General features: G+C 71.2%; 92 protein-coding genes, 2 tRNA genes, 7 pseudogenes and 1 riboswitch. Of the genes and pseudogenes, 51 read left to right on the forward strand and 50 right to left on the reverse strand.

Going from position 1 to position 110,795, the window contains the following annotated elements:
- Positions 1-87: 87 nt before the first annotated feature.
- The 3 genes and pseudogenes from H8R17_RS15745 to H8R17_RS15755 all read right to left on the reverse strand — a co-directional run.
- A pseudogene (locus H8R17_RS15745) lies at positions 88-2,446 on the reverse strand (Tn3 family transposase); the annotation flags it as partial.
- Between the two features lie 539 nt (positions 2,447-2,985).
- Entirely contained in the window at positions 2,986-4,053 is a 1,068-nt protein-coding gene (locus H8R17_RS15750; RefSeq protein WP_316959418.1) for a family 2 encapsulin nanocompartment cargo protein polyprenyl transferase, read from the reverse strand.
- Positions 4,054-4,160: 107 nt separating this feature from the next.
- Complete coding sequence (locus H8R17_RS15755; protein ID WP_187823821.1) at positions 4,161-5,567, reverse strand: family 2B encapsulin nanocompartment shell protein; 1,407 nt, start codon at positions 5,565-5,567, stop codon at positions 4,161-4,163.
- 295 nt (positions 5,568-5,862) lie between these two features.
- On the opposite strand from H8R17_RS15755, the gene H8R17_RS15760 reads away from it, so the two are divergent.
- The gene (locus tag H8R17_RS15760; RefSeq protein WP_187823822.1) at positions 5,863-6,453 is read left to right on the forward strand and encodes an N-acetylmuramoyl-L-alanine amidase; all 591 of its coding nucleotides are present in this window, start codon (positions 5,863-5,865) and stop codon (positions 6,451-6,453) included.
- A gap of 693 nt (positions 6,454-7,146) precedes the next feature.
- Complete coding sequence (locus tag H8R17_RS15765; protein ID WP_187823823.1) at positions 7,147-8,055, forward strand: 1-aminocyclopropane-1-carboxylate deaminase/D-cysteine desulfhydrase; 909 nt, start codon at positions 7,147-7,149, stop codon at positions 8,053-8,055.
- A 152-nt stretch (positions 8,056-8,207) separates the two neighbouring features.
- Here the strand turns inward: H8R17_RS15765 and H8R17_RS15770 are convergent, their stop codons facing one another.
- Positions 8,208-9,812 (reverse strand): Na+/H+ antiporter, encoded by a 1,605-nt coding sequence (locus H8R17_RS15770; RefSeq protein ID WP_187823824.1) that lies wholly within the window; start codon positions 9,810-9,812, stop codon positions 8,208-8,210.
- 62 nt (positions 9,813-9,874) lie between these two features.
- Here H8R17_RS15770 and H8R17_RS15775 point away from each other — a divergent pair, with 62 nt between their 5' ends.
- The 3 genes from H8R17_RS15775 to H8R17_RS15785 all read left to right on the forward strand — a co-directional run bounded on the left by H8R17_RS15775 (position 9,875) and on the right by H8R17_RS15785 (position 12,029).
- The gene (locus tag H8R17_RS15775; RefSeq protein WP_187823825.1) at positions 9,875-10,135 is read left to right on the forward strand and encodes a UBP-type zinc finger domain-containing protein; all 261 of its coding nucleotides are present in this window, start codon (positions 9,875-9,877) and stop codon (positions 10,133-10,135) included.
- Between the two features lie 272 nt (positions 10,136-10,407).
- Positions 10,408-10,821 (forward strand): anti-sigma regulatory factor, encoded by a 414-nt coding sequence (locus tag H8R17_RS15780; protein ID WP_187823826.1) that lies wholly within the window; start codon positions 10,408-10,410, stop codon positions 10,819-10,821.
- Between the two features lie 17 nt (positions 10,822-10,838).
- A complete protein-coding gene (locus tag H8R17_RS15785) occupies positions 10,839-12,029 on the forward strand; it encodes an RNA polymerase sigma factor SigF (protein WP_187823901.1) in 1,191 nt (396 codons plus the stop codon).
- 93 nt (positions 12,030-12,122) lie between these two features.
- On the opposite strand, the gene H8R17_RS15790 is transcribed toward H8R17_RS15785, so the two are convergent.
- On the reverse strand, positions 12,123-12,578 hold the full coding sequence (locus H8R17_RS15790) for a hypothetical protein (protein ID WP_187823827.1): 456 nt from the start codon (positions 12,576-12,578) through the stop codon (positions 12,123-12,125).
- Positions 12,579-12,696: 118 nt separating this feature from the next.
- On the opposite strand from H8R17_RS15790, the gene H8R17_RS15795 reads away from it, so the two are divergent.
- On the forward strand, positions 12,697-13,665 hold the full coding sequence (locus H8R17_RS15795; RefSeq protein ID WP_187823828.1) for a diacylglycerol kinase family protein: 969 nt from the start codon (positions 12,697-12,699) through the stop codon (positions 13,663-13,665).
- 319 nt (positions 13,666-13,984) lie between these two features.
- The gene (locus H8R17_RS15800) at positions 13,985-14,242 is read left to right on the forward strand and encodes a WhiB family transcriptional regulator (RefSeq protein ID WP_003992873.1); all 258 of its coding nucleotides are present in this window, start codon (positions 13,985-13,987) and stop codon (positions 14,240-14,242) included.
- Between the two features lie 171 nt (positions 14,243-14,413).
- Here H8R17_RS15800 and H8R17_RS15805 read toward each other — a convergent pair whose 3' ends face one another.
- Positions 14,414-15,889 carry a sensor histidine kinase gene (locus tag H8R17_RS15805; protein WP_187823902.1) on the reverse strand — a complete coding sequence of 492 codons (1,476 nt, stop codon included), beginning with the start codon at positions 15,887-15,889 and terminating at the stop codon, positions 14,414-14,416.
- Between the two features lie 372 nt (positions 15,890-16,261).
- Positions 16,262-16,738: pseudogene (locus tag H8R17_RS15810) on the reverse strand (TetR/AcrR family transcriptional regulator); the annotation flags it as partial.
- Between the two features lie 128 nt (positions 16,739-16,866).
- Between H8R17_RS15810 and H8R17_RS49225 the strand changes: the two are divergent.
- Both H8R17_RS49225 and nagB read left to right on the forward strand, forming a co-directional pair.
- Positions 16,867-16,983, forward strand: a pseudogene (locus H8R17_RS49225) (short-chain dehydrogenase); the annotation flags it as partial.
- Between the two features lie 438 nt (positions 16,984-17,421).
- Positions 17,422-18,207, forward strand: coding sequence for a glucosamine-6-phosphate deaminase (gene nagB / locus H8R17_RS15820; protein WP_187823829.1), 786 nt, complete (start codon positions 17,422-17,424; stop codon positions 18,205-18,207).
- A 15-nt stretch (positions 18,208-18,222) separates the two neighbouring features.
- Here nagB and H8R17_RS15825 read toward each other — a convergent pair whose 3' ends face one another.
- From H8R17_RS15825 to H8R17_RS15840, 4 genes and pseudogenes are all read right to left on the reverse strand, one after another.
- Positions 18,223-18,756: a hypothetical protein gene (locus H8R17_RS15825; RefSeq protein WP_187823830.1), complete on the reverse strand. Its 534-nt coding sequence runs from the start codon at positions 18,754-18,756 to the stop codon at positions 18,223-18,225.
- Entirely contained in the window at positions 18,753-19,001 is a 249-nt protein-coding gene (locus tag H8R17_RS15830) for a helix-turn-helix transcriptional regulator (RefSeq protein WP_187823831.1), read from the reverse strand. The genes H8R17_RS15825 and H8R17_RS15830 overlap by 4 nt, the downstream gene beginning before the upstream one ends.
- 73 nt (positions 19,002-19,074) lie before the next feature.
- Positions 19,075-20,048 (reverse strand): annotated as a pseudogene (locus tag H8R17_RS15835) (glycoside hydrolase family 3 N-terminal domain-containing protein); the annotation flags it as partial.
- A 39-nt stretch (positions 20,049-20,087) separates the two neighbouring features.
- Positions 20,088-20,337 (reverse strand): annotated as a pseudogene (locus tag H8R17_RS15840) (sugar transporter); the annotation flags it as partial.
- A 337-nt stretch (positions 20,338-20,674) separates the two neighbouring features.
- Here H8R17_RS15840 and H8R17_RS15845 point away from each other — a divergent pair.
- From H8R17_RS15845 to H8R17_RS15875, 7 genes and pseudogenes are all read left to right on the forward strand, one after another.
- Positions 20,675-21,439, forward strand: coding sequence for a GntR family transcriptional regulator (locus H8R17_RS15845; RefSeq protein ID WP_187823832.1), 765 nt, complete (start codon positions 20,675-20,677; stop codon positions 21,437-21,439).
- 87 nt (positions 21,440-21,526) lie between these two features.
- Positions 21,527-21,928: pseudogene (locus tag H8R17_RS15850) on the forward strand (carbon starvation CstA family protein); the annotation flags it as partial.
- Positions 21,929-22,097: 169 nt separating this feature from the next.
- Positions 22,098-22,352: a DUF3311 domain-containing protein gene (locus H8R17_RS15855; protein WP_187823833.1), complete on the forward strand. Its 255-nt coding sequence runs from the start codon at positions 22,098-22,100 to the stop codon at positions 22,350-22,352.
- Positions 22,349-23,968 carry a monocarboxylate uptake permease MctP gene (mctP, locus tag H8R17_RS15860; protein WP_187823834.1) on the forward strand — a complete coding sequence of 540 codons (1,620 nt, stop codon included), beginning with the start codon at positions 22,349-22,351 and terminating at the stop codon, positions 23,966-23,968. Before H8R17_RS15855 ends, mctP begins: the two co-directional genes overlap by 4 nt.
- Before the next feature lie 134 nt (positions 23,969-24,102).
- Positions 24,103-24,609: a GNAT family N-acetyltransferase gene (locus tag H8R17_RS15865; protein ID WP_187823835.1), complete on the forward strand. Its 507-nt coding sequence runs from the start codon at positions 24,103-24,105 to the stop codon at positions 24,607-24,609.
- Positions 24,610-24,687: 78 nt separating this feature from the next.
- Positions 24,688-24,781: riboswitch (cobalamin riboswitch) on the forward strand.
- Positions 24,782-24,926: 145 nt separating this feature from the next.
- Positions 24,927-27,296 carry a ribonucleoside-diphosphate reductase subunit alpha gene (locus H8R17_RS15870; protein WP_187823836.1) on the forward strand — a complete coding sequence of 790 codons (2,370 nt, stop codon included), beginning with the start codon at positions 24,927-24,929 and terminating at the stop codon, positions 27,294-27,296.
- Positions 27,296-28,318, forward strand: coding sequence for a ribonucleotide-diphosphate reductase subunit beta (locus H8R17_RS15875; protein ID WP_187823837.1), 1,023 nt, complete (start codon positions 27,296-27,298; stop codon positions 28,316-28,318). Before H8R17_RS15870 ends, H8R17_RS15875 begins: the two co-directional genes overlap by 1 nt.
- Positions 28,319-28,494: 176 nt before the next feature.
- On the opposite strand, the gene def is transcribed toward H8R17_RS15875, so the two are convergent.
- The 8 genes from def to H8R17_RS15915 all read right to left on the reverse strand — a co-directional run bounded on the left by def (position 28,495) and on the right by H8R17_RS15915 (position 35,836).
- A complete protein-coding gene (gene def, locus H8R17_RS15880; protein WP_187823838.1) occupies positions 28,495-29,145 on the reverse strand; it encodes a peptide deformylase in 651 nt (216 codons plus the stop codon).
- A gap of 128 nt (positions 29,146-29,273) precedes the next feature.
- Positions 29,274-30,254: a c-type cytochrome biogenesis protein gene (locus H8R17_RS15885; RefSeq protein ID WP_187823839.1), complete on the reverse strand. Its 981-nt coding sequence runs from the start codon at positions 30,252-30,254 to the stop codon at positions 29,274-29,276.
- A gap of 113 nt (positions 30,255-30,367) precedes the next feature.
- On the reverse strand, positions 30,368-31,615 hold the full coding sequence (locus H8R17_RS15890) for an HD-GYP domain-containing protein (RefSeq protein WP_187823840.1): 1,248 nt from the start codon (positions 31,613-31,615) through the stop codon (positions 30,368-30,370).
- Entirely contained in the window at positions 31,612-32,970 is a 1,359-nt protein-coding gene (locus H8R17_RS15895) for an HD-GYP domain-containing protein (RefSeq protein ID WP_187823841.1), read from the reverse strand. Before H8R17_RS15895 ends, H8R17_RS15890 begins: the two co-directional genes overlap by 4 nt.
- Before the next feature lie 128 nt (positions 32,971-33,098).
- Entirely contained in the window at positions 33,099-33,398 is a 300-nt protein-coding gene (gene rsrA, locus H8R17_RS15900) for a mycothiol system anti-sigma-R factor (RefSeq protein ID WP_187823842.1), read from the reverse strand.
- Positions 33,395-34,093 (reverse strand): RNA polymerase sigma factor SigR, encoded by a 699-nt coding sequence (gene sigR / locus H8R17_RS15905; protein WP_187823903.1) that lies wholly within the window; start codon positions 34,091-34,093, stop codon positions 33,395-33,397. Before sigR ends, rsrA begins: the two co-directional genes overlap by 4 nt.
- Before the next feature lie 278 nt (positions 34,094-34,371).
- The gene (locus tag H8R17_RS15910; protein WP_399476781.1) at positions 34,372-35,019 is read right to left on the reverse strand and encodes an alpha/beta family hydrolase; all 648 of its coding nucleotides are present in this window, start codon (positions 35,017-35,019) and stop codon (positions 34,372-34,374) included.
- Between the two features lies 1 nt (position 35,020).
- Positions 35,021-35,836: an SOS response-associated peptidase gene (locus H8R17_RS15915; protein ID WP_187823843.1), complete on the reverse strand. Its 816-nt coding sequence runs from the start codon at positions 35,834-35,836 to the stop codon at positions 35,021-35,023.
- A gap of 397 nt (positions 35,837-36,233) precedes the next feature.
- Between H8R17_RS15915 and H8R17_RS15920 the strand changes: the two genes are divergently transcribed.
- The 11 genes from H8R17_RS15920 to H8R17_RS15965 all read left to right on the forward strand — a co-directional run bounded on the left by H8R17_RS15920 (position 36,234) and on the right by H8R17_RS15965 (position 44,911).
- Entirely contained in the window at positions 36,234-36,452 is a 219-nt protein-coding gene (locus tag H8R17_RS15920) for a hypothetical protein (protein ID WP_262505276.1), read from the forward strand.
- On the forward strand, positions 36,452-36,550 hold the full coding sequence (locus tag H8R17_RS46745) for a DUF305 domain-containing protein (RefSeq protein ID WP_262505277.1): 99 nt from the start codon (positions 36,452-36,454) through the stop codon (positions 36,548-36,550). Before H8R17_RS15920 ends, H8R17_RS46745 begins: the two co-directional genes overlap by 1 nt.
- Before the next feature lie 834 nt (positions 36,551-37,384).
- Positions 37,385-37,921: a Na+/H+ antiporter subunit E gene (locus tag H8R17_RS15925; protein WP_187823844.1), complete on the forward strand. Its 537-nt coding sequence runs from the start codon at positions 37,385-37,387 to the stop codon at positions 37,919-37,921.
- A complete protein-coding gene (locus H8R17_RS15930; RefSeq protein WP_187823845.1) occupies positions 37,918-38,199 on the forward strand; it encodes a monovalent cation/H+ antiporter complex subunit F in 282 nt (93 codons plus the stop codon). The genes H8R17_RS15925 and H8R17_RS15930 overlap by 4 nt, the downstream gene beginning before the upstream one ends.
- Entirely contained in the window at positions 38,196-38,510 is a 315-nt protein-coding gene (gene mnhG / locus H8R17_RS15935) for a monovalent cation/H(+) antiporter subunit G (protein WP_187823846.1), read from the forward strand. The genes H8R17_RS15930 and mnhG overlap by 4 nt, the downstream gene beginning before the upstream one ends.
- A complete protein-coding gene (locus tag H8R17_RS15940; protein ID WP_187823847.1) occupies positions 38,510-39,502 on the forward strand; it encodes a DUF4040 domain-containing protein in 993 nt (330 codons plus the stop codon). Before mnhG ends, H8R17_RS15940 begins: the two co-directional genes overlap by 1 nt.
- Entirely contained in the window at positions 39,499-39,966 is a 468-nt protein-coding gene (locus H8R17_RS15945; RefSeq protein WP_223125093.1) for a cation:proton antiporter subunit C, read from the forward strand. The genes H8R17_RS15940 and H8R17_RS15945 overlap by 4 nt, the downstream gene beginning before the upstream one ends.
- Positions 39,963-41,438, forward strand: a complete 1,476-nt coding sequence (locus tag H8R17_RS15950) for a monovalent cation/H+ antiporter subunit D family protein (RefSeq protein ID WP_187823848.1) — start codon at positions 39,963-39,965, stop codon at positions 41,436-41,438. Before H8R17_RS15945 ends, H8R17_RS15950 begins: the two co-directional genes overlap by 4 nt.
- Positions 41,435-42,913, forward strand: coding sequence for a proton-conducting transporter membrane subunit (locus H8R17_RS15955; RefSeq protein ID WP_223125094.1), 1,479 nt, complete (start codon positions 41,435-41,437; stop codon positions 42,911-42,913). The genes H8R17_RS15950 and H8R17_RS15955 overlap by 4 nt, the downstream gene beginning before the upstream one ends.
- Positions 42,910-43,239, forward strand: a complete 330-nt coding sequence (locus tag H8R17_RS15960; RefSeq protein ID WP_187823849.1) for a hypothetical protein — start codon at positions 42,910-42,912, stop codon at positions 43,237-43,239. Before H8R17_RS15955 ends, H8R17_RS15960 begins: the two co-directional genes overlap by 4 nt.
- Positions 43,232-44,911 (forward strand): Na(+)/H(+) antiporter subunit D, encoded by a 1,680-nt coding sequence (locus H8R17_RS15965; RefSeq protein ID WP_187823850.1) that lies wholly within the window; start codon positions 43,232-43,234, stop codon positions 44,909-44,911. The genes H8R17_RS15960 and H8R17_RS15965 overlap by 8 nt, the downstream gene beginning before the upstream one ends.
- A 480-nt stretch (positions 44,912-45,391) precedes the next feature.
- Here the strand turns inward: H8R17_RS15965 and H8R17_RS15975 are convergent, their stop codons facing one another.
- Positions 45,392-45,856, reverse strand: coding sequence for a CBS domain-containing protein (locus H8R17_RS15975; protein WP_187823852.1), 465 nt, complete (start codon positions 45,854-45,856; stop codon positions 45,392-45,394).
- Positions 45,857-46,113: 257 nt separating this feature from the next.
- On the opposite strand from H8R17_RS15975, the gene H8R17_RS15980 reads away from it, so the two are divergent.
- Positions 46,114-47,229 (forward strand): CdaR family transcriptional regulator, encoded by a 1,116-nt coding sequence (locus tag H8R17_RS15980; protein WP_187823853.1) that lies wholly within the window; start codon positions 46,114-46,116, stop codon positions 47,227-47,229.
- A 273-nt stretch (positions 47,230-47,502) separates the two neighbouring features.
- Here H8R17_RS15980 and H8R17_RS15985 read toward each other — a convergent pair.
- A pseudogene (locus H8R17_RS15985) lies at positions 47,503-47,847 on the reverse strand (MFS transporter); the annotation flags it as partial.
- Positions 47,848-48,019: 172 nt separating this feature from the next.
- Between H8R17_RS15985 and H8R17_RS15990 the strand changes: the two are divergent.
- The 4 genes from H8R17_RS15990 (at position 48,020) to H8R17_RS16005 (ending at position 51,786) form a co-directional block, all read left to right on the forward strand.
- Positions 48,020-48,769: a M50 family metallopeptidase gene (locus tag H8R17_RS15990; protein ID WP_187823854.1), complete on the forward strand. Its 750-nt coding sequence runs from the start codon at positions 48,020-48,022 to the stop codon at positions 48,767-48,769.
- A 142-nt stretch (positions 48,770-48,911) separates the two neighbouring features.
- A complete protein-coding gene (aroA, locus tag H8R17_RS15995) occupies positions 48,912-50,243 on the forward strand; it encodes a 3-phosphoshikimate 1-carboxyvinyltransferase (protein WP_187823855.1) in 1,332 nt (443 codons plus the stop codon).
- A 17-nt stretch (positions 50,244-50,260) separates the two neighbouring features.
- Positions 50,261-51,271 (forward strand): ribosome small subunit-dependent GTPase A, encoded by a 1,011-nt coding sequence (gene rsgA / locus H8R17_RS16000; protein ID WP_187823856.1) that lies wholly within the window; start codon positions 50,261-50,263, stop codon positions 51,269-51,271.
- A gap of 191 nt (positions 51,272-51,462) precedes the next feature.
- Positions 51,463-51,786, forward strand: a complete 324-nt coding sequence (locus H8R17_RS16005) for a multidrug efflux SMR transporter (protein WP_187823857.1) — start codon at positions 51,463-51,465, stop codon at positions 51,784-51,786.
- Between the two features lie 20 nt (positions 51,787-51,806).
- Here the strand turns inward: H8R17_RS16005 and H8R17_RS16010 are convergent, their stop codons facing one another.
- Positions 51,807-52,415, reverse strand: a complete 609-nt coding sequence (locus H8R17_RS16010) for a TetR/AcrR family transcriptional regulator (RefSeq protein ID WP_262505278.1) — start codon at positions 52,413-52,415, stop codon at positions 51,807-51,809.
- 515 nt (positions 52,416-52,930) lie between these two features.
- Between H8R17_RS16010 and hisN the strand changes: the two genes are divergently transcribed.
- From hisN to H8R17_RS16040, 6 genes are all read left to right on the forward strand, one after another.
- Positions 52,931-53,728, forward strand: coding sequence for a histidinol-phosphatase (gene hisN, locus H8R17_RS16015; protein ID WP_187823858.1), 798 nt, complete (start codon positions 52,931-52,933; stop codon positions 53,726-53,728).
- Between the two features lie 1,087 nt (positions 53,729-54,815).
- A complete protein-coding gene (locus tag H8R17_RS16020) occupies positions 54,816-55,208 on the forward strand; it encodes a cyclic nucleotide-binding/CBS domain-containing protein (RefSeq protein ID WP_187823859.1) in 393 nt (130 codons plus the stop codon).
- 163 nt (positions 55,209-55,371) lie between these two features.
- On the forward strand, positions 55,372-55,788 hold the full coding sequence (locus H8R17_RS16025; protein ID WP_187823860.1) for a Fur family transcriptional regulator: 417 nt from the start codon (positions 55,372-55,374) through the stop codon (positions 55,786-55,788).
- 138 nt (positions 55,789-55,926) lie between these two features.
- A complete protein-coding gene (locus H8R17_RS16030; protein WP_187823861.1) occupies positions 55,927-56,694 on the forward strand; it encodes an ABC transporter ATP-binding protein in 768 nt (255 codons plus the stop codon).
- Between the two features lie 5 nt (positions 56,695-56,699).
- Entirely contained in the window at positions 56,700-57,554 is an 855-nt protein-coding gene (locus H8R17_RS16035; RefSeq protein WP_399476796.1) for an ABC transporter permease, read from the forward strand.
- A 17-nt stretch (positions 57,555-57,571) separates the two neighbouring features.
- A complete protein-coding gene (locus H8R17_RS16040) occupies positions 57,572-58,705 on the forward strand; it encodes an ABC transporter substrate-binding protein (RefSeq protein ID WP_262505284.1) in 1,134 nt (377 codons plus the stop codon).
- Positions 58,706-58,757: 52 nt separating this feature from the next.
- On the opposite strand, the gene H8R17_RS16045 is transcribed toward H8R17_RS16040, so the two are convergent.
- The 4 genes from H8R17_RS16045 to H8R17_RS16060 form a co-directional block, all read right to left on the reverse strand.
- Positions 58,758-58,831, reverse strand: a tRNA-Met gene (locus H8R17_RS16045).
- A gap of 236 nt (positions 58,832-59,067) precedes the next feature.
- Positions 59,068-60,939 (reverse strand): SEL1-like repeat protein, encoded by a 1,872-nt coding sequence (locus H8R17_RS16050; RefSeq protein WP_187823864.1) that lies wholly within the window; start codon positions 60,937-60,939, stop codon positions 59,068-59,070.
- A gap of 227 nt (positions 60,940-61,166) precedes the next feature.
- A tRNA-Met gene (locus tag H8R17_RS16055) sits at positions 61,167-61,240 on the reverse strand.
- A 44-nt stretch (positions 61,241-61,284) separates the two neighbouring features.
- Positions 61,285-64,239, reverse strand: a complete 2,955-nt coding sequence (locus H8R17_RS16060; RefSeq protein WP_187823908.1) for a UPF0182 family protein — start codon at positions 64,237-64,239, stop codon at positions 61,285-61,287.
- A gap of 164 nt (positions 64,240-64,403) precedes the next feature.
- On the opposite strand from H8R17_RS16060, the gene H8R17_RS16065 reads away from it, so the two are divergent.
- Positions 64,404-64,946 (forward strand): PPA1309 family protein, encoded by a 543-nt coding sequence (locus tag H8R17_RS16065; protein WP_187823865.1) that lies wholly within the window; start codon positions 64,404-64,406, stop codon positions 64,944-64,946.
- A 94-nt stretch (positions 64,947-65,040) separates the two neighbouring features.
- Here the strand turns inward: H8R17_RS16065 and H8R17_RS16070 are convergent, their stop codons facing one another.
- The 4 genes from H8R17_RS16070 to H8R17_RS16085 all read right to left on the reverse strand — a co-directional run bounded on the left by H8R17_RS16070 (position 65,041) and on the right by H8R17_RS16085 (position 68,662).
- Positions 65,041-66,138, reverse strand: coding sequence for a PDZ domain-containing protein (locus H8R17_RS16070; protein WP_187823866.1), 1,098 nt, complete (start codon positions 66,136-66,138; stop codon positions 65,041-65,043).
- A gap of 116 nt (positions 66,139-66,254) precedes the next feature.
- Entirely contained in the window at positions 66,255-66,419 is a 165-nt protein-coding gene (locus tag H8R17_RS16075; RefSeq protein ID WP_187823867.1) for a hypothetical protein, read from the reverse strand.
- A 137-nt stretch (positions 66,420-66,556) separates the two neighbouring features.
- The gene (locus H8R17_RS16080) at positions 66,557-67,018 is read right to left on the reverse strand and encodes a molybdenum cofactor biosynthesis protein MoaE (protein WP_187823868.1); all 462 of its coding nucleotides are present in this window, start codon (positions 67,016-67,018) and stop codon (positions 66,557-66,559) included.
- Positions 67,019-67,549: 531 nt separating this feature from the next.
- Positions 67,550-68,662, reverse strand: a complete 1,113-nt coding sequence (locus H8R17_RS16085; RefSeq protein ID WP_187823869.1) for an SDR family oxidoreductase — start codon at positions 68,660-68,662, stop codon at positions 67,550-67,552.
- Between the two features lie 192 nt (positions 68,663-68,854).
- Here H8R17_RS16085 and H8R17_RS16090 point away from each other — a divergent pair, with 192 nt between their 5' ends.
- The gene (locus H8R17_RS16090) at positions 68,855-70,291 is read left to right on the forward strand and encodes a zinc-dependent metalloprotease (protein ID WP_187823870.1); all 1,437 of its coding nucleotides are present in this window, start codon (positions 68,855-68,857) and stop codon (positions 70,289-70,291) included.
- Positions 70,288-70,815 (forward strand): NUDIX hydrolase, encoded by a 528-nt coding sequence (locus H8R17_RS16095; RefSeq protein WP_187823871.1) that lies wholly within the window; start codon positions 70,288-70,290, stop codon positions 70,813-70,815. Before H8R17_RS16090 ends, H8R17_RS16095 begins: the two co-directional genes overlap by 4 nt.
- 80 nt (positions 70,816-70,895) lie before the next feature.
- Here H8R17_RS16095 and H8R17_RS16100 read toward each other — a convergent pair whose 3' ends face one another.
- From H8R17_RS16100 to H8R17_RS16115, 4 genes are all read right to left on the reverse strand, one after another.
- Positions 70,896-71,651, reverse strand: coding sequence for an AIM24 family protein (locus tag H8R17_RS16100; RefSeq protein ID WP_187823872.1), 756 nt, complete (start codon positions 71,649-71,651; stop codon positions 70,896-70,898).
- Positions 71,652-71,668: 17 nt separating this feature from the next.
- The gene (locus tag H8R17_RS16105; protein WP_187823873.1) at positions 71,669-72,349 is read right to left on the reverse strand and encodes an AIM24 family protein; all 681 of its coding nucleotides are present in this window, start codon (positions 72,347-72,349) and stop codon (positions 71,669-71,671) included.
- 11 nt (positions 72,350-72,360) lie between these two features.
- Positions 72,361-74,109: a TerD family protein gene (locus H8R17_RS16110; protein WP_187823874.1), complete on the reverse strand. Its 1,749-nt coding sequence runs from the start codon at positions 74,107-74,109 to the stop codon at positions 72,361-72,363.
- Between the two features lie 137 nt (positions 74,110-74,246).
- Positions 74,247-74,843: a M48 family metallopeptidase gene (locus H8R17_RS16115; protein WP_187823875.1), complete on the reverse strand. Its 597-nt coding sequence runs from the start codon at positions 74,841-74,843 to the stop codon at positions 74,247-74,249.
- A gap of 228 nt (positions 74,844-75,071) precedes the next feature.
- Between H8R17_RS16115 and H8R17_RS16120 the strand changes: the two genes are divergently transcribed.
- The gene (locus H8R17_RS16120) at positions 75,072-76,286 is read left to right on the forward strand and encodes a TOMM precursor leader peptide-binding protein (RefSeq protein ID WP_187823876.1); all 1,215 of its coding nucleotides are present in this window, start codon (positions 75,072-75,074) and stop codon (positions 76,284-76,286) included.
- Positions 76,279-77,649: an AarF/ABC1/UbiB kinase family protein gene (locus tag H8R17_RS16125; RefSeq protein ID WP_187823877.1), complete on the forward strand. Its 1,371-nt coding sequence runs from the start codon at positions 76,279-76,281 to the stop codon at positions 77,647-77,649. Before H8R17_RS16120 ends, H8R17_RS16125 begins: the two co-directional genes overlap by 8 nt.
- Positions 77,650-77,796: 147 nt before the next feature.
- Here the strand turns inward: H8R17_RS16125 and H8R17_RS16130 are convergent, their stop codons facing one another.
- The 4 genes from H8R17_RS16130 to H8R17_RS16145 form a co-directional block, all read right to left on the reverse strand.
- Positions 77,797-78,120 (reverse strand): hypothetical protein, encoded by a 324-nt coding sequence (locus H8R17_RS16130; protein WP_187823878.1) that lies wholly within the window; start codon positions 78,118-78,120, stop codon positions 77,797-77,799.
- Complete coding sequence (locus tag H8R17_RS45695; RefSeq protein ID WP_187823879.1) at positions 78,117-78,494, reverse strand: WhiB family transcriptional regulator; 378 nt, start codon at positions 78,492-78,494, stop codon at positions 78,117-78,119. Before H8R17_RS45695 ends, H8R17_RS16130 begins: the two co-directional genes overlap by 4 nt.
- Before the next feature lie 175 nt (positions 78,495-78,669).
- Complete coding sequence (locus H8R17_RS16140; RefSeq protein WP_187823880.1) at positions 78,670-78,993, reverse strand: hypothetical protein; 324 nt, start codon at positions 78,991-78,993, stop codon at positions 78,670-78,672.
- A 165-nt stretch (positions 78,994-79,158) separates the two neighbouring features.
- Positions 79,159-81,411 (reverse strand): ATP-dependent DNA helicase UvrD2, encoded by a 2,253-nt coding sequence (locus H8R17_RS16145; RefSeq protein WP_223125097.1) that lies wholly within the window; start codon positions 81,409-81,411, stop codon positions 79,159-79,161.
- A gap of 122 nt (positions 81,412-81,533) precedes the next feature.
- On the opposite strand from H8R17_RS16145, the gene H8R17_RS16150 reads away from it, so the two are divergent.
- Positions 81,534-81,791: a mycoredoxin gene (locus tag H8R17_RS16150; RefSeq protein ID WP_187823882.1), complete on the forward strand. Its 258-nt coding sequence runs from the start codon at positions 81,534-81,536 to the stop codon at positions 81,789-81,791.
- 189 nt (positions 81,792-81,980) lie between these two features.
- Here the strand turns inward: H8R17_RS16150 and nudC are convergent, their stop codons facing one another.
- The 5 genes from nudC to H8R17_RS16175 form a co-directional block, all read right to left on the reverse strand.
- Positions 81,981-82,925 (reverse strand): NAD(+) diphosphatase, encoded by a 945-nt coding sequence (gene nudC, locus H8R17_RS16155; RefSeq protein WP_187823883.1) that lies wholly within the window; start codon positions 82,923-82,925, stop codon positions 81,981-81,983.
- Between the two features lie 156 nt (positions 82,926-83,081).
- Positions 83,082-84,494 (reverse strand): dipeptidase, encoded by a 1,413-nt coding sequence (locus H8R17_RS16160; RefSeq protein ID WP_187823884.1) that lies wholly within the window; start codon positions 84,492-84,494, stop codon positions 83,082-83,084.
- Between the two features lie 10 nt (positions 84,495-84,504).
- On the reverse strand, positions 84,505-88,215 hold the full coding sequence (locus H8R17_RS16165; RefSeq protein WP_187823885.1) for a UvrD-helicase domain-containing protein: 3,711 nt from the start codon (positions 88,213-88,215) through the stop codon (positions 84,505-84,507).
- A 121-nt stretch (positions 88,216-88,336) separates the two neighbouring features.
- Positions 88,337-91,822 carry an ATP-dependent helicase gene (locus H8R17_RS16170; RefSeq protein ID WP_187823886.1) on the reverse strand — a complete coding sequence of 1,162 codons (3,486 nt, stop codon included), beginning with the start codon at positions 91,820-91,822 and terminating at the stop codon, positions 88,337-88,339.
- 305 nt (positions 91,823-92,127) lie between these two features.
- Positions 92,128-92,514: an MGMT family protein gene (locus H8R17_RS16175; RefSeq protein ID WP_187823887.1), complete on the reverse strand. Its 387-nt coding sequence runs from the start codon at positions 92,512-92,514 to the stop codon at positions 92,128-92,130.
- A 186-nt stretch (positions 92,515-92,700) separates the two neighbouring features.
- Between H8R17_RS16175 and H8R17_RS16180 the strand changes: the two genes are divergently transcribed.
- From H8R17_RS16180 to H8R17_RS16190, 3 genes are all read left to right on the forward strand, one after another.
- A complete protein-coding gene (locus H8R17_RS16180; protein WP_187823888.1) occupies positions 92,701-95,427 on the forward strand; it encodes a lysylphosphatidylglycerol synthase domain-containing protein in 2,727 nt (908 codons plus the stop codon).
- Between the two features lie 132 nt (positions 95,428-95,559).
- Positions 95,560-97,098, forward strand: a complete 1,539-nt coding sequence (locus H8R17_RS16185) for an alpha/beta hydrolase (protein WP_187823889.1) — start codon at positions 95,560-95,562, stop codon at positions 97,096-97,098.
- A 133-nt stretch (positions 97,099-97,231) separates the two neighbouring features.
- A complete protein-coding gene (locus H8R17_RS16190) occupies positions 97,232-98,731 on the forward strand; it encodes an alpha/beta hydrolase (protein ID WP_187823890.1) in 1,500 nt (499 codons plus the stop codon).
- A 65-nt stretch (positions 98,732-98,796) separates the two neighbouring features.
- Here H8R17_RS16190 and moeZ read toward each other — a convergent pair whose 3' ends face one another.
- The 7 genes from moeZ to H8R17_RS16225 form a co-directional block, all read right to left on the reverse strand.
- The gene (gene moeZ, locus H8R17_RS16195) at positions 98,797-99,975 is read right to left on the reverse strand and encodes an adenylyltransferase/sulfurtransferase MoeZ (RefSeq protein ID WP_187823891.1); all 1,179 of its coding nucleotides are present in this window, start codon (positions 99,973-99,975) and stop codon (positions 98,797-98,799) included.
- Between the two features lie 63 nt (positions 99,976-100,038).
- The gene (locus H8R17_RS16200; protein WP_187823892.1) at positions 100,039-100,782 is read right to left on the reverse strand and encodes a spherulation-specific family 4 protein; all 744 of its coding nucleotides are present in this window, start codon (positions 100,780-100,782) and stop codon (positions 100,039-100,041) included.
- Positions 100,770-101,729: an NAD(P)-dependent oxidoreductase gene (locus H8R17_RS16205; RefSeq protein ID WP_187823893.1), complete on the reverse strand. Its 960-nt coding sequence runs from the start codon at positions 101,727-101,729 to the stop codon at positions 100,770-100,772. Before H8R17_RS16205 ends, H8R17_RS16200 begins: the two co-directional genes overlap by 13 nt.
- A 333-nt stretch (positions 101,730-102,062) precedes the next feature.
- A complete protein-coding gene (locus H8R17_RS16210) occupies positions 102,063-103,328 on the reverse strand; it encodes a hypothetical protein (protein WP_262505286.1) in 1,266 nt (421 codons plus the stop codon).
- Between the two features lie 506 nt (positions 103,329-103,834).
- Positions 103,835-105,547 (reverse strand): DUF3492 domain-containing protein, encoded by a 1,713-nt coding sequence (locus tag H8R17_RS16215; protein WP_316959417.1) that lies wholly within the window; start codon positions 105,545-105,547, stop codon positions 103,835-103,837.
- 263 nt (positions 105,548-105,810) lie between these two features.
- The gene (locus H8R17_RS16220) at positions 105,811-107,427 is read right to left on the reverse strand and encodes a DUF3152 domain-containing protein (RefSeq protein WP_187823895.1); all 1,617 of its coding nucleotides are present in this window, start codon (positions 107,425-107,427) and stop codon (positions 105,811-105,813) included.
- Positions 107,428-107,435: 8 nt separating this feature from the next.
- Complete coding sequence (locus H8R17_RS16225; protein WP_187823896.1) at positions 107,436-108,494, reverse strand: alpha/beta fold hydrolase; 1,059 nt, start codon at positions 108,492-108,494, stop codon at positions 107,436-107,438.
- A gap of 191 nt (positions 108,495-108,685) precedes the next feature.
- Here H8R17_RS16225 and H8R17_RS16230 point away from each other — a divergent pair, with 191 nt between their 5' ends.
- From H8R17_RS16230 to H8R17_RS16245, 4 genes are all read left to right on the forward strand, one after another.
- Positions 108,686-108,910, forward strand: coding sequence for a hypothetical protein (locus H8R17_RS16230; RefSeq protein ID WP_187823897.1), 225 nt, complete (start codon positions 108,686-108,688; stop codon positions 108,908-108,910).
- A gap of 207 nt (positions 108,911-109,117) precedes the next feature.
- A complete protein-coding gene (locus H8R17_RS16235; protein ID WP_187823898.1) occupies positions 109,118-109,765 on the forward strand; it encodes a TetR/AcrR family transcriptional regulator in 648 nt (215 codons plus the stop codon).
- 147 nt (positions 109,766-109,912) lie between these two features.
- Positions 109,913-110,140, forward strand: a complete 228-nt coding sequence (locus H8R17_RS16240) for a DUF3107 domain-containing protein (RefSeq protein ID WP_159535660.1) — start codon at positions 109,913-109,915, stop codon at positions 110,138-110,140.
- Between the two features lie 261 nt (positions 110,141-110,401).
- Positions 110,402-110,668, forward strand: a complete 267-nt coding sequence (locus H8R17_RS16245) for a hypothetical protein (RefSeq protein WP_187823899.1) — start codon at positions 110,402-110,404, stop codon at positions 110,666-110,668.
- Positions 110,669-110,795 lie beyond the last annotated feature (127 nt).

Below are 110,795 nucleotides of genomic sequence, written 5' to 3' on the forward strand. Positions count from 1 at the left end.
AGCAGTGCGATCGAGTCCGGTGGGCCGAACCGTTCCCAGCTCAGACCGCTACCGGCGAAGAAGAGCCACAGGTGCCGGAGGTCGTAGGTAGCTCGCGGTATCTGTGACGATCATCTCCGGGCGCTTGCCGCCGTCGCGGTCGTAGAGGACGTCCAGCACGTACAGCGAGTCGCGCGGGGTGCCGGCCACCACCTTCCCGCCCAGCCCCGCCGCCTGGTCGTTGATCATGTTCAGCCAGGTCGCCCCGCCCCGGCGCCCGAAGTACTTCGGGTTCGGCCGCGCGTACACCGACGGCACGGGGACGACGAACCGCATGCCGTCCACGGAGGCGACCATGCCGCCGCCCCACGCCTGCGCGAGCGGGATGGCTGCCTGGTAGTCGATCAGTGTGGCGTTCGCGGCCCGGTACGTCGACAGCCGCAGATACGTCTGGTCGACATGGGACAGGCGCCAGTACTTCAGCGCGTCCGCGGCCCCGATGACCGGGGTGTAGCCGACGTTGCAGCTGTGCGCGACCAGGAGCGCGGCGATCGTCACGTGCAGATCCTTCAGCCGGGCCTCGCCACCGGTGACCGAGGTGAACGCCTGGTCGGCGCCGGTCCAGGAGAACACCTCCAACAGGGCCTCCGGCAGGTCGACCCGGGGCAGCATCGCCTCCACTGCCTCGCGCAGCTGACGCAGGGAGGCGGGTTCGGGCTCCGGCTCCAGGGCGGCAAAGTGCAGGCGGCCGTCGTCGTCGAACACGATCTGGGAGTTCGCCGGCACCCGCGCGGCGGCCTCGCGGTAGGTGCCGTCCAGCAGCGCGGCCCGCGCCGCCAGGTGCTCACCCGCCTCGGCGGGCAGGTTGAGCGAGGCGAGAACGGTTGGCTTGGCCTGCTCCCATGCGTCTCCGTCCAGCAGCTTCGCGCGGAGATCGCCCCACTTGGAGGAGTTCTTCGCGAACACCTGCTTGCTCCGCATCATCCGGTGCAGATGCTCCAGCACGCAGAACGCATACGCCTTCCAGTCGACCGTGCCCGGCTCCAAGTGCGGCGCGGAGAGCACCAGGCGCCGCCACGACCCGGTGAGCAGGCCGGTGTCGATCTCCGCCGGGCCGACCTTCTTGCGTCCCATCAGGTCCGGCAGCGACTCCAACGCCTTCAGGACCGCCACGCCCTCCGGCGCGGCACCGAAGTCGACCACCGTCACCAGGAGCTTCAGGAACGGCCTCACGGTGCCGAACCGGGTGACCATCTGGGGCCCGCCATGCCTCGTCCGCGTCCGAGTCGAGCGGTGGGGTCAGCTCGAACAGCGCGGCGATCGCCGCCGCCAGCTCGTGCCGGGGTACCACCTGCTCGATCCGCTCCCACATCGCCTCCAGCGTCTCCACCTCGGGCGGGCTGATCTCCCCGGTGTCGGTGTCGACCTGCTCGCTGGTGGTGTCGAACACGATCTGGAACGCGGCGGCCAGCTTCGCCGACGCCCTCTCCACGCGCGGCAGGGTCTTCAGCTTCTCCTTCGCCGTCTCCCGCTCCGCTCTGGCCAGCAGCTTCGTCGCGATCAGCACCTCCAGCAGGTCCAGGGCGTCATCGACCGCCCGGGACGTCAGGTAGACCGCAGTGGCCAGCAACGTGGCCAGGCGCCGGGAGTCACCGTGCCGCCGCAGCAGCGACGCCTTGCCGTCGACCCCGTACCGCGACAGCTCAGCCAGCCGCCGCGGCGGTATCGCGGACACGTCCACCTCGCTCATCCCGAAGGCCGCGATCTCCTCCGCCCGCTCCAACGCCCACTTCATCTGCGGCCCGGAGATCCGCACCGGACCCCGGCGCAGCCGGTCCAGCTCCGACCCCCGGGCGCCCGGCGGCACCGTCAGCAGGGAGTCCAGCACCGCACGCTGACCGGTGCTCAGCAGCCCGTAGAGGGTGTCCCACAGCCGCTGGTTCGCCGCCTCCCTCGCCGCGGCCACCAGCCGGGCCAGCGTCGTCACCCCGGGCAGCAGCACCCGCCGCTCACGCAGCCACCCCGCCGCCGCGTCGAACAGGGCCTTGGGCCCCTCCCCGGTCGTCCAGGCCCGCGCGTCCACCCACGCCCGCAGCTCCGCCTCCGCCTTGGCGAACTCCGTGTACTCCAGGACCCACCGCAGCTCACGGACGTGGTCGAGCCGGGTGTTCTCCCGCTCGCCGTACGCCTTCAGCTCCGACGCGTCCTCGATGCCGAGCTGCTCGGCGAGGTAGTCGACCACCTCCGCCGGCACGTCGGCCGGATCGTCCAGGAACACCCCGAGGAACCGCACCGTGGTCAGCTGCACCGCGAACCCGAGCCGGTTGTGTGCCCGCCGCTTCGGCTCGATCAGCGCCCGGTCCGCATCGTCCAGGAAGAAGAACCGCTCCAGCTCCGTACGGGACGGCGCCCCGTCGTACGCCGCGTACTTCGCGGCTTGCTCATCCGTCAGAAACTCGACCGGCACCCCGGACCTCCAGACAGTCAGTGATCAACACGACTGCCGAAGGCTCCGCCCCCGCCGAACCCCAGGTCAAAGCGCTCTCAAGCCCTCCAGGGGCTTAGCGCCGGTTTTCGTTCCGATGTTCCTCAACCCCCGGAAAGCACACCGACGGGGCCGGTTCGAGGCACCGCCCCGTGGGGGGGTGGTGAGCCCCGCTCACCATGGGGATGAGCGGGACCCACCGGACCGGAACCCCGGCAACCGCACGGGGGCAGGAACCGCGCGGCCCCGGCGCCTCCGGGGTCTTCATGGGCTTTGGCGATCACGCCAGTCGTACGGCAGTCAGGCGGGCGTACGTCCCCCTCGGCCGTACGCCCCCTCCGGCCACTGACGGCCCCCTCAGCCGCGGCCCAGCTACCGACGCCTCCCCTCAGCCGCTGCCGATCGTCTCCCCCTCCTGTCCTCAGGCCAGGTCGGTCCCCCCCTCCTCGCCGCTCTCAGCCCACTACCGCTCCTCCCCCTGTCTGCCCTCAGCCCATGTCGGTTCTCCCTTCGTACCGCTCTCAGCTGCTGCGCCCCGTCACGAACTCGGACAGGGCCAGGAGGCCGCCCGCCGCAGCGGGGTCGGGTACGGCGCGGGCAAGCTGTTGCATCGCCCGGGCCATGCGGTCGGCGGCCTGGGCCTGGGCCCAGTCGCGGCCGCCCGCCCGCTCCACGGCCCGGACCGTGGACTCCAGTTCGTCCTCCTCCTCGTACGGGGCCCGGTACAGCTCGGCGAGTTCGGCGGCGGCCGGCGTGTCGGAGGAGAGCGCGGCGACCACCGGCAGCGACTTCTTGCGGGCGGCGAGGTCCGCGCCGACCGGCTTGCCGGTGCGTCGCGGGTCACCCCATATGCCGATGACGTCGTCGATGAGCTGGAAGGCGAGCCCGGCCTCCCTGCCGAACGCGTCCAGCGCCGACACGTCCTCCGCCGCCGCCCCCGCGTACAGCCCGCCCACCGCGCACGCGCACCCCAGCAGCGCACCTGTCTTGGCCTCAGCCATGGCGAGCACCTCGTCGAGGCCGACCTCGCCCGGACCGCGCCGCTCCATCGCCGTGTCCGCCTGCTGCCCGGCGCACAGCTCCACGACGCAGTCCGCGAGCCGGGCGGCGGCGGCCGGCGCCGCCGGATGCGTGTCCTCGGCGAGCAGCCGCAGGGCCAGTGCCTGGAGCGCGTCCCCGGCGAGGATCGCGTCCGCGTCACCGAACACGGTCCAGGCGGTGGCCCGGTGCCGGCGGGTGGTGTCCCGGTCCATCACGTCGTCGTGCAGCAACGTGAAGTTGTGGATCAGCTCCACCGCCGCGGCCGCCCCTACGGCCGCCACCCGCGCCTCCGGCCCGCCGAGCGCGGCGGCGGAGGCGAGGACGAGCGCCGGGCGGATCACCTTGCCCGCGTTGCCCTCCGCCGGTGTGCCGTCCGCGTGCTCCCAGCCGAAGTGGTAGAGCGCGATCCGGCGCATCGAGCCGGGCAGCGAGCCGAGGGCGGCGCGCAGCACGGGGTCGACCGAGGCCCGGGCGTCGTCCAGGAGCGCCGCGGCCTCGTGCCCGTCCGGCGACTCCGTCCCGCTGTCGGTGTGCGTCTGGGCCCCGATGGTCCTCCGCCTTTCGAGCGCCCCGCCGGAGCTCGGACTCTCGGTGGTCGACGGGTGGGCGACGGGAATCCCCCCTGGCCGGACCGGGCCGAGAGCCGACGGAAGGATCACCGCCACCGGCCGATCTCGACGTTCTCCAGGACGCCGAGCGCGTCCGGCACCAGGACGGCCGCCGAGTAGTACGCCGTCACCAGGTACTTGATGATGGCCTGTTCGTTGATGCCCATGAACCGCACCGACAGGCTCGGCTCGATCTCCTCCGGGACGCCGGTGGCCCGCAGGCCGATGACGCCCTGGTCCTCCTCGCCGGTACGCATCGCGATGATCGAGGACGTCCGCGCGTCGGTCACCGGGATCTTGTTGCACGGGAAGATCGGCACGCCGCGCCACGTCGGGATGCGGTTGCCGGCGATGTCGATGGTCTCCGGGACCAGCCCCCGCTTGTTGAGCTCGCGGCCGAACGCGGCGATCGCACGCGGGTGGGCGAGGAACAGCTTGGTGCCGCGCCGCCTGCTGAGCAGCTCGTCCATGTCGTCGGGGCCGGGCGCGCCGTCGTGCGGCTGGATCCGCTGGTTGTACTCGCAGTTGTGGAGCAGCCCGAACTCGCGGTTGTTGATGAGCTCGTGCTCCTGGCGCTCCTTCAGCGCCTCCACCGTCAGCCGGAGCTGCTGCTCGGTCTGGTTCATCGGCTGGTTGTACAGGTCGGCCACGCGCGTGTGGATGCGCAGCACGGTCTGGGCGACGCTCAGTTCGTACTCACGGGGCTTGGCCTCGTAGTCGACGAAGGTGTGCGGGATGTCCGGCTCGCCGCTGTGGCCGGCGGCGAGGTCGATCTCCTTCTCGCCGTACTTGTTGGCGGGCTGCTCGGCGATCGCGCGGTACTGCTGGAGGTGCTCGCGCAGGCCGTCGGAACGCTCCGCGACCTGGTCGACCTCCTGACGGGGCAGTACGAGAACCGTGCAGGCGGTGACCGCGCGGGCCGTGAACTCCCAGATGGCGTCCCCGTCGAGCAGCGCCTGGGCGCCGAAGTAGGCGCCGTCGGCGAGGACTCCGAGGGATTCGTCCTCCCCGTACGGGCCCGTGCCGATCTTCTCCACCCTGCCGTGCGCCAGCAGGTACACCTCGTCGGTCTGGCTGCCGAAGGAGGCGATCACGTCGCCCGGCTCGAACTCCTGCTGCCGGCAGCGCCGGGCGATCTCCGAAAGCACCTCCTCGTCCTCGTACGACCGCAGCGCCGGCAGCTCGGCGAGTTCTCCGGGGACGACCTCGACCTGGTCGCCGGTCTTCACGAACGTCAGTCGGCCGTCCCCCAGGGCGTACGTGAGTCGCCGGTTGACCCGGTACGTGCCGCCCTGCACGTCCACCCACGGCAGCATGCGCAGCAGCCAGCGGGAGCTGATCTCCTGCATCTGCGGAACGGACTTGGTCGTGGTGGCCAGGTTCCGCGCGGCTGCCGTGCCGAGGCTCTGCTGCGGCCTGGTCTCCTCGGAGCGGACCTCTTCGCCTGCCGACATAGAGAATTGCCCTCCCAGTCATGCGCCGGCAGCGATCTGCGCCGGGCATCGATGTGCACGACCAAGGCTTCCATCTGGGAGCGTGCTCGTGCTATTACACGAAAGAGCGGGAATGGATCAACGACGACTGGGCACAAATGGGGACCCGGTCCATCACCGTGGCATCTGAGCCGGGTGTCCGAATCGGTTCGCACACGCGCCGAACAAGTGGTTCCGCCTCGTCGCATTTCGGTACAAGCAGCGGTAGAGGCGGCCGCGAAGGGCGGTCGTCGCGCTCCACGAGAAGGAGGCGGTCATGGCCACACCCATGTCCGCGAGCAGATTTTTGAGCGCGCTCAGAGCCGAGGGCGCCACCGTCGTCGAGGTCGGCGAGTGGCGGACCCACAACCGCAACCACAAGGGTCCGTGGGGCCCGGTGCACGGCGTGATGATCCACCACACCGTGACCAAGGGCAGCGCGCGGACCGTCGAGCTCTGCCGGAAGGGCTACGCGGGCTTACCTGGACCGCTGTGCCACGGCGTCATCACCAAGAACGGCACCATCCACCTCGTCGGCTACGGCCGCGCCAACCACGCCGGCCTCGGCGACGACGACGTACTGCGCGCGGTGATCGCCGAGCGGGGGCTCCCCCCGGACAACGAGCAGAACACCGACGGCAACCGCCACTTCTACGGCTTCGAGTGCGAGAACCTCGGCGACGGCAAGGATCCCTGGCCCGCGGCCCAGCTGGAGGCCATAGAACGGGCCGCCGCCGCGATCTGCCGCCATCACGGCTGGACGGAACGCTCGGTCATCGGCCACCTGGAGTGGCAGCCTGGCAAGGTGGACCCACGCGGCTTCACCATGACTTCCATGCGCACCCGCATCCGCGACCGCCTCAACTGACGGGATCCGGGGTTCGGCGCCGGGCGGCCATCAGGCCGTGAGGCAGAGCCGGAATCCGACACCGGAGTCGGACACCAGCCGGTGCCGGGAGCGGTCTCCATCCCCGACCACGCCCCATCTGCATCCGCACCCGCGGAAAGCCACACCTCACACCGCCACCCACACCGGACGCTCCTACAGCGCGCGGATCTCGCGGGTCTCCTCGGCGCCGGTCGGCATCTCTCAGCCCGTCCGGCGTTCGAGGACGAGGCCGTCGTAGCGGCGGGCGCACACAACGGACGTAGCCGCGGGCCACAAACAGCCGCCACAGCCTCGGGCACGCACAGGCCGCAGCTGCGGCCACGTGCAGTCGTCGTGGCTGCGGGCATGCGTGCCTCCCCCAGTGCAAGGACCCCTTGAGGGCCTGGGAGGTACCCCCAGGGCGGCACGGGTGGGCGATAAGGGTGCCCCCGCGCGAGACCGTTCGAGCGTGGGGGAAGGCACCCCGCCGGCGCCGGGCCGCGCGACCCACCCCCGGCCAGCCGCAACGCCGGGCGCCTGGCAATCGTGGTGCAGCTGACGCCGTCACCCCGTGGGGCAGCGGCACCGCCGCCGGCGCGGGCAAGCGAGACCCACCCCCGGCCCGCACCGGCCCCGGGCACCCAGCAAACACCGGCCCCCCTCACCCCCGTACCGACGGGCGACAATGGCGACGTGCCCAGCTCCGACGCCCCCGGCCTCACCACCCTGCGCTCTCAGCTGCCCTCACCGGTGCAAGAGATCACGGACGACCGCTTCACGCACCGCGGCATCCGGCTCCTGCTCAAGCGCGACGACCTCATCCACCCGGAGCTGACCGGCAACAAATGGCGCAAACTCGCCCCGAACCTCACGGCGGCAGCCGGCCGCCCCATCCTCACCTTCGGCGGCGCCTACTCCAACCACCTGCGCGCCACAGCCGCTGCCGGCCGCCTCCTCGGCCTCCCCACGATCGGCGTGGTCCGCGGCCAGGAACTGGCCGACGGCCCCCTGAACCCCTCGCTGTCCCGGTGCGCGGCCGACGGCATGCGGCTGCACTTCACCGACCGGTCGACGTACCGCCGCAAGACCGAACCGGAGACCCTGGCAGCGATCCTGCGCGCGGCGGACGCCGAGGACGCGTACGTCGTCCCGGAGGGCGGCAGCAACGCCCGCGCCGTGCACGGCTGCCGGTCCCTCGGCGAGGAACTGCGCGGCCACGCGGACGTCGCCGCCGTCGCCTGCGGCACCGGCGGCACACTCGCCGGCCTGGCCGCGGGCCTGGCCCCCGACCAGCGCGCACTGGGCATACCGGTCCTCAAAGGCGGCTTCCTGGACGCGGACATACGGGCCCTGCAACGCGAGGCCTTCGGCGGCCCGCGCGGCACCTGGTCCCTCGACGACCGCTTCCACTGCGGCGGCTACGCCCGCACCACCCCCGAGCTCGACGCCTTCGCCGACGACTTCTCCGACCGCCACGGCCTGCCCGTCGAACGTCTCTATGTAGCCAAATTGCTGTACGCCCTCACCACCCTGACCACCGAAGGCGCCTTCCGGCCCGGGACGACCCTAGCGGCCGCCGTCACCGGCCGCCCCCTCGACTGAGCAAGCCCGCTCGCCCCCATCCCCCAGACCGGGGATGCCCACCACACAACCTCCCGGTCGGGCGTGCCCGCCAAACCGCCCCCCGGCTGGACACATCCGCCCTCCCGAGCTGCGCCCGCCGCCAAGCCGCCTTCCCGAGTTCACCCCACCCGCTACGCCATCTCCCGATACGCCGCCGCCTCCTCCAGATCCAGCCGCCGCAGCAGCGTGCGCAGCATCTCGTCGTCGATGTAGCGGCCGTCCCGCAGGCGGACGAACACCGCGCGCTCGGCGCTGATCATCTCCCGCGAGAGCCGCCGGTACGTGTCGTCGACGGTCTCGCCGGTGACCGGATTGACCGAGCCGAGGCGTTCCCAGACGGCGTTGCGGCGGCGCTCCAGGACCTGGCGCAGTCGGTCGGCGAGCGGTTCCGGAAGGGCGTTGCGCTCGTCGGAGTCGGAGAGGAGTTCGTCGAGGCGCCGCTCGGCGGCCCGGGAGGCCTGCGCCTGGGCGTTGGCCTCCGCGAGCGTCTCGGCCTGCACGTCCCGCCCGGGGAACCGCAGCAGGCGGATCAGCGGCGGCAGCGTCAGCCCCTGAACGACCAGCGTCCCGATGACCGTAGTGAAGGTCAGGAACAGGATCAGGTTGCGCTGCGGGAACGGTTCCTCGCCGTCGTGCAGGGTGAGCGGGATGGAGAAGGCGATGGCGAGCGAGACCACGCCCCGCATACCGGCCCAAGCGATGACGAACGACCCCTTCCAGGTGGGGTTCGGCTCGCGTTCCCGGACTCGCGCGGACAGCACCCGCGGCAGGAACGTCGCCGGGTACACCCACACGAACCGGGCGGCGACGACCACGAGGAAGACGGCTAGCGTGTACCAGGCGGCGTCGGCGCCCTCGTACTCCCCGAGGCCCCTGAGGACCACCGGCAGCTGCAGTCCGATCAGCACGAACACCGCCGACTCCAGGACGAAGGCGACCATCTTCCACACCGCCTCCTCCTGGAGGCGGGTGGTGAAGTCGACCTCCCACGCGCGGTGGCCCAGGTAGAGCGCGACGACCACCACCGCGATGACCCCCGAGGCGTGCACCTGCTCGGCGGCCGCGTACGCGACGAACGGGATCAGCAGGGAGAGCGTGTTCTTCAGCAACGCGTCCTTCACGCGCGTGCGCAGCCAGTGCAGCGGCAGCATCAGCACCAGGCCGGTCCCGACGCCGCCGATCGCCGCGACCAGGAACTCCGCGGTTCCCCCAGCCCAGGTGGCGCCCTCCCCGACGGCGGCCGCGAGGGCCACCTTGTAGGCGGTGATCGCGGTGGCGTCGTTGAACAGGGACTCGCCCTGGAGGATGGTGGTGACCCGCGACGGCAGCCCGACCCAGCGGGCCACCGCCGTCGCCGCGACCGCGTCCGGCGGCGCCACCACCGCGCCGAACACCAGCGCCGCGGGCAGCGGCAGATCCGGTACGAGCAGATACACGGCCCAGCCGACGGCGAGGGTCGCGAACAGCACGTACCCGACCGACAGCAGCGCCACGGGCCGCAGCTGCGCCCGCAGGTCGAGGTAGGAGCTGTCGGTGGCCGCCGTGTGCAGCAGCGGGGGCAGCAGGAGCGGCAGGACGATGCCCGGGTCCAGGGTGTAGTCCGGGACGCCCGGCACGTAACTCACGGCCAGCCCGGCCGCGACCAGCAGCAGCGGCGCCGGCACCGGGGTGCGCCGGCCGGCCGCGGCGATCGCGGCGCTGCCCGCCACCAACAGCAGCAGCGGCATCACGTCCATCGTCCTCGCCCGCCCTCCTTTTTCCGCGCCGCCATCCGCGGACCCGTCGTAACCTGGCAATCATGAAACAGTGCACGCACGCCGACGCGCTGCCGCACCCGGAACCCGAACCGATCGGCAAGACCTGCCCGGAGTGTCTCGCCGAGGGATCGGATCCGGTGCAGCTGCGGCTGTGTCTCACCTGCGGTCACGTCGGCTGCTGCGACTCCTCGCCGCGACGGCACACGACGGAGCACCACAAGGAGACCGGCCATCCCGTCATGCGAACCTTCGAACCCGGCGAGAGCTGGCGCTGGTGCTTCGTCGACCACGTTCTCGTCTGACCCACGCGCGCGTGGCGCGGCGACTCCGGTTCCGGACGGTTCGAGCGTCTGGCGCCTGGGTACGTCAAACCGGCGCGCTCTCCCCGATTGGGCCCGCAGACCCTCTAGCCACGGAGCGTATCCGCAGTTTTACTATGAGTGACAGTAAGGGGTTGGGGTCCCTGGGGACAGGAACGCTGAGAGCGCGATAGCGTCACCGCTGAACCACGTATCGCGTTACCCCGGGGGGCGACCCCCGGCCCTGAAATGCTTGTACCACCTTGGAGGTGAGGGTGTCCCAGATCTCAGGCGAGCCCGCGTCCCAGGACTTCGTGGAAGTCCGGCTGCCGGCCGCGGGTGCCTACCTGTCGGTGCTGCGTACGGCGACTGCCGGCCTCGCGGCCCGTTTGGACTTCACCCTCGACGAGATCGAGGACCTGCGCATCGCGGTGGACGAGGCCTGCGCGATCCTGCTTCAGCAGGCCGTGCCCGGCTCGGTGCTCAGCTGCGTCTTCCGCCTCGTCGACGACTCACTCGAAGTCACCGTCTCGGCCCCGACCACGGACGGCCACGCCCCCTCGCGGGACACCTTCGCCTGGACCGTGCTGTCCGCCCTCGCGGGCAAGGTCTCCTCCGCCGTGGACGAGGACAAAACCGTTTCGATCAGCCTCTACAAACAGCGCGGCGCGGGACCCGGGCCGGCGTGAAGGACGGGGACGGGCCGGTGCGGGACGAAGAGCGCGGCACACGGGAGCTGCCGGACGGGGGTCCCCCCTGCCCGAACGGCGCGGAGAGCCCTGGCCAGGGCACCACGGTCGATCCGGGCGGATCCCGACGCACGGCGAACGGCGTCGACGGCATTCCCGAGCAGGCCCGGCCGCATCCGGAGGACGACTCGCCAGAGGCGGCCCTCCCGGGCGGCGGGCAGCGCGGCCGGGAGGGTGCCGTGCGGAGCGCGCCTCCGGACGGGCGGCACGGGGTACCTCCCGCCCCTGAGGGTCCGGCCAGTCACGCGCAGTCGCGAGTGGCGGAGGGGGCCAGGGCTCGGGGAAGGGCGACGGGCGGGACGATGAGCGAGCACGAGCGACACGCCGAGGACGAGGCTTTGAGCGCGCAGAGCGTGCAGAGCGTGCAGAGCGTGCAGAGCACGCAGCACGACCCGCAGGACCGCAGCGGGGCGCGCGCCCTGTTCATCGAGCTGCGGAAGCTGAAGGACGGCAGCCCGGAGTACGCGGAGCTGCGCAACCAGCTGGTCCGGATGCACCTGCCGCTCGTCGAGCACCTCGCGCGCCGCTTCCGCAACCGCGGCGAGCCGCTGGACGACCTCACCCAGGTCGCGACCATCGGCCTGATCAAGTCGGTCGACCGCTTCGACCCGGACCGCGGCGTCGAGTTCTCGACGTACGCGACTCCTACGGTGGTCGGCGAGATCAAGCGGCACTTCCGCGACAAGGGCTGGGCGGTGCGCGTCCCGCGGCGGCTACAGGAGCTGCGGCTCGCCCTGACGACGGCCACGGCGGAGCTCTCCCAGCAGCACGGCCGCTCCCCCACCGTGCACGAGCTCGCCGAGAAACTGGCCATCTCGGAGGAGGAGGTCCTGGAGGGCCTGGAGTCCGCCAACGCGTACTCCACGCTGTCCCTGGACGTCCCCGACACGGACGACGAGTCCCCGGCGGTCGCCGACACGCTCGGCGCCGAGGACGAGGCGCTGGAGGGCGTCGAGTACCGGGAGTCACTCAAACCGCTGCTGGAGGACCTGCCGCCGCGCGAGAAGCGGATCCTGCTGCTGCGCTTCTTCGGCAACATGACCCAGTCGCAGATCGCCCAGGAGGTCGGCATCTCCCAGATGCACGTCTCCCGCCTGCTGGCCCGCACCCTGGCCCAGCTCCGGGAGAGGCTCCTGGTGGAGGAGTAGCGCCCGGCGGTGCGCCGTCCGGCGCCACGGCTCGTACGGCCGGGACCGCGCTCGTACGACCGCACCCGCGCGCGTACGACCGCCCTCGCGCCCCTACGGCTCCTGCTTGCCGTCCTGCGCGCGGCCCGGCCCCCTGATCCCGAGGGCCTGGGTCGTCGCCGGGTTGACCAGCAGGACCAGCGCGGTGACCGCGACGACGGCGAGGGCGATGCCGGCCGGGATCGCCACGCTGTCGGCCTGGAGCAGGTTGTAGGCCACCGGCAGCGCCAGGAGCTGGGTGATGACGGCCGGGCCGCGGCTCCAGCTGCGCCGGCCGAGCAGCCCGCGGGCGGCGAGCAGCGGCAGCAGCGCGAGGACGATCACGGTCACCCCGCCGGTCACGGCCTGCTGCGGGTCGTCCGGGTCACCCGTGAAGCCGAGGACCAGCATCCAGACACCGCCGACGACGAGCGCGAGCCCCTCCAGGGCAGCGAGCGCCGCGGCATACGTCAGCCGCCGCGGGCGGGGGCCGGTGGTGTCCGGGGTGGTGGGAGTCTGCTCACTGCTCACGCCATGAAGAGTAGTCCTCGCCCCCGCGCGCGCCGGTGCCGAGGTTCACTCCCCGACCTCTTACCGGATCCCTACCTCGGTATGGGCCGGGTACCCCCCAGTAGGTACGCTGCCAGTCATGCGTGCACTTCTCGTGGTCAATCCGGCGGCAACCACCACAAGTGCGCGCACGCGCGATGTCCTGATCCATGCGCTCGCGAGCGAGATGAAGCTGGAGGCGGTGACCACCGAGTACCGGGGGCACGCGCGTGACCTGGGCCGACAGGCGGCGGAGAGCGACGAAATCGACCTGGTGGTGGCCCTCGGCGGCGACGGCACGGTCAACGAGGTCGTCAACGGACTCCTGCACGCCGGCCCCGCCCCGGAGCACCTGCCCCGCCTCGCCATGGTCCCGGGCGGCTCCACCAACGTCTTCGCCCGGGCCCTGGGCCTGCCCAACCACCCCGTCGAGGCCACCGGCGCCCTGCTGGACGCGCTGCGCGAGGGCGGTGAGCGCACGATCGGCCTGGGGCTGACCTCGGGCACACCCGGCACCGAGGACGAGGGGGTCCCGTCCCGCTGGTTCACCTTCAACGCGGGTCTCGGCTTCGATGCGGGTGTGGTCGGCCGGGTGGAGCAGCACCGCGAGCGGGGCAAGAGGTCCACGCACGCGCTGTACGTGCGTCAGGTGATGCGCCAGCTCTTCGGCGAGCCGAACCGCCGGCACGGCACGATCACTCTGGAGCGGCCCGGCGAGGAGCCGGTGACCGATCTGGTGCTGTCCATAGTCTCCAACACCTCTCCGTGGACGTTTCTGGGCAATCGCCCGATCTATGCGTCACCTAAGGCCTCGTTCGATACCGGCCTCGACGTGCTCGGTCTCAGCCGCCTGTCCACCGCCGCGGTTGCCCGGTATGGCACCCAGTTGCTCACTTCGTCCCCCGAGCGCGCTCCCCATGGCAGGCATGCCGTCTCATGGCACGATCTGACCGAGTTCACCTTGCATTCGAAGGCGCCCCTACCCCTCCAGATGGACGGTGACCACCTGGGGCTGCGTACGAGCGTGACGTTCACAGGCGTACGCCGTGCACTGCGTGTGATTGTGTGAGCAGAAGGGGCTAAAGTCCTTTCACTCGAACGTTTAGGCCAGGATCCACCCCATGGAAGTACGGCTGTGACCTAGTCGACACCGAAGAATCAAAAAAAACTTTCCGGAAGGGGTTGTATCCGCCGCTGAGGTTTGCGAGTCTCTACGTGGCGATCGGGACGGCCCGCACCATCGGCCTCCACAGATCACCGGAACCCCTCTTCAAACCACAGGACCACGCCAGGGAACCTGGCGGTCGGCCCTTCACTTGTTGAGGGATTCGTGAAAGCGTTCACATTCACAAGCACCCTGCACGTAATACCACGGAGAGGTAGCAGCCATGGACTGGCGTCACAACGCCGTTTGCCGCGAGGAAGACCCCGAGCTCTTCTTCCCCATCGGCAACACCGGTCCTGCGCTGCTGCAGATCGAGGAAGCCAAGGCCGTCTGCCGTCGCTGCCCGGTGATCGAGCAGTGTCTGCAGTGGGCGCTTGAGTCCGGCCAGGACTCCGGCGTCTGGGGTGGTCTCAGCGAGGACGAGCGCCGCGCCATGAAGCGCCGCGCCGCCCGCAACCGGGCCCGTCAGGCCTCCGCCTGACACCCGCCCCGCGACAACAGCCTGAGCTTGGCGGCGCGTACGGCGCGTACGCATCTCCCGCCCCCGAGCCGCAGCGCGCAGTTCCCCCCGATGCGCTTCGCATGAGCAGAGCAGCAACGAGCACTGGCCTCGGACCATATGGTCCGAGGCTTTTTGCTATGGTCAGGGCTCTCAGCTTTCCTGCTTTTGCGACCGCACCGGGATGTCCAGGATCACCCTGGTCCCCCGCTCCGGCGCCGGCACCATGTCGAAGGTGCCACCCAACTCGCCCTCCACCAGGGTCCGTACGATCTGCAGGCCCAGGTTGCCCGCGGTCTGCGGGTCGAAGCCCCCGGGCAGGCCCACGCCGTCGTCCTGGACGGTGACCAGCAGGCGTGCCTGCTTCGACGTACCGCCGCGGACCGCCGAGACCTCGACCGTGCCGGTGTCGCCCTCGCGGAAGCCGTGCTCCAGGGCGTTCTGCAGGATCTCGGTCAGCACCATCGACAGCGGGGTGGCGACCTCGGCGTCCAGGATGCCGAAGCGGCCGGTGCGCCGACCGATGACCTTGCCCGGCGAGATCTCGGCGACCATCGCGAGGACCCGGTCGGCGATCTCGTCGAACTCCACGCGCTCGTCCAGGTTCTGGGACAGCGTCTCGTGCACGATCGCGATCGACCCGACGCGCCGTACCGCCTCCTCGAGGGCCTCGCGACCGCGGTCGGACTCGATGCGCCGGGCCTGGAGGCGCAGCAGGGCCGCCACCGTCTGGAGGTTGTTCTTCACTCGGTGGTGGATCTCCCGGATGGTCGCATCCTTGGTGATCAACTCGCGTTCGCGACGACGCAGTTCGGTCACGTCGCGGAGCAGGACCAGCGAACCGATGCGCGTGCCCTTGGGCTTGAGCGGGATCGCCCGGAACTGGATGACCCCGTCGCGGGACTCGATCTCGAACTCGCGGGGCGCCCAGCCGCTGGCAACCTTGGCCAGGGCCTCGTCCACCGGCCCGTGGGTGGGAGCGAGTTCGGCGGTGGTCCTGCCCAGGTGGTGGCCGACGAGGTCGGCGGCGAGGCCGAGGCGGTGAAAGGCGGACAGGGCGTTCGGGGAGGCGTACTGGACGATACCGTCGGCATCCAGCCGGATCAGGCCGTCGCCGACGCGGGGCGAGGCGTCCATGTCGACCTGCTGGTTCGCGAACGGGAAGGCGCCGGCCGCGATCATCTGCGCGAGGTCCGAGGCGCTCTGCAGGTAGGTGAGCTCCAGGCGGCTCGGGGTGCGCACGGTGAGGAGATTGGTGTTGCGGGCGATGACGCCGAGGACGCGCCCTTCACACCGTACGGGGATCGACTCGACCCGGACGGGGACCTCTTCGCGCCACTCCGGGTCCCCTTCGCGCACGATCCGGCCCTCGTCGAGGGCGGCGTCCAGCATGGGGCGGCGGCCGCGCGGGACGAGGTGGCCGACCATGTCGTCCTGGTACGAGGTCGGGCCGGTGTTGGGCCGCATCTGGGCCACGGAGACGTACCTGGTGCCGTCGCGGGTGGGGACCCACAGGACGAGGTCCGCGAAGGAGAGGTCGGAGAGCAGCTGCCACTCCGAGACCAGCAGGTGGAGCCACTCGAGATCGGTGTCGTCGAGAGCGGTGTGCTGGCGTACGAGTTCGTTCATGGAGGGCACGAGTGGAGCGTACCTGCACGTTTGGACCTCACCTGAAAACGGCCGGTGCGCGCTCCGAAACACCCGCGGGCCGCGGCGCCTGGGAGGGACCCTCAACCCTCCCGGCACCGCAGCCCGGAGCAATATCGGCCGTGGGGTGTGCGGTCCCGGTCGGCCGAAGGTGAGGAGCCGGGGCAGTCAGGGCAGAGAGCTCCGGTTCCTCGGTCCGCCTTCCTGTGCGGGGAAGACGGAAGCTTGTGCGCGCCTCTCATGGCTCTGTCCACACATTGTGGACTAGACCACTAGGTGTGTCCATGCGTTGGAGACTGTTCGTTGTTGTCAATTTATCGAACTAGTCGGACGCCCTAACATCCACCATGCAGCCTAACGTGTGTGGGTTCCTGTGCGGGGCCAGATCGCCATGGCAATTTCCGCGAGCGCCTCCAGTTCATCCCGGCTCGCCCCGTCGCGTGCCTGTTGTGACATGCCCTGGATGACGGCCCAGGCGTGCCGGGCCAGGGCGGTGGCGTCGGCGTCCGGGGGAAGCAGGCCGGCGGCGATGTCGGCCGCTATACGGCTCTCGAACGCGGTGAGATTGGCCTTGCGCCGCTCCCGGCAGATCTCCTCGACCTCGGCGGTCGAGCAGTTGACGGCCGCGTGGAGGACGAGACACCCGTGCGGGTGGTCGGCGTCGGTGTACACGACGGCGGCCTCGCGCAGCGTGCGCTCGACGGCCGCCCGGGCGGTGGGCTCCTCGGCTAGCGCGCGTCCGCCGAAGGAGCCGTACTTCGCGTCGTACTCGCGCACGACCTCCTCGAAGAGCGACCGCTTGTCGCCGAAGGCGGCGTACAGGCTCGGGGCGCTGGTCGCCGTGCACTACAGCAGCAACGAGGCGGTGGCGAAGGAGACGGTCGCCGCGATAGAGGCGGCGGGCGGCGGTGCCTTCGCGATCCGCGCGGAGCTGGGCGTGCCGGGTGACGCCATCGTGGGTGGGTCCCGGCTTCGTCGACACCGATCTGACGAGCGCGGCGCTCGCCGACCCCGCCATACGCGCGCACGCCGAGGGTGTCTCGGTCCTCAAGCGCGTCGGCACGACGTCCGACGTGGCGGACATCGTGGCGTTCCCGGCGTCACCCGACTCCCGCTGGGTCACGGGTCAGCACGTCGGGCTGCTCGGTCATCTCGCGGGCCATGATCCGGCCCGGGACGTCGCTGCGGGGGTCCGGTGCGGTGGCGGTCATACGGGTTCCTCCCGGGTGGTGCTCGACGTGGGCTCACGGCGCGCCCGGTCGGGCCGGGCGGTGCCGGGAGGCGCTTGGCCTGGTGTCGCGTCTGCGTTGCTGTGCCTGGTTGTCATCGCTGTGCCAGTGGTCGCGGCGGCTCCCATTCCACTCCCCGGTTCGAAGCACGCCTGTGCTGGGGGAGGTCGGGTGGCCGGCGGGGCTGGGAACTCTGGGAGACGTGGCACGGCTCTGTTAGATTGGTCTAAACCACATCCCCTCCCGGGTGCCAGTTGAGTCCCCTTTCAGATCGGCAGGCCCAGCGTGGAAGTTGTCATCGTTCCGGATGCCAAGGCGGGCGGCGAGCTCATCGCCGGGGCCATGGCGCAGCTGCTCCGGCGCAAGCCCGGCGCCCTGCTCGGCGTGGCCACCGGCTCGACGCCGCTGCCCGTGTACGAGGCGCTGGCCGCGAAGGTGCGCTTCGGTGCCGTGGACACCTCACGGGCGCGGATCGCCCAGCTCGACGAGTACGTGGGGCTGCCCGCCGAGCACCCGGAGTCGTACCGCTCCGTGCTGCGGCGGGAGGTGCTGGAGCCGCTCGGGATCGGGATGGACGCGTTCATGGGGCCCGACGGGACCGCCGAGGACATACCCGGGGCGTGCGAGGCGTACGACCGGGCGCTGGCCGAGGCCGACGGGGTGGATCTGCAGCTGCTCGGGATCGGGACCGACGGGCACATCGGGTTCAACGAGCCGTGCTCCTCGCTCGCCTCGCGAACCCGGATCAAGACGCTGACCGAGCAGACCCGTGTCGACAACGCGCGGTTCTTCGACGGCGACATCGAGCAGGTGCCGCACCACGTGATCACCCAGGGCATCGGGACGATCCTGGAGGCGCGGCACCTGGTCCTGCTGGCCACCGGCGAGGCCAAGGCCGACGCGGTGGCGGCGACGGTGGAGGGGCCGGTCGCGGCGGTGTGCCCTGCCTCGGCGTTGCAGCTCCACCCGCACGCGACGGTCGTCGTCGACGAGGCCGCCGCGGCCAAGCTGAAGCTCGCCGACTACTTCCGGCACACGTACGCCAACAAGCCGGAGTGGCAGGGCATATGAGAGACCTCAGGCGTCTCAGCCACCCTGGACCGCGGGCTCTTCCTCCTCGGCCGGCTCGTCCTTGGCCGTCAGGCCCGCCACCCACACGGGCATCAGCCAGTGGACCACGAGGACGGCGATGAGCAGAGGCGCCGCGTAGGGGCGGGGCGCGTCCTCGTTGATCGCGCCGACGGTCAGCAGGGTGACCGCGGCGGTGACCAGCAGCAGGGTCGTCGTGCGGTGGGCCCGGGCCAGGACCCGGCGGCGGTCGGCCACCTGCCGTTCGTCCAGGACGCGTTCGCGCAGGTCCAGCAGGCCTCGGGCGGCGCCGTTGATCACTCCTGTCGCGACCATCCAGGGCAGCAGGAGCACTGCCATCACGGCGATGGTCCACAGCGCGTCCGAGAGGTAGAGGTGGGTCACCAGCGCCCCGAAGGCCACGGTGAGCACGATGTGCGCGGCGACAGCCAGGCGGCGGCGCGCGGCCGTGGCGTACAGCGGCTGTCCCCTGCGGTCGTTCATCACCCTCAGCATGGCCTGGTCGTAGTGGCTCATCCGCGTCGTCGTCATTGCTGATTCCTCCCGTAGACCTCGTCCGTGAGCGGCCGGAACGGTTCGAGGGAGAACAGCGCCTCGACCGGCAGGCCGAAGAACTTCGCGATCTTCAGCGCCAGGTCGAGGCTCGGGTTGTACTGCCCCCGCTCGATGTAGCCGATGGTCTGGTAGTGGGCTCCCACTGCCTCGGCCAGGCTCTGACGCGACACCTTCCGTTCGGCGCGCACCATGGCCAACCTGTTGTGCACCTGCTCACTCATGTATAAGAAGTACTACATCTTGGAGCAGGGGTGCAACCACCATCGGCATCGGGCGGTGACCCGGTCGACCTCCCTACGCGCCCGCGATGACCTCCGCCGCGGCGCGTCCGCAGACGCGGGCCGCGCCGTGGATGGCGATGTGCAGGGCGCCGCGCGGGGCGGCACGGGGCACGCCCATCTCGACCACGATCGTGTCGGGACGGGCCGTGAGGAGGGTGTGGAGGGCCGCCGCCATCCAGGGGTGGCGGTGCTCGTCGCGGACGACGGCCACGATGCGCCGGGCACCCGCCGCCGCCAGCGCCGCGCGTCCGGCGTCCTCGCCGGAGAACGCGGCCGTCTCCGTGCCGGCGAGCAGCCGGAGCAGCTCGGCGGCCACGCCCCACGGGGTCTCGTCGCCCACCGCGATGTTCGCGACGGGGGTGAAGGCGGCGACGTACGGCGGTTCGGTGAGCGGGGTGAAGGCAGCCACGCCGGTGACCTCGAGGGCGCGGCGGGCCGCACGCAGGCCGACCTCGCCGTGGCGGCGCCCGCGGCAGGTATCCGCTCACCGTCGCCAGGCCCCTGGGCGGCGCCCGCGGCAGGCCTCCGGTCCCCGTCGGCAGGCTCCTGGACCGTGCCCGCGGCGGCGGCCGTCCGCCCACCGTCGGCAGGGCGGCTCCGGGCCGCGCCCGCGACGCCCGTCCGCTCACGGCAGACCCCTGGCCGCCCCCGCGGTGGGCGTCCACCGAGCCAGCCGCCATACCCGTGCCGCCGCGTCCGCCAGGCGTTCCTCGGGCACGTCGCCCGAGCGCACCGCCGTGACCAGGGGGTGTCGCGCAGCCGCCGTACCGTCTCGTCGTCCGCGGGGCCGCCGCCCACGCAGATCGCTTCGGCGCCGGCCGCCACGGCGAGGACGCTGCCGCGTTCGATGCCGTAGGTGTCCGCGATGGCCCGCATCTCCATGCCGTCGGTGACGATCAGGCCGTCGTAGCCGAGGTCGCCGCGCAGGAAATCGGTCAGGATCCGCCGGGACAGCGTGGCCGGGCGGTCCGGGTCCAGGGCCGGGACCGGCGGGTTCTCCTCGGACAGGGCGGTGGTCAGCTTCTACTGGATGCCGTTCCACTGCTGGACCTCGAACGTGACCTTGGCCTGCGTCTTCTTTTCGAAGGCGGCGGCCATGTCCTGCTGCCCCTGGTCCGGTGAGGAGCCGTCCATGACCCACACCGTGAGCGTTTGGCCCTTGTAGCCGTCCGCCAACGGCCTTGCCGTTCCCGCCGTCGCCGTTGTCGCCCCCGCATGCCGCGATGGAGACCATCATGCCCACGACACCGATCGCCGCTGTCAGCTTGCGCTTCACGCCACCCTCCTCAGGGATGCCCACACCCCGCCCACGGGCAGGGACGTGGACCAGTGGTGTAGACCAGCAGGGGGAGCCTGGACCAGACCAGCGGGCGCGTCGAGTGTGGCCGGGTGGCCCATGACCAGCTGTTATGGGACTACATATGCAGGAACCTTTAAGTGCTATCGGAAACACCGGCAGCAGAGGGCACACCTCCACTGGACCACTCCGTTCGGTGGACTAGACCAGAAGAGGCGGCGAGGGTATACAGAAGGGATCACGGAGCGTACGGGGAACGTCCCGGTACGCTGCCGTACCACGATGTGAGCCACGTCCGGAGCCGGGAAGGCGGAGCATGAGCACCGACGTCAGCCGTGCGGAGAACGAGAGCGGAGCGCCCGTCCGTACCGCGCGCGTGCCCAAGTACTACCGCCTGAAGAAGCACCTGCTCGACATGACCGAGACGCAGGCGCCGGGCACCCCGGTCCCGCCCGAGCGGACGCTGGCGGCCGAGTTCGACACCTCCCGCACGACCGTGCGCCAGGCCCTCCAGGAGCTGGTCGTCGAGGGCCGCCTCGAACGCATCCAGGGCAAGGGCACGTTCGTCGCCAAGCCGAAGGTCTCGCAGGCGCTGCAACTCACCTCGTACACCGAGGACATGCGCGCCCAGGGCCTCGAACCCGCCTCGCAGTTGATGGACATCGGCTACGTCACCGCCGACGACCGCCTGGCCGGCCTCCTCGGTATCACCACCGGCGGACGCGTGCTGCGCATCGAGCGGCTGCGCATGGCCAACGGCGAGCCGATGGCCATCGAGACGACCCACCTGAGCGCCAAGCGCTTCCCGGCCCTGCGCCGCTCCCTGGTCAAGTACACGTCCCTCTACACCGCGCTCGCCGAGGTGTACGACGTCCACCTCGCGGAGGCCGAGGAGACCATCGAGACGTCGCTGGCCACCCCGCGCGAGGCCGGCCTGCTCGGCACAGACGTGGGCCTGCCGATGCTGATGCTCTCCCGCCACTCGTACGACCGGAAGGGGGAGCCGGTGGAGTGGGTGCGGTCGGTGTACCGGGGCGACCGGTACAAGTTCGTGGCACGGCTCAAGCGCCCCCAGGAATAAGGGCACCAGGAGGTGTGCACGGCGTAGCGCAACCGCACGTCCTGCTTTACGTTCCTCCGGTCGTCGCATGGACGGGAGGACTCCCCGGTGCGTACCGCGAACCTCCGAACCGTCGTCGTCTGGACCCTGGTCGCGCTCGTCGGCGCGGCCGGCTGGACCGGGCTCGCGCTGGTCCAGGGGCGAGGAGGTGTCGGCCGCCCGGATGGTCGCGTGCTGCTCGGTCACCACTTCGCGGCGATCGCGGGCGCGGGCCCGCTGGTCGGCCCGGCGCTCGCCGCCCAGATGGGCTACCTGCCCGGCACGATCTGGGTCATCGCCGGTGTCGTCTTCGCGGGCGCGGTCCAGGACATGGTGGTGCTGGTCTTCTCCACCCGGCGTGACGGCCACTCGCTGGGCCAGATGGCGCGGGAGGAGATCGGCCCGTTCGGCGGCACGGCGGCGCTGCTCGCCGCGTTCGCCATCATGATCATACTGCTCGGGGCGCTGGCACAGACCGCCAGGAGGAGGACCCGAGGCAGGGCTTCCGTTGCTGCTGATGAGCCACTGCCGTTGATAACTAAACGACCGCAATCCGGACGAGGGGTTCCGTATTCGCCTCACCCTGGCCTAGATTTCCTGCGCATTGCCCAGGTGATCAGTGAAGGGACGGAACCGCCCGATGTCAGATACGTCAGAAGTGAACAGAGGGACGGTGACACCCGTCCGGGTCGTCATCGGCCTCTGTCTCGTCGCCCCCTTTGTCGCCATGCTGTGGGTCGGCTCGTACGCGAAGACCGACCCCGCCTTCATCGGGATCCCGTTCTTCTACTGGTACCAGATGGCCTGGGTGCTGATCTCCACCGCCCTGACGGTGACCGCCTACCTGCTCTGGCAGCGTGACCAGCGCGCCCGCCGGGGAGGTGGCGACAAGTGAAGGACGGCGTGAACGGCGTCGCACTCGCCGTCTTCATCTTCTTCTTCCTGCTCATCACGGTCATGGGCTTCATGGCCGCCCGCTGGCGCAGGGCCGCGAACGAGAACAGCCTCGACGAATGGGGCCTGGGCGGCCGGTCGTTCGGCACCTGGGTCACCTGGTTCCTGCTGGGCGGCGACCTGTACACGGCATACACCTTCGTGGCCGTCCCGGCGGCGATCTACGCTGCGGGCGCGGCCGGCTTCTTCGCGGTGCCGTACACGATCCTGGTCTACCCGCTGATCTTCACGTTCCTCCCCCGCCTCTGGTCGGTGTCGCACAAGCACGGCTACGTGACGACGTCCGACTTCGTGCGCGGCCGGTTCGGCTCGAAGGGCCTGTCGCTGGCGGTCGCGGTCACCGGCATCCTCGCGACGATGCCGTACATCGCGCTCCAACTCGTCGGTATCCAGGCCGTGCTGGACGTTATGGGCATCGGCGGCGGTGAGAACACCAACTGGTTCATCAAGGACCTGCCGCTGCTGATCGCCTTCGGCGTGCTGGCGGCGTACACGTACTCTTCGGGCCTGCGCGCCCCCGCGCTGATCGCCTTCGTCAAGGACACCCTGATCTACATCGTCATCGCGGTGGCGATCATCTACATCCCGATCAAGCTGGGCGGCTTCGACGAAATCTTCGCCAAGGCGGGCGAGGCGTTCAGCCAGACCAACCCGGCCACGGGCGCGCCGCGCGGTGCGCTGGTGCCGGGCGAGGCGAGCCAGTGGACGTACGCCACCCTGGCGTTGGGCTCCGCCCTGGCCCTGTTCATGTACCCGCACTCGATCACCGCGACGCTGTCCTCGCGCAGCCGTGAGGTGATCCGCCGCAACACCACGATCCTCCCGCTCTACTCTCTGATGCTGGGCCTGCTGGCCCTGCTGGGCTTCATGGCGATCGCGGCCGGCATCAAGGTCGCCAACGGACAGCTGGCGATCCCGCAGCTGTTCGAGACCATGTTCCCGGACTGGTTCGCGGGCGTGGCCTTCGCGGCGATCGGCATCGGAGCCCTCGTCCCGGCGGCGATCATGTCGATCGCGGCGGCCAACCTCTTCACCCGCAACATCTACAAGGACTTCATCCGGCCGGACGCCACGCCCGAGCAGGAGACCAGGGTCTCCAAGCTGGTGTCCCTGCTGGTGAAGGTGGGCGCGCTGGCCTTCGTCCTGACCATGGACAAGACGGTCGCCATCAACTTCCAGCTCCTGGGCGGCATCTGGATCCTGCAGACCTTCCCGGCCCTGGTCGGCGGCCTGTTCACCCGCTGGTTCCACCGCTGGGCCCTGCTCGCCGGCTGGGCGGTCGGCATGATCTACGGCACGGTCGCCGCGTACGGGGTCGCCTCGCCGACCCAGAAGCACTTCGGCGGCTCCTCCAAGGAAATCCCCGGCATCGGCGAGATCGGCTACATCGGCCTGACGGCGTTCGTGCTCAACGTCGTCGTGACCGTGGTCCTGACCTTCGTCCTCAAGGCGGCCAAGGCACCCGAGGGCGTGGACGAGACCAAGCCGGAGGACTACACGGCGGACGCGGGCGACCCGGGAGTCAAGACGGAACTCCCCGTAGGCGCCGGTCACTGAAGCGCCCCGAAAGGGGCGCGGGGCCGTATCGACATGCGGCTCCGCCGCGTGGGCGCGAGCAACCACACACAACCAGCAGCGGGCCGCCGAAAATCAGCAACATCGGCGGCCCGCTGTGTTACACACTCACGCCCATGGACATCACAATCCGCCCCGCGAAACCCACCGACTACGACCCCCTCGGCGACATCACAGCCCAGGCCTACCTCCAGGACGGCCTCCTCGACTTCGGCGAGAACGACGAATACCTCGCCGAACTCAAGGCCGTGGCCAAGCGGGCGTCCGCCGCCGAGGTCCTGGTCGCCACGGAGAACGACACCCTCCTCGGCGGCGTGACCTTCGTACCGTCCGGCGGCCCCATGGCCGACATAGCCGGGCCCGGCGAGGCCGAGATCCGGATGCTCGCCGTCGCCCACACCGCCCGCGGCCGCGGCACCGGCGAGGCCCTCGTCCGCGCCTGCATCGACCGCGCCCGCGCCACGGACGGCTGCGTACGGATCATCCTGTCGAGCCAGCAGAAGATGCACTCCGCCCACCGCATCTACGAACGTCTGGGCTTCACCCGCACCCCGGAGCGCGACTGGAACCCGATCCCGCACCTCGCCGACTTCACTCTCCTCACCTACGAGTTGACGCTCTGACACGGACCGCGACACAACATATGGGGGTGCTACCCCCAGGCGGCACAACATGTATGCTCGTGCTCGCTGTCGCCGCAGGGGAATCCCGGTGCGAATCCGGAACTGTCCCGCAACGGTGTGCGTGTGCCCTCCTGCCCCCAGAGCGGAGCGCACACGTGTCAGTCCGAGGACCTGCCGACAGCGCGCCCGGCCGAGCAGTCCGGGTGCCCTGACGTCCGGGCCTCGTGGAATGGGCCGGTGGACGCGACGCCGCGTGCGCTCGCGTGCTGCCCCCTGCCCTCGGCGAGGCCCCCGTGCCGAGCGAGGGAGAGCCCCACGTGACCATCGCGCCCGCCGATCCGGCTTCAGCGACCACCACCCCTGTGGGAGACGACGGTCCCGGTACCGCACTGCTGCGGACCCTGACCGAGCTGACCGCCGACCTCCCCGACGCCGACCCCGGCCGGGTCGCCGCCGCCGCGTTGCGCGGCCGGTCCGCGCAGGCGGACGAGACGGAGTTGCGGGAGCTGGCCACGGAGGCGGCGGCCGGGCTCATCTCCGAGGACCCCGCCTACTCCCGGCTGGCCGCCCGGCTGCTGACCCTCGGCATCCGCGCCGAGGCCGCCTCCCAGGGCGTCACGTCCTTCACCGAGTCCGTCGCCGTGGGTCACCGCGAGGGTCTCATCGCCGACCGGACCGCGGAGTTCGTACGGCTGCACGGCGTCCGGCTCGACAGCCTCGTCGACACGAACGCCGACGACCGCTTCGGCTACTTCGGCCTGCGCACCCTGCACAGCCGCTACCTGCTGCGGCACCCGATCACCCGCAAGGCTCTCGAGACGCCCCAGCACTTCATGCTCCGCGTCGCCGCCGGCCTCACCGAGGACGACACGGCACGATCCGTCGGCGAGGTCGCCGCGCTCTACCGGCTGATGAGCCGCCTCGACTACCTGCCCTCCTCCCCCACTCTGTTCAACTCCGGTACGCGGCACCCCCAGATGTCGTCCTGCTACCTCCTCGACTCCCCCAAGGACGAGCTGGACTCCCTCTACGACCGCTACCACCAGGTGGCCCGCCTCTCGAAGCACGCCGGCGGCATCGGCATCGCCTACTCCCGCATCCGCTCCCGCGGTTCGCTGATCCGCGGCACCAACGGGCACTCCAACGGCATCGTCCCGTTCCTGAAGACCCTGGACGCCTCGGTCGCCGCCGTGAACCAGGGCGGCCGGCGCAAGGGTGCCGCCGCGGTGTACCTGGAGACCTGGCACTCCGACATCGAGGAGTTCCTGGAGCTGCGCGACAACACCGGCGAGGACGCCCGCCGTACGCACAACCTGAACCTCGCGCACTGGGTGCCGGACGAGTTCATGCGCCGCGTGAACGCCGACGCGCAGTGGTCGCTGTTCTCGCCGTCCGACGTGCCCGAGCTGGTCGACCTGTGGGGCGCGGAGTTCGACGCCGCGTACCGCAGGGCCGAGGCGGAAGGGCTCGCCAGGAAGACGCTCCCGGCCCGCGACCTGTACGGCCGCATGATGCGCACCCTCGCGCAGACCGGCAACGGCTGGATGACCTTCAAGGACGCCGCCAACCGCACCGCCAACCAGACCGCGCAGCCCGGCCATGTCATCCACTCCTCCAACCTCTGCACGGAGATCCTTGAGGTCACCAGCGACGGGGAGACGGCGGTCTGCAACCTGGGATCGGTGAACCTGGGTGCCTTTGTCGACAAGGCGACCCGTGACGTCGACTGGGAGCGGCTGGACGAGACCGTCCGTACCGCCGTCACCTTCCTCGACCGGGTCGTCGACATCAACTACTACCCGACCGAGCAGGCGGGCCGCTCCAACGCGAGGTGGCGCCCGGTGGGCCTCGGCGTGATGGGCCTCCAGGACGTCTTCTTCCAGCTGCGGCTGCCCTTCGACTCGCCGGATGCCAAGGCCCTGTCCACCCGCATCGCCGAGCGCGTCATGCTCGCCGCGTACGAGGCCTCCGCCGACCTCGCCGAGCGCAGCGGTCCGCTGCCGGCCTGGGAGAAGACGCGTACGGCCCAGGGGGTCCTCCACCCCGACCACTACGACGCCGAGTTGACCTGGCCCGAGCGCTGGGCTGCGCTGCGCGAGCGGATCGCGTCGACCGGCCTGCGCAACTCCCTGCTCCTCGCCATCGCGCCGACCGCCACCATCGCGTCCATCGCCGGTGTGTACGAGTGCATCGAGCCGCAGGTCTCGAACCTCTTCAAGCGCGAGACCCTGTCCGGCGAGTTCCTCCAGGTCAACTCCTACCTGGTGCAGGACCTCAAGGCCCTCGGCGTCTGGGACGCCCGCACCCGCGAGGCGCTGCGCGAGGCGGGCGGCTCCGTGCAGGACTTCGCGTGGATCCCGCAGGACGTACGGCGGCTCTACCGCACGGCGTGGGAGATCCCGCAGCGCGGCCTGATCGACATGGCCGCCGCCCGCACTCCGTTCCTGGACCAGTCCCAGTCCGTGAACTTCTTCATCGAGACGCCGACCATCGGCAAGCTCTCCTCGATGTACGCGTACGCCTGGAAGCAGGGCCTGAAGACGACGTACTACCTGCGCTCCCGCCCGGCGACCCGCATCGCCCGCGCGGCCCAGGCACAAGCCACCGTCCCCGAACAGCAGACGACCGACCCCGAGGCCGTCGCCTGCTCCCTTGAGAACCCCGAGTCCTGCGAGGCCTGCCAGTAATGACCAGCATCACCCGAACCACCCAGAACCTGCTCGACCCGGGCTTCGAGCTGACTCTGCGCCCCATGCGCTACCCGGACTTCTACGAGCGCTACCGGGACGCCATCAAGAACACCTGGACCGTGGAGGAGGTCGACCTCCACTCGGACGTCACCGACCTCGCCAAGCTCAGCGCCAACGAGCAGCACCTCATCGGCCGCCTCGTCGCGTTCTTCGCGACGGGCGACTCGATCGTGGCGAACAACCTCGTGCTGACCCTGTACAAGCACATCAACTCCCCCGAGGCGCGCCTGTACCTGTCCCGGCAGCTGTTCGAGGAGGCCGTCCACGTCCAGTTCTATCTGACGCTGCTGGACACCTACCTCCCCGACCCGGAGGAGCGTGCCGCTGCCTTCGGCGCCATCGAGAACATCCCCTCCATCCGAGAGAAGGCGCAGTTCTGCTTCAAGTGGATGGACTCGGTGGAGCAGATCGACCGGCTGGAGACCACGGCCGACCGCCGCCGCTTCCTGCTCAACCTCATCTGCTTCGCCGCGTGCATCGAGGGCCTGTTCTTCTACGGCGCCTTCGCGTACGTCTACTGGTTCCGCAGCCGGGGCCTGCTGCACGGCCTGGCGACGGGCACCAACTGGGTGTTCCGCGACGAGACCATGCACATGTCCTTCGCGTTCGACGTCGTCGACACCGTCCGCAAGGAGGAGCCGGAGCTCTTCGACGACCGGCTCCAGCAGGAGGTCACCGACATGCTGCGGGAGGCCGTCGAGGCAGAGCTGCAGTTCGCGCGCGACCTGTGCGGTGACGGCCTCCCCGGCATGAACACCGAGTCGATGCGGCAGTACCTGGAGTGCGTCGCCGACCAGCGGCTCAGCCGGCTCGGCTGCGCGCCGGTGTACGGCTCGGAGAATCCCTTCTCGTTCATGGAGCTCCAGGGCGTTCAGGAGCTGACGAACTTCTTCGAGCGGCGCCCCTCGGCGTACCAGGTGGCGGTGGAGGGCACCGTCGACCTGAACGAAGACTTCTGAGTCTTCTGGGCCTTCTGGTCCTTCTGGGCCTTCTGGGCCTTCTGGGCCTTCTGGGCCTTCTGGGCCTTCTGGGCCGAGGACGCCTTGCACGATCGAACGTGCGACGGACAGACGAACGGCGCCTGGTCAGGAAGATGTTCCTGACCAGACGCCGTGCGTACGGGAGTGGTGAGGTCTCAGTCGTTCGCGACCACGGGATAGCGGGGCTCGTTCTCGGCCATCTGCCGCAGCGCGTCCTTGCGTTCGCGCTTGGAGAGCCGGTCGATGTAGAGGTAGCCGTACAAGTGGTCCGTCTCGTGCTGCAAACACCGGGCGAAGTAGCCGGTGCCGCGCACCTTGATCGGGTTGCCCCGCTCGTCCTGCCCAGTCACCTCGGCGTAGTCGGGCCGGACGAGCGACGCGTACGCGGTGGGCACCGACAGACAGCCCTCGTTGCTGTCGTCCAGCCGGCGCTTCTCCGCGGGGAGTTCGACGAGCTTGGGGTTGCAGACCACGCCGACGTGCCGCACGCCCTCGTCGTCCGGGCAGTCGTAGACGAACACCTTCAGACCGACCCCGATCTGGTTGGCGGCCAGGCCCACGCCCTCGGCGGTGCGCTGGCTGGCGAACATGTCGTCGACCAGCTTCAGCAGCTCGTCGCCGAACTCGGTGACCTCCTTGCACTCCTTGTGCAGCACCGGGTTCCCGACGACCGTGATGGGCCGCGACGTCCCCCGCTCGCGGTACGCCTTCTCGCGCTCCTCGCAGTCCTCCGTGTCGATGACATACCCCTCGTCGTCAACGGGGAGCACGCCCGCGTGCTGCTGCTCGGTGTCCTGCTGGGCCATGACCGACGTACGCCTTCCTGAACAAAAACGGGGAGTAGGTGCTGATACAGGGTACGGGTGACGCGCCCCCAAAGGGGCGCGGGGAACTGCGCGACCAGCCACAACGAAACCGACGATGGACGACGGCCTCAGCACACCTCTTCCAAATCACGCCAATCCCGAGAATCCGGACTGTCCGCAGCCCACCCGTCCAACAACCCCCGTACCAGCGAAGCCGGCGCGGCAATCCCGCACTCCCGCTCCGGCACCCACAACTGCCCATCGGTCCGATGCCCGAGCGGCCCCGGATGCCCCGGCTCACTGTGATCGTGCGGATCAAGGTGCTCCCCGTCTCCCTCATCCGACGGCATCCGCGATTCGGAACACATCCGGCACAGCAACCGCACCGACGACGACCAGTCCTCCGCGGCAAACCCCGCATCCGCGGCAAGCTGCTCCAGCGCGTCCCGGTCGGCCTCCGTCTCGGCCTCGAGCAGCACCACCCAGGTCGGCACGGGCGACGGCGCCCACAGCTCGATCTCGTCGAAGACGGGGTAGGTGTGCCCGGCCGCGGTGGTCCGCTCGCCGTGCGGCACCCCGTCGTGCAGCACGACCTCGCCCCAGCGCCGCCCGGACGACGGCAGCGGAATGGACAGCACCTCGATGCGGGCGGGGTCGAGCCGCCGCCCCCACACGACCTCGGCCTCCCCCTCCGGGGACAGCCGTACGGCCGCGCTGCCCAGGTCCATGCCGACGGGCGCCCCGGCCCCGGTGCTCGCCCCCGGCACCCGCAGCCCGTAGGCCTGCCACGCCCGCCGGGCCAGCGGCCAGTCCTGCAGGGCGGTCGCGGCGATGCCGACGTTCCACCAGTCGGGCGCCCCGGTGTCCCGGTCGAGCAGCGCCACGGCCCTGAGGCCCGCCGCCCTGGCCTGTTCCCAGTCGTGCCGGAACTTGTGCAGCAGGGCGAGGTTGAACCAGGACTCGGACAGCCAGGGTTCCAGATCGGCGGCCCGCGTCAGCAGCGCGCCCGCGTCGTCGTACCGGCCGTCGCCGATCAGCGTGAACGCACGGTCGGTGGCCTGCCGCCAGGAGGCGGAGGGCCGGTTCCGTCCCTTGCCGAAGATCCTCACGATTCCCGCCTGCCAGTTCCGTGGAGTGGGCTGGCTGTGCCTTTCGCGCCCCCGGACACCCTCTCCTGCGCATCAAACCACGTACGGCCTGAAGGGCGCTCATTACCCATGGGTTACCCAGCCGCGGGCAACGTCAGACGACCTCGGGAGAGCACGCGGGCCAGGGATTCCACGACCTCGGGAGCGTAGTCCCCCGCGGTGGCCAGGCGCAGCTCCTCCAGCGCCGTCAGAGGCCCGCCGGGGCCGCCGTCACGCGCCTTCTCCTCGTAGGCGTTCACGGCCCGCACGATCCGCGCGGCCAGCGGCTGCTCCCGGTAGGGGTCGGCCTGCCGCTCCACGACCGCGGCGACCCGCGGGTCCACCCCGGTCTGCCGTACGACGGCCCCGCCGAGCAGTGCGATCCGCCGCTGTTCCTCCAGCGGGAGCCCGGCGGTGGCCCCGGCCGGCACCGGGTCGACCAGGCTGAGCTGCCCGATGTCGTGCATCAGGGCCGCGTACTCCAGAACGGTCAGCTCGGCCCCGGACAGCCCCAGGTCGCGCCCGACGGCCCGGCTGAGCGCGGCGACCCGGCGGGCGTGCCCGGCCGGGGTGCACCCGGCGACCTCGGTGGCCCGGGCGAGGGAGGCGATGGTCTGCCGGTAGGTGGCGCGGACGGCGGCGTAGCGCCGGTACGACAGCTGGGTGAGCAGCAGGGGCACGGAGAACACGGGCAGCGCCCACAGGCCCACGACGGCGACCGCGAGCGCCATGACCGCGCCGGTCGCGATGACCGCGGACCCGATCCCGGGCAGGGCCCGCAGCTCGTCCCGCAGCACCGGGCCGAACGGCCACCGGGTGCGGGCGTGGGCCAGGGCGGCGGCGAGCACCGCGTCGCACAGCGCGGTCAGGGACAGCAGGGCGAGCAGCAGCAGCGCGTGGCCGGGGCCGCCCCAGTCGTCGAACGTGCCGCGGTTGTACGGGTGCTGGAAGCACAGGGCGACGAACCCGACGGTGAGCACGCGGCGGGCCAGGTGGTCGGCCGTGGGGCCCTGTCCGCGCGCGATGTGCGGCAAGCTGCCGACGAGCGAGGCGGCGAGCACGACGGCGACGACCTGGGCGACACCGTGGTGCGTGGGCCGCCCGGCGTCCGCGCCGAGCAGCGCGTACGACAGCGCCCCGGCGGCGGCGAGCGGCGCGGCCTCCCGGACTCCGGCTCCCGTCCACCGGGTGAGCTCTCCCACGGCGACCAGCACCCCGAAGGCCAGCGCGACAGGCCGCTCTTCGAGGCCGTTGCGAACAATGACAAGAAGACAGCTGCCGGCGACAAGCGCACCGGAGGCATGGATGAGCCAGAGCAGAACCGGCGGCCGCGTTCCAGTCATGGGGCTCCCCGAACGCCGCTTTCGACGGTACCTCCTGGCCAACTGGAAACGGGCGGGGCAGGTGGGTGAGCCCCCTCGTCAGCGGTAACGGACGGCCCCCACCCCCACCGGCCCAGCGCACGCACCAAAGCCCCCACCATCCGCGGATCGAACTGAGACCCCGCGCACCGCTCAAGCTCCGACACGGCAACCGAAACAGGCCGAGCCCGGGAATACGTCCGCGTAGAAGTCATCGCATCGAACGCGTCGGCCACCGCCACCACCCGCGCCGCCTCCGGAATCTGGCTCCCCACCAGCCCGTACGGATACCCGCTCCCGTCCATCCGCTCATGGTGATGCAGCACCGCGGCCCGGGCCTCCCCGAGGAAGGAAATCCCGCGCACCATCTCGTGCCCGTACTCGGGATGCAGCTCGATCACCCGCCGCTCCTCGGGAGTCAGTGGCCCGTCCTTGCGCAGCAACCGCGTCGGCACCCCCAACTTCCCCACGTCGTGCAGGATTCCGGCGAACCGCAGCACCTCGACCCGCCCGTCGTCCATCCCCAGCTCGCGCGCGATCATCATGGACGCCTGCCCGACCCGTTCGCTGTGCCCGCGCGTGTACCCGTCCTTGATGTCGACGGCCTGCACCAACGCCCGGATCGTCGCCTGATGCGCGGCCCGCTCCCGGTGGTACTGCGCGAACGCCCACCAGGACACGCACATCGGCAGCAGCACCAGCAGCGCGGCGACCGGGCCGTACGGGCTGCGCCACAGCACGGCCATCATCAGCCCGGCGAGCCCGTGCACGGCGACGGGCGCCAGTGCCCGCGGGAACAGCCCCCGCCAGGCCCGGCACACCGGCATCCTCCCCCACTGCCTGGAGGGCGTGGGCGGTGCCCCCACGGCGAGCGCCCGGATCCCGCCGTCCAGCAGGGCCAGTACGAGGCAGAACGCCAGCACGGCCGCCCCGGCGGGCACGAGCGCGTACGGGAAGTCGGGCGCCCCGACCGCCTCCCGGCCGCCGAGCGCCCAGTGCACCTGGGCAGCGGCCCAGCAGCCGAGTCCGAGCTGGGCGGCCCGCCAGACACGCCGCAGCGCCGCTGGACGCTGTTCCACGGCGGACAGCAGCGCCCCCGGCAGCGGGACGAGCGCGGCGGCGGGCGGCGGCAGCAGAAAGGCCCCGGCGAGGAGCACGGGGTAGAAGGTGCCGACGAGACGCGACCGGGCGAGGCGCTCGCAGCCGGCGTACAGAACGGCGAGCAAGGCGACCGCCCACCAGGGCGTACGGACCGCCGACAGCGGCAGCAGACAGAGCAGGGCGACTACGGCGACACCGGCGACGTACGCGCGTGCCTGTGCCGGAACCGCTTCCATGAACCCCTCCCCGGCCGTGTCCGTCACGGCTCCCCGGCCATGCCTGTCAGGCACCGGAGCCTAGGGATCTCAGGGGAGTCCGCGGGCAGATAACCCGCGGATTAGCACATTCGAGTGACGCCGGGGTCTCAGGACTCCTGCGGCGCGGTCACATCGGTCTCGGGCACGGCCTGGCCGGAGCGGATCAGGTCGATCCGCCCCATCACCTTGGCGCGCAGGTCGCCCGGCACGTCGTCATGCCCGCAGCACCGCTTGACCAGCTTCTTCACTGCCTGTTCGAGGCCGTACTTCTCCAGGCACGGCGAGCACTCCTCGAAGTGCTGCTCGAATTTGGTGCAGTCGGCATCCGGCATCTCACGGTCGAGGAACTCGTAGAGATGATCGAGGATTTCGCTGCAATCCGTCTCGTGCGGCTCACCGCAGCTCATGACCCCGAGCCTTTCGCTTCGTTCGACTCTCCGGCGCCGGCCGGGACCAGCCCGCGGTCACGGGCGTAGTCCTCCAACATGCCGCGCAGTTGACGGCGTCCCCGGTGCAGCCGGGACATCACCGTACCGATGGGTGTCCCCATGATGTCGGCGATCTCCTTGTAGGCAAAGCCCTCGACATCCGCGAGATACACGGCGATGCGGAACTCCTCGGGGATCGCCTGGAGCGCTTCCTTCACGTCCGAGTCGGGCAGGTGGTCGAGCGCCTGCGACTCCGCGGAGCGCAGACCCGTCGACATGTGCGACTCGGCACGGGCGAGCTGCCAGTCCTCGATCTCCTCGGCCGCGCTGCGCTGGGGTTCGCGCTGCTTCTTGCGGTACGAGTTGATGAAGGTGTTGGTGAGGATCCGGTACAGCCACGCCTTCAGGTTGGTGCCCTCACGGAACTGGTGGAAGGACGCGTACGCCTTGGCATACGTCTCCTGCACCAGGTCCTCGGCGTCGGCCGGGTTGCGTGTCATGCGCAGGGCGGCCGAGTACATCTGGTCGAGAAATTCGAGCGCGTCCCGCTCGAAGCGCGCGCTGCGCTCCGCGGTCGACTCAGCGGTCGTCTCCGCGCCCGTACCGCCCTGGCCCTCGGGCTGCTCCGCCTGGCCGTGTTCGGTCCCTGCGTCGGTACCGGGAACCGGACCCACCTCCTCAAGATTCGTCACGGGACCATAGGGGGTCCCACTCGAATCGGAGGATAGACGACCTGCGGTCGGGGGCGCTTGCCGATCCGCTCCGCCCGCCGCCCGGATAGGAGCGGTCTTGGCCGCGTGCAGCACCGTCCAGTCCAGGTCAGTACGGCTGCTGCGGCTCGGGCAGTAGATCGAACCCATGCGGCGGACTCCCTCTCCTACGACGTCGGTGCTGGTGTTTCAGCGCTTACGTCGGCCACAACAGCGCTCGGCGACTCGTCATTCCCCGGTCTTTACCCGAGTGATCCGGCCCACGCCGCGACCCGGTCGGTGATGACCGTCACGGCCTCGTCCTGGGTCACCGGGGCCCGCTTCGGCACGGCGAAGCCGTGGTCGCCGTACGGCACCTCGACGAGTTCGTAGTCCCCCTCCGGGAACTCCTCCGGCTTCCCGAAGGGGTCGTTGCCGCCCTGGACGACGAGGGTGGGCACGCCCGTGCCGAGCAGCTCGTCGGCGCGGGACTTCTCGGGCTTGCCCGGCGGGTGCAGCGGGAAGCTGAGCGCGAGGACGGCGTGCGCGCCGAGCTCCACGGCCGTACGGCAGGCGACGCGGGCGCCGGCGCTGCGGCCGCCGGAGATCACGGGCAGGCCCGGCTTGGCGAGCACCGGCCACAGTCCGCGCCAGCCGAGGTCGAGGGTCTTCGGCGCCGGTGCCAGTTTCTTGCCGGCCACCCGCCAGGGCTGCTCGACGAGGGCGACGCTCACGCCCTGCGCGGGGAGCCTGGCGGCCAGGCCCCTGAGGTCCCGGGCCTCGATGCCGCCGCCGGCGCCGTGGCTCGCCGCCAGGACCAGCCGCGCCTTCCGCGCCGGGTGCCAGGTGATGCGGGCGGTCCCGGCGTCCGTCACGACGGTCTCGGTCGTCACATCGGTCTTGGGCGTCACATCAGAAAAGTGTGCCCTCTTCCGGGGCTTCCAGCTCCTTCAGCAGCTCCGGGCCGTTGTTGCTGACGTTGCTGACGGCGGTGGACACCGGGTAGGCGCGCATGAGCCCGGCGGGCGGCGGCGCGAGCAGTTCGCGCAGGTCGTCGGCGTCGGTGCGGGCCGGATCGAGCCAGGCGTCCCAGCGGTCCGCAGTGAGCATCAGCGGCATCCGGGGGTGGATGTCCGACAGCGCGTGCGGGCCGTCGGCGGGGGCGACGGCCAGCGGGGTGTTCTCGGCCTCCGTGGTGATCACCGAGCACGTCACCCACCAGGCCTGCGGGTGATCGTCGGGAAGGGTCTTGTCCCGCCAGAACTCGTACAGCCCCGCCATCGCGAACACCGACCCGTCCGCCGGCGTCACGAAGTACGGCTGCTTGCGCGGCCGCTTCTTCTTGCCCTCGACCTCCAGGTCCCGCTCCTGCCGGCCGGTGACCCACTCGTAGTAGCCGTCGGCCGGCAGGATGCAGCGCCGGGCCGCGAACGCGCGGCGGTACGACGGCTTCTCGTGCACCGTCTCCGCACGCGCGTTGATCATCCGGGCGCCGCCCTCGGGGGTCTTGGACCAGGAGGGCACCAGTCCCCACTTCAGCTTCCGCAGCTGCCGGACCGGACGCGGGTCGTCCACGTCCTTGAGAGAGCGGTCCAGGACGGCGTAGACCTCCTTGGTCGGAGCCACGTTGTAGTCGGGCTCCAGGGTCTCCTCCGGCTCCCACTTCTCGACCTCGAAGATTCCAGCGAGATCCTCGGGCCCACGACTCGCCGCATAACGTCCGCACATATGCAACCGCTCCTCCGACGTACGCCGTCCGTCACGAGAGCCTAGAGCCCGTCGTCAGGTTGCGGGCAACGTCCCACCGCGTCGATTCCGAGCAGACTGAGCAAAAGATCGCGAAGGGCGGATCGGCGGCTCCGCGGCCTGGTGGTCGCCGCATGGGTGCTCACCGCGCTCGTCCGGGCGGCTCTCGCCCGCCACCCTGACCGGCTGACGTGCCTCCGCGCGCAGGTCGCCGCGGTACTGCAGCAAGGCTCTCCCCCACGCGGTCCCGACCTCACCCAGTTGTCGGTCCTTCGGCTGTAGGCCGAGACACCCTCGCGGGCGCGCACCACGCGCGATCCCGCTGTCTCGCACGCCCGAAAACAGCCGTACGACCAGACACCCGAGGTGAAAGACGACCATGACTTCCTTCACGCGGGCCTCGCGCCGCAAGTCCGCCCGCCGTATCGCGGCCGTGAGCATCGCCGCGACAGGAGCCCTGCTGCTGGCCGCCTGCGGTGGCGACGGCGACGACATGAGCGGCATGGACCACGGCAGCAGCACCGCCTCTGCGACGGCAACCGCCGAGGCCGGGGCCGGGGACTTCAAAAGGAGTTCGACAAGGCGTTCGCTGAGATGATGACCGAGCACCACAACGGCGCGATCACCATGGCCGAGGACGAGCAGACGAACGGCAGGAACGCCGAAGCCAAGAAGCTGGCCGGCGCCATCGTCTAGGATCAGTCCGCCGAGGTCAAGCAGTTGCAGAGCATCCTCGACCGGCTCTGAGCCAGGCCCCACAGCGGCCGCCCGGGCCCCACGGCGATCGTGCCGTGGGCCCGGGCGGCCGATCCCCGCGCAACGCCCACTCTCGCCCTGACCGTGACCGCCTGCCCCGGGCAGGCCGGCTACGTCCCGTGACGAACCGCCACCGACTGCTAGCCACGGGCACATCGAAGCGTGGCTGAGGACGCTCCTTGCCGACGGTCGGCAACGAAGAGAGGCCGTTCATTGACCGCGTCGGCCGTTGGCCGAGATCACGCGTTAACGGAGAATCAAGGTAGCTGGACCTGCCCGTGTTGTCGTTTCGATGGCGGGAGACGTTCATGCATGCTGCCGATGCCGTCGCGACCGTGCCTGCCGCACGACTGAATGAGGGCACACTGTCCGCCGTGCGGGCGGTGGCCCGGCGCAGCGTGCCCGGCCTCGTCATCGCCTCCGAGGCTGGGGCTGTGTTCCGATGATCAAGAGACCGCACCGTGAGGAGCCGCCGAGGCGAGAGCGCGCCGACGGCCTGTTGGACCGGTGTGCCCGGGACGTTCCTGCTGGACGCGCCGAGTGGTACCGCATCGATTCGGCGGAGGGTGGTTCTCGTACCCGGTGTGCGAGAACTCATATCCGGTGTGCGAGAACGATCCCGGCAATGCGGGGTACGCACGGGCAGGACGGCACGAGACGGGCGGGACTTCCGGCGCAGTCCCCGGGCATCCCGCCGGCGGCACGGGCGTTCACCCCGCAGGCCGCCGTCCCCGGCGCTCGGCCGCTCCGCCGACGCGACCGCGAGGGGGCCGTATGACCCAGCTGGACAGCGAAACTCCCCTGGGCGGGCGTACCAGGCGTCCCCCGGGCAGTGCCGTACGGAGCTTCCTGCGGACGGCGCCGGTTTCCGCCCTGTTCTGGCTGGCTCTCTCCGCGCACTTCGCGCCGCTGCTGCTCACGCTCGGGGTGCTCTCGGTCGCCGTGGTCTGCTGGCTGATCCGGCGGGCCGGTCTCGACCACCACGGTCTGACGCCGGCATTCGTCCTGCGCCTGCCGCGCTACTGCCTGTGGCTGAGCGGACAGGTGTTCCTCACGGCATGCGCGGTGGTACGGCAGGTGTGGTCGCCACGTATGGCCCTGCGTCCCGTGGTGGAGCCGACCCCGGCCGCGGACCTGCCGGAGCGGTCGCAGGTGGTCTACGCGAACTCGATCACTCTGACGCCGGGCACGCTCTCGCTCGACATACGTGACGACAGCATCGAGGTGCACAGCCTGAGAGGGGCCGACATCGACGCGCTCGGCGAGGGAGCCATGCTGAGCCGGGTGCGGCGGACGGAGGCGCGCCGATGATCCTCGCCGTCATGGTGGCGCTGCTGGTCACCATGGTTCTCGCCCTGCTCCGTGCGTTCATGGGTCCCGGTCTGTACAACCGCATCCTCGCCATCAACATGATCGGCACCAAGACCGTGCTGTTCATCGCGGTGGCCGGCTTCCTCTTCGGCCGGCCCGAGTTCCTCGACATCGGAATCCTCTACGCACTGGTCAACTTCGTCGCCACCGTCGCCGTCCTCCGTCTGACGCACTACAGGGAGCTGCTGAGCGGCTCGAAGGGAGGCGAGCGAGAGTGATCGTCGTCGAGGTGCTGAGCGGCGTCCTGCTGGTCGCCGGTGCCCTGTTCATGCTCTCCGGCGCGGTGGGCCTGCTGCGCTTCCCCGACTTCTACACCCGTATCCACGCCGTGGGCGTCACGGACAGCGTCGGCGCCGGTCTGGTCCTGCTCGGCCTGCTGCTGCGCACGACCGCATGGGACACCGGGGTCCGTCTGGTGATCATCCTGCTCTTCATGGCGCTGACCAGCCCGACCGCGACGCACATCCTGGCGCACGCCGCGCGCCGGGACGGTGTGCGCGTATGGCGAGAGGGTGACCCGCGCCGCTGATGACGACCTTCGCACTGATCCACTTCGTACTGCTGTCCATCCTCACCGCGACGGCCGTCGCCATCGCCCGGATGCGCGGGCTCTACGGGGCCACCATGCTGGCGGCCCTGTTCAGCCTGGTCACCGCGTGTCTCTTCGTCCTGCTGGACGCCGTGGACGTGGCGTTCACCGAGGCCGCGGTCGGCGTCGGCATCAGCACGGTGCTGCTCCTCGGCGGGCTCGCGCTGACCCGCTCACGGGAAGCCGTCACCCCACGCCGGCGGCGCCTGCCCGGAGTGGTCGTCGTCCTGCTGACCGGCGGCGTGCTCGCCTACGCCACCCTGGACCTGCCCGAGTTCGGCTCCACCGACAGCCCCGTGCACCGGCACCCCGTCACCGACACCTACCTGCGCCAGTCCCAGGAGGACATCGGCATCCCCAACACCGTCACTTCCGTGCTGGCGAGCTACCGCGGACTCGACACCCTGGGAGAGCTGGTCGTCGTCTTCACCGCGGGCCTCGCCGTGCTGTCGCTGCTCGGTCCGCTCGCGCGGCCGGAACAGGTGAGGCCCCCCTCCGACTTCCACCTCGCCGACTACCGCGTCATCCGCGTCGTCACCGGCACGCTGATGCCGTTCATCCTGCTGTTCGCGCTGTACGTGCTCTTCCACGGCGACTACGGCCCCGGAGGCGGCTTCCAGGCCGGTGTGATCTTCGCGAGCGGTTTCGTCCTCTACGGCCTGGTGTTCGGGCTGGACAAGGCCCAGCAGGTGGTGCCCCGTGCCGCGCTGTGGCTGCTGATCTCGCTCGGCCTGCTCGTCTACGTCGGTCTCGGCCTGACCACGATGCTGCTCGGCGGCGCGTTCCTGGACTACGACGTCCTTGACCCGGGCCACCCCGAGAGCGGACAGCACCTCGGGATCCTGGTGGTCGAGACGGCCATCGGCATCACCGTCGCGGCGGTCATGACGACGATCTTCTTCAGCTTCGCGGCCCGAGGAGTCTCCCAGTGATCGCGAGCCACTACGTCTACTGGACGTTCTTCGCCCTGATGCTGATCGGGCTCTATGTCGTCATCAGCCACGGCAACCTGCTGAAGAAGCTGATCGGTCTGACCCTGTTCCAGGTCGGGGTCTTCTTGTTCTACATCGGTCTCGGCAAACAGGACGGCGGCAGTGCGCCGGTCATCGCGGACGACATCGACACCTACTCGCACCCGCTGCCGCAGGTGCTGATCCTCACCGCCATCGTGGTCGGCGTCGCCACCCTCGCCGTGGGGCTGGCCCTGGCCGTACGCATCTTCGAGGCCTACGGCACCGTCGAGGAGGACGAGATCACGGACGACGACAGCGCGGGTTACGACGCGGACCGTGCCGCCGGTCCCGAACCCGCCGACCGTGTCCCGGAGCACGACAACAACCATCCCCACCGCCACGACACCGACCGCCCCCACGGCCACGACGGCAGCGGCTCATGACTCAGCTGCCGGTGCTGCAAGTGGCGATCCCGCTGGCCTGCGCGCCGCTGTGCGTGCTGCTGCGCTCCCGGACGGCGGCCTGGCTGCTCTTCCTCGCCGCCGCGCTGTCCTCGCTGACCTGCGCCGCCCTGCTCGCCGAGCAGGTCGCGGACGACGGCCCGGTGCGGTATCGGATGGGCGGCTGGCCGGCGCCGGCCGGCATCGAGTTCGTGGTGGGCGACTTCAGTACGCCGATCCTGCTGCTGGTGTCGCTGAGCGCCACGGTCGCCGCGGTCTACGGCCACCGCAGCGTGCCGGCCGAGATGGACGCCCGGCGCGGCACACTGCTCTACGCGTGCCTGTGCCTCACCCTGGCGGGGCTGCTGGGCCTGACGATCACCGGGGACGTGTTCAACGCGTTCGTGTTCCTGGAGATCAGCTCGCTGGCGACGTACACGGTGATCGCCATGGGCCGGCGCAGGCGCGCGCTGCTGGCCGCCTTCCGCTACCTGGTGATCGGCAGTGTCGGGGCGGTGTTCGTGCTGATCGGCATCGGCCTGGCCTACGCGGTCACCGGCACGCTGAACATGGCCGACCTGGCGCAGCGGCTGACCGGCACCGGCAGCAACCGCGCGGTGCAGGCCGCGGCGGTGTTCGTGTTCGTCGGCCTCGCGGTCAAGATGGCCCTGTTCCCGCTGCACGGCTGGCTGCCGGCGGCCTACGCGGAAGCGCCGTCCGCCGTCAGCACGTTCATCGCCGCCACCAGTACCAAGGTCGCGATCTACGTGCTGTGCCGGTTCGCCTTCACCGTCTTCGGCACGTCGCTGGTGTTCCACGCGATGCCCGTCGACCGGATCGGCCTGCTGCTGGCCGGTGTGGCGATGCTGGTGGGGTCCGCCGCCGCGTGCCTGCAGAACGATCTGCGGTACGTACTCGCCTGGTCCAGCGTCGCGCAGATCGGCTACATCGTGGCCGGGGTCGCCCTGGCCACCGCGGCCGGGCTGTCGGCGGCGTATCTGCACATCATGGCGCACGCGGTGACCAAGGCGGCGCTCTTCGCGACGGCCGGGCTGCTGCTGATGCGGCTCGGCTCGGTGCAGCTCTCCGCGCTGGCCGGGATCGGCCGCCGGATGCCGTGGACCTTCGCCGCGTTCGTGGTGGCCGGCCTCGGCCTGATCGGGGTGCCGCCGACCGCCGGATTCGTCAGCAAGTGGGCGCTGGTGACGGCGCTGGTCGAGCGGGATCAGTGGCTCGTGCTCGGCGCGCTGCTGGTCAGTTCCCTGCTCGCGGTGTTCTATGTCGGGCGGGTCGTCGAGGTCGCCTGGTTCCGTGAGCCGCCCGAGGGCACCGCGCCCGCGCGTCCGCCGGCGTCGATGGTCGCGGCGATGTGGTTCCTCGCCCTGCTGTCGCTGTGCTTCGGCATCGACCCGTCGCTGCCGGACCGGCTCGCCGACGCCGCGGCCTCGGCGCTGCTCGGATCGGGAGGTGGGTGAGCGTGTTCACCGGCTGGACCTCCCCCGACCAGGCCACCGCGCTGCCGGTCGCGGTGGCGCTTCCCCTGCTGGCCTGCGGCGCCGTACTGCTGCTGCGGGACCGGCCGATCGCCCGTGATGTGGCCTCGGTGGTCTGCGGGCTCGCGCTGGCCGGCACGGTGTTCTCGCTGTGGCCGGCGGCGGAGCGCGGGCCGCGCTTCGAGCTGTGGACGTGGCTGCCCGGTCTGTCCCTGGAGTTCGCGCTCGAACCGCTCGGGCTGCTGTTCGCCTCGGTCGCCGCCGTGCTCTGGCCGGTGACCACCGTGTACGCGGCCGGCTATCTGCGCGCCGCGCGAGAGCCCGCCCACGCCCGGTTCTTCGCCTACTTCGCGCTGACCATCGCGTCCGCGATGTGGATCGCGCTGTCGGGCAACCTGGTCACCCTGCTCATCGGCTACGAGGTCATGACCCTGGCGACCTGGCCCCTGGTCGCCCATCACGGCGACGCCGAGGCGCGGCGCGGGGCGCGCACCTACGCGCTGGTGCTGCTGGCCACCTCCATCGGGCTGCTGCTGCCCGCGATCGTGTGGACCTGGGTGCTGGCCGGCACCACCGACTTCCGGCCCGGCGGTCTGCTGGGCGGCGAGGCCGGGCCCGGGGTGCTCACCCTGCTCTTCGCCCTCTACGTGTTCGGCATCGGCAAGGCTGCGCTGATGCCGGTGCACCGCTGGCTGCCCGCGGCCATGGTGGCGCCCGCCCCGGTGTCGGCGCTGCTGCACGCGGTGGCCGTGGTCAAGGCCGGTGTCTTCGCGGTCCTCAAGGTCGCCGTGTACGTGTTCGGCCTGGACACCCTGCACGAGAGCGGCGCCGCGGAGCCGATGAAGTGGGTGGCCTCGTTCACGCTGATCGCCGCCGCGGTCGTGGCGATACGGTCGGACGACCTCAAGCGCCGGCTGGCCTACTCGACGGTCAGCCAGCTCGCCTACATCGTGCTGGCCGCGACGCTGGCCCACGAGGTCGCCGCCGCGGGCGGCGCCCTGCACATGGTCACCCACGCGGTCGGCAAGATCACCCTGTTCCTGTGCGCGGGCGCCATCGCCGTCACGGCCGGGAGGAGCCGCGTCAGCGAGCTCGACGGGCTCGGCCGCACCATGCCGTGGACGTTCGCGGCGTTCCTGACGGCCACGGTCTCGATCATCGGCCTGCCTCCGACGGGCGGCACCTGGAGCAAGTGGCTGATGCTCCTCGGCGCGGCCGAGGGGGACCAGGTCGTGCCGCTCGTGGTGCTGCTCGTCGGCTCGCTGCTCGCCGTGGCCTATCTGATGCCGATCGCGGTGCGCGCGTTCCTGCGGCCGCCGGCCGCCCTGCCGGCGCATGGTGAGGCCCCGCTCGTGATGACCGGGCCGCTGACTCTGACCGCGCTCGGCTGCGTCGCGCTGTTCTTCGGCGCGGACGCCGTGCTCGACCCCCTGGCCGGGACCCTGGAGCTGCCGTGAGCGACGACCACCGCCCAGTCGATGACGACCGCGAGCTCGACGACCGCCGCTGGCTGGACGAGCCGCGCAACGTGACCCGCATCGTGTACGGCCTGGCCGTGCTGTGCGCGCTGGCCCTGCTGGCCGACTTCCTCTACACCAAGCACCCCTACTTCTCCGTCGAACGCTGGCCCGCGTTCTACGCCGTCTACGGCTTCGTGGCCAGCGTGACCCTGGTCCTCACGGCCAAGGGGCTGCGGCGGGTGCTGCGGCGCGACGAGGACTACTACGAGCCGCCGGAACAAGACCGGTACCAGTCGGCCGAACGGGACCGCGACGATGACTAGCCCCGCTCTGCTGCTGATGCTCGGCGCGGCCGGAGTGCCGTTGCTGCGTGGCCTGCCGCGCCGCGTCCTGATGCTGCTGCTCCCGGTGGCGGGCCTTGTCATGCTGTGGCTGCTGCCCGAGGGCCCCGGCGCCACCCTCGCCCTCTTCGGCCTGGAACTGACCCCCGTACGGATCGACGCCCTGTCCCGCCTGTTCGCCACCGGCTTCCTGGTCGCCGCGCTACTGACCACGATCTACGCCCTGCACCTGAAAGACCCCCTGCAACAGACGGTGATCCTCGTCTACGCCGGCACCGCGGTCGGCGGCACCCTGGCAGGCGACCTGGTGACCCTGTTCGTGTTCTGGGAGCTCGCCGGCCTGTCGTCGGCCTTCCTGATCTGGGCGGGCCGCACCGAACGCAGCTACCGCGCGGGAATGCGCTACCTGGTCGCACAACTGATCTCCGGGCTGCTGATGCTGGCCGGAATCGCCCTGCGGGTCCAGGCCGGCGAGGGCATCGAGTTCGGCCACCTCGGGCTGAACGGCCCTTCAGACGCCCTGATCCTGCTCGCGGTGGGCATCAAGTGCGCCTTCCCTGTCCTGCACGCCTGGCTGACCGACACCTACCCCGAGGCGACGGTCGTCGGCGCGGTCGCGCTGTCGGTGTTCACCACCAAGTTGGCGATCTACACGCTGGCGCGCGGCTTCCCGGGCACCGAACTGCTGGTGTGGGTGGGCGCGGCGATGACGGTGTTCCCGATCTTCTACGCCGTGATCGAGAACGATCTGCGCCGGGTGCTGGCCTACAGCCTGATCAACCAGCTCGGGTTCATGGTGACGGGCATCGGCATCGGCGGCTCGCTCGGGATCAACGGAGCCAGCGCACACGCCTTCGCGCACATCGTCTACAAGGCACTGCTGTTCATGAGCATGGGTGCGGTGCTGCACCGAACCGGAACCGTCAAGGGTTCCGAACTCGGCGGTCTGTACAAGTCGATGCCGCAGACCGCAGCGTTGTGCATCGTCGGCGCCGCGTCCATCTCCGCCTTCCCGCTGTTCTCCGGGTTCCCGGTGAAGGCGCTGACCATGGAGGCGGTCTCACAGGAGCACCGGACGGTGATCTGGCTGATGCTGCTGTTCGCCACCGCCGGCGTGTTCCACCACGCCGGCATCAAGATCCCGTACTTCGCTTTCTTCGCCCACGACCGGGGCCACCGAGTGGCCGAGGCCCCGCTCAACATGCGCGCGGCCATGGTGCTGGCCGCGCTGATCTGCGTAGGCATCGGGGTGGCACCGAACCTCCTGTACGAGCTTCTCCCACACCCAGTGGACTACGTGCCCTACACCACCCCACACGTGATCAACCAGCTGCAACTGCTCCTGCTCGCCTCGATGGCCTTCACGCTGCTGGTCCGCACCGGGCTCTACCCCCCGGAGGTCCGCTCGGTGAACCTCGACGCCGACGCGCTCTACCGCCGCGCCCTTCCCTCCGCCTGGCACGCCCTGTCCCGAGCCGTGCTCCGGCTGACCCGGACCGTGGGTAGGCCCCTGCGCCACCGCGCCACGGGCCTGTGGGACACGGCCGTCCGATCGTCGGCGAACGGGAGGATCATGGCACCGTGGTCGACCCACTCGATGGTCTGGTGGGCCGTCCTGCTGATCGGAGGCGTGCTCCTGCTGGCCTTGCTGTAGAGCCCGACGGGTCTCGCGCGCGAGCAGCATCGAGCCGATCGGACGTGGTTGGCATGTCAGGGCCGCGAGGGCGCGGAGCGGCAGGTGGTGACCGACGGCGCCGGGGGTGTGCGGACACGGCCGGAGCCAGTCCGCGGGTGGGAGCCGGGTCGGTGTCGGTCGAGCGCGGGGTGGTGTTGAGCACTGCCGTGAGGAACAGGCCCACGACGGCGATGATCGCGAACACCGTCGCAGCGATCAGCCACCGACGGCGTCGGGCCCCGTTGTCAGGGCCGTTGACGCCGTTGCCAGGGCCGTTGCCAGGGCCGTTGGACGACTCTGTGCCGGCTTCGTCGGGGAACTGCTGGTTGAGGACCGCCATGGTCGCGGCCAGGGCAGGATCGTCTGCCCCGAGCCGTTGTTCAAGGAGGGCGAGGATACGGTCCTCATTCATCCCGGAGTCCATGCCAACCACCTCAAGCCGGAGAACTCGCTCACTTCTCAGGCGTGCGTGCCCTGCCGAAGCCGCTCCAGCAGCCGGGTGGCGGTGACCGCCCCGACCAGCCGGGCCGTACCGTCGGGATTCCGGTCCATCACGGCCACCACCGGGGAGCCGATACGAACCATCAGCTCGGCGATCTCCACGATGGTGCAGTCCGGGGGGACGGAGAACGGCTGGGGACGGCCCGGCGGTAGGCAGTCGGACACGAGCCGCTCGGGCGCCACGCGCAGCCGGTCCGCATACGGCTCGTCGATGATCCGGGCGAGCAGCGGGTCCTGTGTGAAATAGCGGGGCAGGCAGGCATCGATGAGTTGCTCCGCCCGCAGCACGGCGACCGGATGCCCGTAGGTGTCGAGAACCAGGAGGGCCGGCAGCCGCTGTCCCACCAGCAGATCGGCGGCGGCGGTGAGGTGATCCCCCATCCCGATCGTGGGATAGGGCTCGGCAAGGTCACGCGCGCGCATGGAGACTCCCGGTCGCTCGTCGGGCTCGTGGCCGGCGGGCTCGTCCTCGGCCTCTGCCCAGGCACGGGGTGGCGCACCTCGACCGCCTGAGCCGACTGCCTCGGAAGATCTGCCGGAAGAGGTCATACCCGGCTGATCCGAGGGAATCCGGAGCGTGGGCAGCCATCGGCGGACAACTGACGCTGCCGCTCCTTGCCGACCCATGGCAAAGTAAATGTAAATGCGCAGCCTGCTGGAGGTAAAAGGGGTGGTTCGCGATGACCGGACGCGGCGAGCTCCCCGCGGGAAGGACGACGGGCGGCCTGCCGCATGAACAGGTACTGGCTCGGGCCCACGCACGAGGACACGAGTTCGACGACGACGACCGCGCCCGCCTGCGCGCGATCGCCTCACGCGCGGCCGATGACGGCATCCCGCTGCGCGAACTGATCGAGACCCACCTGCACGTCCACTGCCACGCCTGCCCCCCGCCGACAGCACAGGAGACGGACCCGACCGCTACTGCTGCGACCTCCGCCGAGGTGCTGCGCCTGATGCGGGATGTGGCGCTCACCCTCACCGAGGGCTACGAAGCTGCGCACCGCGCAGCGATCCGCCGCGAGGAAGAGATACGTCGCGTCTTCATCGACGGACTGCTGTGCGGTCCGGGCGACCTCGGCCGCATGGCGGAGCAGGCCCACCGCGTCGGCTTCCAGCTCACCGGGCCGCACCGGGTCGCCGTGGCCCGGGCCAGGACGCCCTATACCGCCGCGGCGTCGGCCACCCGCTACGTGGAGGAGGCCATGGCGGCATACCGGGACGGACCCGGTTGCCTGGTCACGGCGAAGGACGCACTGCTGATCTGTGTGACTGCCGGAAACGACGGGGCCGTCTGCGAGCACTTCGCCAAACAGGTTCACCGCTCGGCGGCGCGGCACCCCAGGATCGTCATCAGCCGCCCCCGGCCCGGGGCGAACGGCGTCGTCCACTCCTACCACGAGGCCCGCGAGACCCTGGACCTCGCCGACCGGCTCGGCGTGACAGACCCCGTGATCCACGCGTCCGACCTGCTGGTGTTCCAGGTCCTTGGCCGGGACCGGGCAGCCATCACCGACCTCGTGGCCACCGTCCTCGGCGGTCTGGAACAGGCTCGCGGAGGGCCCGCACCCCTCCTGAACACGCTCATCGCGTACTTCGACAGCGGCTGTGCCCACACCGTCACCGCACGGCGCCTCGGGCTCAGCGTACGAGCCGTGTCCTACCGCATCGCCCGGATCCGCACGCTGACCGGCTACGACCCCGCGCTCCCCGACCAGCGCTACGCACTCCAGACCGCCAGCCTGGGCGCACGCCTGCTCAACTGGCCCACGCAGCCCCTGGAGCCCTTCGACTGATAAAGGCACTGGGCGGTGGCCACTGACGACGGAGCAACAGCAGGCATGGCGCGGGCTGATCAACCTGACGGCGCAGCTCCAGTCCGTACTGCGCCCCCGACCACCGGATGCCTTGACCGGCGTGACGCCACGTTCCGGCTCACCCCCGCCGGCCGAGCCGCCATCCTCCAGGCCGCTCCCAGCCACGTCGAAGCAGTACGCAGACTCGGGTTTCTGGACGGGAGGGCGAACCCGGATCACCCCCAGGCGTAGGGCTCGCAGGGGTGGGCCGGCTCAACGGCTGCTCGCGGTGGCGGCGATGGCGGGCAGGACGGCCAGGGCGAGGATGCCGCCGGTGAGGGCGAGGACGGGGTAGCCGGCGGCGGAGACGACGAGGCCGGAGGCGAGACCGCCGGTGGCGCCGGCGACGGCGATGGAGACATCGACCATGCCCTGGGTCTTGGCGCGGGTGGCCAGCGGCACGGCGTCGGTGATCATCGCGGTGCCGGAGACGAGGCCGAGGTTCCAGCCCAGCCCCAGCAGGGCGAGCGCCAGCGAGAGAAGGGCGACGGAGTCCGCGGGCGCCGCGGCGGCGGTGATGCCGGCGGCCAGGAGGGTGAGGCCGGAGCCGACGGCGATGACAGTCAGCACGGGTAGAGCAAGAGCTCCGGATCACTCCGCGGCTCTAACACTGTGACCTGCATGTTCGCCGGCAGGAACGATCGTTGCTACGTCGGCGTCTCAGATACCGTCCGCACATACGTGCCACACTGCCAGACTCCATACGAGCAGAGGGAGCAAACGGGAGTCCATGGAAAGCACAGCAATCACAGCCAGCACGGTCAGCATCGCCTCCGCCTCGCTCGCCTCCCTCTGGGACGAGATCTCCGGCACCCAGCCCGACCCGGACGTGTGGGTGGTGGTCGCCACCCTGGTCGCCGCGCTCGGTGTGGTCGTCCCGCCCACCTTCTGGCGCCTCTCCCGCAACGCCATCACCATCGCCCACGAGGGCGGCCACGGACTCGTGGCCCTCCTCACCGGCCGCACTCTCACCGGCATACGCCTGCACTCCGACACCAGCGGCCTGACGGTCAGCCGCGGCAAGCCGCACGGCATCGGCATGATCCTCACCGCGGCGGCCGGCTACACCGCGCCGCCGCTCCTCGGTCTCGGCGGCGCCGCGCTCCTGGCCGGCGGCCGCATCACCCTGCTCCTGTGGCTGGCCACGATCCTCTTGGTGGCCATGCTGGTCATGACCCGTAACGCCTACGGCGCCCTGACCGTCTTCGTCACCGGCGGCACCTTCGTCCTGGTGTCCTGGCTGACCGGCCCCCAGGTCCAGGCGGCGTTCGCGTACGCGGTGGTGTGGTTCCTGCTGCTGGGCGGTGTACGGCCGGCATTCGAGTTGCAGGCGAAGAGGGCGCGGGGAGGCGCAGGCGACTCGGACGCGGACCAGTTGTCGCGCCTGACGCACGTACCGGCGGGACTGTGGTTTTTCCTGTTCCACGCGGTGTCGCTGTGCTCGCTGATAGGCGGAGGCCGCTGGCTGCTGGAATTGTGACGCGTCCCGAAGGAGGCGCGTCACAGTTCCAGGGGTGCGGGGCTGTGTCGACATGCGGCTCCGCCGCATGGGCGCGACCAGCCACAACGGCGCCGCACCCGACAAACGACCTACCCAGCCCCCTGCTTATAAAGTGGGCCCTATGGCCGTTAACCCCGCACACACCGCCCTCTGGCCCGCCCCGCACGCGAGCGGAGCCGTCGACGCGACGGTCCACGTGCCCGGGTCCAAGTCGGTCACCAACCGCGCCCTCGTCCTCGCCTCCCTCGCCTCCGAGCCCGGCTGGCTGCGCCGCCCCCTCCGCTCCCGCGACACCCTGCTGATGGCCGGCGCCCTGCGCGAGATGGGCGTCGCCATCGAGGAAACCGTGTCCTCCAGCTCCTCCATCGCGGGCGGCTCCGGCGAGGCCTGGCGCGTCATCCCCGCGGGCCTGCACGGCCCGGCCACGGTCGACGTCGGCAACGCCGGCACGGTGATGCGCTTCCTGCCGCCGGTCGCCGCGCTCGCCGACGGCCCCATCCGCTTCGACGGCGACCCCAGGGCGTACGAGCGCCCCCTGCACGGCGTCATCGACGCCCTGCGCCAGCTCGGCGCCCGGATCGACGACGGCGGGCGCGGCACGCTGCCGCTGACCGTGTACGGGGGCGGCGCCCTGGACGGCGGCCCGGTGGCGATCGACGCGTCCTCGTCGTCGCAGTTCGTCAGCGCCCTGCTGCTGTCCGGACCGCGCTTCAACCAGGGCGTCGAGGTGCGCCACACCGGGGCCACGCTGCCGTCCATGCCGCACATCCGGATGACCGTAGACATGCTGCGCGCGGTCGGCGCCCAGGTGGACACCCCCGAGTCGGGCGGCGAGCCGAACGTCTGGCGGGTCACGCCGGGCGCCCTGCTCGGCCGGGACCTGACCATCGAGCCGGACCTGTCCAACGCACAGCCGTTCCTGGCGGCGGCGCTGGTGACCGGCGGCAAGGTCGTCATCCCCGACTGGCCGGACCGGACCACCCAGCCCGGCGACCGGCTGCGCGAGATCTTCACCGAGATGGGCGGTTCCTGCCAACTCACGGACTATGGCCTGGAGTTCACCGGTTCGGGTGCCGTCCACGGCATCGACGTGGACCTCAGCGAGGTCGGCGAGCTGACCCCGGGCATCGCCGCGGTCGCCGCTCTGGCCGACTCCCCGTCGACGCTGCGCGGCGTCGCGCATCTGCGCCTGCACGAAACGGACCGCCTGGCCGCGCTCACCAAGGAGATCAACGAACTCGGCGGGGACGTGACCGAGACCGCCGACGGCCTGCACATCCGCCCGCGGCCCTTGCACGGCGGGGTCTTCCACACGTACGAGGACCACCGCATGGCGACCGCCGGCGCGGTGCTCGGCCTCGCGGTCGAGGGCGTGCAGATCGAGAACGTGGCGACGACGGCGAAGACCCTGCCGGACTTCCCCGACCTGTGGACCGGGATGCTCGGGGCGTAGGGACGCGGGGACACGCCATGCGCCGTTACGGCAAGCACACCGACGAGGACGACATCCGCAGCCGCCCCGGACGCCGGGGCACCCGGCCCCGTACGCACACCCGGCCCAAGCACGAGGACGCCGCCGAGGGCATGGTCCTCACCGTCGACCGGGGAAGGCTGACGTGCCTCGTCGAGGACCGTGTCGTGATGGCGATGAAGGCCCGCGAACTGGGCCGCAAGGCCGCGGTGGTGGGCGACCGGGTGGCGCTCGTCGGCGACCTGACCGGCGGGAAGGACACGCTGGCGCGGATCGTGCGGATCGAGGAGCGGACGTCGGTGCTGCGCCGTACCGCGGACGACGACGATCCCTACGAGCGGGTCGTCGTCGCCAACGCCGACCAGCTGGCGATCGTCACGGCCCTCGCCGACCCCGAGCCGCGGCCCCGGCTGATCGACCGCTGTCTGGTCGCGGCGTACGACGGTGGCCTGGAGCCGCTGCTGGTGATGACGAAGTCGGACCTCGCGCCGCCGGACAAGTTGCTGGAGCTGTACGGGGCGCTGGACACCCCGTACGTCGTCACGAGCCGTGAGGAGTTGGAGGACGGGAGCGCCGCGGACCGGGTGCGCGAGCAACTGGACGGCAAAATCACGGCGTTCGTGGGGCACTCGGGGGTCGGCAAGACGACGCTCGTGAACGCGCTCGTGGCGGCTGACCGGCAGCGTACGACGGGGGTCGTGAACGCGGTGACGGGCCGTGGCCGCCATACGACGACCTCGGCGCTGGCGCTGCCGCTGGCGGGCGTGGACGGGTGGGTCGTCGACACACCGGGCGTACGGTCGTTCGGGCTGGCGCACATCGATCCGTCACGGGTGATCGGCGCCTTCCCCGACCTCGAACCCGGTACGGAGGGCTGCCCCCGCGCGTGCAGCCACGATGAGCCGGACTGCGCGCTGGACGCGTGGGTGGCCGAGGGGCATGCGGATCCGGCGCGGCTGTACTCGCTGCGGCGGCTGCTGGCCTCGCGGGAGCAGAGGGACGGCGACTGAGCCGGGGTTGCCCGGGAATGTGACTCAACCCGGGAGGGTGCCTGATCGTCTCTTTGACCAGGGCTTGACTATCCTTTGTTTGCGCCGGGACCGGCACGGAAATTGCATAAAGCGCACGGGTGCACGAGCTGGAACCGAGCCAGACGAACGAGACGAAGCGGTCACCGAACGGGGACTCGGGAGGACGACACATGGCGTGGCTGCTGGTCATCGTGGCTGGGTTGCTCGAAACAGGCTTCGCCGTGAGTCTGAAACTGTCCCACGGTTTCACCCGGCTCTGGCCGACCGTCGCCTTCTGCATCTTCGCCCTCGGCAGCTTCGGGCTGCTGACCATGGCGCTGAAGAAGCTCGATGTGGGGCCCGCGTACGCGGTGTGGACCGGGATCGGCGCGGCGGGTACGGCGATCTACGGCATGGTGTTCCTGGGCGACCTGGTGTCGATCCTGAAGATCGTGTCGATCACGCTGGTGATCGTGGGCGTGATCGGCTTGCAGCTGTCGGGCTCGGCACACTGAGCCCACGTGTTGGCCGGCTGCTACACGGACTGCCGATGAAGCGCACCGCGCACGAGATCGGCGATGCCCCCTTCTCCTGGCGGGGCCGCGACGCAGGAGAGGGCGAGACGGACGACCAGTTCGCAGGAGCGGGCGAGGTCGGCGGCGTCCGACCTGGAGACGCCGGGTCCGGCGAGGACGGCCACGGCGCGGTCGCGGACGATGGACACGAAGTCGCCGGGCGAGGGCAGCGGGCCGTCGGCGCGGCGCTGTGCCGGTACGGCGGAGGAGGACGGGACGGCGGAGAGGGTCGGTGAGGGCAGCCGTTCGCTCCAGCAGCCGGTGAGCATGGCGCGGACGAGGACGTTCTCGCGGGCCGCGGAGGTGGTCCACTCGGCGGTGGCGGTGAGCCGTTCACGCGGGTCGCTGTACCCGGTCAGGGCCCGGTCGACCCCGGCGAGATACCCGTCGGCCTCTCTCCTGACGAGCGCCCGGGCCAGGCCTTCCTTGCTCCCGAACTCGTTGTACAGCGTCTGCCGGGACACTCCCGCCGCGGCGGCCACATCCACCATCCGCACAGCGGACCATGGCCGACGCGCCAACGCCGTGTAAGCGGCGTCCAGCAGAGATTCCCGCGCTGCAGGCATCATCGCCTCCCCTTGGGGCGAGCGGCTCTGGGCCCAGGTTTGACGCGCCCAGCCCCACTGTCAAGGGTCCCCGAGTCCTCGACAGGGACACATGTCGGCCAATAGGCACGGGAGTTGTGGTGGGTACGGCGGCCGGTGGGTGGTGCGGGTTGTGTTGTCTGCCTGCGGCGGCCTGTGCGGGTGCGTGGGTGTGCGCGTAGCGCCTGCGGTGAGGTTATGGGTCGGGGACTGCGGCCCGTCGCAACTGCGGGCATGCGTGCCGCCTGGGGCGGCACAGGTGGGCGCAGCGGCACCCCGCCAGCGCCGGGCTGCGCGCCCCACCCCCGGCCAGCCGCAACGCCGGGCACCCGGCAAGCACGGTCCAGCCGACGCAGGCAACCCGCGGCACCCCGCCAGCGCCCGGCTGCGCGCCCCACCCGCCCCGCCCACCCCGGCTCGCCGACCCACGCAACAAACGCCGATCATCGCCCCACGCCCCCTGTAGCCCCACCCCAACCCCGACAGATACCGTTCATCACATGCCCGACTACCTCGACGACCTGCGTCTCGCCCACGTCCTCGCGGACGCCGCCGACGCCGCGACGACGGACCGGTTCAAGGCCCTCGACCTCAAGGTCGAGACCAAACCGGACATGACGCCGGTGAGCGAAGCGGACAAGTCGGCGGAAGAACTCATCCGCGGCCAGTTGCAGCGCGCCCGGCCCAGAGACGCGATCCTCGGCGAGGAGTACGGCGTCGAGGGCACCGGCCCCCGCCGCTGGGTCATCGACCCGATCGACGGCACCAAGAACTACGTCCGCGGCGTCCCCGTCTGGGCCACCCTCATCGCCCTGATGGAAGCCGGCGAGGGCGGCTTCCAGCCCGTCGTCGGCGTCGTCTCCGCCCCGGCCCTCGGCCGCCGCTGGTGGGCCGCGCAGGGCCACGGTGCCTTCACCGGCCGCAGTCTCTCCAAGGCCTCCCGCCTCCGGGTGTCCGCCGTGTCCAAGCTCTCCGACGCCTCCTTCGCGTATTCCTCACTCAGCGGCTGGGAGGCACAGGGCCGCCTGGACGGCTTCCTGGACCTGACCCGCGAAGTGTGGCGCACGCGCGCGTACGGCGACTTCTGGCCGTACATGATGGTCGCCGAGGGCGCGGTCGACATGTGCGCCGAGCCGGAGCTGTCCCTGTGGGACATGGCCGCCACCGCGATCATCGTCAGCGAGGCGGGCGGCAGCTTCACCGGCCTCGACGGCCGCCCCGGCCCGCACAGCGGCAACGCGGCCGCCTCGAACGGCCTGCTCCACGACGAATTGCTCGGCTACCTGAACCAGCGCTAGTCAACGACCCGGGACTAAAGTCCCGGGCTTGCACAAGGGCATCACTGACGGTGACGCTGCGTTTGCGTCCAGCCCTGTCCCGCTGGCGCGGTGGTGGGGCAGGGGCCGTTGACTGGACCCCGCGTCGCCACAACTCCCACGCGCGGGCGCGGATGTTGCGGGAGCTGTCGCGATCCGCGTGCGCAACGACGCCGCAGGACCGGCATGCGAACCAGGCCTGACTGACCCGTGAGGAACCACATGCCGTCCCGGCACACGAGATCGGACTCGCCCTTGCGGTACAGGGCCAGGGTGGCCAACTGCTCCGGGGAGGCGGTGAACGCCACGTCCTTCACGCGCCCCCGCACGGTCCAGATGGACACCTGCCGCTCGCCGGTCTGCCAGGACAGCATCCGGTCGTCGTACGGCTGCGCGCTGTGCGGTCGGAAGGTGATCGGCTTCCGGTGGCCTTCCGGTACCGCTTGGAACCGGGTCTGCCAGGTTCCCGGCCTTGAAATTCGCCGTCAGCGTGGCGTACGCGGCGCACGTCTTCTTGATCACGTGCTGGGCGGCCTGTGCTCCCAGCCCCCAGCGGGCCTTGATCTCGGCGTAGGCGTGCTCGCGCAGCGCGAAATCCCTCTTCACGCCCTTGTCGAAGGCGACCTGGCTCACACAGTCAGCGGCCTCGTTGCAGGCGCGCAGGGTCGTCTCAAGTGCCGCCGCCTGCACGGGCGTCGGCAGCAGCTTGACCTGCACCACCAGCTTCACGATCACCGCGTACACACCCATGCGACTCCCGCCACACGTTCCCCACCCATCATCCGACCGGTGAACCTGCCACCGCGGGTACGCAGCGCCAGCTCCGTACGACAGAGCACCCGGCCGCGTCACGGCCGAGCAGATACCAGCGATACCGCGGCGCTACGCGCCCCGACCACAAGGATGCAATCCCTCCCAGGGCTGAACCCCTGGGTTCCCCGCAAGAATCTGCTGAAGCGGCTCTCTTGTTGACCCCCCTCATGACCTGCCACCCTGAGAGTCCCCCCACTTGTGAATTTGTGAAACAGTGAACAAACGGCGGGGACACACCAGGAGGTGGCTCCATCCCATGCTCGTCCGCGACGCCATGAGCACAGTGGTCCTCACCATCGGCCCTACCCACACCCTTCGCCAGGCCGCAGCCCTGATGTCCGCCCGCCGGGTCGGCGCGGCCGTGGTCCACGACCCGGACGCCGGCGGCATCGGCATCCTCACCGAGCGCGACATCCTCAACTCCGTCGGCCTCGGCGAGAACCCGGACACCGAACGCGCCGACGATCACACCACCACCGACGTCGTGTTCGCCGCGCCGTCCTGGACCCTGGAGGAGGCGGCCCGCGCCATGGCGCACGGCGGCTTCCGCCACCTCATCGTCCTCGACCACGACGAACCCATCGGCATCGTCTCGGTCCGCGACATCATCCGCTGCTGGGCCCCGGGACGGCAGCACGTACCGGCCTGACCCCGTCACGACAGGCAAAACGAAACGGGCCGGGCCGACCCCTGAAGGGAACCCGGCCCGCGCCCCGGCAAGCGATCCAGATGTTAGACCGCATCTAAATCAATCAGCGATCCAAAGTCACACCTGTTCGGGATCTGGTCCTCTTGCTGTTAAGCTGGTCAGCATGAGTGACCTTCTGGAACGGCTGCGCGGTCGCGGGTGGCGTATGACCGCGCAGCGTCGCGTCGTGGCCGAGGTCCTGGACGGTGAGCATGTGCACCTGACGGCCGACGAGGTGCACTCCCGTGCCGTCGCCAAGCTGCCGGAGATCTCCCGCGCGACCGTCTACAACACCCTCGGGGAGCTGGTCTCCCTCGGCGAGGTGCTGGAGGTCTCCACCGACAAGCGCGCCAAGCGGTACGACCCGAACGCCCACCGCCCGCACCACCACCTGGTCTGCGCGCAGTGCGGCGCGATCCGCGACGTCCACCCGACGGGCAACCCGCTGGCCGACCTCCCCGACTCGGAGCGCTTCGGCTTCGCGGTCTCGGACGTCGAGGTGACGTACCGCGGCGTCTGCCCGAACTGCACGTCGGCATAGACACACTCTTCCCGGAAAGCCCCGGCACCCAATGCGGCGCCGGGGCTTTCTGCTGCGTACGACCTTCCCGAATCTGACGGGTCGTCATATGGTCAACAGCACCCACCAGTCCGTACCGCACTCCGCGAGGAGACCGAAGTGGGAGAGCCGTATCCGAAACTCACCGCCCATGACCTGACCCGCACCTTCGGCCGAACCCCCCACGCGGTCCACGCCCTCGGCCCTCTCGACCTGACCGTCGCCGCCGGCGAGTTCGTCTGCCTGGTCGGCCCTTCCGGCTGCGGCAAGTCCACCCTCCTGCGCATCGCCGCAGGCCTGCTCCGTCCCAGCACCGGCACGCTGGAGATCCGCACGTCCAGCCCCCGCCCGGCGGCGATGATCTTCCAGGACTACGGCATCTACGACTGGAAGACCGTCCAGGCCAACGTCCGCTTCGGCCTGGACATCCAGCGCGTCCCGCGCCGCGAGGCGAACGCCCGGGCCGTGGAGTGGCTGATCCGCATGGGCCTGGCCGACTTCGCGCACGCGTACCCCGCGACCCTCTCGGGCGGCATGCGCCAGCGGGTCGCCATCGCCCGCGCCCTCGCCGTACAGCCCGAACTGCTGCTCATGGACGAACCGTTCGCCGCCCTGGACGCCCAGCTGCGCACGATCCTCCAGGACGAGCTGCTGGAGCTCACCCAGACGCTGCGCACCACCACCCTCTTCATCACACACAGCCTGGAGGAGGCGATCGTCCTCGGCGACCGCGTGCTGGTGATGTCCGCCCGCCCCGGCCGGATCATCGCCGAACACCGCCCGCCGTTCCCGCGCCCGCGCACCGGCGACGTCCGCTCCGCGCCCGAGTTCACGTCCCTGAAGAGCGAGTTGTGGGACGTCCTGCGCAAGGAGGCGGTGCCGGCATGACGACGATGACGGGAGAGCCGGGCGAGTCGGTCCTGGTCCGGCGCCCGGGCCCGCGGGAACTCCGTCCCGTACGCACCCACCGCCGCCTGAGAGCGCTGGAACTGTCCCTGGCGGTCGCCGTCCCCCTGCTGCTGATCCTGCTCTGGCAGCTGGCCGCAACCCAGGCCTGGATCGACGACCGCGTCTACCCTGCGCCCTCCGCGATCCTCGCCGACGGCTGGGACCGGGCCGCGGCCGGCGACCTGTGGCCGGACGTGTGGGCGACGCTGAATCGCGTGCTGGCCGGGTACGCCCTCGGCACGGCGGCGGGCTTCGCCCTGGGCCTGCTGATGGGTTCCCTGTCACTGGTACGGGCGGCCCTGGAGCCGCTCCTGGACGCCCTGTACGTCGTACCGAAACTGGCCCTGCTGCCGATCTTCCTGAACATGTTCGGCCTGGGCGAGGGCCCGCAGGTGGCCCTGGTGGCGGCCACGGTCTTCTTCTTCGTCTGGATCTCCACCATGTCGGCGGTGATGTCCGTCCCCGACGGCCACCGCGACGCGGGCCGCGTCTTCGGCGCGACGTCCTGGCAGATGTTCCGTCACGTCCTGCTCCCGGCGTCGCTTCCGTCGGTCCTGGTCGGCGCGCGCATAGCGGCCGGGGTGGCGGTCCTGGTCATCGTCGCGTCGGAACAGATCGCCGCGACGAACGGCCTCGGTCACCTGATCTTCGACTCCCGCGCCCTGTTCCAGAACGACGTGATGTTCGTCGGCATCGTCTGCGTGGCCGCCCTGGGCGTGCTCTTCTCCGAACTGGTCCGGTGGGTGGGCCGTCTGCTCACACCGTGGGCACCGCGCGACCGGGGACGGGGCCAGTCATGAGAAGAGGACTGGGACGACTGAGGAGGCGTACGTACGGCCTTGCCCTGGCCGCCGGGGTGCTGCTCGCGTCGACGGCCTGCGCGTCCCCGGAGGGCCGCGAACCGCAGGCGGCCGCAGGCACGCGCGCGATCCGCCCCGCGGAAGGCTGCGGCGAGGATTCCTGGACGGACCCGGCGGACCTCTCCCCCGCTCGCACCCCCGCCCGCTGCCGCCCCGGCGCCCCGCCGCCGCAGCGCCTCCCCGAGACGCGCGAGCTGACGATCGCGACCGGCACACTGAGCGCGGAGTACGTCGCACCGCTCCGAGTCGCGCTGGACAAGGGCGAGTTCAGGAAGGAGGGCCTGGACGTCACGCTGAAGGTGCTGCCGACGCCGGACGCCCTGCCGCTGCTCGCCAAGGGAGACCTGGACGCCCTGTGGGCGGCCCCGGAGGCGGCGGTGATGAACGGCGTCCGCGGCGGCTTCGACATCCGCTGGGTGGCCGGGAACTTCTCGCCCGGCACCCGGTCGAAGAGCGGCCTGTGGGTCCGTCTGAAGCAGGGCGAGAACGCGAACCGGGTCGCGATGGCCGGCCGCAAGCTGGGCACGATGATCGGCAAGGGCTCGGTCATCGCCTACCCCATGGAGAAGGCCCTGGAGAAACACGGCGGCGGCCTCGCCGAGATCCAGTACCAGCAACTGGGCTCCGCCGACGTCCTCACGGCGCTGGAGAACGGCGGCGTCGACTCGGCCTGGCTGCTGGACCCCGTGTGGCGCAAGGTCGACGGAAAGCCAGGCTACGCCTTCCTCGGCGGCCAGCCGCCCGGCGAGCCCCTGGGCGGCCTGCTCTACGGCCCGAGCCTCCTGAACGAGGACGTGGACGCCGGTGTGGCGTTGCTGAGGGCATACATCCGCACGGTGAACACGTACTTCTCCGCCGACTACAAGACCAACGAGACCTTCATCACATACCTGGCGAAACTCCTGAAGACGGACGAGCGGATCCTCCGATCGACCCCGTCCCTCCACATGGACTGGGAAATCCGCGCGGGTACGACCGACCGCCTCCAGTCCGCGTACGTCGCCCAAGGCGTCTCGGAAGGCGATCCCCTGCCGGAGTCGCGAACGGTGACCCGCGCCCTGTACGAGGAGGCCGTCGGCCACCAACGCTGAACACACCAAGGGCCGGAACCCTGCAAACAGGATTCCGGCCCTCGATCTTCAGTAGCGGGGACAGGATTTGAACCTGCGACCTCTGGGTTATGAGCCCAGCGAGCTACCGAGCTGCTCCACCCCGCGTCGGTGAATGCAACATTACGTCAACGAGACGGCCAGAGGCAAATCGCGACCTGGGCCGAAGCCCCAGAGGGATGCAGGCAGCACAGCCCCCGCCGGGTCCGGGACGGAGCCCCACGGGGGTGCGGGGGACGAAGCCCCCGCCGGGTCCGGGACGGAGCCCCGTGTCGGCCACCTCCTGGCCAACCGAGTCGGGCGAGTGGGTGGGAAGGCGCCCGTCACCCCAACCCCGCTCACTTTCACGCCGACAGTTCTTCACGCAACGCATCCCGCAACCGCGCCGCCCGCTCCGCAACCGCCCCCGGCCCCAACGACACCGCTCGATCAGCCCACCGCTGTCCCTCGGCCAACTCCCCCCGACGCGCATACACGAGGGCCAGCCGCAACGCCGCCCGCCCATGCCCCGCGTCAGCGGCCCGCGTCCACCACACCGCCGCCTCCGGCTCGCTCCCCTCCCGGGCCAGCAGCAGCCCCAGATTGAACGCCCCGTTGCGCGACCCGGCCTCGGCCGCCCGTCGGTACCACCGCGCCGCCTCGACGACATCCCCCCGCGCCGCCGCCAGCATCCCGACCCGCACCTGCGCCCGCCGATGCCCCTGCGAAGCCGCCCGCTCGTACCACTCCTCGCACTCGCTGCGCTGATGCATCGCCTCCCCCAGCTCGTGCGCGGACTCCGGCGGCCGCCGCGCGTCCAGCACGGCAGCCAGCCGGTACGCCGCCTCGGCGCTCCCGCCCCCCGCCGCACACCGCAGGTACCGCTCCGCCTCGCCGTCGTCCCCGTCCCGTAGCCGCGCGATCCCGACCTGCAGCGCCGCCTCCGTGTGCCCGGCGCCCGCGGCCCGCTCGTACCACCGCTGCGCGACCGCCTCCTCGCCGCGCCCGGCGTACAGGATCCCGAGATTGAACGCGGCGTCCACGCTCCCGGCCTCCGCCGCCTTGGAGAACCACGGCTCCGCACCCGTCTCGTCCCCGCCCCGCAGCAGCAGGATCGCCAGCGCGTTCGCCGCCTCCCGGTGCCCGGCGTACGCCGCCCGCCGGTACCACTGCTCGGCCTGCCCGGTCCGCCCCTGCTCGGCGCAGAGCAGCCCGAGGTTGTACGCGCCGTTCACATCACCCGCGTCCATCGCCGCCCGGTACCACCGCTCCGCGGTCTGTGTCTCCCCGCGCTCGGCGTGCAGCGCACCCAGCGCGTTGGCCGCGTTGCCGTCGCCGTCCTGCGCGGCCCGCAGCCACCACACGGCCGCGTTCTCGGTGTCGCCCGCATCCCGCAGCAGGAACCCGAGCGCGCAGGCGGCCCGCGCCTCCCCGTCCTTGGCGGACGTCAGATACCAGCGCCCCGCCTCCTTGAGCTCCCCCCGCTTCTCCAGGATCGCCCCGAGGTGCAGCGCCGCCCGCCGGTGCCCGCGCGCGGCGGCCTGCCGGTACCACTGCTCGGCCTGCGCCGTGAGCCCGGCATCGTCGTCGGTCCCCTTCGCGCCGCCTGCCTCCCGCCGGGCACCGCCGGGTTCCGGCCCGGCGCCGCCGGTCTCCCGCGCGGGCCGTGCGTCCAGCGCCCGCGCCAGCCGGTACGCCGCCTCCCGGTGCCCCCGCTCCGCCGCCGCCCGCATCCACCGCTCGGCCCCGGCGTCACCGCGGTGCTCCAGCAGGTCGGCCAGCGCGTACGCGCCCAGCGCGTGCCCCTGCTCGGCGGACTGGCGCAGCCAGTACTCGGCGGCGGGCTCGTCCCCGCGCTCCCGGTGGTGCCGCCCGAGCGCGTGCGCCGCCGCAGCCGATCCCGCGACGGCGGCGATCCGCCACCATCCGGCGGCCTCGTCGGCGTATCCGCGCTGGTGAAGAAGGACTCCCAGGTTGTTGGCGGCGGCACGGTCACCGGCCGCGGTGGCGGCACGCAGATGGGATTCGGCTCCGTCGAGATCACCGCGGCGCAGCAGCATGGCCCCGAGGACGCTCATCGCCTCGACGTCGCCGGCTTCGGCGGCGAGCCGCTGGCGCACTTCCTCGGCAGCCTCCTCCGCAGCCTCCGCGGTTTCGTCCCGGTTCTCCTCCGGGCGGGAAGGCTGCACAAAACGCCCTGTCTTGAACAGAGTTGCCTTGTCCCCCATAACGTCCATCGTCGCACCACCTGCAACCTGGGTACACCTGGTATACCGCAGCCAGTGAGGTCACTTCAGCGTTTTGTCGACATGCCCACAGAACGACAAGTCAAACACAGAATTCCCAACTCCCCGCGGCGGCGCGGCCGTACGGTCCGTCGGCACATGCGTTCGCACACCACGAAGGCCCGGATCCTCGAGGGATCCGGGCCTTCGCGCATGTCGACGGCGACCGCCGACTCCAGTAGCGGGGACAGGATTTGAACCTGCGACCTCTGGGTTATGAGCCCAGCGAGCTACCGAGCTGCTCCACCCCGCGCCGTTTGCTGCTGCGCAACCGTATCACGGCGCGGGGAGGGTTGATCACGCGCTGTCCGGACTCCTGCCCGGACTCGGACTGCCGCTCGGGCTCGCGCCGGCACCGCTGTTACCGGCACCTCCACCGCCACCCGTCCGGTCGGGCTGCGACTGCGCCTCCTCGGCCCGCCGCAGCGCGTCCTGCAGGTCCTGCTGGGCTCTGCCGTACGCCTCCCAGTCGTTCTTCTTCAGGGCTTCCTGGCCGGCGTCGAACGCCGCCTGGGCGTCCTTCAGGGCCTCCTGGACCGTCGGGTTCTCAGAGGTCGGTGGTGGTGGCGTCGTGGTTCCGCCCTCGTCCGGTGGCTCGGTGACCGGGCCCTCGGCTCCGAAGACCTTGTTCAGGGCCTCGTCGAGCGTGTCCTCGAAGGCGGTCGTGCCTCCGTAGGACACCAACACCTTCCGCAGCAGCGGGTACTTGAGTCCGCCACCGCGTACGTAGACCGGCTCCACGTAGAGCAGTCCGCCGTCCAGTGGCACCGCCAGCAGGTTGCCGTACTCGACCTCGGAGTCGCCGCCTCTCAGCAGCCTGATGGTCTCGGCGATGTTCTGTTCGGAGTTGAACTGGCTCTGGACCTGTTTGGGTCCGTTGACCGTGGTGTTCGTCGGCAGTTTCAGGATTCTGATCTTGCCGTAGTCACTGGTGCCTGCCTCGGCGTCGACCGACATGAACGCGCTGAGGTTGTCCCGGCCATTGGGCGTGAAGGTCGTCGTCAGCGAGAACGCCTGCTGCTTCTGGTCGGGCATCCTCATGCTCAGGTAGTACGGCGGCACCGCGTTGCCCGACCGGTTGGTCGGGTCGTCCGGCACCTGCCAGACCTCGCTGCCGCTGAGGAACGTCGTCGCGTCCTTCACGTGGTAGCGGGTGAGCAGCTCGCGCTGGACCTTGAACAGGTCCTGCGGGTAACGGAGATGGGCCATCAGCGACTTGGAGATATCGCTCTTGGACTTCACCGTGCCCGGGAAGGCCTTCATCCAGGTCTTCAGGACCGGGTCCTTGGTGTCCCACTGGTAGAGCTTGACCTGGCCGGTGTACGCGTCGACGGTCGCCTTCACCGAGTTGCGGATGTAGTTGACCTGGTTCTGCTGCGCCACCACGGCACGCTGGTTGTTGGAGGCGGTCAGCGAGTCGGCCGTCGTATCGCCGAGCGTCGTACGCGAGGAGTACGGGTAGCCGTTCGTCGTCGTGTATGCGTCGACGATCCACTGGATACGGCCGTCCACGACCGCCGGGTAGGCGTCGCCGTCGATGGTCAGCCACGGGGCGACCGACTCGACGCGCTCCTTGGGCGTGCGGTTGTACAGAATCCGCGAACCGTCGCCGATCGCACCGGAGTACAGGATCTGCGGCTCACCGAACGCCACCGCGTACGCCGCCCGGTTGACCGGGTTGGAGAGGCTGACGCCGCTGTCGCCCTTGTAGCTGGTGGTCTTCTCACCGTTGTCGTCGGAGTAGTCGATCTCCTTCTGGGGACCGCCGACGATCGAGTACATGGTGGTCTTCTCGCCGTAGTAGACGCGCTGCTCGTACTTCGGCAGATCGCCCTTCGACGGCAGGTCGGAATTGGTGAAGACGGGGCGGCCCTGGGAGTCGACGCTGGTGCCCTCGGCGGAGACCACACCGTACCCGTGGGTGTACCGGAAGTGGTCGTTGATCCAGTTCCGCTTCGGGATGCCGTTGAGGTTGATCTCGCGCAGACCGATGACCGTGTCCTGGTCCTTGCCGTTCTTGGGGTACCGGTCGACGTCCAGGTTGGTCGGGAACGCGTAGTAGTTCCTGATCTGCTGGAGCTGCTGGAACGTCGGCGAGATGATGTTCGGGTCCATGATCCGGATGCTCGCCGTGGAGTTCACGTCGTCGCGCAGCCGGGTCTTGTCCTCCGTCTTGCTCACACCGGGGTACTCGGTGACCTGCGTGCCGTTGATGCCGTACGCCTCACGCGTCGCCTTCAGGTTCTTCTCGACGTACGGCGCTTCCTTGGCCTGCTCGTTGGGCTGGACCTGGAACTTCTGCACGATCGCCGGGTACAGACCGCCGATGAGGATCGCGGAGAGCACCATCAGGCCGAAGCCGATGACGGGCAGCTGCCAGGTGCGCCGCCACAGGGTGGCGAAGAACAGCAGGGCGCAGATGACGGCGATGCAGAACAGGATCGTCTTGGCCGGCAGGTAGGCGTTGGCGTCGACGTACCTCAGGCCGGTCCAGTTGTCGGTGGCCTTGAAGTCGCTGGACTTGACCGCCAGGCCGTACCGGTCGAGCCAGTAGGCGACCGCCTTCAGGGCGACGAAGATGCCGATGAGCACCGACAGGTGGCCGGTCGCGGCGGCTGTGGCGCGCGCGCCCGGGCTGGTGATGCGCAGCCCGCCGTACAGGTAGTGGGTGAGCGCGGCGGCGATCACGGACAGGATCGCGGCGGCGAAGCCGAAGCCGAGCAGGAAGCGGTACCAGGGCAGGTCGAAGGAGTAGAAGGACACGTCGAGCTTGAACTGCGGGTCCTTCTCGCCGAAGGGCACGCCGTTGACCCACATCAGCCAGGTCCGCCACTGCCCGGACGCGGAGGCGCCCGCGATCAGGCCCACCAGGGCGGTGATGCCGAAGAGCAGCCACTTCTTGTAGGGCGCGATGCCCATGCGGTAGCGGTCGAGGTTCTGCTGCTCCATCGACATGGCGCTCAGCGGCGGCCGCAGCCGGTGCGCCAGCCAGATGTTGAAGCCGACGGCCAGGGCCATCAGCAGTCCGAAGACGAAGAAGAGCCCGATCTTCGTCCACAGGGTCGTCGTGAACACCGACGAGTAGTGGACCGAGCGGTACCAGAGCCAGTCGGTCCAGAAGCCCGCGAACATGGTGAACGCCATGCCGAGCACGGCCAGGACACCCAGTGTCATGAGCAGGGTCCGGACACGCCGGGACGGGCGGCCCACTCTGATCCGCGGCCCTGTTGGGCCTCCGCCGCGGTCCGGCATCTGGAAAGCCAAGGTGCGCACCTCGAAGTTCGCTGTTGATCCGTCAGGCCCGCGTGTTCGTGGACCCTCCGTGGCCCTCGCTGATCGTGGGCCCCCACCTATGCAACTTACTCACCCTTTACTCGGTTCCCGATTCGGCCCAGGAACGAGGCAGGATTGTGACCATGTCCAACACTCCCATGGCGGCGAGCCCGCTGACCCGGGCCGTGCTCGAGATCGACGAGTACGTCTCCGGCCTCGGCTGGGACCAGCCCGCCCGCCTCTTCGCCCTCGTTGACACCGCACGGCTGCGGGCCGAACAGCCCTCGCTCGCGGACCGGCTCGGTCTGGAGGGCGGGCAGGAGACTTCCGGCCTCACCCCGATCGAGCAGGACGAAATTCCAACGGACAAGGCGCTCGATGAGTTCCTCGGCACGATTGCCTGGCCCGACGCGGTGGTCGGCTGCGCGCTGTCCGTGGAGCGGCTGATGCTGCCGACGTCCGCGGAGGCGCAGGTCCCGAAGGGGCTGGGCGGGGCCGAGCTGGCGCAGTGGGTGGCCGAGCACCCGGACCGCCAGGAGGTCCGCATGACGGTCGCGGTGCTGCGCGACGGCGCCCGCGAGTCGGCCCTGCGCCTGCGCGAGAAGGACTCGCCCACCGAGGTCCTCACGGGCTCCGACCTGGTGCCGGGCCTGGCGGACGCGCTGTCGGCGACCTTCGCGGACTGAGGCCACGTCGTACGCCTCCTTGGACCTCGTCGTACGTCGCGGGGGCGCCCTTGGCCGCCGAGGGCGCCTCCGGCCGCGTACGAGGCCCCGCCGCTCAGCTCTTGGTGGTGCACTTCGGCAGGTCGGCGGTGTCGCCGGAGCGGATGTCCTTCAGGGCGTTCAGGGCGTCGTCGATGGTGTTGACCTTGACGAGGGTGAGCCCGCTCGGGGTGTCCGTGGCGGCGGCCGCGCAGTTGTCGGCGGGCGTGAGGAAGTACTGGGCGCCCTTGGCGCGCGCCCCGACGGTCTTCATCTCGATGCCGCCGATCGGGCCGACCTTGCCGCTGTCGTCGATCGTCCCGGTTCCGGCGACGAACTTGCCGCCCGTGAGGCTGCCCGGGGTGAGCTTGTCGTAGATGCCGAGCGCGAACATCAGGCCGGCGCTCGGGCCGCCGACGTCGGCGAGCTTGATGTCGATGGTGAACGGGAACGTGTGGTCGGTCCCGGCGGAGATCCCGACGATGGCCCGTTTCCTGCCGGTGTCGTCGGACGTCGTGGTGGTGATCGTGACCTTCTCGGTCTTCGTCGGCGTCCGCTTCTCCTTCTCGGCGGCCGCCTGCTCCTTGGCCGGCACGATCGTGAAGACGACCTTCTGGCCGGGCTTGTGCTTCGTGACCAGTTCGGCGACGTCGGCGGGCTCCTTCACCGCCGTGCCGTCCACGGCCTTGATCACGTCACCTGCGTGCAGCTTGCCCTGGGCCGGGGAGCCCTTGACGACCGTGGAGACGATCACCCAGGACTTCACCGGGACGTCCAGCTCCTTCAGGGCGGCGACCTTGGCGCTCTCCTGGGACTGGCTGAACTCCTCGGCGTTCTCCTGGGTGGACTGCTCCTCCGTCTTGCCGTCCGGGTAGAGGGTTTCGCGCGGCACGACCTTGTTGTCGTGCGCGAGCCACCCGTACACGGCCTCGACGAGATTCATCCTGTAGTCGGCGCTGGTGACCCGCACGGTGGTCATGTTCAGGTGCCCGCTGGTCCCGTAGGTCTTCCGCCCGGAGATGTGCAGCACCGGCTCGCCGTCGTGGTCCCCGAGGGTGTTCACCGTCGGCCCCGGAGACATCTCCGCATACGGCACGGGGATGAACACTCCCGCGCACAGGAGCGCGATCAGGATCAGGGTGGAGGCGAGCATCGTCGAGGTACGGCGTGGCATGGCACGACAGTACGGGACGCTCCTGTCAGCGCACCGTCAGGGCCGCAAGTCGGCCACGGACGCCCTGGTCACGTGCGGAATGCTCTCCTGGTCCCGTCCGGGAAGATCCCTGATCATCACGTCCGGGAATGGGACCGTTCCATGGCCTCGCGGAACCGGGCGTAACCGTCGAGCTCGGGCCCGTCACCGCGCGCCTTGCTCGACCGGTGGGCCCAACTGCCCCACAGCCCCGCACCGATGGCAGCCAACAGCGGAATCAGCAACCAGACGAGCGCCCCCATGCCGACCTCCAACCCCACCTGACCACCGCAACCGACTGATCAGCAGATTAACCATCCGCAGTGACAACGCTCACGCCAGGGAGGCGGTTACGCAACCGGAAATCCGGCGCAGGTAGCTGCGTCGGACCGCCGGGCGCTCAGCAGGCCCCGACCCACTCCTCGGTCCCGTCCGAGAACTTCTGGTGCTTCCAGATGGGCACCTCGTGCTTGAGATCGTCGATCAGCTTCCGGCAGGCCTCGAAGGCCTCCCCCCGATGCGGGCACGACACGCCGACGACCACGGCGAGATCCCCGACCTTCAGGCCCCCCACCCGGTGCACGGCCGCCAGCGCCCGCACCGGATACTCGGCGACGACCTTCTCCGCGACCCGCCGCATCTCTGCCTCGGCACTCGGATGACACGAATAGCCGAGTTCGTCGACATCGGCACCGCCGTCGTGATTCCGCACGGTCCCGACGAACAGCGCAATCCCCCCGGCCGCGTCGTCCCCCACGGCCCGGAACACCTCATCGACGGAGAGTGGCGCCTCCCGAACACCGATCAACTTGATGGGCTCCTGCGCGCCCCGCTCACCGGGATGATCGCTCGTGACTGCCATGCGTCCATCGTGCCCCACGCCACGGACAACCAGAAATCCCACGATCACCAGCTCACGCGCGCGTGCACGTTGGAGCCTCCTACAGAACCCACCCCCAGGCTGATGCGGGCGAAGCCCGCAGAGCCGCAGGAGGCGAAGCCACGCAGCGGCGCAAGGGTCGCAGGGGCGCAAGGGCCGGAATCCACGCAGGGGCACAGGGGCCGGAGCCCCGCAGGGGTGCAGGGGACGAAGCCACGCCGGGGTCCCGGGCGAAGCCCCGCAGGGGTGCAGGGGACGAAGCCACGCCGGGGTCCCGGGCGAAGACCCGCAGGGGTGCAGGGGACGAAGCCACGCCGGGGTCCCGGGCGAAGACCCGCAGGGGTGCAGGGGACGAAGTCCCGCGGGGTCCGGGGCGGAGCCCCGTGTCGGCAACTTCCTGGCCAACCGAGTCGGGCGTGCGGGTGGGCAAACCCCCGGGTCCGGGGCGAAGCCCCGCGACAGCCACCTCCCGGCCAACCGAGACGGGCGGGTGGGCGGGCAAAGCAACCGCCCTCACACCCGCCGCCGAGCCTTCCGCGCACGCCGCACCACCGCCGCCGCCCCCAACAACGCCACCGTCGCCCCGGCAGCCCCCGCTGCGGTCGCATCCTTCCGCCCAAGCCGCCGCCCGGCCACCGTATGCCGCCCGGCAACCTCCTCCAGCAACTCCGCGAGCACTTCCTCGTTCGTGTACTTCGGCCGCCACCCCGCGTCATGCAGCCGACTTCCACTCACCACCCAGGGATACATCGTGTACGCCAGATCCCCCGCCGGCGACGGCGTCAGCCCGATCCGGTGCAGCCTCGCCGCCGCCCCCAGCGCCACCGTCGACGGCAGCTCCATCCGCCGGATCCCGCTGAGCTCCTCGACCTCCTCCTGCTCCAGCCACCCGTCGCACCCGACGGCCAGTTCCCCGTCGACCTTCTCCAGCACGGCGTACTCCAGCGCCCCGCACAGATCCTCGACGTGACAGAACTGCCAAGCCGGCCGCGACCCGGCCACCAACAACAGCCGAGGCGACTCGAAATACCTGGTCAGCGCGGTATCCGTGCCCCCGACCAGCACAGCGGGCCGCACCACGGTGACATTCAGCCCCGGATGCGCCCGCGGAGCACGCCGCGCGAGCCGCTCGATCTCCAGCAGGTCGCCCACCCCGGTCGCCTCCGCCGTCGCCTGCAGCTCCGCGTCCTCCGACAGCGGCAGCGCGTTGTCCGGCAGAGCCCCGTACACCATCGCCGAGGTGCACAGCACGACCCGGTGCACCCCGGCCGCCGCGGCGGCGGTCAGTACGGTCTGCGTCCCCCGAACGTTGTAGGCCGTCCGGGCGGCGGCATCGGTCTCCAGATCGAGATCGAGCGCCAGATGCACCACCACATCGGCCCCGCGCAGCTTCTCCGCGATTGCCGGATCCCGCACATCCAGGATCTGCCACTGCGCCGCCGCACACTCGCCGCGCCGCTCGTCGATGGCGATGACCTGCTTGATCTCCGCCGAGGCGGCAAGCCGATCGGTCAGCAGCGCGCCGACGCCGCCCGCGGCGCCGGTGACCGCGACGACGGGCCCGCGTGCCGCGGGACTGGTTGACTGGTTTCGCGCTGCGCGAACCTGCGGATCTGGGGAACTCACCGGGCGTCTCCAGCGGTTGTCTTCTGTACGGACGTCAGTGACGCGTACGTACCAGGTGGCATCCATCCTGCCGCAGGCCAAGACTCGGCGAAGCACCGAGGCCCGAACCGCCTGTGGTGTCTACGCTGGGTGGTGTTGTCGGGCAGCCGTGCCGCCGGAAAGAACCGGCGGCCCTACCAGCCGAGGAATCCCGTGAGTGACACCCCATTCGGATTCGGCCTTCCGCCGGAGGAGCCGGACGACGGCGACGAGGGCAAGAAGAAGGACCAGGAGAGCGGTGGTGGTCAGGGACCGGCCAACCCGTTCGGTTTCGGCGGCCTGCCCGGAGCCGGAGGCTTTGGCGGCGGCCCCGGTTCGGACAATCCGTTCGCTGCCATGTTCGGTTCCCTGAACCCCAACGACCTGGGCGCCGCGTTCCAGCAGCTGGGCCAGATGCTCTCGTACGAGGGCGGCCCGGTGAACTGGGACATGGCCAAGCAGATCGCCCGCCAGACGGTCTCCCAGGGCGCCCCGGACGGCACCAAGGACACGAGCGTCGGCCCCGCCGACCGCAAGTCCGTCGAGGAGGCCGTCCGCCTAGCCGACTTGTGGCTGGACGACGCCACGTCCCTGCCGTCGGGCGCCGCCTCCGCGGTGGCCTGGAGCCGCGCGGAGTGGGTCGAGGCCACCCTGCCCGCGTGGCAGGAGCTCGTCGACCCGGTCGCCGAGCGCGTCGGCAACGCCATGGGCGACGTCCTGCCGGAGGAGATGCAGGCCATGGCGGGCCCGCTGATCGGCATGATGCGCTCCATGGGCGGCGCCATGTTCGGCACGCAGATCGGTCAGGCCGTCGGCGTGCTCGCCGGCGAGGTGGTCGGCTCGTCGGACATCGGCCTGCCGCTCAGCCCGGCCGGCAAGGCCGCGCTGCTGCCGGTGAACATCGAGAGGTTCGGCAAGGACCTGAGCCTGCCGCAGGAGGAGGTGCGGCTGTATCTAGCCCTGCGCGAGGCCGCCCACCAGCGCCTGTTCGCACACGTGCCGTGGCTGCGCTCGCACCTGTTCGGCGCAGTCGACGGCTACGCGCGCGGGATCAAGGTCGACACGGCCAAGCTGGAGGACGTGGTCGGCCAGTTCGACCCGCAGAACCCCGAGCAGTTGCAGGAGGCCCTCCAGCAGGGCATGTTCCAGCCCGAGGACACGCCCGAGCAGAAGGCGGCTCTGGCTCGTCTGGAAACGGCTCTGGCGCTCGTCGAGGGCTGGGTGGACGCGGTGGTGCACGCGGCGGCCAAGCCGCGCCTGTCCTCCGCCGACGCGCTGCGTGAGACGCTGCGTCGGCGCCGCGCCTCAGGCGGCCCGGCCGAGCAGACGTTCGCCACGCTGATCGGCCTGGAGCTGCGCCCGCGCCGACTGCGCGACGCCTCCCGCCTGTGGGCCTCGCTCACGGACGCGCGCGGTGTCGACGGCCGGGACGCCCTGTGGGCCCACCCGGACATGCTGCCGACGGCCTCCGACCTGGACGACCCGGACGGCTTCGTGCACCGCGAGCAGATCGACTTCTCCGAGCTGGACAAGATGCTCGGCGAGGCGGCGGACAAGCCCGACCTCAGCAAGAAGGACAAAGGCGACGACAAGGGCGACGACACCGAGTGAGCCTGTACGACGACGCGGTCCTCGTACTGAAGGGGTACGAGGGCCAGGAAGAGCTGCGCCAGGCCTATCTGGACCACCTCGCCGACCATCCGGACGGTATGTGGAAGGCGTGCGAGGCGGGCCACATCACGGCGAGCGCCCTGGTGATCGACCCGGAGACCGGCCGGGTGTTGCTGACCCTGCACAGGAAGCTGCGCATGTGGCTGCAGATGGGCGGCCACTGCGAGCCGGGCGACGCCTCCCTCGCCGCCGCGGCCCTGCGTGAGGCGACGGAGGAGTCCGGCGTGGCGGGCCTGACGCTGCTCCCCGGCGGCCCGGTCAGCCTGGACCGGCATCCGATCCCACCGCCGTGCCACTGCCACTTCGACGTCCAGTACGCGGCCGTGGCCCCGCCGGACGCCGCGCACACGATCAGCGACGAGTCCCTCGACGTGCGCTGGTTCGCCTACCGCGAGGTCGCGGACGTAGCCGACGAGTCAGTCGTACGCCTGCTGGAGGCGACCCGCGCGAGGCTTGGAGTCTGAAGACATGTGTAAGGGGCGGCTGCAAGAGCGGCGCCCCTTACGTTTGCTTTCCGGACGCTCAGCGGGCCGGTCCGGGACCGTCAGCTCCAGACGTTGCCCTGGTTCTGGCCCTGTGCCCCCTGCTGGCCCATGCCGTACTGGGCGGCCAGGCCGGAGCCGATCTGGGCGTTCTGCGGCGGCAGCAGCTCGCTGGGCTGGACCAGCGCGAAGCCGCTGCCCATGAAGCTGAGCTCCCAGCCCTCGCCGGTGCTGCCGCGGCGCCGCCACACCCCGGAGGAGTGCGTCTGGGCCTGCATCTGCACGCGCAGGCTCGTGGACCAGGCGACGATCGCGTCGGCGTCGCAGTTGACGTACTTGTCGGGCGTGACCTCCATCAGCAGCGGCATGCCCGAGGTCATCAGGGCGACCTTGCCGCGGCCGGTGATGTTGAGCTGGTACTTCCCGGAGCCGGAGATGCCGTACAGGCTGTCGACGGCGATGACCTCGTGGTGCAGCGAGGAGTCCATGGCCAGGACGTAGCTGCTGTCGACGGTCAGGCCGTCCCCCTCCACCTCCATGATGTGGACGTGCTGCTTGAGGTTGGCGAGGTAGACCGTGCCCTGCCCGTGGCAGCGCATCAGGTCCAGGCCCTCGCCGGTGTGCACGCGCGCGCGTGCCTGCGGGTTGCTCTGGTACTCGGCGTCGAACTCGACGAGCCCCTGGTAGGCGACCATGGTGCCCTTGCGGGCCAGGATGTCGTCGTGGCCCTCCAGGGCGACACGGAGCATCTGCTTGTTCTGCAGGCTCCAGCGGTCCTGGGTCTGCTGCTCGTTGTAGGCGAAAATCGGGCTCTGCATGGTGTGGTTGCTCCCCCTCAGCCCCGGACCCGGAGACGGTCGGTGCTGTCCTCGCTGGGCTGGACGACGACGATGCCCTGACCGGAGAAGGCCATCTGGTAGGCCTCGCCGCTGCCGCGCCCGATCAGCGACTGCGCCTTGAAGCTGCGCTTGCCCTTCACCTTGAGGTTCGGGGACCAGGCGACGAGCGCGTCCGGGTCGACGTACGTCTCGTCCTCGCCGCCGCCGCAGTCGACGACGATCGGCTTGCCCCGGGACGTCAGCGCGACCCAGCCCTGCCCGGAGATCCTGGTGTTCCACAGGCCCTGCCCGGCGAACTTCGCCAGCCCCTTGACCCGCTCGACGCCCCACGTCAGGTGGGCGTCGAAGGCGAGCAGGTTAGTGGCGTTGACGGAGATGCCGTCGCCCCCCAGGTTGATGACGACGACGTTCGCGCCGTAGTCGGCGAGGTAGAGCAGGCCGTCGCCGGAGCACTTCATCAGGGGCGCGCCCTCGCCGGTCATCCAGTCCTTGGCGATCTGGCGCAGGGCCGGCGGGTTGGGCTCGTACTGGATGAACCCTTCGTAGGCGGCCATCGACCCCACGCGCGCGAGGAGGTCGTTTCCGGTCTGCATGGCGACCTTCAGCATGTGGTTGCCGTGGTTCTCCATGCGGGCGGTGACGGGTGCGGGGGCGAAGCCCGCGAGCTGCTGGGTCATGACGGGCTCCCTCAGACCTCGTACGGCTGGACGACGATGAAGTTGCCGGGCGCGCCCCGGAACTGGAGGTTGACGCTCTCTCCGGTGTCGCCGGGGTAGGCGTTGCGACGCATCCGCACCTGGCTGGAGACGACCACCTGGGCGGCGGCCGACCAGGCGACCACGGCGTTGCAGTCGGCGAACGTGGTGGGCGTGACGGGCAGCACGACGGGCGTGCCGTGCGTCTTCACCACGAGCGTGCCGGTGCCCTGGAACTGCATCGTGAACAGCGCGCCGCCGGGGATGCCGTGTCCCTCGATGCGGCGGACCTCGTAGGTGAGGCTCTCGTCGAAGGCGAGGACGTTCTCGGCGGAGACGCACACGGCGTCGCCCTGGAGCTCGATGGGGTGCAGCATCGTGGAGTTGTCTGCGAGGAACACCTGTCCCTGGCCGGTGCAGCGCATCAGCTGCATCTCCTGGCCGGTGGCGTTGCCCACGATGCGGCCCGCGAAGCCGGCGCCCTTGTAGCTGAAGTCGACCTTGCCCTGGTAGAGCACCATGCTGCCCTGCCGGGCCAGCACGGGCTGCCCGTCGATGCCGAGGTCGACGCGGACGAGCTTCTTGTTCTGCTGCGTCCAGCGCTGCCCGGTGGGCGTCTCCTTGAACTTCTGGAGCGTGCCCGCCACCCCGGGCGCCTGCGGCGTGCCCTGGTGGGCTGCCTGTGGTGTGCCGTAGGGGGCGGTCTGCTGGACCGGGGCCTGTCCGGCCGGCGGCTGCTGACCGTACCCCGGGGGCGGGGTCGGCTGCCCGTAGCCGGGCGGCGGGGCGGGGGCCTGCGGAGCCGGGGGCGCCTGGGGCTGGGCGTAGCCGGGGGGCGGCGGTGCGCTCGGTCCGGGGGCCTGGCCGTACGGCGGCTGCGACGGCTGCCGGCCCGGCTGGCCGTAGGGCGCGGGCGCCGGAGCAGGGGGCGGTACGGGGGCGCCACCGGGCTGGTTCATGGGCGCGACGACGGTCGGCGCGGTGTGCACGCCGGGCGCGGGCACCGGCGGGGGCGGAATGGCTCCGGGCGGGGGCGCGAAGCCCTGCGCGGCGGGCTGCGGCGCGGGGGCTGGAGCCGTGGCAGGCGCGGGGGCGGGAGCCGGGGCCGGGGCGCCGGGGACGGCGAACACTGGCGGGGCTGCGGACTGCGCGGGCGGCGCGAAGCCGGGGGCGGCACCGGTCTCCGGCTGCTGCTGCGGGGCGGGCGGCTCCTCCTCCGCCACCTCGCCGCCGAAGTTCTTCAGCAGCGCGTCGAGGCCGCCGTCGAAGCCCTGCCCGACGGCGGCGAACCGCCACACGTCCTTCAGGTAGAAGTCGCCCAGCATCACGGCCCGTTCGGTCGAGAACTCCGAGCCGTTGAAGGGGTAGCGGGCCACCTCCTCGCCGCCCGCGACGATGCGGATGTATCCGGGGGCGATCTGCGACATCTGCCCGGAGCCGTCAAGCGTCGCCGTGAACGCCAGCTTCTGGATCTGCGGCGGGATCTTGTCGAGCGTGACCCGGAAGGACTCCGTGTCGCCCGCCTGGGCACCGAGGAGCTGAATCGCCTCCTCAGGAGACTTCGGCTGGTTGAAGAAGACGAAGTAACGGTCGTCCGAAAGCCGTTCATCGGCGTCGAGACCGAAGCAGCTGATATCGAAGGTAAGTCCGGGACCAGAGATCTGTACCCCGACGTACAGGTCCGTGCCCGCGGTGAGGTCACTGATCCTGGCCTTGTGGCCGCGTTGGAATTCCCTGGCCATGCGTAACGACCGTCCCCCATCCAGAATGTGAGTGCGTCGCGCCAGGCTAACGGCAATCTCGGATGCCGGACGAAGCCGGTACAGACCCGGTACACAACCCGCGTGGGGCCGCGCCGGGCGATCGGATCAGGCCACTCTCACTCGGCGCGCGCAGCGGGCACATGGGGCAGCCGGTCGGCGGCCACCACTCCCTCCAGATAGCCCCGGGCCCGCTCGGTGCGCGGGTAAGCCTCCAACAGCCGCCAGAAACGGGGACCGTGGCCGGGCACGAGCAGATGCGCCAGTTCGTGGAGTAGAACGTAGTCGACGACGTATTCCGGCATGCCCTGCAACCGGTGCGACAGCCGGATGCTGCCCTCGGCCGGGGTACACGAGCCCCAGCGGGTGTTCTGGTTGGTCACCCAGCGCACCGAGTTGGGCCGCGCGCGCCCGTCGAAGTACAGCTCCGACAGACGCTCGGCACGTTCGGCCAGCTCCGCGTCGCCGAGCACCCGTTTGCTCTCCTGGGCGGCCAGCTTGTCGAGCATGACGCTCACCCAGCGCTGCTCCTCCGCCTCGGACATCCGGGCGGGGATGAGCACGACGGTGCGATCGCCCTCGCGGTACGCGGAGACCGTTCTGCGTCGACGGGAGCTCCTGCGGACCTCGATCGCGCTCGCCCCCGAGCCGGTGGTCGGCTGGCTCGTCGTGCTGCGCTGTGGCTTTCCGGCGCGGTGCAGTGGGTCGGCGGACACGCCCCGACGTTACCCGCTGCACACGGGGAAGTCCCGACTACGGGACGCTTCGATACCGATCAGCCACCGTGCGTTTGATTTGTACGACGAATGCCCACCGCCTGTGGACAACTTTCGGCGCCGGGCGGCGCGTCCGAGCATGCTGGCCTCACCGGCGCAGCTGCGGCCGACGGCCGGCACCGACACCTGTCGGCACATGGGGACGATCAGGACATACGGGGGCCTGTCATGCATCCGATGGTGAAGCCCGCGCTCAGGCGCGGCTGGCGCGACCTCAATACCGTGCAGTTCGGGATGACTCCGGCGCACGCGATGACGCTCGGTCCGATGGACACGGCGACGGGCAGCTTCCTCGAACTGCTCAACGGCACCCGCGGGCTTGCCCTGCTGCGCGAGGAGGGCGGCCGCATGGACCTGCCGGACGGCCATGTCGACGCGCTGGTGCGGCGGCTGGCCCGGGCCGGGCTCCTGGACGACGCGCGGGGCGGGGGACCGGACGCCGACGCCCTGCGCAAGAAGAAGGAGGCCCTCGACCGGCTGAGCCCCGACCTTGCCTCACTGTCCCTGGTCACCTCCGAACCGGGCGGCGCGTCGCGGATCCTGGCCGCCCGCCGCTCACTGCGCGTGCAGGTGCGGGGCGCGGGCCGGGTGGGTGCGGCCCTGGCCGGACTGCTGTCGGGGGCCGGCGTGGGCGAGGTGGACGTGCGGGACGGCGGCCGCGTCGAACCGTGGGACGTCGCCCCGGGCGGGCTGCCCGCCGACGCCGTCGGCGCCCGCAGGGACGAGGCGGCCCGCCGTGTCGCACGCCGGGCGGCCCCCGGCCGGCCGGCGCGCCGCGGTCCCCAGTCGCCGCCCGGGGAGGGCAGCCCGGGCCACTCGCTGGTGATCATCGCCCCACGGGACGATGTCGCGGTGCATGCACCCGACGCCTCCGTCGCCGCTCCCCTGATGGCGTCCGGCACGCCCCACCTGTATGCCGGGGTGGTGGAGGGAACCGGCGTGGTCGGCCCGCTCGTCCTGCCGGGTGAGACGGCCTGCGCGGGGTGCCTGCACGAAAACCGCACCGACCAGGATCCGGCCTGGCCCCGCCTGGTGGCACAGTGGTGCTCCGGGAAACCGCGCCAGGTACGGCCCTGCGACCTGGCACTGGCCGCGACGGTGGCCGGGCTGGCGGCGGCGCACGCGCTCGCCTTCCTGGACGGCCACGCGCCGTCGAGCGCCGGCGCACGCTGGGAGGTCTCGCTGCCCGGTCTGCACTGGCACGCGCGACCCTTGTGGGCGCACCCCGCATGCCCGTGCGGGGCGGCGGAGAAAGGTAAGGGGGAACACACCTCCGAGGACGGGGAGTCGCACGAGACAATGGCGGAGCAACAGCCGTCAGAGGAGTTTCGCCGTCAGGCACACACGGCGCGGCTTGCTGGGACTTGGAGGGCGCATGTCTGATCTTCCCCGGAAGGCGGTCACCCGTACCGCCAAGCTCGCCGCGCTCCCGCTCGGTTTCGCCGGGCGTGCCACCTGGGGACTCGGCAAGCGGATCGTCGGTGAGTCCGCGGACCTCGTCGGGCGCGAGCTGCAGCAGCGCACGGCGGAGCAACTGTTCAAGGTGCTCGGCGAGCTCAAGGGCGGCGCGATGAAGTTCGGGCAGGCGCTGTCCGTCTTCGAGTCGGCCCTGCCCGAGGATGTCGCCGGCCCCTACCGGGCGGCGCTGACGAAGCTCCAGGAGGCCGCACCGCCGATGCCGACACGCACCGTGCACGCGGTGCTCGCGGAGCGGCTCGGCGAGGACTGGCACGAGCTGTTCCTGGAGTTCGAGGACAAGCCCGCCGCGGCGGCCTCGATCGGCCAGGTGCACCGGGGGGTGTGGCACGACGGCCGTGAGGTGGCGGTCAAGGTGCAGTACCCGGGCGCCGGCGAGGCCCTCCTGTCGGACCTGAACCAACTGAGCCGCTTCGCCCGCCTGTTGGGGCCGCTGGTCCCGGGCATGGACGTCAAGCCCTTGATCACTGAGCTCAAGGACCGCGTCTCGGAGGAGCTGGACTACAGCCTGGAGGCCCAGGCCCAGCAGGCCCATGCCGGGGAGTTCGCGGACGACCCGGACGTCGTGGTGCCGGACGTGGTCCACCAGTGCGAGCAGATCCTGATCACCGAGTGGATCGACGGCGTTCCGCTGTCCGAGGTGATCGCCGACGGCACGCAGGAGCAGCGCGACCGGGCCGGCCAGCTCCTGGCACGCTTCCTGTTCTCCGGCCCGGCCCGGACCGGCCTGCTGCACGCTGACCCGCACCCGGGCAACTTCCGGCTGCTGCCCGGCGGACCGGACGGGGACGACGACTGGCTGCTGGGCGTCCTGGACTTCGGCACCGTCGACCGCCTGGCGGGCGGCCTGCCGTCTCCCATCGGCGAGTCCCTGCGGATGACGCTCGACGGCGAGGCCGAGGCCGTCTACGAGCTGCTGTGCACGGAGGGCTTCGTCAAGGAGACGATAGACCTCGACCCCGACGGCGTCCTGGACTACCTCCTGCCGATCATCGAACCGGCCAAGGTCGACGCGTTCACCTTCACCCGCGGCTGGATGCGCAGCCTGGCGGCCCGGATCGCCGACCCGCGCTCGCCCGCGTACCAGCTGGGCAAGCAGCTCAATCTGCCCCCGGCGTATCTGCTGATCCACCGGGTGACGTTGAGCACGATCGGGGTGCTGTGCCAGCTGGGCTCCACGGTGCGGCTGCGTGAGGAATTGGAGGAGTGGCTGCCGGGGTTCGTCCTGGAGGAGGCCGTGGACGAGGAGGATCCCGCGGCCGAGGCATGAGCCCGCCGCTGTGACGGTTGCCGTTCGCCAAGCACAACTTTCCCGGGCAGAACGCACCGCGGGGGCCGGTCCGTGGCGTACGGACCGGCCCCCGCGGGGACACTTCACCTCCCCGGGCGGGAGGCCACCGCTGTGCGGTGTGGTCGGTTACTGCATGACCGCCATGGCGAGCGCTCGGCGGGCGCGCCGCGAGGCACGCTCCGCCCGGCGCTGCATCCGGCGGGCGGCCAGCAGGCGCACGGCCTGGCGTTCTCGCTCCGCCTCCTGCAGGCGCTCCTGCATCTGCGCACGAGCCATGGCTTCTGGGATGAGTTGCATCTCTCGGGTCCTGTTCTGACGCGAGCCGTTCGCGCCGCTCGTGGTGACGTCTTCAGGCGCGAAACCTGCGTGTTCGTGGGTGGACGGCTTCATCGGGGCCTGCTTCTTGGGATCGTGCGTGACGGGACGGTCGATCGTTCCTGCGGTGTTCATGCCGTGACCGGGTTCTTGCGCGGGCGGCCACGCGGCCGCTTCCGGGCGACGACAACACCCTGGACGAACAACTCGCCACCCCAGACGCCCCAGGGCTCACGCCGCTCCTTGGCGCCGGCGAGGCAGGCCTCGATCAACGGGCAGGTGCGGCAGAGGGACTTGGCGTACTCGACGTCCGCCGGCGACTCGGCGAAGAAGACCTCCGGGTCGTAGGAACGGCAGGGGACGGGCACGCCCAGGTTCTCGATGGCGTCGTCGAGCGCGGTGAGCGCGGTGAGCGCGGTGAGCGGAGTCAAGGTGGAGTCCTCCGTGGGGCCGGGCTTGGGGATCGTGTCGGAAGGCGGTACGGACGGGGCGTGCGCTTCGAGTTGCACGGTTCGTCTTCCTCGTCTGGTCGTTCCGGCCGGTTGGCCGGGTGGCGGCTGGGTACCGGGTTTCTCTTCTTGTCCCGAGGCTCCTTCGGTCCGTCGTCCCCGTTCGGGGAAAACAGAAGGGCCGCGGATCCCGGGTGGGGTTCCGCGGCCCTGAAGGCGCCGGCCTGATCATCGATCAGGCTGGATCACTCCAGGGATCTGGCCCACGGAAGGCCCACATCAGGTGGTGCTGCGTCGTCAGCTTCCGGAATCCGGCACCGGTCGCCGTAAAGGCATAGGCCTGCGCCTGTGCCGCTACTGCCGCTTCCAGTGCCTTGGTCGGTCGCTCATTGCGCTCACGGACGGGAAGGCCCGCGGGAGCAACGGAGGGCGCCGGACGCACGGCGGGAATGCCGGACAGACCGGTGCCCAGGCTGGAAACGCCGAGCATGCACGCGGAGACGGCCGAGCGATCGGTCATTTTCACGATGCTGACGGAGCTGGTGTTGATGCTGATCACTGAACTCGCCTCCTCTCGGCGTCTCGGGGGACTGGGGTGAACCAGTCCGACGGATTTGCAAGTACAACACGGAACCAAGGCCTCCTGGAAGGCCGCTGTTCCCGTGGCTCAGAACCTATGGGGACTGCTGGGGCATGCGCAAACTATTTTCTCGACGAGTTTGCGTCAGCCCTCGGCGAGGTTCTGGCCTGTGCAGATGGCCAGAACCTCGGCCCCGTAGCGGTCGAGCTTGCGCTTCCCGACCCCCGGGATCCGTGCGAGCTCGTGCTCGTCCTCGGGGACCGTCTCGGCGATCGCCATGAGTGTCTTGTCCGTGAAGACGCAGAAGGCGGGCTGACCGCTGCGTCCTGCCTGATGGGCACGCCACTCGCGGAGCCGCTCGTAGAGGCCCTCGTCCATGTCGGAAGGGCAGTCCTCACAGCGCATCAGCTTCATCTCGCCCGCGTCGGTGAGCGTGCGCCCGCAGACCCGGCAGCGGGCGGGAGTTCGCTGCCTCCTTCCCGGGGCGGTAGCCCCGGTTCCGGTAACTCCCCGCTCGACTCCGCCCGCACCGCCGGCAGCGGCGCGGACCGCAGTGGCGGTCGAGCCGGGGCGCAGCCCGTCGAGGAAGCGGCTGGGGCAGCGGTTCGGGCGGCCGCCGGGCGAGCGGGCCAGCGCCCAGGAGACATGGAGGTGCTCGCGTGCGCGGGTGACGCCCACATAGAGGAGGCGGCGCTCCTCCTCGATCTGTTCGTCGGTCCTGGCGTAAGTGATCGGCATCATGCCCTCGGCGACGCCGACCAGGAACACGACGTCCCACTCCAGGCCCTTGGCCGAGTGCAGGGAAGCGAGGGTGACGCCCTGCACGGTGGGGGCATGCTGGGCATTCGCCCGCTCGTCGAGTTCGGCGACCAGGTCGCTCAGGGTGGCGCCGGGCCGGGCGGCGGCGAAGTCCTGCGCGAGGTTCACCAGGGCGGCCAGGGACTCCCAGCGCTCTCTGACCGCGCCGGAGCCGGCCGGGGGCTGCGGTGTCCAGCCCTCGCCGGAGAGGACGGCGCGCACCTGGGAGGGCAGGTCGACGGCATTGTCGAGGAGGGAGTCGTTGCCGCCGAAGCGGGCCGCGCCGCGCAGCGCGATGCCCGCCTTGCGCACCTCGGGGCGGTCGAAGAACCGCTCGGCTCCGCGCAGCTGGTAGGGCACTCCGACGTCGGCGAGGGCCTGTTCGTAGGTCTCGGACTGGGCGTTCGTCCGGAACAGGACGGCGATCTCGGCGGCCGGGACTCCGGCGTCGATGAGTTCGCGGATGCGGCGGGCGGCGCCCTCCGCCTCAGTGGGCTCGTCGGTGTACTCGGTGTAGACGGGCTCGGGGCCGGGGGCGCGCTGCGAGACCAGCTCCAGCCGGTGGTCGGCGGCGCGGCCGCGGGCCTGGGCGAGCAGGCCGTTGGCGAGGTGGACGACCTGGGGGGTGGAGCGGTAGTCGCGGACCAGCTTGACCACGGTGGCGCCGGGGTGGCGGGTGCGGAAGTCGAGCAGGTGGTCGGAGGTCGCCCCGGTGAACGAGTAGATCGTCTGGCTGGCGTCGCCGACCACGCACAGGTTGTCCCGCTCGCCCAGCCACAGTTCCAGCAGGCGCTGCTGGAGGGGGCTGACGTCCTGGTACTCGTCGACCACGAAGTGCTGGTACTGGGCGCGGACCTGCTCGGCGATGTCGTGCCGGTCCTGGAGGACGGCGACGGTGAGCAGCAGCACGTCCTCGAAGTCGATGACGGTGCGCTCGCGCTTGACGTCCTCGTAGGCGGAGTAGAGCTGGGCGATCTCGGCCGGGGCGCGGGGGGTCTCGCGGCCGGCCTTGACGGCGGCGAGCGCGTAGTCGGCGGGGACGGTCTGGGTGACCTTGGACCACTCGATCTCCGCGGTGACGTCCCGCAGCTCGCCCCGGTCGAGGCGGATGCGGCAGGCGGCGGCCGCGTCGGCGACGAGCTGGAACTTGCGGTCGGCCAGCCGGGGCATCGAGCCCCCGATCGCTTTCGGCCAGAAGTACTGGAGCTGGCGCAGGGCCGCCGAGTGGAACGTGCGCGCCTGGACGCCGGCGGCGCCGAGCTGCCGCAGCCGGCCACGCATCTCTCCGGCGGCGCGGTTGGTGAACGTGACGGCGAGGACGCTGGAAGGCTGAAGGATCCCGGCGCGCACGCCGTAGGCGATGCGGTGGGTGATCGCCCGGGTCTTGCCCGTGCCGGCGCCGGCCAGCACGCACACCGGACCGTGCAGGGCGGTTGCCACCTCGCGCTGCTCGGGGTCGAGCCCTTCGAGCACCGCGTCGGCAGAGTCCGGTACATGCGGGAAGAGCGTGGAGTGCGTTGCTGCTGTCACACGGTCATGCTGCCAGGTCGCCGGAGACGGGTGAGCAGGTTGTCCACAGGCAGGCACTGTTAGTCGCATAGTCGCACTAATGCGGCAGGTGTCACCTCCCGCAGGGAACCCCGACGGGAATGGTGGCCCTTTCAAGTACGTTCCCTCACTGCGACCACCCGCCCCCGAGCCACCTGAGGAGCGCGAGAGACATGCTGGGCACTGTGACGATGTACAGCACCACGTGGTGCGGCTACTGCCGCCGGCTGAAGAGCCAGATGGACCGCGAGGGGATCGCATACACCGAGATCAACATCGAGCAGGACCCGGAGTCCGCCGCGTTCGTGGAGAAGGCGAACGGCGGAAACCAGACGGTTCCCACTGTTCAGGTAGTTCCCTCCAGTGGTGGCGCCGAGGTCGTGATGACGAACCCGAGCCTTGCCCAGGTGAAGCAGGCGCTCGGCGTCTGACCGGCGTGACGCACAACCCCTGATCGGCCTGGAGCTGATCAGGGGTTTTGTGTACTCCTGAGTGCCGTGCCGTCAGCTCTGGCCGATTGTGTTCTTCCCGCTGGGCTTGTCCTCGAACGGGCGAAACCGATGAGCTGCCGGTGATCGTGTTCGTCATGATCGAGACCGCCTCAGAACTCGTCTCAGCCGTCAGGCGGTGCTCCGCGCCGGCAGCGGCTTGCCGTACCAGAGCTCGATCAGGCGGGCGGCGATCGAGATGCCGTACGGCGGGAGGACCTCGCCGGACTCGAAGGCGGCGCGCAGCTCATCGCGGGAGAACCAGCGGGCCTCGTGGATCTCGTCGCCGTCGACGTCGATCTCGGTCGTGGTGGCGCGGGCCACGAAACCCAGCATGAGGCTGGACGGGAAGGGCCAGGGCTGGCTGGCGATGTACTCGACCTGGCCGACCGTGACGCCCACCTCCTCGTGGACCTCGCGGCGCACCGACTGCTCGACGGACTCACCGGGCTCGACGAACCCGGCGAGCGTCGAGAAGCGGCCCTCGGGCCAGTGGACCTGACGGCCGAGCAGGAGGCGGTCGTCCTCGTCGGTGACCGCCATGATCACGGCGGGGTCGGTGCGCGGGTAGTGCTCGGCGCCGCAGGCAGGGCAGCGGCGGATGTGGCCGGCCGCGGCGATGACGGTGCGCTCACCGCAGCGGGAGCAGAAGCGGTGCGTGCGCTGCCAGTTCTCCAGGCCGACCGCGTGCACCATCAGGGCCGTGTCGCGCGGCGACAGCAGCAGTCCGGCCTCGCGCAGGCCGGCCGGGCGGGCGGAGTCGTCCATGCGGCCGGGCAGCGCGTCCTTCTGGAGGGCGAAGTAGCTGACGCCGTCCTCGTCGAGGCCGAGGAAGTAGCGGTGCGCCTCGGTGAGCGGAGCCTCGAAGGAGGGCGTCATGACGAGTTCGGTGCACCCGTCCGCCGTCTCGTCGATGAGGACCTGACCGCCGGAGACCACGAAACAGCGCGTCGAGGGGTGGCTCCACGCCGCCGCGAGCCAGGCCTCGTCGAGCCGGTGGTGCGCGGCCCGGTCGATGCCGCTCGGGGCGGTGAGCGAGATGGGGCGGTCGGTGGTGTGGTCGGTCCAGGTGGTCACGGGTGCTTCCAACTCCCCCGGTGGAACGGTGTGGGGCGGCGGGCGGTTCAGCGGGACGTGGGGCGGGACGGGACCGGATCCGGCAGGGTTCGGCGGTGCGGGAGGGCCTTTCCAGTGTGGCCCGCGCGGGATGCCGATCCGGACGGCCGGAGGGACTCAGGGCACATGGCGCCAGTGCTCGGCGAGATCGCTCCACAGGTGTGCGGCTGCCTCGGCGCCCTTGAGGAGCCGGTCCAGCCCGACCTTCTCGTTCGGGGCGTGCCAGCCGTCGGACGGGACGGAGATGCCGAGGAAGAGCACCGGCGCACCGAGGACCTCCTGGAGGTCCGCGGCCGGTCCCGATCCGCCCGCGCGCGTGAAGCGGACCGGTCTGTCGAAGGCGCGTCCCATGGCGCGGACCACGGACTGCAGGGCCGGGTGGTCCAGCGGTGTCAGGCACGGGCGGGTGGCCGGGGCGAACTCGGTCTCGCAGCGGATCCCGGCGGGCACCTGCGCGGCGATCCAGGCGCGGACGGCCTTCTCGATGTGGTCGGGGTCCTGGCCCGCGACCAGCCGGAAGGACACCTTCACCAGGGCGGAGGACGGGATGATGGTCTTGCTGCCGGGTCCCTGATAGCCGCCGCCGATGCCGTTGACCTCGGCGGTGGGGCGGGCCCAGAGGCGCTCCAGCGTGGTGTACCCGGCCTCGCCGTGGGTGGCGTACGACCTGGCGGTGCGCAGCCACTGCTCCTCGTCGAAGGGCAGTTCGGCGAGGAGTTCGCGCTCGCGGTCGGTGAGTTCTACGACGCCGTCGTAAAAGCCCGGCACCGTCACGCGCGCGTGCTCGTCGTGCAGGGCGGCGACGAGGCGGGCGGCGGCCATGGCCGGGTTGGGTACGGCGCCGCCGAAGGCGCCGGAGTGGATGTCCTGGTCGGGGCCGTACAGCCGGATCTCGCACTCGGCGAGGCCGCGCATGCCGGTACACACCGTGGGGGTGTCGGCGGACCACATGCCGGTGTCGGAGACGATCACGGCGTCGGCGGCGAGCCGGTCGGCGTACCGCTCGACGAGGGCCCTGAAGTGCGGGGAGCCGCACTCCTCCTCACCCTCGATCAGCACCTTGAGGTGGACGGCGGGGCTTGTGCGGCCGGTGGCGGCGAGGTGGGCGCGGACACCGAGGGTGTGGAAGAACACCTGGCCCTTGTCGTCGGCCGCCCCGCGCGCGTAGAGGCGGTTTTCGCGGACGACGGGTTCGAAGGGCTCGCTGTCCCAGCCGTCCTCGCGGGCGGCGGGCTGCACGTCGTGGTGGCCGTAGACCAGGACCGTGGGGGCCTCGGGGTCGGTGGAGGGCCACTCGGCGAAGACGGCGGGAGCGCCCGGGGTGTGCCACACCTCGGCGACCGGGAAGCCGGTCTCCTCGAGCTCCGCGGCGAGCCAGTCGGCACTGCGCCGTACGTCGGGCGCGTGGTCGGGCCAGGCCGACACCGACGGGATGCGCAGCCACTCTGCGAGGTCGTCGAGGAAGGCGGCACGGTGCTGCGCGATGTACGTGCGGACGGCGCTGACGGCACTGTCAACGGACTGGCTCATGGTCACGAGCCTATCGGCCCGCTCCAACATCCCGGTCGTGCGGTTCGTCACCGGACGGCTCACCCAGCAGCAGCCGCTCCAGCTCGGCCCGGCCGGGCAGGTTACCGGGCCGTACGACCTCGCCGCTGCGGACGTACAGGAACGCGGCCGTGACCGACTCCACGGGAACGCCCTGCTGCTCGGCCCAGGCGAGCCGGTACACCGCGAGCTGGAGCGGGTCGGCGGTGCGTGTGCGGCTGGTCTTCCAGTCGACGATCTCGTACGTCGCCCCGTCCCCGTCGCCCTCCTTGTAGACGGCGTCGATACGGCCCCGCACGACGCGGCCGGCGATCGCGAGCTGGAAGGGGGCCTCCACGCGATAGGGGGTGCGGTGCGCGTAGGCGGTGCGTTCGAAGGCGTCCTTGAGGGCCTCCAGGTCGCGTTCGTCGGCGATCTCGGCGTCGCTGCCGGGCAGGTCGTCCGGGGTCGGCACGGGCAGGGTGAGTTCTTCGAAGCGGGTCTCGATCCAGGCGTGGAAGCGGGTGCCGCGCCGGGCCGCGGGCTGCGGCGGGCGGGGCATGGGGCGGGCCAGCTCCTGCGCGAGGCCGTCCGGGTCGGCGGCCAGGCGCAGCAGCTGGGACGCGGTCAGCGAGGCGGGCAGGGGCACCTCGGTGACGCGCTCGCGGGCGCGCAGCAGTTCTCCGGTGAGGGCGTCGAGGTCGCGGTCCCAGGAGGCGACGGTGCGGGCTTCTTCGGGGGTGAGGTGGTTCGGCTCGTCCACCGGGGGGTGCTCGGGGCTCGGCTCCGGCCGACGTCCCCCGGTGCCCGACGCGGGCCGGCGCTCCCCGGTGCCCGGCTCGGTCCGGTGCCCCGCAGGGCGCGCCTCCGGTCGACTGCCGGCAAGACCGTGCTCCGGCGACCGGTGGTGCTCCGGCTCCTGCCCGGGCTCCTCAGGGTGGCTGCGCGGGCCGTCCGCCCCGCCGGGACGCCCGGTCGCGTCCGGTGCGGATGCCTGGTGCGGGACGGTGGGGCGGTCCGTCGGCAGGGAGTCCCAGGTGTCCGGGTCCTCCGCGAAGAAGTCCTCCTCGAAGTCCTCCGCGAAGCCCTCCGCGAAGAAGGGGGCGTCGCCCTCGTCGGGGGCGAGCTCGTCGTCGTCCGGGGGCGGGGGCCAGTCCGGGTCGTCGTAGGTGTCCGGGTCGGGTACGGCCGCGGGGTGGCCGTCCGCGTGGGAGGCGAGGTCGTCCAGGTGGGCCAGGACGGTCTCGGCGGCCGCCCGGCGTCGGGCGAGGGCGTCCGCGTCCAGGGGCAGCGGCCACACCTGGTCGGCGGTGGCGCGGTGCAGCGCCGGGTTCTCCTCGTCCTCGGCCGGTTCGTCCGCCCACGCCTCGATCTCGCCGTAAACGGCCGCGCAGTGTTCGTACAGTGCCTGCAGGAACTCGGACGGGCCGCGCGGCTTCTTCTGGGCGGGTCCCCACCAGTGGCCGGAGCCGAGGAGCAGGGTGCGGGGGCGGGTGAAGGTGACGTAGCCGAGGCGGAGTTCCTCGGTGTGCTGGTGGTCCTTCATGGCCTCGTGGAAGACCTTCAGGCCCCGGGAGTCCCAGGAATCGACGCCGGGCAGCGTGTCGGCGTCGCCGCGCAGTCCGTGCGGCAGCACCTTGCCCTGCGCGGTCCACTTCTCGCGGCCCTGGGTGCTGGGGAAGGTGCCGGTGACCAGGCCGGGGACGGCGACCACGTCCCACTCCAGGCCCTTGGACTTGTGCGCGGTGAGCACCTTGACGGTGTTCTCGCCGCCGGGGAGGGCGTTGTCGAGGCCCTTCTCGTACTGGGCAGCGGTACGCAGGAAGCCGAGGAAGGCGAGCAGGGTGGCCTCGTTGTCGCCGACGGCGAAGGAGGCGGCGACGTCGAGGAAGTTGGACAGGGTCTCGCGGCGGCGGGCGGCCAGGGCGTGCGGGGACGCCGACAGCTCGACCTCCAGGCCGGTGACGGCGAGTACGCGGTGCAGGACGTCCATCAGCGGGTCGGACAGGGAGCGGCGCAGCTCGCGCAGTTCGGTGGCAAGGCGGGCGAACCGCACGCGCGCGTCCGGTGAGAAGGGCAGCCCGTCGTCGTCCCCGGTGCCGTCGGCGCTGAACAGGGGTGTCTCCAGGAACGTGTCGAGGGCGTCGGCGAGCGAGATCACCTCGGCCGGGTCGACGCCCTCGACGGCCGCGGCGAGCCGGTGGTCCGGGTCGCCGTCGCCGTCCACGCGCGCGTGGGCCACCAGGAGCCGGGCGCGCCGCCCCAGGAGGGCGAGGTCGCGGGGGCCGATGCGCCAGCGCGGGCCGGTCAGCAGGCGGACGAGGGCGGCGTTGGCGCCGGGGTCCTGGAGGACCTCGCACACGGCGACGAGGTCGGCGATCTCGGGCAGGTGCAGCAGCCCGGACAGGCCGACCACCTCCACGGGGATGTCCCGGGCCACGAGCGCACCCTGGATCTGCGCGAAGTCGGTCGCCGTACGGCACAGGACGGCGATCTCGGCGGGGGCCTTGCCGGTGTGCACGAGGTGGGCGACGGAGTCGGCGACCCATTCGATCTCCTCGGCGTGGGTGCGCAGCAGGGCGCAGCGCACCAGGCCGTCGCGTTCGGCGCCGGGTGCCGGGCGGAGCGCCTCCACGCCCGCATGCATCGCGCGCAGGGGCTCGGCGAGGCCGTTGGCGAGGTCGAGGAGGCGGCCGCCGCTGCGGCGGTTCTCGCTGAGCGCCTGGCGGGTGGCAGGGCGGCCGTCGGCGTGCGCGAAATGCTCGGGGAAGTCGTCGAGGTTGGCGACGGAGGCGCCGCGCCAGCCGTAGATCGCCTGGCAGGGGTCGCCGACCGCGGTGACCGGATGGCCGGTGCCGCCGCCGAACAGGCCCACCAGGAGGATGCGTTGGGCGACGGAGGTGTCCTGGTACTCGTCCAGGAGCACCACGCGAAACTCGTCGCGGAGGCTACGGCCCACTTCGGGGATCTGAGCGAGCTGTGCCGACAGCGCGATCTGGTCGCCGAAGTCGAGCAGGTCGCGTTCGCGCTTGGCGGCCCGGTAGCGGAGCACCAGGTCGGCGAGTTCGCGACGGGCGGCGGCGGCCTCGGGGACCTTGCGCAGGTCGGCGTTGGTGAGCTTGGCGCCCTGCAGGGTGCGCAGCAGTTCGGCGTCGTACGCGCGCACGTCCTCGGGCGTGACGAGGTGTTCGGCGAGCTCGGCGTCGAGGACGAGGAGGTCGCCGACCAGGTCCGGGAAGGAGCGGGTGAGCGCGGGGTAGGGGCCGGGGGCCTCGCGCAGCACACGGGCGGCGAGCTGGAAGCGGGTGGCGTCGGCGAGCAGGCGGGCGGTCGGTTCGAGCCCGATGCGCAGGCCGTGGTCGGTCAGCAGGCGGCCCGCGAAGGCGTGGTACGTGGAGATCACCGGCTCGCCCGGCGGGTTGTCCGGGTCGATGACGTCCGGGCCGGTGACACCGGCCTTGATCAGCGCCTTGCGTACGCGCTCGGCGAGCTCTCCGGCGGCCTTGTTGGTGAAAGTCAGCCCGAGGACCTGTTCGGGGGCGACCTGGCCGGTGCCGACCAGCCACACCACACGCGCCGCCATCACCGTCGTCTTGCCCGACCCGGCGCCGGCCACGATCACCTGCGGGGCGGGCGGCGCGGTGATGCAGGCCGTCTGCTCCGGGGTGAACGGGATGCCGAGGAGCTCCTTGAGCTGATCGGGATCGGTGATACGTGCGGGCACCTCAGAGAGGCTAGCGGCGAGCACTGACAGCAGATGCCGGATCGGCCGCGGGGCCTGGAGAAGCACAGTTCAGCACACATGGTGCGGTTGATCACGCCAGTAACGGAATTGATCACACCGTTTACTCGACGATGTGCCGTCCCTCCGGCCGTGCACTGCACGACGCCCGGAACGCGCAATGCGTGCAGTGCTGTCCCGCGCTGGGTGTGAACCGTTCGTCGAGGACCTTGCCCGCGGCCGTGGCCAGCAGGTCGCCGACCCACTCCCCCGCGGCGCCCTCCAGGGCTTCCTGGGCCTGCACCTTGGGGAGGGTCTCGCCGCCGTCCCTCCTGGCCGCGCCCTGGCGCAGCTGGACGAGTTCGGCGCCGCCCGGCTCGGGCCGCATGCCGTCGAAGACCTCGTCCACGGCGCCCTCGCGGACGGCGAGCTGGTAGACGGCGAGCTGCGGGTGGCGCTGCACCTCCTTGGCGGTCGGCGCCTGTTTGCCGGTCTTGAAGTCAACAACGTAGGCGCGGCCGTCGCCGTCGGCCTCGACACGGTCCATCTGGCCGCGGATGCGCACCTCGTAGTCGCCCGCTTCGAGGGTGACGCCGAAGTCGTGCTCGCTCGCGACCGGCGTGCGTCCCGCGCGGGCGCCACTCGAATCGACATGCCACTTCAGGAAACGCTCCAGCGCCACGCGCGCGTTGTCCTTCTCCTGCGCCGACTTCCACGGCGCGTCAAAGGCGAGCGCGTTCCACACCGAGTCGAGGCGCTCCATGAGGACGGCGAGGTCGGCCGGGGTGTGCCCGGAGGCGACCTCGTCGGCGAGGACGTGCACGACGTTGCCGAAGCCCTGCGCGGCGGTCGCGGGCACGTCGGCCTTCACCTCGCGGCCGAGGAACCACTGCAGCGCGCAGGTGTTGACGAGTTGGTCGAGGGCGCTGCCGGACAGCACGACGGGCTGGTCGCGGTTGCGCAGCGGCACCTTGGACTCGGTCGGCTCGAACATGCCCCACCAGCGGTAGGGGTGCGCGGCCGGCACCAGGGGGCGGCCCTCCTCGTCGGCGAGCGCGGCGAGGCGGGCCAGGCGGCGGGCGGCGGCCTGCCGGAGGGCGTCGGAGACGCGCGGGTCCACGGTCGTGGCGCGCAGTTCGGCGACGAGCGCGGCGACGGACAGGGGGCGGCGCGGGCGGCCCGTGACGTCCTTGGGTTCGACGCCGAGCTCGGCGAGGAACCGGGAGGGCTGGTCGCCGTCGTCGGCGGGAGCCTTCACGGCCGTCACGACGAGGCGCTCACGCGCGCGCGTGGCGGCCACGTAGAACAGGCGGCGCTCCTCGGCGAGCAGCGCTCCCGGGGTGAGGGGCTCGGCGAGTCCGTCGCGGCCGATGCGGTCGGCCTCCAGCAGGGAGCCGCGGCGGCGCAGGTCCGGCCACAGGCCCTCCTGGACGCCGGCGACGACGACCAGCCGCCACTCCAGGCCCTTGGAGCGGTGCGCGGTCATCAGGCGCACGGCGTCGGGGCGTACCGCACGCCGCGCGAGGGTGTCGGCGGCGATGTCCTCGGCCTCGATCTCCTCCAGGAAGTTCAGCGTGCCCCGGCCGCCGGTGCGTTCCTCGGCACGGGCGGCGGTCGCGAACAGCGCGCACACGGCGTCGAGGTCGCGGTCGGCGTTGCGGCCGGCCGCGCCGCCGCGCCGGGCGGCGCGCTCCAGGCGGTCGGGCCACGGCGTGCCCGCCCACAGGTCCCACAGCGCCTCCTCGGCACTGCCGCCGCGCGCGAGGCGCTCCCTGGCCGTGCGCAGCAGCGCGCCGAGACGCTGGGCACCACGCGCGTACGCGGGGTCGTGCACCGCCAGCCGCTCCGGCTCGGCCAGCGCCCGCGCGAGCAGCTCGTCCGAGGGCGGCGGCAGCGGGTTGCCCGCGGCCCGCTCCTCCTCGCGCAGGGCCCGGCCGAGGCGGCGCAGGTCGGCGGCGTCCATGCCCGCGAGGGGGGAGGTGAGCAGGGTGAGGGCGGTCTCCGTGTCGAGCCAGCAGGCGTCCGGTTCCGCGGACGACGGCATGCCCTCGGCCTGCGCGCCCTCGTTCTTGGGCGCTGCGTCCGCGTCCTCCGTTCGTACGTCTGCTTCGTCGGCCCGTACGTCTGCGTCCTCAGGGCGTACGTCCGCTTCGTCGGCCCGTACGTCTGCTTCCCCGGGTCGTACGTCATCGGCACCCGCGTGAGCAGCCCCCGACGCCTCCGCCATGGCCACCGCCCGCAGGGCAGTCAGCAGGGGCGCCACCGCCGGCTCGTGGCCCAGGGGAAGGTCGTCGCCGTCGATGTCCAGGGGAACGCCGGCAGCGGTGAGGGCGCGGCGGACCGTCGGGATGGTGCGGGAGCCGGCGCGGACCAGGACGGCCATTTCGCTCCAGGGCACACCGTCCTCCAGATGCGCCCGGCGGAGGATGTCGGCGACGTTGTCCAGCTCCGTGCCGGGCGTCGGGTACGTGTACACCTCGACGCGGCCACCGTCACGTGCCGGGGTGAGCTCGCGGTGGGCGCGGACCTTGTCGGCGGGCAGGCGGGGCAGCGGCATGCGCTGGGTCAGCAGCCGGGTGGCGGCCAGCAGGGCGGCCCCGGAGCGGCGGGAGGTACGCAGCACCTCGACGGGCGCCGGGCGGCCGTCCGCGCGCGGGAAGGCGTACGGGAAGTCCAGGATGCCGTTGATGTCGGCGCCGCGGAACGCGTAGATCGACTGGTCGGGGTCGCCGAAGGCGAGGAGGGTGCGGCCGCCGCCGGCCAGGGCGTGCAGCAGCCGGACCTGGGCCGGGTCGGTGTCCTGGTACTCGTCGACGTAGACGGCGTCGTACTGGGCGGCGAGCCGTTCGGCGACGCCGGGGCGGTGGGCCAGGAGCACCGCACGGTGGACCAGTTCCGCGTAGTCGATCACACCCTGCATGTCGAGCACGTCGAGGTACTCGGCGAGGAAGGCGGCCGCGGCCCGCCAGTCGGGGCGGCCGATGCGGCGGGCGAAGGCGTCCAGGGCGTCGGGTCCGAGGCCCAGTTCGCGGCTGCGGGCGAGGACCGCGCGGACCTCGTCGGCGAAGCCACGGGTGGTCAGGCAGGCGCGCAGCTCGTCCGGCCAGCGCACGTGCGCCAGACCGAGCCGCTCCAGGTCGGGCTGGCCGGCGAGCAGCTCGCGGACGGTGACGTCCTGCTCAGGGCCGGACAACAGCCGCAGTGGCTCCACGAACAGGCCGCTGTCCCGGTGGGCACGGACCAGGGCGTAGCAGAACGAGTGGAAGGTGGTCGCCTGGGGGGCGCGCGCCGCACCTATGCGCAGCGCCATGCGGTCTCGCAGCTCGACCGCCGCCCGGCGGCTGAACGTCAGCACCAGGATCCGCTCCGGGTCCCCTCCCCGGGCGATCCTCGCCGCCACGGACTCCACGAGCGTGGTGGTCTTTCCTGTGCCCGGCCCTGCAAGAACGAGCAGCGGACCGGTCGCGCGGTCAACCACGGCGCGCTGTGCGGCGTCCAGACGAGGGGGATCCAGCCGGGCCTGCGGGGTACGGACCAGCCGGTAAGCGCCACGGCTCCCCTGTCGCACCTGGGGGTGCGACAGACGCCTGAGAGAGGAAGAGGAGCTCACGTGGTTCGCCGGTCCTGGTGGGTGTGCCGTTGGTCACTGACGGCGGGGAGCGCCGTCGTCGAAGGGTGCTGGTCGGGCGACGGGTGGGACTGCCGGACGTGGCGGGTGGCCGCGGGGTGAGAGGGACACGTGCAGCCGACGCTACGCCGAGGGGCAGTGCGGAAGCAGGGCTTCCTCTTCTTTTCTCCCGGCACTCATGGCACGCGTGTCACTCATCTCACGAACGTACGTCCTGCCGTGCATGTGCCCCGGTTCCCCCGAACGGATCACAGGTCACACAGGGGCGGGCCCGATGGCGGAAGCTGTCAGGTGTGACCTTCCGCGTGCTCGTCGCCGTCCCACCGCGCGCACTTCATGTCGACGCGCGGCAGATGGCCCTCGGCGGCCCTGCTCGCCCCCTTCAGGGGCGTGCCCTCCGCCTGGTAGTGGCCAAGCGCCTCCAGTTCGTGGCCGGGAAGCAGGACCCCGTCCGCGCGGACGACCCGCCACCAGGGAACGCCGCCCCCGTGGAGGGACATCACACGGCCGACCTGGCGGGGGCCGCCCTCCCCCAGCCACTCGGCGACGTCCCCGTATGTCATGACACGTCCCGGCGGAATCAGTTCGGTGACCTCAAGGACCCGCTCGGCGTACTCGGGCAGCGCGTCCGCGTACTCCGGCTGGGCGTCGTCCGGCAGGCTCTCCTTGCTCATCCGCCCCATCCTGCCCCACCCCACCGACAATGCGACGCGCTCGCGCCCGTGCGGATCCCTCGCCGGGCGGCGGCGCTTCGGGCAGACTGTGCGCCCCCGCATGTGCACCCTGATGCCCCCGTGTGTCGGTGCGGCATGCCACCATCATGCGGGCGGTGACCGGTGATACGAGATCAAGAAGAGGCGATGAAACAGCAGGGTGTGCACCCCGAAGACGCGGAGGGCACCTCTGACACTTCGTCGCGCCCGGAGGCCGCGGGCAAGGGCGAGGACCAGACCGTGTCCGGGAAGAGAGCCGCGCCGGACAATCACGACGACTCGGTGCACATCGACGAGCTGGAGGGCGACGAACCGCTGCTCCCCGCGCGCGTACACCGTCCGTCCGATCTCATGCGGCTCCTGGTGGGTGCGCTCGGCATCGTCGTGCTGCTGGCCATCGCCGCGTTCGCGCACGGCACCACCTCGGGCCTCGAACAGGACATCAACAAGGGCACCGACCAGACCCCCGATGTGTTCAGCAAGGTCGCGGGGCTGGTGTCCAGCATCGCGATCCTCCTGGTGCCCGTCGCGTTCGCGATCGAGCGGCTGATCAAGCGGGACGGGCTGCGCATCGCCGACGGCGTCCTCGCGGCGGTCCTCGCCCACGGGGTGACGCTCGCCACCGACCTGTGGGTCGCGCGGGCCGCGCCGAACTCCATCCAGGACGCGCTCACCCAGCCCGCCCCCGACAGCATCGGCTCGCTCACCGACCCGGTGCACGGCTACCTCGCCCCGGTCATCGCGTACATGACGGCCGTGGGCATGTCCCGCAGACCACGCTGGCGCGCGGTGCTCTGGGCGGTGCTGATCCTCTACGCCTTCTCCATGCTGGTCACCGGCTACACGACGCCGTTCTCGATCGCCCTGACGCTGCTGATCGGCTGGACCGTGGCCTACGGCACGCTCTACGCGGTCGGCTCGCCCAACGTCCGTCCTACCGGACGGACACTGATGGCGGGCCTGCGGCACGTCGGCTTCCGCCCGGTGAGCGCCTCCCGCGAGGACATCTCGGAGGCGGCCGAGGTCGGCGACCGCGGCCGGCGCTACTTCGTCACGCTGGAGGACGGCCCGCCGCTGGACGTCACGGTGGTCGACCGGGAGCAGCAGGCGCAGGGCTTCTTCTACCGCACGTGGCGCAATCTCACCCTGCGCGGCTTCGCCACCCGCAGAAGCCTCCAGTCGCTGCGCCAGGCGCTGGAGCAGGAGGCTCTGCTGGCGTACGCGGCCATCGCGGCCGGCGCCAACGCGCCCAAGCTGATCGCCACCTCCGAGCTCGGCCCCGACGCGGTCATGCTCATCTACGAGCACACCGGCGGACGCACCCTCGACTCGCTGGAGGACGAGGAGATCACCGACGAGCTGCTGCGCGGTACCTGGCACCAGGTGGAGGCGCTTCAGTCGCGGCGCATCGCGCACCGCAGACTGGTGGGCGACGCGATTCTGGTGGATCGTTCCGGCACGGTGGCCATCACCGATCTGCGCGGCGGCGAGATCGCGGCCGGTGACCTGCTGCTGCGCATGGACATCTCCCAACTGCTGGCGACGCTGGGGCTCAGGGTGGGCGCTGAGCGGGCGGTGGCCTCGGCGGTGAGCGTGCTCGGCCCCGACGCCGTGGCGGGCTGTCTGCCGATGCTGCAACCCATCGCGCTCAGCCGCTCCACGCGCGGGACCCTGCGCAGGCTGGCGCGGGAGCGGGCGCAGCGCGAACGCGAGGCGGTCCTGGAGGCCTCCCGGCAGGCCAGGCTGGAGGAGGCCGGGGACGAGCCCGGGCGCGTCGAACTGGAAAAGCCCGACAAGAAGGCCGTACGCGCGGAGCAGCGGGCCGAGAAGCGGGCCATCGACGAGGCCCTGGAGGAGGCGCGCGAGGAGGATCTGCTCACCCAGATCCGCCACGAGGTGCTGCGGATCCGGCCGCAGGCGCCGGTCGAGCCGGCCCGGCTGGAGCGGGTGCGGCCGCGCACGCTGATCAGTCTCATCGCCGGGGCCTTCGGCGCGTACTTCCTCCTGTCGCAGCTGACGCACATCGAGTTCGGCCCGCTCATCAGCAACGCCAGCTGGGGGTGGCTGGCGGCGGCTGTGCTGTTCTCGGCGGGCAGCTACTTCGCCGCGGCGATGGCGCTGCTGGGGTTCGTGCCGGAGCGGGTGCCTTTCGTGCGGACCGTGGCGGCGCAGGTCGCCGGGTCGTTCGTGAAGATCGTCGCCCCTGCGGCGGTGGGCGGTGTCGCGCTCAACACGCGCTTCCTGCAGCGTGCGGGGGTGCGGCCGGGGCTCGCGGTGGCGAGCGTGGGCGCCTCTCAGCTGTTCGGGCTCGGTGCGCACATCCTGATGCTGCTGGCCTTCGGCTATGTGACCGGCACTCAGAAGACGCCGTCGCTGTCGCCGTCCCGGACGGTCATCGCGGGTCTGCTGACGGTGGCTGTGCTGGTGCTCGTGGTGACGTCGGTGCCGTTCCTGCGGAAGTTCGTCGTCACGCGCGTGAGGTCGCTGTTCGCGGGTGTCGTGCCGCGCATGCTCGACGTGTTGCAGCGGCCGCAGAAGCTGATCACCGGCATCGGCGGCATGCTGCTGCTGACCGCCTGCTTCGTGATGTGCCTGGATGCCTCGATCCGGGCGTTCGGCAGCCAGTCGGCCTCGATCAGCCTCACCAGCGTCGCCGTCGTCTTCCTCGCGGGCAACGCGCTGGGCTCGGCGGCGCCGACGCCGGGCGGTGTGGGCGCGGTGGAGGCGACGCTGACGGTCGGTCTGATCGCCGTCGGACTGGAGAAGGAGGTCGCGGCGCCGGCCGTGCTGCTGTTCCGGCTGCTGACGCTGTGGCTGCCGGTGCTGCCGGGCTGGCTGGCGTTCAACCACCTGACCCGCAAGGGCGCGCTGTAGGAGCGCGCTGTAGAAAGCGGACGGCACGCGCACGCGTGCGGGCCCCATACCACTCGTGTCTCATACATCTCCTCATACCTCGTACGGCTCGCGTCCCGAGCGTCCGGCCGTGTGCGACCGCAGGATGGGAGCATGCCCAAGCCCTCCCGGCCGCGCGCCCTGGCCCTCACTGCCGTGCTGCTGTCCTGTCTGCTCGCGGGCTGCGGCGACGACGCGAAGGACGAGGATCTCACGGACCAGGAGCTGAGCTGGGAGGACTGCCCGGCCCCGTCCGAGGCGCAGGGCGGCGGCAGCGCCCCCTCGCCCCTGCCGGGCGGCGGCGAGTGGCAGTGCGCCACCATGAAAGCCCCCCTCGACTGGGACAGGCCCAAGGGCGACACGATCAACCTCGCGCTGATCCGGGCGAGGACCAGCGGCGACGCAAGCGAGCGGATCGGCTCGCTCGTCTTCAACTTCGGCGGCCCCGGCGGTTCGGGCGTCAGCACGCTGCCCGCGTTCGGCGCGGACTACGAGACGCTGCGCACCCGCTACGACCTGGTCAGCTTCGACCCGCGCGGGGTCGGCCGCAGCGCCCCCGTGCTGTGCCAGAACGACCAGCAGCTCGACGCCTACTTCCAGCAGGACGCCACCCCCGACGACGCGGCCGAGCGCACCGAGCTGCTGGACAACACCGAGGAGTTCAACGACGCCTGCGAGAAGAACTCGAAGACGATGCTGCCGCACGTGGCCACCACCGACGCGGCCCGCGACCTGGACCTGATGCGCGAGGTCCTCGGCGACGACAAACTGCACTACTTCGGCATCTCCTACGGCACCGAACTCGGCGGCGTCTACGCCCACCTGTTCCCCAGGAAGGTCGGCCGCGCCGTCTTCGACGCGGTCGTCGACCCGACACAGAACCCCGCGCAGGCCTCGCTGGCGCAGGCCGAGGGCTTTCAGCTCGCGCTCGGCAACTTCGCCGAGGACTGCGTGTCCAAAGCCGAGACCTGCCCTCTCGGCGACACCGCCCAGGACGTCGAGGACCGCATCGCCCGGCTTCTGACGGACCTCGACCGCAAGCCGATCCCCGGCATCTTCCCGCGCGAGCTGACGCAGAGCGCCGCGACCAACGGCATCGCGCAGGCGCTGTACTCGAAGGACTTCTGGCCATACCTCACCGAGGGCCTGCAGCAGGCCTACGACGGCGACGGCAGGATCCTGATGCTGCTGTCCGACTCGATGAACGGGCGCGACGAGAACGGCGAGTACAGCAACATCACCGCGGCCAACGTCGCCATCAACTGCGCCGACGACAAGCCGCGCTACAGTACCGCGGACGTGGAGCGCAGGCTGCCCGAGTTCCGGTCCGCGTCCGCCCTGTTCGGCGACTACCTGGCCTGGGGCATGGTCAGCTGCACGGACTGGCCCGTGGCGGGCGCCGCCGACCATCCCGACGTGAGCGCGCCCGGCGCGGCGCCGATCCTGGTGATCAGCAACACCGGCGACCCGGCCACGCCCTACGAGGGCGCCCGGAAGATGGCGGACGAGCTGGGCAAGGGCGTCGGTGTGGAGCTGACGTACAAGGGCCAGGGGCACGGCGCGTACGACAGCAAGAACCGGTGTGTACACGCCGCCGTGAACGGCTACTTGCTGGAGGGGAAGGTGCCGCGGGCGGGCACCGTCTGCCCCTGACGCCTCCCGCCGATCGCGGCAACACTGCTGGTCAGAAGGTTATCCACAGGCCGCCACGGCCGCCCGGCGATCCACTTACCATGGCGTGACCGCCATCCGCGGCACGGCGCGGAGGCTTGCGAGGGGGTAGGGCATGAGGCGTTTGGTCCGGTGGACGGCTCTGATGGCCGCCGCCGCACTGCTGGCGGCGGGCTGCAGCAGCGGCGCGTCCGACAACGGGGAGGACGACGGGGGCGACGCACCACTGACGGCCCAGAAGCTCGACTGGGAGCGCTGCAAGGCCACCGGCGGCGGCCCCGCGCCGAGCAGCGACTGGCAGTGCGCGACGCTCAAGGTGCCGCTGGACTGGTCGAAGCCCGAGGGCGAGACGATCGGCCTGGCACTGATCCGCGCGAAGGCACGGGGCGAGGACCGCATCGGCTCGATGCTGTTCAACTTCGGTGGCCCGGGCGGCTCGGGCGTGTCCATGATGCCGTCGTACGTCTCCAACGTCTCCTCGCTGCGCGAGCGTTACGACCTGGTGAGCTGGGACCCGCGCGGGGTGGCCGCCAGCGAGGGCGTCCGCTGCCGCGGCGACAAGGAGATCCGGGCCGCCGAGGCCGTGGACTCCACCCCGGACACCCCGGCCGAGGAGAGGGCGTACTTCCAGGACGCCGCCGCCTTCGGCAAGGGCTGCCAGAAGTCCGTCGGGAAGCTGATGTCGCACGTCTCCACCACCGACACCGCCCGCGACATGAACCTGATGCGCCAGGTCCTCGGCGACGACAGGCTGCACTACTTCGGCATCTCCTACGGCACCGAACTCGGCGGCGTCTACGCCCACCTGTTCCCGAAGACCGTGGGGCGGATGGTCCTGGACGCGGTCGTCGACCCGGGCGCCGACACGGTGGGCAACGCGGAGAACCAGGCCAGGGGCTTCCAGCGCGCGCTGAACGACTACCTCAGGTCCACTGGCCAAGACCCCGAGCAGGGCACGCGGAAGATCGCGGACATGCTGCGGCGGATCGACGCCGAGCCGCTGCCGACGTCGTCGCCCGGGCGGAAGCTGACCCAGCAGCTCGCGCTCACCGGCATCATCCTGCCGCTGTACAGCAAGGACAGCTGGCCCGCGCTGACCAGCGCGCTGGAGTCGGCCGAGCAGGGCGACGGCTCGGAGCTACTGACGCTCGCCGACGGCTACAACGAGCGGGACCCGTCGGGGCACTACGGCACGACGGCCCACTCGCAACGGGTCATATCGTGCCTGGACAGCAGGCAGCGGCCGACGGTGGCGGAGACAAAGGAGCTGCTGCCGAGGTTCGAGCGGATCTCGCCCGTGTTCGGGGCCTCCATGGGCTGGGACACGGCCGGCTGGTGCCACGACTGGCCGGTACCGGGACAGCACGACACCCCGGAGGTGAACGCGCCCGGAGCGGCGCCGATCCTGGTGGTCGGCAACACCGGCGACCCCGCCACGCCCTACGAGGGCGCCCGGAAGATGGCGGACGAGCTGGGCAAGGGTGTCGGTGTGATGCTCACCTGGAGGGGCGAGGGACACGGTGCCTACGGCAGTGGGAGCGACTGCGTCGACTCGGCGGTGAACGCGTACCTGCTGAACGGCACGGTGCCGAAGGACGGCAAGGTCTGCTCATGACGGCGGCGGGGGCCTCGGGCACCCGTGATGCCCGAAGCCCCCGCCGCTCACGCAGGGAGGCCGGCCTAGTAGACCGGCTTGTGCGGTTCGATCTGGTTGACCCAGCCGATCACGCCGCCGCCCACGTGGACGGCGTCCGCGAAGCCCGCCGACTTCAGCACCGCGAGGACTTCCGCGCTGCGGACACCCGTCTTGCAGTGCAAGACGATCTTCTTGTCCTGCGGCAGGCTCTCCAGGGCCGTGCCCATAAGGAACTCGTTCTTCGGGATCAGCCGGGCGCCGGGGATGGAGACGATCTCGTACTCGTTCGGCTCGCGGACGTCGATGATCTCGATGCTCTCGCCGTCGTCGAGCCACTCCTTGAGCTGCTTGGGAGTGATCGTGGAGTCGGCGGCCGCCGCCTGGGCCTCCTCGGAGACGACGCCGCAGAAGGCCTCGTAGTCGATGAGCTCGGTGACGGTCGGGTTCTCGCCGCAGACCGCGCAGTCGGGGTCCTTGCGGACCTTGACCTGGCGGTACTGCATCTCCAGGGCGTCGTAGATCATCAGCCGGCCGACCAGCGGCTCACCGATGCCGGCGAGCAGCTTGATGGCCTCGTTGACCTGGATGGAGCCGATGGACGCGCACAGCACGCCCAGCACCCCGCCCTCGGCGCAGGAGGGGACCATGCCGGGGGGCGGGGGCTCCGGGTAGAGGCACCGGTAGCAGGGGCCGTGCTCGGACCAGAAGACGGAGGCCTGGCCGTCGAAGCGGTAGATCGAGCCCCACACGTACGGCTTGTTCAGCAGCACGCAGGCGTCGTTGACCAGGTAGCGGGTCGCGAAGTTGTCCGTACCGTCGACGATCAGGTCGTACTGGCGGAAGATGTCCATCACGTTGTCGGCCTCGAGCCGCTCCTCGTGAAGGACCACGTTCACGTACGGGTTGATGCCCTTGACGCTGTCCCGGGCGGACTCAGCCTTGGAGCGGCCGATGTCGGCCTGGCTGTGGATGATCTGGCGCTGCAGGTTCGACTCGTCGACCTCGTCGAACTCCACGATGCCGAGCGTCCCGACGCCCGCGGCGGCCAGGTACATCAGCGCCGGCGAGCCAAGGCCGCCGGCGCCCACACAGAGCACCTTGGCGTTCTTCAGCCGCTTCTGCCCGTCCATCCCGACGTCGGGGATGATCAGGTGGCGGGAGTACCTGCGGACCTCGTCTACGGTGAGCTCAGAGGCTGGCTCGACCAGGGGTGGCAGCGACACGGGGACTCCGTTGGTCGGTCAATCACTACAGTTGTTCTCCCCGTAACACTGCCACGGGCTTTTTCATTCCGAGACACCCGTCCCGATCCGCGAGACGATTTCGTCCCAGTAGCCGGGCATGGTCTCCCAGGGGTCGGTGCCGCCGCCGCGGTCCGTGCGGTCGGTCATCCAGATCGTCGCGGCGCCCTGCCAGCGGGCGATGCGCAGCGCCTCCTCCAGGTGGGGGCGGGGCACGCCGTGGACGAAGTGGCAGAAGTGGCCGGGCGGGTAGTCGGCGGTCCACTCCTCGGCCTGCGACCAGCGGTAGTCGCTCCACGGCCCGGCGAAGGTGACCAGCTGGTCGGCGTTCTCGGCGTAGTCGGGGTGGGGGTGGGTGCCGTGGCCGAGGACGATGTGGGCGTCGTCGCTCAGCGCCCGGAGCGTGGCGATCGTGCGCCGGATCCCGGGCAGCGCGGCGCGGTCGGCAGGGCAGCGGTCCAGGAGGAAGCCGTCGACCCGGTACCAGTCGAGGTACCGCTGCGCATCGGGGAGCACGTCGGTGCGGGCGCCGTGGGCGACGTCGAGGTGGCCGAGGACGCGGACGCCCGTGTTGCGCAGCCGGCCGGCCGCTGCCAGGCAGTGCGGGTCGGGAAGGGTGCCGGGGCCGCCGGCGACGTTGAGCACGACCCAGTGCAGAGGGATGCCGGGGCGGGTGAGTTCGCCCCACTCGGCGGGGGCGACGAGGGGGTGGGCATAGCCGGGGATGCCGAAGCCGGTGCCCACGTCGGTGCTGGACGCGGTGGCTGTGGCGCCGCTCAGATACGGCATGCCGCCTCCATCCAGATGTCGGCGACGGACTCTTCGAGGTTGATCCGGGGACGCCAGCCGAGTCGGTCGCGTGCGGTGCGCACATCGGCCTGCTGCCAGCTGCCGCAGCCGTCCGGGTACGGGTACACGACCGGGCCCCCGTGATCGGGGTCGGGGCGGGGGTGGCCGATGGTGGGTCTCAGTGGGATGGGCGGTCCGTCGAGCTCGTGCAGGGCACCGCCGTAGCCGGCGACGCGGGCGAGGGTCGCGGCGGCGTCGCGGAGGCGGACGGCGCGGCCGCAGCCGATGTTGATGACGCCCTGTGCGGCGGAGAGGGAAGCCGCGTGCACGGCGCGGGCCACGTCGCGGACGTCGACGAAGTCGCGCTGGGCGCCGAGGCCGCCGAGTTTGAGCTCGCCGTCGCCGGACTGCATCGCGCGGCGCATGGCCTCGGCGAGGCGGCCGAGCGGGGAGCCGGCGGGCGTGCCGGGGCCGGCGGGTGAGAAGACCCGCAGGACGACGGCGTCCAGGCCGGAGCCGAGGACGAGTTCGGTGGCGGCGAGTTTACTGACGCCGTAGGGGCCGCCGGGGCGTGGGACGGCGTCCTCCGCGGTGGAGGAGCCGGGCTGGCTGGGGCCGTACTCCGCGCTGCACCCGATCTGCACCAGGCGGGCGCCGCAGCCGCTGCGGCGCAGGGCCTCGCAGACGGTGGCGACGGCGACGGTGTTGTGCCGGGTGAGTTCGCGGGCGCCGCCTCTGGTGGTGCCGGCGCAGTTGATGACGACGCCGGGGTGGACCGCGTCGAGGAAGCGGGTGAGTGCGCCGGGGCTGCCGGACGCGAGGTCGAACCGGACGTCGGCGTCGTCGCCGCGGCCGAGGGCGGTGAGCTGGACGGCCGGGTCGGCGAGCAGGCGGTCGGCGACGAAGCGGCCGATGTAGCCGTTGGCTCCGATCAGCAGGACCCTCATCGGGCGGCTCCCGGGGCCGGGTCAGCTGGGCGGGAAGTGATCATCTGGGTTTTCTCCTTCGAACGGGTTGCGATGCCTGCCACGGCCGGTTCGGACGCCTGCGGCGGCGGGTGCGGATGGGTGTCGCGGCCTGTGCGGACGGTCGCGGCGGTTGGGCGGGCAGAGCCCGAGGCCGGGCCCAGGGGTGAGCCCGGGGCCCAGTCGGGGGCAGGGCCCGCCCCGAGGCCTGCGGGGATATGGCCGGACCCTGCGGGGGTATGGCCCGGTGTCCGGCGTTCCGGGAAGCCGGGCGCCTGAGGTGCTCTTCGGGCGGTGCGTGCCGGTCCGCGGCGGTCAGCATGGGCGCTCCTGGGCGTGGGCCGAGGCGCTGGTCAGCTTTCGGGTGGCGGGGAGCAGAAGGGTGAGGGCCGCTACCGCGCATGTGAGGGTGGGAACGGCGGCCGGGCCCCAGGCGGTGACGAGGGTCTCCACGGGGATGGCCAGGAGGTCGCACCCGGGGAGGCGAGCGGCGAACACCGTGGCCAGGGCGGTCGCCTGGGCCGTGGCGGCGGCGGTGAGTACCACCGCCGGGGCCTGCGTGAAGCCATGGGCGGCGAGGAGGCGGGCGAGGAACAGGAGAGCGCCGAGGGCGAGGGCCGGGGCGTAGGCGGGCGGTTCGTCGAGGGCTGCGGCGGCAAGGGTGAGCAGGCCTTCCAGGGCACCCAGGTAGAGGGCGAAGGCGGCCAGCAGCAGCGGTCGCGCGGAGGCGGCGAAGTCCTGCAGGGCGCGGCTGGCCGCGAGTTTGCGGCGGGCGCGCGCGGTGAACAGGTGGGCGGTCCAGGCGGCGGGGGCGCAGGAAAGGGCGAGGGCCAGGACGGGGGCAGCGGTGAGAGGCCAGGGGCCGTCGGCGGCACCGGTGGGCAGGGCGTCGGGGCCTCCGGTGAGGGCGGCGGTGAGCAGTCCGTCGCCGAGCAGGGCGTAGCCGATCAGCCAGCAGGTCCACAGTCCGGCGCCGGGGGCGGCGGCGCGGTCGGCAACGGCCAGGGGGCCGCGGCGTACGGCCGCGCGCAGGGCCAGGGTTACGGCGAGGACGCCCACGGTGGCCGCGATCAGGCGGGTGCGGCCGTGGGTGAGGTGCAGGGCGGCCACGGTCACGGCGCACAGGGCGCCGGGGAACAGGGTGAGGAGGGCCCAGTCGGCGCGGGCCCGGAGGGGCGGGGCGGGCGTGGACGGCGGGGGCGTGTCCCCGTCGCGGGGGACACGGGCGTACATCTCCTCCGCGAGGGAGAAGACGTCCCGGTGCCGGAAGCGCGCGACGGTCCGGTCGGTGACGCCCTGCGCCTCAAGCACCGCCGCGATCTCCAGGGGATGCACGGCCCGTTCGCACAGCTCACGGTGCCGGTGCAGCAACGCCTTCACCGGGTCGGCCGCGGTGCGCCGGGGCGGGGCGGCTGTGCGGTCGGCGGCGCGGTGCGCGGTGGCCGGCGCCGCCTCGGGGACGGTCGTGGAGGTACGGCGGGAGGAGGGCTGAGGCTGGTCGGCAGCACGCACGTCGGCGGAACGGCCGCCCGGTGCCGTATCGCCGCGCCCTGTGACGGGCGCCGCGGCGTCGCCGTCCAGGCCGCTCCCCGAATCCCGGTGTCCCGCAAAAGGCGTCCTGGCGTCGCTGTCCAAGCCGGCCCCGAAACCGGGCACCCCAGCTCCGCGCTCGTCATCCGCCGCACCCGACGACGCGAGAGCACCGAACGAGCCACTGCCCGAATCCCGGTGTCCCACGACAGGCGCCGCGACACCACCGGCCAAGCCGCTCCCTGAACCGAGCGCCGTGTCGCAGGAGACGCCCTCCCCCGAACCGAGCGCCGCATCACCGCGGACATCCGCCCCCGCGCCAGACGCCGCAGCACCCCCGCACGTGTCATTCTCGGCCCCGGACACCGACCGACCGCGTGCGACCGGACCACCGCCGTACGCGCCCGAACCACCGCTGAACGCGGCCGCCCCACCGCCGACCCGGTACGCCCCGCCGTCGCGACCACCGCCCTCCTCCCCCGCCAGCAGGTCGCTCGACCGTGCGTCCCACGCGCCGGGGCTGGCCGGTGTTGCGGGGTCGAGTTCGCCCAGGTCGCTCATCGCGCTCCCTCCGTGGCCGGGACGGCGCTGGTGGTATGTACGGGGCGGCCCGTGGCCCAGCCAGGGCCGCCGCGGGACAGCGCACGCGTGACCGGGGCGGTCCAGCGGCCCGGGACGTGCACCTCGGCCGGAACGCCGAACGGCAGCGGCTCACCGGCCTCGTCGAGGACGACGCGGCGCACCGGGCAGTGCGAGACGATCTCCAGGTAGATGCCGTGGAACGCCGCGATGTTCTGCTCGACGGTGAACAGTTCGAGCGCGCGGGCGCGCGCGGCGGCCCCCAAGCGTGCACGGCGCTCGGGGTCGCGCAGCAGCGCAACGCACGCCTCGGCGAGCGCCCGCGGATTGCGCGGCGGCACGACGAGCCCGGTGCCGCCGATCACCTCCACGACCGCGCCGACGTCGGTGGACACGGTCGCCCGCCCGCAGAACATGGCCTCGACCAGGCCGATCGGGAAGCCCTCGACAACACTGGACAGCACGACCACGGCACCGGAGGCGTACGCGTCGGCGACGGACGGCACGTCCGGGCCGCCGACCTCCTCGAAGGACACCGGGTTGTCCCCGACGGTGTGCAGGCCGTCGGCCTCGTCGGGGAAGAGCTGCGCGGCGAGCGCCCGGCAGTGGCCGAGATATGCCGCACCCTCGGCCCCGGCAGGGGCACCGATGACGCGCAGCCGCGAGTTGGGCTCCTCCTTGCGAATCTCCGCGAACGCGTGCAGCAGTGAGACCAGGTCCTTGGCGGGCTCGACGCGGCCGACCCAGACGAGGGTGTCCGGGTCCCCGCACTCCGGGGACTCGCCCACTTCCGCGAAGGGCGCGGCGTCCATGCCGGGACAGACCGTGCGGAGCTTCTCGCGGTCGGCACCGCAGCGCTCCTGCCAGCGGCGGGCGTGCGTGTTCCCGGGCGTGACGAGCGCGGCCCGGCCGTAGATCTCGGCGGCGAGTCTGCCGTGGAAGGCGGCGAGCAGGGACCGCACCGCGGGCGGGGCGTCGGGCGAGGTGAGGTAGTGCGTGCGCAGGTGCACGCCGTACTCGGTCACCAGCAGGGGTACGCCGGTGAAGTGACGCGCGAGCAGGCCCGGCAGGGCGGCCGTGCCGCCGGAAGCCGCGTGGCACAGGTCGACGGCAGCGAGCCCGTCGTCCTCGTACCAGTCGAGCGAGAGGGGGCGCAGGGCGCGTTCCAGGTGCGCGGCGACGGCAAGCAGGTCAGGGACACGCGCCTCGCGCGCTGTACGGGCGGCGCCGGGCGCGCGACAGGCACGCTCCAGGGCGCGTACGGCGGTCTCGGAGCGGAGCGCTCCGGCCAGGCCCCCCTCGCCGCGGGCGAGGTCGGCGAGGCCGTACAGGGCTTTGGTGAAACGGTCCGCCTGAACGGCCGACGACTCCTCGGAGCCGCCGGGCACCTCTCCGGCGTCCCCCTCGCACAGCACGCCCACCAGGTCGCCGTAGCACTCGGCGAAGCGCCGGCGCGCACGGCGGCCGAGCACGGCACCGTCGTCCCCGGCAGTCCACAGCGGTGCCGTACGCACGCTGCTGACTTGCGGCGGCAGCGGGATCCAGCCCTCGGCCTCCTGGTGCTCGCTGCGGCTGAGCGCGTAGACGTCGAACTCGTGCTGCCCGAGCCCGCGCACGAGCCGGTCGCACCAGAGCCTGGCGTCACCGCTCACATACGGATAGCCACCCTCCGTAAGCAGTCCGATGCGCACGAGTGCACCCCCGATCTCCCGTATGGGGAGCCGCCGTTGATCCGGCGGCTCGCAGCGGGACGAACGTATGCGGACAAGGCGGTGGCGCGGCGGACGGTTGTCCATCGCGCCACCAAAAGGGGTGAACGGGCGTAACTTTCCTGTGCGGCGCGCGTTCGTCGCGCTAAGGGACCATCCGGCTGCGGATCGTCACAAAGAGCATGGACTCGCCCACGGTACGGCGGAGGTTGAGGGAGGAGACGGGGTCGAGGGCCGGCCCGCTGTCAACTCTTCGGATATGGCCAGGCGTTGGGCAGACAGTGAATCCCGTCATGGTCCAGGAACTTTGTCTGCTGTTGCATGACCGGGGCGAGGTCGCCGTCCTTGTCGCAGGTGACGTGGCCGTAACCCAGCCGGTGGCCGATCTCGTGGTTGATCAGCATCTGGCGGTAGGCGTGGATCTGGTTGCCGTACGTCTTCGCGCCCTGCGCCCACCGATAGGCATTGATCATCACGCGCTGGGTGGCCGCCGAGTCGCACGACACGTTGTCCTCGGTCGTGTCCAGGCCGGACTTGGCACACCAGACGGCGGTGGTGCCGGGGCTGGCGAGGGTGATCACGAAGTCGGGCTCGCCGGAGTAGATGCGCTCGAAGGCACGCGCGCCGTTGTGCGCCCAGCTGCGGTCGTCGTTCAGCGTCTTCTGCACGGCCTGCGCGAAGAGTTCGCCGTCGAGGCCGAGCCCCTGCTCCACGTCCACGCGGTAGGTGTACTTCTGCCCCGTGCCGGGCGCCCGGTCGATGCCGGGGATCGCGTCGAACTTTCCCGAGGCCTTGAGCGTGGCGCTGACCTCGTACTTCTGGTCCATCTTCTGGTCGTACGTCAGCATCGTGGCGCCCGGTGCGCCGGAGGGCGCCGGCCGCCCGTCCCCGCGCGTGGCGGAGTCCCGGGCGTCGAGGTCCGGGTCGGTGGCGGACTGCGACTGGAGGTCGCCGCCGTCGCGCTGGTCGGTGACCTGGCCGGCCACGGTGACGGCCAGCACGGTGGTGACGGCGGCGGCCGCGATGCCGGTGAAGGTCCGGCCCTTGGCGCCCTTGGCCTGCGCGGTCGGGCCGGTCGGCGGTGCGTCGTCGTCGGAGGTGTCGGGGCCGGCCTCGCGGCTGTGCAGGTCGGTGGCGGAGGCATACGGATCCGCCGACGCGGAGCCACGGCGCGCGAACGCGTCGTCGTCCTCGCCACGTCCAAAGTCGCCGGAGTCGAAGGCGTCGAGGTAGTCCTGCCGCGGCCCTGCCTGGGGCGCCTGTCGCTGCCGCGGTACGGGCGCCGGACCGGCCTCCGCGGGGGTCCCGTACCCGCCCCCCAACTCGCCCCAGCCGCCATCATGTTCACGCTGCTCGGGATGGCCGCCGCGCACTCGGGGGACACCGCGCGCGGGGGTGCCGTCGGCCAGCCGCGGGAACCCGTGAGCGGGGGTTCCGTCGGGCATTCGGGGCACCCCGCGCGCGGGCGTACCGTCCGGCATACGCGGTCCGCCACCCGCGGGCGGGCCGTCGGCCAGCCGCGGGAAGCCATGCGCGGGCGTGCCGTCCGGCAGCCGCGGACCTCCGTACCCCGGGGGTCCCGCTCCCCCCGCCGGCGGCATCGGCCGCGGTCCCCGCGCCGGCCAGGCACCGGGCCCACCAGGGCCGCTCGCGCCAGGCCCGCCGGGCCCACCCGGACCGGGCCCGGCCGGGCCACGCGCACCAGGCACCGCGCCCGGCCCCGGCCGGCCTCCCTGACCGGCCCCCGGCCCAGCGTTCTGACCCTGCCCTTGCCCTTGTCCCGGTCGAAGACCGTCCCGCCTCGCAGTGGTGTCCACGGCGTCGCCCTTGGGGGCGGGGCCGCGTCGGCTGTGGCGTCCCATGTCGCGCCTCAGCCTCCCACGTTCTCGTCTATGGACCCACCGCCCGCGGCCTCACCCGCACCGGCGCCTGCACGGTAACCGTAGGACACGGACGCGCCCGCGCCGGTGTCCGACTCCTCGGCGTCCGCGAGGAGTTCACGAAAGACCATGGCCACCGTCTCGGGGTACTCCATCATCGCCACGTGCCCCGCCTCCGGCAGGGTGACCAGCCGGGAGTCGCGGAAGGCGCGGGCCGCACGCTGGGCAATGCGGAAGCCGACGACCTGGTCACGGCCGCCGTAGATCAGGAGGGTCGGCGCGAGGACCCGTTCGGCCTGGCGCCAGAGCCCGTGCTGGCCGCCCAGCGTGTAGGCGTTGACGATCCCGCGCGCGGAACGCGCCATCGCGTCCCAGAAGTACGGCAGCCGCAGCCGCCGCTCCATCTCCTCCACTGCGTTGCGGAACGCCTCCGGGCTCACCCGCCCCGGATCGCCGTAGCACAGCGCCAGCACGCCGCGGACCCGTTGCTCGGCCGTCCATTCCCTGGTGAGCCGGGTGAACAGCGGCGCCACGCCGGGCACCGCGAGCAGGGCCGTCGGCATGGCCGTGCGCTGCACGAGGATCTCCGGCAGCGCGGGCGAGACCAGCGTGAGCGTCCGGACGAGGTCGGGCCGCAGCGCGGCGATGCGGGTGGTGACCGCGCCGCCGAGTGAGTTCCCGAGGAGGTGGACGGGACCGCGGCCGGCCCCGTCGAGATAGCGGATCACGGCGCGCGCGTGCCCGGTGACCGAGTAGTCGCCGTCGTCCGGGGGCGGGGAGTCGCCGAAGCCCGGCAGGTCGACGGCCTCGGAGGCCACGACGTCGTCCAGCAGCGGCATCAGCGTCGACCAGTTCTGCGAGGAACCGCCGAGTCCGTGGACGTACAGCGCGGGCGGCAGCCCCTCGCGCGCGGGCTGCCTCGAACGCACCGTCAGCGTGATCCCGGGCAGCCCCACCGACCTGAGCCGCTCGCCTTCCGAAACCCTGACGGGCATCGCCTTCGGGAGCACATGGGAGGCCTGCGCGGACGGCAGCTCGGTCGAAGACATGCGGCAATGTTACGAGACGATCACGCGGTGGTTCATGTGTTCGGCGTCATAGGTTTCGGTCAATGGCACGACAGCGACGAGCAGGGCCGGATCACATAGCGCCCAGATCGCGCGTCTCATAGGCTCATACAGAGGGCACCCGCGTGTGACCCCTGCTTTCCTCAGGGACGTTCGTAGGAAGGGAGCCCATCATGGCCGTAGACCCCACCGATCCCGAGACCTTCGAGGACGAGGACGCTCAGGAGGCACAGGAGATCGCCGTCGAGGCTCCCGAGGTCGACGCGGCCGAGCAGCACGCGGACCTCGCGCAGCAGCGCGACGACCGGCTGACCGGCGAGGACCAGGACCGCGCCAACGAGGCCGACCTGGCGGAACAGGCCCGGGTGATCTCCCTCGACGAAGACGACTACCGGTGACGCATACCGACGGTGTGCAACAGAAAGCGTTGCTGAGCAGGAAAGAGGACAAATCTTGCCCGCTCCGACCTGGTTTGAAACTTTCTGTCCGGCTTTCGCCGCTGTCCGGTCCATGAAATTCTGCGCTCGCACCGCGCACAGCACGGTTACCGAAAAGTACGATGGCCGCGCGGCGCACACCGCAAGTGGACGACTTTGGGAGGCGGCGTGACAGCCATCGAGCAGACAGAGGCGGTACGCCCGCGGGGCACGCGCCTGCCGCGTCGTGCCCGACGGAACCAGCTGCTGGGCGCCGCCCAGGAGGTCTTCGTGGCGCAGGGCTACCACGCGGCCGCGATGGACGACATCGCCGAGCGCGCCGGCGTGAGCAAGCCGGTGCTCTACCAGCACTTCCCGGGCAAGCTCGACCTCTATCTCGCGCTGCTGGACCAGCACTGCGAGTCGCTGATCCAGGCCGTACGGAACGCGCTCGCGTCGACGACCGACAACAAGCAGCGCGTGCGGGCGACAATGGACGCCTACTTCGCGTACGTCGAGGACGACGGCGGCGCCTTCCGCCTGGTCTTCGAGTCCGACCTGACGAACGAGCCCGCCGTGCGCGAGCGCGTCGACAAGGTCACCAACGAGTGCGCGGAGGCCATCTGCGACGTCATCGCCGAGGACACGGGCCTGTCGCGCGCGGAGTCGATGCTGCTGGCCTCCGGTCTCGGCGGCCTCGCGCAGGTGGTGGCCCGTTCCTGGCTGCACAGCGACCGCAGCGTGCCGCGCGACCAGGCGGTGCAGTTGCTGACCTCGCTGGCGTGGCGGGGCATCGCGGGCTTCCCGCTGCACGGGAGCGAGCAGCAGCACCACTGACGGCGGCGCCGGCGGGGCTCTTGTTCCCAGCGATTGTTCGCTGTTGGCGTTCCCGGCGGGAGCGTGTACGTCCCCGCACCGGGCTAATGTGTGCTGGGTACGGCGCGGAAGGTCGCGCACTTCACTGACCGTCGGAGGGACATAGCCGTGGAGGTCAAGATCGGCGTGCAGCACGCGCCGCGCGAGATCGTTCTGGAGAGCGGTCAGAGCGCCGAGGAGGTCGAGCGCGTGGTGGCCGAGGCGCTGGCCGGAAAGTCGCAGCTGCTGAGCCTCGTGGACGAGCACGGCCGCAAGGTCCTGGTCCCGGCCGACCGCCTCGCGTACGTGGAGATCGGCGAGCCGGCCCCGCGCAAGGTGGGCTTCGGCGCGCTGTAAGCGCACGCCCAAGGCGCGGACAGCGGCGTGCAGTCACACGCCGCGGACGCCAGAAGCAGTCACAGGAAGGGCCCGGCGGCCAGCATCGCCGGGCCCTTTCCGCTGCCCGCGGCACCCGTCGGCCGCCGGTGGCCGGGCTCTGCCACCGCTCCTCCACGGACGGCTCACAGTCGCGCACAGAGAATGATTGGATTCCGCAGGTCAGGGGTAAGACGGGCTACGACCGTTCCGGGCAGGCCGGCCGTGTGGGAGGGACCCGACATGATCTTGGAAGCACTCAGCTCCGCGGTACTCGGCCTCGTTCTGGCGTGGGTGGCGACCCAGCGTCTGGGGCACCGCCTCCCGGCCCGTCCCCTGGTCCTGTCGACCGGCGTCGCGGGAGCCCTGCTGGGCGCCTTCCTCATGCACGGCGCCCTGGACGCGAGCACCCTGCTGGTCCTGCTCGGCGCGGCGGCCGTCTCCGTGGCGTCCGTCTCGCTGCTGCTGCGCCCCGCGGGAAGACTCCGCCGGCGATCGGCGACGGCCTGAGCCGCCGCCGTCGGCGGCGCCCCGGACAGCACTCCTAGACCCAATGCCGTGTAGTTAGGGCTTGCCGGGAAACAAGCCGTGGCTTCGGGCCTTGGTCCTCGTTGTTGTGGTATGGGGAGACCGGAGG

Source organism: Streptomyces sp. TRM68367 (assembly GCF_014495685.1).
In the GTDB taxonomy this organism is placed as follows: domain Bacteria; phylum Actinomycetota; class Actinomycetes; order Streptomycetales; family Streptomycetaceae; genus Streptomyces.

What these genes read in the sequence shown, in the direction of transcription:
- H8R17_RS15755 (WP_187823821.1), bottom strand. Translation starts at nt 5,567, where the DNA reads ATGTCGGCAGGCGAAGAGGTCCGCTCCGAGGAGACCAGGCCGCAGCAG.
- H8R17_RS15760 (WP_187823822.1), top strand. Translation starts at nt 5,863, where the DNA reads ATGGCCACACCCATGTCCGCGAGCAGATTTTTGAGCGCGCTCAGAGCC.
- H8R17_RS15770 (WP_187823824.1), bottom strand. Translation starts at nt 9,812, where the DNA reads ATGGACGTGATGCCGCTGCTGCTGTTGGTGGCGGGCAGCGCCGCGATC.
- H8R17_RS15775 (WP_187823825.1), top strand. Translation starts at nt 9,875, where the DNA reads ATGAAACAGTGCACGCACGCCGACGCGCTGCCGCACCCGGAACCCGAA.
- H8R17_RS15795 (WP_187823828.1), top strand. Translation starts at nt 12,697, where the DNA reads ATGCGTGCACTTCTCGTGGTCAATCCGGCGGCAACCACCACAAGTGCG.
- H8R17_RS15800 (WP_003992873.1), top strand. Translation starts at nt 13,985, where the DNA reads ATGGACTGGCGTCACAACGCCGTTTGCCGCGAGGAAGACCCCGAGCTC.
- H8R17_RS15805 (WP_187823902.1), bottom strand. Translation starts at nt 15,889, where the DNA reads ATGAACGAACTCGTACGCCAGCACACCGCTCTCGACGACACCGATCTC.
- H8R17_RS15825 (WP_187823830.1), bottom strand. Translation starts at nt 18,756, where the DNA reads ATGACGACGACGCGGATGAGCCACTACGACCAGGCCATGCTGAGGGTG.
- H8R17_RS15830 (WP_187823831.1), bottom strand. Translation starts at nt 19,001, where the DNA reads ATGAGTGAGCAGGTGCACAACAGGTTGGCCATGGTGCGCGCCGAACGG.
- H8R17_RS15845 (WP_187823832.1), top strand. Translation starts at nt 20,675, where the DNA reads ATGAGCACCGACGTCAGCCGTGCGGAGAACGAGAGCGGAGCGCCCGTC.
- H8R17_RS15855 (WP_187823833.1), top strand. Translation starts at nt 22,098, where the DNA reads ATGTCAGATACGTCAGAAGTGAACAGAGGGACGGTGACACCCGTCCGG.
- H8R17_RS15865 (WP_187823835.1), top strand. Translation starts at nt 24,103, where the DNA reads ATGGACATCACAATCCGCCCCGCGAAACCCACCGACTACGACCCCCTC.
- H8R17_RS15875 (WP_187823837.1), top strand. Translation starts at nt 27,296, where the DNA reads ATGACCAGCATCACCCGAACCACCCAGAACCTGCTCGACCCGGGCTTC.
- def (WP_187823838.1), bottom strand. Translation starts at nt 29,145, where the DNA reads ATGGCCCAGCAGGACACCGAGCAGCAGCACGCGGGCGTGCTCCCCGTT.
- H8R17_RS15890 (WP_187823840.1), bottom strand. Translation starts at nt 31,615, where the DNA reads ATGACTGGAACGCGGCCGCCGGTTCTGCTCTGGCTCATCCATGCCTCC.
- H8R17_RS15895 (WP_187823841.1), bottom strand. Translation starts at nt 32,970, where the DNA reads ATGGAAGCGGTTCCGGCACAGGCACGCGCGTACGTCGCCGGTGTCGCC.
- rsrA (WP_187823842.1), bottom strand. Translation starts at nt 33,398, where the DNA reads ATGAGCTGCGGTGAGCCGCACGAGACGGATTGCAGCGAAATCCTCGAT.
- H8R17_RS15915 (WP_187823843.1), bottom strand. Translation starts at nt 35,836, where the DNA reads ATGTGCGGACGTTATGCGGCGAGTCGTGGGCCCGAGGATCTCGCTGGA.
- H8R17_RS15920 (WP_262505276.1), top strand. Translation starts at nt 36,234, where the DNA reads ATGACTTCCTTCACGCGGGCCTCGCGCCGCAAGTCCGCCCGCCGTATC.
- H8R17_RS46745 (WP_262505277.1), top strand. Translation starts at nt 36,452, where the DNA reads ATGACCGAGCACCACAACGGCGCGATCACCATGGCCGAGGACGAGCAG.
- H8R17_RS15925 (WP_187823844.1), top strand. Translation starts at nt 37,385, where the DNA reads ATGACCCAGCTGGACAGCGAAACTCCCCTGGGCGGGCGTACCAGGCGT.
- H8R17_RS15930 (WP_187823845.1), top strand. Translation starts at nt 37,918, where the DNA reads ATGATCCTCGCCGTCATGGTGGCGCTGCTGGTCACCATGGTTCTCGCC.
- H8R17_RS15940 (WP_187823847.1), top strand. Translation starts at nt 38,510, where the DNA reads ATGACGACCTTCGCACTGATCCACTTCGTACTGCTGTCCATCCTCACC.
- H8R17_RS15950 (WP_187823848.1), top strand. Translation starts at nt 39,963, where the DNA reads ATGACTCAGCTGCCGGTGCTGCAAGTGGCGATCCCGCTGGCCTGCGCG.
- H8R17_RS15965 (WP_187823850.1), top strand. Translation starts at nt 43,232, where the DNA reads ATGACTAGCCCCGCTCTGCTGCTGATGCTCGGCGCGGCCGGAGTGCCG.
- H8R17_RS15975 (WP_187823852.1), bottom strand. Translation starts at nt 45,856, where the DNA reads ATGCGCGCGCGTGACCTTGCCGAGCCCTATCCCACGATCGGGATGGGG.
- H8R17_RS15980 (WP_187823853.1), top strand. Translation starts at nt 46,114, where the DNA reads ATGACCGGACGCGGCGAGCTCCCCGCGGGAAGGACGACGGGCGGCCTG.
- H8R17_RS15990 (WP_187823854.1), top strand. Translation starts at nt 48,020, where the DNA reads ATGGAAAGCACAGCAATCACAGCCAGCACGGTCAGCATCGCCTCCGCC.
- aroA (WP_187823855.1), top strand. Translation starts at nt 48,912, where the DNA reads ATGGCCGTTAACCCCGCACACACCGCCCTCTGGCCCGCCCCGCACGCG.
- rsgA (WP_187823856.1), top strand. Translation starts at nt 50,261, where the DNA reads ATGCGCCGTTACGGCAAGCACACCGACGAGGACGACATCCGCAGCCGC.
- H8R17_RS16005 (WP_187823857.1), top strand. Translation starts at nt 51,463, where the DNA reads ATGGCGTGGCTGCTGGTCATCGTGGCTGGGTTGCTCGAAACAGGCTTC.
- H8R17_RS16010 (WP_262505278.1), bottom strand. Translation starts at nt 52,415, where the DNA reads ATGATGCCTGCAGCGCGGGAATCTCTGCTGGACGCCGCTTACACGGCG.
- hisN (WP_187823858.1), top strand. Translation starts at nt 52,931, where the DNA reads ATGCCCGACTACCTCGACGACCTGCGTCTCGCCCACGTCCTCGCGGAC.
- H8R17_RS16020 (WP_187823859.1), top strand. Translation starts at nt 54,816, where the DNA reads ATGCTCGTCCGCGACGCCATGAGCACAGTGGTCCTCACCATCGGCCCT.
- H8R17_RS16025 (WP_187823860.1), top strand. Translation starts at nt 55,372, where the DNA reads ATGAGTGACCTTCTGGAACGGCTGCGCGGTCGCGGGTGGCGTATGACC.
- H8R17_RS16035 (WP_399476796.1), top strand. Translation starts at nt 56,700, where the DNA reads ATGACGGGAGAGCCGGGCGAGTCGGTCCTGGTCCGGCGCCCGGGCCCG.
- H8R17_RS16050 (WP_187823864.1), bottom strand. Translation starts at nt 60,939, where the DNA reads ATGGACGTTATGGGGGACAAGGCAACTCTGTTCAAGACAGGGCGTTTT.
- H8R17_RS16060 (WP_187823908.1), bottom strand. Translation starts at nt 64,239, where the DNA reads ATGCCGGACCGCGGCGGAGGCCCAACAGGGCCGCGGATCAGAGTGGGC.
- H8R17_RS16065 (WP_187823865.1), top strand. Translation starts at nt 64,404, where the DNA reads ATGTCCAACACTCCCATGGCGGCGAGCCCGCTGACCCGGGCCGTGCTC.
- H8R17_RS16070 (WP_187823866.1), bottom strand. Translation starts at nt 66,138, where the DNA reads ATGCCACGCCGTACCTCGACGATGCTCGCCTCCACCCTGATCCTGATC.
- H8R17_RS16075 (WP_187823867.1), bottom strand. Translation starts at nt 66,419, where the DNA reads ATGGGGGCGCTCGTCTGGTTGCTGATTCCGCTGTTGGCTGCCATCGGT.
- H8R17_RS16080 (WP_187823868.1), bottom strand. Translation starts at nt 67,018, where the DNA reads ATGGCAGTCACGAGCGATCATCCCGGTGAGCGGGGCGCGCAGGAGCCC.
- H8R17_RS16100 (WP_187823872.1), bottom strand. Translation starts at nt 71,651, where the DNA reads ATGCAGAGCCCGATTTTCGCCTACAACGAGCAGCAGACCCAGGACCGC.
- H8R17_RS16105 (WP_187823873.1), bottom strand. Translation starts at nt 72,349, where the DNA reads ATGACCCAGCAGCTCGCGGGCTTCGCCCCCGCACCCGTCACCGCCCGC.
- H8R17_RS16110 (WP_187823874.1), bottom strand. Translation starts at nt 74,109, where the DNA reads ATGGCCAGGGAATTCCAACGCGGCCACAAGGCCAGGATCAGTGACCTC.
- H8R17_RS16120 (WP_187823876.1), top strand. Translation starts at nt 75,072, where the DNA reads ATGCATCCGATGGTGAAGCCCGCGCTCAGGCGCGGCTGGCGCGACCTC.
- H8R17_RS16125 (WP_187823877.1), top strand. Translation starts at nt 76,279, where the DNA reads ATGTCTGATCTTCCCCGGAAGGCGGTCACCCGTACCGCCAAGCTCGCC.
- H8R17_RS16130 (WP_187823878.1), bottom strand. Translation starts at nt 78,120, where the DNA reads ATGAACACCGCAGGAACGATCGACCGTCCCGTCACGCACGATCCCAAG.
- H8R17_RS16145 (WP_223125097.1), bottom strand. Translation starts at nt 81,411, where the DNA reads ATGCGACTAACAGTGCCTGCCTGTGGACAACCTGCTCACCCGTCTCCG.
- H8R17_RS16150 (WP_187823882.1), top strand. Translation starts at nt 81,534, where the DNA reads ATGCTGGGCACTGTGACGATGTACAGCACCACGTGGTGCGGCTACTGC.
- H8R17_RS16160 (WP_187823884.1), bottom strand. Translation starts at nt 84,494, where the DNA reads ATGAGCCAGTCCGTTGACAGTGCCGTCAGCGCCGTCCGCACGTACATC.
- H8R17_RS16175 (WP_187823887.1), bottom strand. Translation starts at nt 92,514, where the DNA reads ATGAGCAAGGAGAGCCTGCCGGACGACGCCCAGCCGGAGTACGCGGAC.
- H8R17_RS16180 (WP_187823888.1), top strand. Translation starts at nt 92,701, where the DNA reads ATGAAACAGCAGGGTGTGCACCCCGAAGACGCGGAGGGCACCTCTGAC.
- H8R17_RS16185 (WP_187823889.1), top strand. Translation starts at nt 95,560, where the DNA reads ATGCCCAAGCCCTCCCGGCCGCGCGCCCTGGCCCTCACTGCCGTGCTG.
- H8R17_RS16190 (WP_187823890.1), top strand. Translation starts at nt 97,232, where the DNA reads ATGAGGCGTTTGGTCCGGTGGACGGCTCTGATGGCCGCCGCCGCACTG.
- H8R17_RS16200 (WP_187823892.1), bottom strand. Translation starts at nt 100,782, where the DNA reads ATGCCGTATCTGAGCGGCGCCACAGCCACCGCGTCCAGCACCGACGTG.
- H8R17_RS16205 (WP_187823893.1), bottom strand. Translation starts at nt 101,729, where the DNA reads ATGAGGGTCCTGCTGATCGGAGCCAACGGCTACATCGGCCGCTTCGTC.
- H8R17_RS16220 (WP_187823895.1), bottom strand. Translation starts at nt 107,427, where the DNA reads ATGGGACGCCACAGCCGACGCGGCCCCGCCCCCAAGGGCGACGCCGTG.
- H8R17_RS16225 (WP_187823896.1), bottom strand. Translation starts at nt 108,494, where the DNA reads ATGTCTTCGACCGAGCTGCCGTCCGCGCAGGCCTCCCATGTGCTCCCG.
- H8R17_RS16230 (WP_187823897.1), top strand. Translation starts at nt 108,686, where the DNA reads ATGGCCGTAGACCCCACCGATCCCGAGACCTTCGAGGACGAGGACGCT.
- H8R17_RS16245 (WP_187823899.1), top strand. Translation starts at nt 110,402, where the DNA reads ATGATCTTGGAAGCACTCAGCTCCGCGGTACTCGGCCTCGTTCTGGCG.